This window comes from Enterobacter cloacae complex sp. FDA-CDC-AR_0132 (genome assembly GCF_003010695.1).
Classification (GTDB): Bacteria; Pseudomonadota; Gammaproteobacteria; order Enterobacterales; family Enterobacteriaceae; genus Enterobacter; species Enterobacter ludwigii.
This window is the reverse complement of record NZ_CP027618.1, coordinates 2705134-2820476: the sequence shown is the minus strand read 5'-3', so window position 1 is coordinate 2820476 and position 115343 is coordinate 2705134. Positions and strand designations below refer to the sequence as shown.

General features: G+C 55.9%; 94 protein-coding genes and 1 tRNA gene (2 of these 95 only partly in view). 41 read left to right on the top strand and 54 right to left on the bottom strand.

All coding sequences use genetic code 11. The features are described 5' to 3' along the window. Together oqxB and AM379_RS13530 are read right to left on the bottom strand one after the other, a co-directional pair. Window positions 1-12, bottom strand: the start of a protein-coding gene (gene oqxB, locus AM379_RS13535) for a multidrug efflux RND transporter permease subunit OqxB (RefSeq protein WP_020885098.1). 3141 nt of this gene lie to the left of the window's left edge; only the first 12 of its 3153 coding nucleotides appear in the window; the start codon lies at window positions 10-12; its stop codon lies off the left edge, out of view. A 23-nt stretch (window positions 13-35) separates the two neighbouring features. Further along, a complete protein-coding gene (locus AM379_RS13530; protein WP_014168988.1) occupies window positions 36-1211 on the bottom strand; it encodes an efflux RND transporter periplasmic adaptor subunit in 1176 nt (391 codons plus the stop codon). Between the two features lie 332 nt (window positions 1212-1543). Between AM379_RS13530 and AM379_RS13525 the strand changes: the two genes are divergently transcribed. Further along, window positions 1544-1894 carry a helix-turn-helix domain-containing protein gene (locus tag AM379_RS13525; RefSeq protein ID WP_032670748.1) on the top strand — a complete coding sequence of 117 codons (351 nt, stop codon included), beginning with the start codon at window positions 1544-1546 and terminating at the stop codon, window positions 1892-1894. A gap of 73 nt (window positions 1895-1967) precedes the next feature. On the opposite strand, the gene AM379_RS13520 is transcribed toward AM379_RS13525, so the two are convergent. Next, window positions 1968-2801, bottom strand: coding sequence for an oxidoreductase (locus tag AM379_RS13520; protein WP_106503804.1), 834 nt, complete (start codon window positions 2799-2801; stop codon window positions 1968-1970). A 103-nt stretch (window positions 2802-2904) separates the two neighbouring features. On the opposite strand from AM379_RS13520, the gene AM379_RS13515 reads away from it, so the two are divergent. After that, window positions 2905-3825, top strand: coding sequence for an AraC family transcriptional regulator (locus AM379_RS13515; RefSeq protein ID WP_106503803.1), 921 nt, complete (start codon window positions 2905-2907; stop codon window positions 3823-3825). A 70-nt stretch (window positions 3826-3895) separates the two neighbouring features. On the opposite strand, the gene AM379_RS13510 is transcribed toward AM379_RS13515, so the two are convergent. From AM379_RS13510 to AM379_RS13500, 3 genes are all read right to left on the bottom strand, one after another. Next, a complete protein-coding gene (locus AM379_RS13510) occupies window positions 3896-4291 on the bottom strand; it encodes a YidB family protein (protein ID WP_020885102.1) in 396 nt (131 codons plus the stop codon). Window positions 4292-4335: 44 nt separating this feature from the next. Continuing rightward, window positions 4336-4785, bottom strand: coding sequence for a peptidoglycan-binding protein LysM (gene lysM, locus AM379_RS13505; RefSeq protein WP_020885103.1), 450 nt, complete (start codon window positions 4783-4785; stop codon window positions 4336-4338). A gap of 201 nt (window positions 4786-4986) precedes the next feature. After that, window positions 4987-8535: a response regulator gene (locus AM379_RS13500; RefSeq protein ID WP_106503802.1), complete on the bottom strand. Its 3549-nt coding sequence runs from the start codon at window positions 8533-8535 to the stop codon at window positions 4987-4989. A 226-nt stretch (window positions 8536-8761) separates the two neighbouring features. Here AM379_RS13500 and AM379_RS13495 point away from each other — a divergent pair, with 226 nt between their 5' ends. After that, complete coding sequence (locus AM379_RS13495) at window positions 8762-9112, top strand: Biofilm associated protein A (protein WP_106503801.1); 351 nt, start codon at window positions 8762-8764, stop codon at window positions 9110-9112. Between the two features lie 66 nt (window positions 9113-9178). Here AM379_RS13495 and AM379_RS13490 read toward each other — a convergent pair whose 3' ends face one another. Next, on the bottom strand, window positions 9179-10453 hold the full coding sequence (locus AM379_RS13490) for a tetratricopeptide repeat protein (protein WP_106503800.1): 1275 nt from the start codon (window positions 10451-10453) through the stop codon (window positions 9179-9181). Window positions 10454-10934: 481 nt separating this feature from the next. Between AM379_RS13490 and AM379_RS13485 the strand changes: the two genes are divergently transcribed. Beyond that, window positions 10935-13889, top strand: coding sequence for a transporter substrate-binding domain-containing protein (locus AM379_RS13485; protein WP_050737429.1), 2955 nt, complete (start codon window positions 10935-10937; stop codon window positions 13887-13889). 57 nt (window positions 13890-13946) lie between these two features. On the opposite strand, the gene AM379_RS13480 is transcribed toward AM379_RS13485, so the two are convergent. From AM379_RS13480 to AM379_RS13450, 7 genes are all read right to left on the bottom strand, one after another. Then, a complete protein-coding gene (locus AM379_RS13480) occupies window positions 13947-14645 on the bottom strand; it encodes a response regulator transcription factor (RefSeq protein ID WP_025204758.1) in 699 nt (232 codons plus the stop codon). A 47-nt stretch (window positions 14646-14692) separates the two neighbouring features. After that, window positions 14693-16192 carry a TolC family protein gene (locus tag AM379_RS13475; protein ID WP_106503799.1) on the bottom strand — a complete coding sequence of 500 codons (1500 nt, stop codon included), beginning with the start codon at window positions 16190-16192 and terminating at the stop codon, window positions 14693-14695. Between the two features lie 6 nt (window positions 16193-16198). Next, entirely contained in the window at window positions 16199-17434 is a 1236-nt protein-coding gene (locus tag AM379_RS13470) for an HlyD family type I secretion periplasmic adaptor subunit (RefSeq protein WP_047955175.1), read from the bottom strand. After that, window positions 17431-19713, bottom strand: coding sequence for a type I secretion system permease/ATPase (locus AM379_RS13465; protein WP_106503798.1), 2283 nt, complete (start codon window positions 19711-19713; stop codon window positions 17431-17433). Before AM379_RS13465 ends, AM379_RS13470 begins: the two co-directional genes overlap by 4 nt. Window positions 19714-19929: 216 nt before the next feature. Continuing rightward, window positions 19930-20838 carry an OmpA family protein gene (locus AM379_RS13460; RefSeq protein ID WP_047744052.1) on the bottom strand — a complete coding sequence of 303 codons (909 nt, stop codon included), beginning with the start codon at window positions 20836-20838 and terminating at the stop codon, window positions 19930-19932. A 46-nt stretch (window positions 20839-20884) separates the two neighbouring features. Continuing rightward, the gene (locus AM379_RS13455) at window positions 20885-26539 is read right to left on the bottom strand and encodes an Ig-like domain-containing protein (protein ID WP_106503797.1); all 5655 of its coding nucleotides are present in this window, start codon (window positions 26537-26539) and stop codon (window positions 20885-20887) included. Between the two features lie 116 nt (window positions 26540-26655). After that, on the bottom strand, window positions 26656-31908 hold the full coding sequence (locus tag AM379_RS13450) for an Ig-like domain-containing protein (RefSeq protein ID WP_106503796.1): 5253 nt from the start codon (window positions 31906-31908) through the stop codon (window positions 26656-26658). A gap of 309 nt (window positions 31909-32217) precedes the next feature. On the opposite strand from AM379_RS13450, the gene AM379_RS13445 reads away from it, so the two are divergent. Then, the gene (locus tag AM379_RS13445) at window positions 32218-32841 is read left to right on the top strand and encodes a response regulator transcription factor (RefSeq protein ID WP_032681503.1); all 624 of its coding nucleotides are present in this window, start codon (window positions 32218-32220) and stop codon (window positions 32839-32841) included. Window positions 32842-32865: 24 nt separating this feature from the next. On the opposite strand, the gene AM379_RS13440 is transcribed toward AM379_RS13445, so the two are convergent. Then, the gene (locus AM379_RS13440) at window positions 32866-33819 is read right to left on the bottom strand and encodes a GlxA family transcriptional regulator (RefSeq protein ID WP_032681504.1); all 954 of its coding nucleotides are present in this window, start codon (window positions 33817-33819) and stop codon (window positions 32866-32868) included. A gap of 62 nt (window positions 33820-33881) precedes the next feature. Continuing rightward, window positions 33882-34610, bottom strand: a complete 729-nt coding sequence (locus tag AM379_RS13435; RefSeq protein WP_025204764.1) for a cysteine hydrolase family protein — start codon at window positions 34608-34610, stop codon at window positions 33882-33884. Window positions 34611-34906: 296 nt separating this feature from the next. Here AM379_RS13435 and AM379_RS13430 point away from each other — a divergent pair, with 296 nt between their 5' ends. From AM379_RS13430 to AM379_RS13415, 4 genes are all read left to right on the top strand, one after another. Continuing rightward, on the top strand, window positions 34907-35533 hold the full coding sequence (locus AM379_RS13430) for a response regulator (protein WP_032681506.1): 627 nt from the start codon (window positions 34907-34909) through the stop codon (window positions 35531-35533). A gap of 28 nt (window positions 35534-35561) precedes the next feature. Beyond that, complete coding sequence (locus AM379_RS13425; RefSeq protein WP_106503795.1) at window positions 35562-36335, top strand: response regulator; 774 nt, start codon at window positions 35562-35564, stop codon at window positions 36333-36335. A 327-nt stretch (window positions 36336-36662) separates the two neighbouring features. Continuing rightward, window positions 36663-37136, top strand: coding sequence for a GlcG/HbpS family heme-binding protein (locus tag AM379_RS13420; RefSeq protein ID WP_020885120.1), 474 nt, complete (start codon window positions 36663-36665; stop codon window positions 37134-37136). Between the two features lie 46 nt (window positions 37137-37182). Continuing rightward, window positions 37183-37875, top strand: coding sequence for an outer membrane protein (locus AM379_RS13415; protein WP_074148089.1), 693 nt, complete (start codon window positions 37183-37185; stop codon window positions 37873-37875). Window positions 37876-38031: 156 nt separating this feature from the next. Here AM379_RS13415 and AM379_RS13410 read toward each other — a convergent pair whose 3' ends face one another. From AM379_RS13410 to AM379_RS13400, 3 genes are read right to left on the bottom strand one after another with little or no spacing between them, the layout of a single operon-like run. After that, window positions 38032-38898 carry an efflux RND transporter periplasmic adaptor subunit gene (locus AM379_RS13410; RefSeq protein ID WP_106503794.1) on the bottom strand — a complete coding sequence of 289 codons (867 nt, stop codon included), beginning with the start codon at window positions 38896-38898 and terminating at the stop codon, window positions 38032-38034. Next, window positions 38895-39110, bottom strand: a complete 216-nt coding sequence (locus tag AM379_RS13405; RefSeq protein WP_106503793.1) for a DUF1656 domain-containing protein — start codon at window positions 39108-39110, stop codon at window positions 38895-38897. Before AM379_RS13405 ends, AM379_RS13410 begins: the two co-directional genes overlap by 4 nt. Then, complete coding sequence (locus tag AM379_RS13400; RefSeq protein ID WP_236900298.1) at window positions 39100-41097, bottom strand: FUSC family protein; 1998 nt, start codon at window positions 41095-41097, stop codon at window positions 39100-39102. Before AM379_RS13400 ends, AM379_RS13405 begins: the two co-directional genes overlap by 11 nt. Before the next feature lie 76 nt (window positions 41098-41173). Between AM379_RS13400 and AM379_RS13395 the strand changes: the two genes are divergently transcribed. After that, the gene (locus tag AM379_RS13395; protein ID WP_025204769.1) at window positions 41174-41968 is read left to right on the top strand and encodes an AraC family transcriptional regulator; all 795 of its coding nucleotides are present in this window, start codon (window positions 41174-41176) and stop codon (window positions 41966-41968) included. Here AM379_RS13395 and AM379_RS13390 read toward each other — a convergent pair. Continuing rightward, window positions 41965-42855: an oxidoreductase gene (locus AM379_RS13390; RefSeq protein ID WP_032677591.1), complete on the bottom strand. Its 891-nt coding sequence runs from the start codon at window positions 42853-42855 to the stop codon at window positions 41965-41967. The two genes, AM379_RS13395 and AM379_RS13390, sit on opposite strands and share 4 nt — an antisense overlap. Before the next feature lie 143 nt (window positions 42856-42998). Between AM379_RS13390 and AM379_RS13385 the strand changes: the two genes are divergently transcribed. Beyond that, on the top strand, window positions 42999-44120 hold the full coding sequence (locus AM379_RS13385) for a YbdK family carboxylate-amine ligase (RefSeq protein ID WP_106503791.1): 1122 nt from the start codon (window positions 42999-43001) through the stop codon (window positions 44118-44120). Here the strand turns inward: AM379_RS13385 and AM379_RS13380 are convergent. The 3 genes from AM379_RS13380 to AM379_RS13370 all read right to left on the bottom strand — a co-directional run bounded on the left by AM379_RS13380 (window position 44071) and on the right by AM379_RS13370 (window position 51091). Continuing rightward, window positions 44071-47205, bottom strand: coding sequence for an efflux RND transporter permease subunit (locus AM379_RS13380; protein ID WP_106503790.1), 3135 nt, complete (start codon window positions 47203-47205; stop codon window positions 44071-44073). The two genes, AM379_RS13385 and AM379_RS13380, sit on opposite strands and share 50 nt — an antisense overlap. A gap of 9 nt (window positions 47206-47214) precedes the next feature. Continuing rightward, entirely contained in the window at window positions 47215-48276 is a 1062-nt protein-coding gene (locus AM379_RS13375; RefSeq protein WP_106503789.1) for an efflux RND transporter periplasmic adaptor subunit, read from the bottom strand. 106 nt (window positions 48277-48382) lie between these two features. Continuing rightward, complete coding sequence (locus AM379_RS13370; RefSeq protein WP_106503788.1) at window positions 48383-51091, bottom strand: cation-transporting P-type ATPase; 2709 nt, start codon at window positions 51089-51091, stop codon at window positions 48383-48385. 488 nt (window positions 51092-51579) lie between these two features. Between AM379_RS13370 and AM379_RS13365 the strand changes: the two genes are divergently transcribed. Then, window positions 51580-51828, top strand: a complete 249-nt coding sequence (locus AM379_RS13365; protein WP_025204775.1) for a DUF1158 domain-containing protein — start codon at window positions 51580-51582, stop codon at window positions 51826-51828. Window positions 51829-51887: 59 nt separating this feature from the next. Here AM379_RS13365 and AM379_RS13360 read toward each other — a convergent pair whose 3' ends face one another. Together AM379_RS13360 and AM379_RS13355 are read right to left on the bottom strand one after the other, a co-directional pair. Continuing rightward, a complete protein-coding gene (locus AM379_RS13360; protein ID WP_020885132.1) occupies window positions 51888-52229 on the bottom strand; it encodes a RamA family antibiotic efflux transcriptional regulator in 342 nt (113 codons plus the stop codon). Window positions 52230-52261: 32 nt separating this feature from the next. Next, entirely contained in the window at window positions 52262-53365 is a 1104-nt protein-coding gene (locus AM379_RS13355) for an MBL fold metallo-hydrolase (protein WP_032681517.1), read from the bottom strand. A gap of 190 nt (window positions 53366-53555) precedes the next feature. Between AM379_RS13355 and AM379_RS13350 the strand changes: the two genes are divergently transcribed. The 3 genes from AM379_RS13350 to nfsB all read left to right on the top strand — a co-directional run bounded on the left by AM379_RS13350 (window position 53556) and on the right by nfsB (window position 55279). Beyond that, the gene (locus AM379_RS13350; protein WP_020885134.1) at window positions 53556-54146 is read left to right on the top strand and encodes a TetR/AcrR family transcriptional regulator; all 591 of its coding nucleotides are present in this window, start codon (window positions 53556-53558) and stop codon (window positions 54144-54146) included. After that, a complete protein-coding gene (locus AM379_RS13345) occupies window positions 54136-54504 on the top strand; it encodes an MmcQ/YjbR family DNA-binding protein (RefSeq protein ID WP_020885135.1) in 369 nt (122 codons plus the stop codon). The genes AM379_RS13350 and AM379_RS13345 overlap by 11 nt, the downstream gene beginning before the upstream one ends. 121 nt (window positions 54505-54625) lie before the next feature. Then, on the top strand, window positions 54626-55279 hold the full coding sequence (nfsB, locus tag AM379_RS13340) for an oxygen-insensitive NAD(P)H nitroreductase (protein WP_032677585.1): 654 nt from the start codon (window positions 54626-54628) through the stop codon (window positions 55277-55279). Window positions 55280-55400: 121 nt separating this feature from the next. Here the strand turns inward: nfsB and AM379_RS13335 are convergent, their stop codons facing one another. Together AM379_RS13335 and AM379_RS13330 are read right to left on the bottom strand one after the other, a co-directional pair. Further along, window positions 55401-56435, bottom strand: coding sequence for a hypothetical protein (locus AM379_RS13335; RefSeq protein ID WP_020885137.1), 1035 nt, complete (start codon window positions 56433-56435; stop codon window positions 55401-55403). Continuing rightward, window positions 56432-57301 (bottom strand): helix-turn-helix transcriptional regulator, encoded by an 870-nt coding sequence (locus AM379_RS13330; RefSeq protein ID WP_014168966.1) that lies wholly within the window; start codon window positions 57299-57301, stop codon window positions 56432-56434. The genes AM379_RS13335 and AM379_RS13330 overlap by 4 nt, the downstream gene beginning before the upstream one ends. A gap of 107 nt (window positions 57302-57408) precedes the next feature. Here AM379_RS13330 and AM379_RS13325 point away from each other — a divergent pair, with 107 nt between their 5' ends. Next, window positions 57409-58845 carry an MFS transporter gene (locus AM379_RS13325; protein WP_032681520.1) on the top strand — a complete coding sequence of 479 codons (1437 nt, stop codon included), beginning with the start codon at window positions 57409-57411 and terminating at the stop codon, window positions 58843-58845. A 66-nt stretch (window positions 58846-58911) separates the two neighbouring features. After that, window positions 58912-60156 carry a mechanosensitive ion channel family protein gene (locus tag AM379_RS13320; RefSeq protein WP_020885139.1) on the top strand — a complete coding sequence of 415 codons (1245 nt, stop codon included), beginning with the start codon at window positions 58912-58914 and terminating at the stop codon, window positions 60154-60156. On the opposite strand, the gene AM379_RS13315 is transcribed toward AM379_RS13320, so the two are convergent. The 10 genes from AM379_RS13315 to AM379_RS13270 all read right to left on the bottom strand — a co-directional run bounded on the left by AM379_RS13315 (window position 60157) and on the right by AM379_RS13270 (window position 72759). Then, the gene (locus tag AM379_RS13315; RefSeq protein WP_025204778.1) at window positions 60157-61128 is read right to left on the bottom strand and encodes a LacI family DNA-binding transcriptional regulator; all 972 of its coding nucleotides are present in this window, start codon (window positions 61126-61128) and stop codon (window positions 60157-60159) included. A gap of 75 nt (window positions 61129-61203) precedes the next feature. Continuing rightward, entirely contained in the window at window positions 61204-62346 is a 1143-nt protein-coding gene (locus tag AM379_RS13310; RefSeq protein ID WP_106503787.1) for a Gfo/Idh/MocA family protein, read from the bottom strand. Beyond that, window positions 62339-63364 carry a sugar phosphate isomerase/epimerase family protein gene (locus AM379_RS13305; RefSeq protein WP_106503786.1) on the bottom strand — a complete coding sequence of 342 codons (1026 nt, stop codon included), beginning with the start codon at window positions 63362-63364 and terminating at the stop codon, window positions 62339-62341. The genes AM379_RS13310 and AM379_RS13305 overlap by 8 nt, the downstream gene beginning before the upstream one ends. Before the next feature lie 15 nt (window positions 63365-63379). Next, on the bottom strand, window positions 63380-64618 hold the full coding sequence (locus AM379_RS13300; RefSeq protein ID WP_044867815.1) for an MFS transporter: 1239 nt from the start codon (window positions 64616-64618) through the stop codon (window positions 63380-63382). Window positions 64619-64802: 184 nt separating this feature from the next. After that, a complete protein-coding gene (gene pheP, locus AM379_RS13295; RefSeq protein WP_059306883.1) occupies window positions 64803-66191 on the bottom strand; it encodes a phenylalanine transporter in 1389 nt (462 codons plus the stop codon). Window positions 66192-66293: 102 nt separating this feature from the next. After that, on the bottom strand, window positions 66294-68477 hold the full coding sequence (locus AM379_RS13290; RefSeq protein ID WP_025204782.1) for a TonB-dependent receptor: 2184 nt from the start codon (window positions 68475-68477) through the stop codon (window positions 66294-66296). Between the two features lie 217 nt (window positions 68478-68694). Further along, window positions 68695-69735: an ABC transporter ATP-binding protein gene (locus AM379_RS13285; RefSeq protein ID WP_106503785.1), complete on the bottom strand. Its 1041-nt coding sequence runs from the start codon at window positions 69733-69735 to the stop codon at window positions 68695-68697. Between the two features lies 1 nt (window position 69736). Then, window positions 69737-71311 carry an ABC transporter permease gene (locus tag AM379_RS13280; RefSeq protein ID WP_059306880.1) on the bottom strand — a complete coding sequence of 525 codons (1575 nt, stop codon included), beginning with the start codon at window positions 71309-71311 and terminating at the stop codon, window positions 69737-69739. A gap of 24 nt (window positions 71312-71335) precedes the next feature. After that, entirely contained in the window at window positions 71336-72352 is a 1017-nt protein-coding gene (locus tag AM379_RS13275; protein WP_106503783.1) for an iron ABC transporter substrate-binding protein, read from the bottom strand. Window positions 72353-72682: 330 nt separating this feature from the next. Next, window positions 72683-72759: transfer RNA gene (locus AM379_RS13270), tRNA-Arg, on the bottom strand. A 278-nt stretch (window positions 72760-73037) separates the two neighbouring features. On the opposite strand from AM379_RS13270, the gene AM379_RS13265 reads away from it, so the two are divergent. From AM379_RS13265 to fimZ, 3 genes are all read left to right on the top strand, one after another. Then, complete coding sequence (locus AM379_RS13265) at window positions 73038-73736, top strand: EAL domain-containing protein (protein WP_047744085.1); 699 nt, start codon at window positions 73038-73040, stop codon at window positions 73734-73736. 24 nt (window positions 73737-73760) lie between these two features. Then, entirely contained in the window at window positions 73761-74477 is a 717-nt protein-coding gene (locus AM379_RS13260; protein WP_106503782.1) for a helix-turn-helix transcriptional regulator, read from the top strand. 812 nt (window positions 74478-75289) lie between these two features. Further along, window positions 75290-75922, top strand: coding sequence for a fimbria biosynthesis transcriptional regulator FimZ (fimZ, locus tag AM379_RS13250; RefSeq protein WP_014168952.1), 633 nt, complete (start codon window positions 75290-75292; stop codon window positions 75920-75922). Between the two features lie 51 nt (window positions 75923-75973). Here fimZ and sfmF read toward each other — a convergent pair whose 3' ends face one another. The 6 genes from sfmF to fimA form a co-directional block, all read right to left on the bottom strand. Next, window positions 75974-76498, bottom strand: coding sequence for a fimbria assembly protein (gene sfmF, locus AM379_RS13245; RefSeq protein WP_106503781.1), 525 nt, complete (start codon window positions 76496-76498; stop codon window positions 75974-75976). A gap of 9 nt (window positions 76499-76507) precedes the next feature. Continuing rightward, the gene (gene fimH, locus AM379_RS13240; RefSeq protein ID WP_020885154.1) at window positions 76508-77515 is read right to left on the bottom strand and encodes a type 1 fimbria D-mannose specific adhesin FimH; all 1008 of its coding nucleotides are present in this window, start codon (window positions 77513-77515) and stop codon (window positions 76508-76510) included. Then, the gene (locus tag AM379_RS13235; protein WP_106503780.1) at window positions 77508-80069 is read right to left on the bottom strand and encodes a fimbrial biogenesis usher protein; all 2562 of its coding nucleotides are present in this window, start codon (window positions 80067-80069) and stop codon (window positions 77508-77510) included. The genes fimH and AM379_RS13235 overlap by 8 nt, the downstream gene beginning before the upstream one ends. Window positions 80070-80083: 14 nt before the next feature. Next, entirely contained in the window at window positions 80084-80776 is a 693-nt protein-coding gene (gene fimC / locus AM379_RS13230) for a type 1 fimbria chaperone FimC (protein WP_020885156.1), read from the bottom strand. A gap of 34 nt (window positions 80777-80810) precedes the next feature. Further along, window positions 80811-81356: a type 1 fimbrial protein subunit FimI gene (fimI, locus tag AM379_RS13225; protein WP_020885157.1), complete on the bottom strand. Its 546-nt coding sequence runs from the start codon at window positions 81354-81356 to the stop codon at window positions 80811-80813. Window positions 81357-81423: 67 nt separating this feature from the next. Continuing rightward, a complete protein-coding gene (gene fimA, locus AM379_RS13220; protein WP_020885158.1) occupies window positions 81424-81987 on the bottom strand; it encodes a type 1 fimbrial major subunit FimA in 564 nt (187 codons plus the stop codon). A 310-nt stretch (window positions 81988-82297) separates the two neighbouring features. Here fimA and folD point away from each other — a divergent pair, with 310 nt between their 5' ends. The 5 genes from folD (at window position 82298) to AM379_RS13195 (ending at window position 86794) form a co-directional block, all read left to right on the top strand. Beyond that, window positions 82298-83164, top strand: a complete 867-nt coding sequence (gene folD / locus AM379_RS13215) for a bifunctional methylenetetrahydrofolate dehydrogenase/methenyltetrahydrofolate cyclohydrolase FolD (protein ID WP_014168945.1) — start codon at window positions 82298-82300, stop codon at window positions 83162-83164. Window position 83165: 1 nt separating this feature from the next. Beyond that, complete coding sequence (gene ybcJ, locus AM379_RS13210; protein WP_014168944.1) at window positions 83166-83378, top strand: ribosome-associated protein YbcJ; 213 nt, start codon at window positions 83166-83168, stop codon at window positions 83376-83378. A gap of 221 nt (window positions 83379-83599) precedes the next feature. Further along, entirely contained in the window at window positions 83600-85099 is a 1500-nt protein-coding gene (locus tag AM379_RS13205) for a PTS transporter subunit EIIC (RefSeq protein WP_014168943.1), read from the top strand. A gap of 84 nt (window positions 85100-85183) precedes the next feature. Continuing rightward, window positions 85184-86200 (top strand): Mal regulon transcriptional regulator MalI, encoded by a 1017-nt coding sequence (gene malI, locus AM379_RS13200; protein WP_049023172.1) that lies wholly within the window; start codon window positions 85184-85186, stop codon window positions 86198-86200. A gap of 72 nt (window positions 86201-86272) precedes the next feature. Continuing rightward, entirely contained in the window at window positions 86273-86794 is a 522-nt protein-coding gene (locus AM379_RS13195) for a metal-dependent hydrolase (protein WP_025204825.1), read from the top strand. A gap of 78 nt (window positions 86795-86872) precedes the next feature. On the opposite strand, the gene cysS is transcribed toward AM379_RS13195, so the two are convergent. Next, a complete protein-coding gene (gene cysS / locus AM379_RS13190) occupies window positions 86873-88258 on the bottom strand; it encodes a cysteine--tRNA ligase (protein WP_020885161.1) in 1386 nt (461 codons plus the stop codon). Window positions 88259-88432: 174 nt separating this feature from the next. On the opposite strand from cysS, the gene ppiB reads away from it, so the two are divergent. From ppiB to mnmH, 6 genes are all read left to right on the top strand, one after another. Then, window positions 88433-88927 (top strand): peptidylprolyl isomerase B, encoded by a 495-nt coding sequence (gene ppiB, locus AM379_RS13185; RefSeq protein WP_014168939.1) that lies wholly within the window; start codon window positions 88433-88435, stop codon window positions 88925-88927. Window positions 88928-88930: 3 nt separating this feature from the next. Next, window positions 88931-89653 carry a UDP-2,3-diacylglucosamine diphosphatase gene (gene lpxH, locus AM379_RS13180; protein WP_106503779.1) on the top strand — a complete coding sequence of 241 codons (723 nt, stop codon included), beginning with the start codon at window positions 88931-88933 and terminating at the stop codon, window positions 89651-89653. Between the two features lie 136 nt (window positions 89654-89789). Next, window positions 89790-89999: a YdgH/BhsA/McbA-like domain containing protein gene (locus AM379_RS13175; RefSeq protein ID WP_013095921.1), complete on the top strand. Its 210-nt coding sequence runs from the start codon at window positions 89790-89792 to the stop codon at window positions 89997-89999. A gap of 212 nt (window positions 90000-90211) precedes the next feature. Further along, window positions 90212-90721 (top strand): 5-(carboxyamino)imidazole ribonucleotide mutase, encoded by a 510-nt coding sequence (purE, locus tag AM379_RS13170; RefSeq protein WP_020885164.1) that lies wholly within the window; start codon window positions 90212-90214, stop codon window positions 90719-90721. Further along, window positions 90718-91785: a 5-(carboxyamino)imidazole ribonucleotide synthase gene (purK, locus tag AM379_RS13165; RefSeq protein ID WP_040016808.1), complete on the top strand. Its 1068-nt coding sequence runs from the start codon at window positions 90718-90720 to the stop codon at window positions 91783-91785. Before purE ends, purK begins: the two co-directional genes overlap by 4 nt. A gap of 84 nt (window positions 91786-91869) precedes the next feature. After that, the gene (gene mnmH / locus AM379_RS13160) at window positions 91870-92940 is read left to right on the top strand and encodes a tRNA 2-selenouridine(34) synthase MnmH (protein WP_106503778.1); all 1071 of its coding nucleotides are present in this window, start codon (window positions 91870-91872) and stop codon (window positions 92938-92940) included. A gap of 72 nt (window positions 92941-93012) precedes the next feature. Here the strand turns inward: mnmH and AM379_RS13155 are convergent, their stop codons facing one another. From AM379_RS13155 to ybbA, 3 genes are all read right to left on the bottom strand, one after another. Continuing rightward, the gene (locus AM379_RS13155) at window positions 93013-94158 is read right to left on the bottom strand and encodes a porin (RefSeq protein WP_014168933.1); all 1146 of its coding nucleotides are present in this window, start codon (window positions 94156-94158) and stop codon (window positions 93013-93015) included. Window positions 94159-94340: 182 nt separating this feature from the next. Next, the gene (ybbP, locus tag AM379_RS13150; RefSeq protein ID WP_068795146.1) at window positions 94341-96755 is read right to left on the bottom strand and encodes a putative ABC transporter permease subunit YbbP; all 2415 of its coding nucleotides are present in this window, start codon (window positions 96753-96755) and stop codon (window positions 94341-94343) included. After that, the gene (gene ybbA, locus AM379_RS13145) at window positions 96752-97438 is read right to left on the bottom strand and encodes a putative ABC transporter ATP-binding protein YbbA (protein WP_014168931.1); all 687 of its coding nucleotides are present in this window, start codon (window positions 97436-97438) and stop codon (window positions 96752-96754) included. The genes ybbP and ybbA overlap by 4 nt, the downstream gene beginning before the upstream one ends. Between ybbA and tesA the strand changes: the two genes are divergently transcribed. From tesA to AM379_RS13130, 3 genes are read left to right on the top strand one after another with little or no spacing between them, the layout of a single operon-like run. Beyond that, the gene (tesA, locus tag AM379_RS13140) at window positions 97409-98032 is read left to right on the top strand and encodes a multifunctional acyl-CoA thioesterase I/protease I/lysophospholipase L1 (RefSeq protein WP_025206538.1); all 624 of its coding nucleotides are present in this window, start codon (window positions 97409-97411) and stop codon (window positions 98030-98032) included. The genes ybbA and tesA overlap by 30 nt on opposite strands. Continuing rightward, the gene (locus AM379_RS13135) at window positions 98022-98831 is read left to right on the top strand and encodes an SDR family oxidoreductase (protein ID WP_106503777.1); all 810 of its coding nucleotides are present in this window, start codon (window positions 98022-98024) and stop codon (window positions 98829-98831) included. Before tesA ends, AM379_RS13135 begins: the two co-directional genes overlap by 11 nt. Window positions 98832-98889: 58 nt before the next feature. Further along, complete coding sequence (locus AM379_RS13130) at window positions 98890-99744, top strand: co-chaperone YbbN (protein ID WP_025204830.1); 855 nt, start codon at window positions 98890-98892, stop codon at window positions 99742-99744. A gap of 49 nt (window positions 99745-99793) precedes the next feature. Here AM379_RS13130 and fetB read toward each other — a convergent pair whose 3' ends face one another. Beyond that, window positions 99794-100576 carry an iron efflux ABC transporter permease subunit FetB gene (gene fetB / locus AM379_RS13125; RefSeq protein ID WP_025204831.1) on the bottom strand — a complete coding sequence of 261 codons (783 nt, stop codon included), beginning with the start codon at window positions 100574-100576 and terminating at the stop codon, window positions 99794-99796. After that, window positions 100569-101240: an iron efflux ABC transporter ATP-binding subunit FetA gene (gene fetA, locus AM379_RS13120; protein ID WP_041162451.1), complete on the bottom strand. Its 672-nt coding sequence runs from the start codon at window positions 101238-101240 to the stop codon at window positions 100569-100571. Before fetA ends, fetB begins: the two co-directional genes overlap by 8 nt. Before the next feature lie 217 nt (window positions 101241-101457). Between fetA and AM379_RS13115 the strand changes: the two genes are divergently transcribed. Both AM379_RS13115 and AM379_RS13110 read left to right on the top strand, forming a co-directional pair. After that, window positions 101458-102372, top strand: coding sequence for an SPFH domain-containing protein (locus AM379_RS13115; protein ID WP_014168925.1), 915 nt, complete (start codon window positions 101458-101460; stop codon window positions 102370-102372). Beyond that, window positions 102369-102827 carry an NfeD family protein gene (locus tag AM379_RS13110; protein WP_047356125.1) on the top strand — a complete coding sequence of 153 codons (459 nt, stop codon included), beginning with the start codon at window positions 102369-102371 and terminating at the stop codon, window positions 102825-102827. Before AM379_RS13115 ends, AM379_RS13110 begins: the two co-directional genes overlap by 4 nt. Here the strand turns inward: AM379_RS13110 and cueR are convergent. Then, a complete protein-coding gene (gene cueR / locus AM379_RS13105) occupies window positions 102818-103228 on the bottom strand; it encodes a Cu(I)-responsive transcriptional regulator (RefSeq protein WP_040016804.1) in 411 nt (136 codons plus the stop codon). The genes AM379_RS13110 and cueR overlap by 10 nt on opposite strands. A 108-nt stretch (window positions 103229-103336) precedes the next feature. Here cueR and copA point away from each other — a divergent pair, with 108 nt between their 5' ends. The 3 genes from copA (at window position 103337) to ybaK (ending at window position 107359) form a co-directional block, all read left to right on the top strand. Beyond that, a complete protein-coding gene (gene copA / locus AM379_RS13100) occupies window positions 103337-105835 on the top strand; it encodes a copper-exporting P-type ATPase CopA (RefSeq protein ID WP_106503776.1) in 2499 nt (832 codons plus the stop codon). 50 nt (window positions 105836-105885) lie between these two features. Then, window positions 105886-106680: a TraB/GumN family protein gene (locus tag AM379_RS13095; RefSeq protein ID WP_025204835.1), complete on the top strand. Its 795-nt coding sequence runs from the start codon at window positions 105886-105888 to the stop codon at window positions 106678-106680. 199 nt (window positions 106681-106879) lie between these two features. Further along, window positions 106880-107359: a Cys-tRNA(Pro)/Cys-tRNA(Cys) deacylase YbaK gene (gene ybaK / locus AM379_RS13090; RefSeq protein WP_020885175.1), complete on the top strand. Its 480-nt coding sequence runs from the start codon at window positions 106880-106882 to the stop codon at window positions 107357-107359. Window positions 107360-107448: 89 nt separating this feature from the next. Here ybaK and ushA read toward each other — a convergent pair whose 3' ends face one another. Beyond that, window positions 107449-109101 (bottom strand): bifunctional UDP-sugar hydrolase/5'-nucleotidase UshA, encoded by a 1653-nt coding sequence (gene ushA, locus AM379_RS13085; RefSeq protein ID WP_025204836.1) that lies wholly within the window; start codon window positions 109099-109101, stop codon window positions 107449-107451. 169 nt (window positions 109102-109270) lie between these two features. On the opposite strand from ushA, the gene AM379_RS13080 reads away from it, so the two are divergent. Both AM379_RS13080 and ybaL read left to right on the top strand, forming a co-directional pair. Next, entirely contained in the window at window positions 109271-110479 is a 1209-nt protein-coding gene (locus AM379_RS13080) for an MFS transporter (RefSeq protein ID WP_032677549.1), read from the top strand. Between the two features lie 229 nt (window positions 110480-110708). Further along, window positions 110709-112385: a YbaL family putative K(+) efflux transporter gene (gene ybaL, locus AM379_RS13075; protein WP_014168917.1), complete on the top strand. Its 1677-nt coding sequence runs from the start codon at window positions 110709-110711 to the stop codon at window positions 112383-112385. 89 nt (window positions 112386-112474) lie between these two features. Here ybaL and AM379_RS13070 read toward each other — a convergent pair whose 3' ends face one another. The 3 genes from AM379_RS13070 to adk all read right to left on the bottom strand — a co-directional run. Next, on the bottom strand, window positions 112475-113779 hold the full coding sequence (locus tag AM379_RS13070; protein WP_020885178.1) for an inosine/guanosine kinase: 1305 nt from the start codon (window positions 113777-113779) through the stop codon (window positions 112475-112477). A gap of 63 nt (window positions 113780-113842) precedes the next feature. Continuing rightward, window positions 113843-114805, bottom strand: coding sequence for a ferrochelatase (gene hemH, locus AM379_RS13065; protein ID WP_025204839.1), 963 nt, complete (start codon window positions 114803-114805; stop codon window positions 113843-113845). A gap of 125 nt (window positions 114806-114930) precedes the next feature. Next, window positions 114931-115343, bottom strand: partial view of an adenylate kinase gene (gene adk, locus AM379_RS13060; RefSeq protein WP_006809841.1) — the 3' portion only. The gene runs 232 nt beyond the window's last position; the window shows 413 of its 645 coding nt (coding positions 233-645); its start codon lies off the right edge, out of view; its stop codon occupies window positions 114931-114933.

Sequence of the window (115343 nt, the reverse complement as noted above, 5' to 3'; positions counted from 1 at the left end):
GGAAAAGTCCATATGTCGGATTCTCGGGTAAGGGATCAGTTAAGCGCGGCGCTGGCGGTCATCGGAACGGTTTTCGCGTTAACCGGCATACCCGGCATAAACACTTTTTGTAAACCGTCGACGATGACTTTATCGCCAGGGTTCAGCCCCTGCTGCACGATACGTAAACCGGCGGCCAGACGTCCCGGCGTGATATCGCGGCGCTGCGCTTTACCTTCTTTATCAACGATATAAACGTATTTGCGATCCTGATCGGTCAGCACCGCTTTATCGTCGACAAGCGTGGCTTTGAATTCAGCGCTGCCCGGCAGGCGTACGCGGGCAAACAGTCCTGGCGTGAACTGACGCTGCGCATTATCCAGCAGCGCGCGCATACGGATGGTGCCGGTGCTCGGCGTTAACTGATTATCAAGAAAATCCACCTTGCCCTGATGGGGATAACCCTCCTCCCCCACCAGACCAATCTCAACCGGGAGTGCCAGATGATTACTGGACGCGCCCTGCCCGCTGCGGGCGAGATTTTGATAGTGAAGATAGGTTGCTTCATCCACGTCAAAGTAGACGTAAACCGTTTTCAGGGAGACCAGCGTGGTGAGGACGCTGGCACTGTCACCCGCGGTGACCAGATTACCGCTGGTGATCAGCGCGCGGCTGGCGCGGCCATCAATAGGCGCGGTCACTTTGGTGAAATCCAGGTTAAGTTGTGCCGCGTCAACAGCCGCCTGCGCGGCGCGAATGTCGGCCTGCGCCTGAGCGGCGGCCGAACGGCGCTGCTCCCACTCTTCACGGGAGACGACGTTGGTATTGACGAGTTTATCGGTACGGTTAGCCTCACTGCGCGCCAGGCTGGCCTGCGTTTTGGCTCTCGTTAAGGTGGCCTGCGCCTGTTCCAGCGCAGCGCGATAGGTTCTGTCATCGATAGTGAACAGCACCTCGCCCTTTTTCACTTCCTGGCCGTCGGTGTAATTCACTTTATCAATGTAGCCGGAGACGCGGGGGCGCAGCTGAACGCTTTCCACCGCTTCAATCCGGCCGTTAAAGCTATCCCACTGACTGATGGATTTCACTACCACGTCAGCGGCGCTCACAGCGGGCGCTTGTGGGACGGCATTTTGTGCCACGCCGTCATCGCATCCGACAAGCAGCATGGAGAGGAACATCGCTCCCAGCGCCGTCAGATGAACGTTAACCCAGGGTTTTTGCAGGCTCATTATTTTTATTCCGGTAATGGTGGCCGCCGGGCAAGACGCTGCGGGAGACGCGGCGCCACTTCCTTTGTCCGGACTGGCTTGAGACTATTTGTGTCGTTCATCGCCACAAAACTGTAACAGTTGCGAATACACTATCGCGGCGATTGTAGGAAGGCGTCAGATTTAGTGCAAGAATAATTAATACACTTTATGTGCTATTTGGCTCAGGGACAAAAGGCGCGTTTTCGGCAAGGAATTAAATGCAACAATAAAACTTGCATTTAATGTCAGAGCGAGTCATCTTTAAATGCAACAGACAAAAATGCTTTTTAAAACGCGGCGTGGGGGAAACCATGAACACTGACGCATTTATTCATGATCTACTCGACTGGATCGACAACAACCTTGAAAGCCGCCTGGACATTAACACCGTTTCCAGGCGCGCCGGCTACTCGAAATGGCATCTCCAGCGGATCTTCAAGGAACATACCGGGTATCCGCTGGCCGAGTATATTCGTGCACAAAAGCTGCAAAAGTCGGTCGAGCGCTTAACCCACAGCGATGAACCGATCCTGAACGTGGCGATCGCGCTGGGCTTTGACTCCCAGCAGTCCTTCAACCGCAGCTTTAAGCGTCAGTATGGCCAGGCCCCCGGGGCATGGCGTCGCAGTACCGTCTGCCCTGAACGCCAGCAATCAACATAGTGTCGCGGCTTTCGCCGCGACCCGTACTGGCCGGTGGCAAACCGGCCTGTAATCATGTTCCCGTGTTCGCCGCTCAGCCGTCCGTTGAACGTGTTAACGCTTCCCAGCGATCGATTTCCTCGCCTAAACGCGCAAGCTTTTCCCGCACTAAACTCAAAGCATCACTGCCAAGCAATAAATGCGTCGGCGGGTTCTGTCTCTCAATGATAGCCAGCATGGCGCGCGCCGCTTTTACGGGGTCGCCGAGTTGCTGACCACTTTTTTCCTGACGAGCCTGGCGGACAGGATCGAATAACGCGTCATAGTCCGGGATGCTGCGCGCGCTGCGTACCATCGAGCGTCCTGCCCAGTCGGTGCGAAACGAGCCCGGTGCCACCGCAGTGACATGTATGTTGAACGGAGCAAGCTCTTTGCTTAGCGTTTCTGATATGCCTTCGAGCGCAAATTTACTGCCGCAGTAATAGCTGATGCCGGGCAGAGTGATGAAACCGCCCATCGAGGTGATATTAAGAATATGGCCGTGACGACGCTGGCGCATGCCCGGCAGCACGGCTTTGATCATCGCGACGGCGCCAAACACATTCACCTCAAACTGGCGGCGCATGTCTGCGAGCGAGGACTCTTCCAGTATGCCTTCGTGACCGTAACCGGCATTGTTCACAAGGACATCAATCGGGCCGACGGCAGACACACTCTGCGTAACCACTTCATCAATGTGCGCATAGTCCGTGACATCCAGCAGGCAGCCGAATGCCCGCTGCGTATCGAGTGCCTCGAATGCCTGCTTTGCTTCGGGGGTGCGCACGGTCCCCACGACCCGATGGCCTGCGGTGAGGGCTTCCTCCGCCAGAGCACGACCAAAGCCGCTGCTAACGCCGGTGATTAAGATTGTTTTTGCAGATGCCATAAATTACTCCCATGAACAGTGAAGGTTGCATGGTATTCTCTGATTTGCCGTATTTTTAGGCCGTATTTTCTCTTTTTATTGCCTGATTTTATGAGGTGCAGTGATGTCCGGGATGATTACCTTAGTAAAAGCACTGGCGGTGCAGGAGGGGTACAACCTGACGGCGTTGCCTGATGTGCGAATTTTGCGTGCCGACCGCCCGCTTGCGCGAACGCCCGTGCTTTACGATCCGGGGATTGTGATTGTCTGCCAGGGCAGCAAACGCGGCTTTTTCGGTCAGCAGACCTATCTGTATGATGAACAGCATTATCTGGCCGTGTCAGTACCGGTGCCGTTTGTGATGGAAACCGACGCGTCGGCAGAACACCCCTTACTGGCGATATATCTGCATCTGGATTTTCAGCTTGCCGCTGAACTGATGTTGCAGATTGAGCAGCATCACGCCCCACATCCTCCCGCTGCGCCACAAAGCATGATGTCGAGCCCGATGGACGACGCGGTAAAAACGGCCGTGCTGCGCCTGCTTGAAGTACTGAACAATCCGCTTGAGGCGGCGATCCTCGGCCCGGCGCGGGTGCGAGAGCTCTATTTCCGCGTCCTGACGGGTGCCCAGGGCAAGGCCATGCGCGCCGCGCTGGCCTTACAGGGGCAGTTCGGCAAAATTGGCAAGGTACTGCAGCACATCCATGCCGCCTACGCTGAGCCGTTAACGCTTAATCAACTGGCGATGGAGGCCGGAATGAGTGTGCCGACGTTTCACACCCATTTCAAAGCGATAACCGGTATGCCGCCGATGCAGTATGTGAAATCGGTGCGCCTGCACCAGGCAAGGATGTTGATGGTGCGTCAGCATATTACCGCCGCCGCCGCGAGCTACACCGTCGGTTATGAAAGTCCGTCGCAGTTTAATCGTGAATTCAAGCGGCTGTTTGGTTTGCCACCCGCAGAGGAAATAAAACGCATGCAGCGTAATTTCGCCGTTCCGCCTGTGCAGCAGGCATCGATATTTGTCTCTTCCCATTAAGCCTGATACTACATACCAGGCCTGAATATAGGCCTGGTATGTACACGGCGTCATGACGCTGCGGATTGTACTAACTCAGGAACTTACCTTTGAGCAGATTAAGTCCCGCAGACATCAGGTCGCCCTGGGCCGGGGCTTCGCCCTGCGGTGAAAGGCCATCAACGATTTTAGGCAGGTATTCAGCAATCAGCGTCGACGCGGTTTGAGAATCCACGCCCAGTTTTGCGCCGAGATCCTGCAGCGCTGGCGATCCAAACACCGATGTGATCTGTTCGCTGTTCACCGACTGATTACTCTGCTGGCTAAGCCACGACTCGACAACGCCGCCCAGGCCGCCATTGCGGAATTTTTCGAGGATCCCCTGAATGCCGCCCTGCTGCTCAATCCAGGTCATGATCGCCTGGAGTTGCTCCGTCTTACCGCCCTGCCCGCCGGCCAGGCTGCCGATTTGATCTAATAATCCCATCACAGACTCCCTACAAACATCGCTAACACGTCCTGATTGACGGCTTACTTAGCCGGGATAATCAGTACCTGACCCGGGTAGATTTTGTCGGGATGCGTCAGCATCGGTTTATTGGCTTCAAAAATACGCTGATACTCATTGGCAGAGCCATACATCGCTTTTGAGATGGCGCTCAGGGTATCGCCGGATTTCACCGTGTAATAGCGGCTTTCCACCCCGCTTTGGGTGACGGTCACGCTATCATTGACCTGACCAATCCCGGTGACGTTACCTACCGCCACCAGAATTTTTTCTTTATCTTCCTGGGAGCCCACGTCGCCGGTCACCGTCGCCGTACCGTCGTCCGCGACATTAATGTTGACCTTTTCGGCACCAGGCAGGTTAAGACTATCAATATGTTTTTTCAGCTTGTCGGCCTGATCTTCCTTGCTACCGCCGGATACGGCATCCCAGATTTTCTCGCCCGCTTCTTTCACAAAACTTAATAATCCCATCTTCCACACCTCCATAACTGTTTCATGGTGAACATTTTCATTGGAGCCCGTTGCAGGATGTACGATGCGGTGTCTCCGCTCTGGCTGAAAAATCCGGAAACAGCACAACCTGCCACATGAAGTATATCCAATAAGCGTCAGGGTGCAGGATATTTGCCCTGGTATCGCCGTTATGCCGCAACATTCCCTTTTGCCGACGTCTCACGTCTGGCGTTCCAGCCACGCGTTAAACCGTTCCATCTCTTCCAGCACACGGCTGACCAACGGTTCGATGGATTCCCAGCCTTGTTCGTTGTTGCAGGCGAGTTCCAGCGCCTCACAGGCCTCTTTCAGCGAGGTAAAATTCATCAACCGCGCACCGCCGTTAATCCGGTGCGCCATGCGGCCAACCTTGTCGCGCTCTCGCTGTTCAAGTCGCTGTTTAAGGTGTTCGGCGTCGTCATGATTCACGGCGATCATTTCGAGCTGAAGCTGGCGTGTTTTATCGTCAACGGTGGCGTCCGTCTTTCCGGCACTGGCGAAATACCGCTCCAGCATCTCCTGCAATTTTTGCGGCGTTAGCGGTTTTTCCAGATATTCATCCATCCCGGCATCAATACAGCTTGCGGCCGCTTCTGTGCCGCTCATGGCCGTCAGACCAAAAATGGGGATCGCCTCACGCCCTTCCCGTCGTTCATGCTCACGGATCTGCCGGGTCAGTTCGTAACCATCCATCACCGGCATAGTGCAGTCAGTAATAATGGCGGCATAACGCGCTGGCTGCGCTTTCCACATTGCCAGCGCCTCTTCTCCTTGCGTGGCCAAAGAGACGCGGTGTCCCCATGATTCGAGTCGCTGCTGTAAGGTCTGACGCGCGGGAGGATAATCATCCACTACCAGGATGTGCAGGCTGGCTACGCTGTCCGGTGCCGGATGATGCAGGGCTATTTTCGCTGAGGGTGTCGCATTAAAGAGGAAACTCACCACACATCCTTCGTGCGGCTCGCTCTCAATGCGCACCTCCGCCCCGGCAGCGCGCGCCATATGCAGGCAGGCGGGCAAACTAAAGCCGGTATCGGTCCACTCCGATTTAAGCGTCACGTTGTTCGCGCGTTCGATGATTTGTGCCTGGGTTCCTTCAGAAATCCCCGGCCCCCCATCGCACACCTCAATCACCAGCCGGACGCTTTCAACCTGTGGGTCGCGGGTTCCCTCATACACCTCGATATCAATGGCATCGCCGTCAGCATGCTTGATGGCATTGCGCAGGAGGCTCGACAGTATGCGGATAATTAACAGCGGATCGGTATCGTAGCGTTGCGCTGAAAGCTCGATCAGCACGTTCAGGCTCATGCCTTTCGCTTCTGCCTGCTGACGATAGAGGGCGACCGTGCTGTCAATCAGCTGCGGCAGGTTCGTGCTGCGCGTTAAGCCGAGCAGTTGCGGGTTATCGGCGCGGAAAACATCGAACATGTCGCCAATTAACGAAAGCAGATTAAGGGAGGACTCCCAGATGAGGTTCAGATTCTCGTTGCGTTCATGGCGCTCGTCCAGCGCCTGAAGTTCCAGTTCCAGCAGACCCGTAATCACGTTAAGCGGTGTACGAACCTCATGCCCCATGCTCAGCATAAAGGCATTTTTACTGGCAATCGCCTGCTCAAGATTACTTTTTGTTTCAGAGAGTTGAGCAATCAACAGCTCTTTTTCGGTGATATCCAGCCAGCCGCCAATTAACCCGCCAATCTCGCCCTGCCCGTCATGCCACGGCACGACCCACCCCTGCAAGTATCGTGGCTGCTCCCCCACCTGAAACCTGGCGGACCATTTCTGCGGTTGACCATCCTGCAATGCCTGGCGATAGCGGGCTTCGATCGCCGCCAGCTCTGAAGGCGCAACCGTATTGATGGCGGTGATCGGCAGACCTTTCAGATCCTGCCCTGACAGGCCAATAGTATCGCTCCAGGCCTGGTTATAACGCAGTAAATTCCCCTGACGATCGCGGACATAGAGCGCAACAGGAGAGGCGTCTATCAGTGATTGGGTAAATTTCAGCTGCTCAGCCAGCTTCTGCTGCCAGACGTTGCCGCGGCGTAATGCACGGCGCAAATACTGGATCCACAGCCAGCAGCCCACCACGACCAGAAAGAGCAATATGCCCCACAGCAGCGAGTTCACGAACGTGCTTTTATTCCAGGTTTCACTGTTTTCTATCGCCGCCTGACGCCAGTCACCCGCCATTTGCATCAGTGCCCGTGGCTGCATATCGGCCAGCGCTTTGTTCAGGATATTGATCGGCTGGCTGCTGTCCGTTTGCGCCGACAACACCAGATCGACGGGCGTCACAGGAAGGGTCACCGCCAGATGAAAACGGGTTGGATGGTGGAGAGTCACGAGATAACTGGCAATAAACTGCGGTGCAATCACCCCACGGACTTCGCCACGTTTTAAGCGTTCAAGGGCGTCGTCCATATGCGGAACTTTCACCAGCTTAATGGTGGGATACCAGGTGTCCAGCCAGGGCAACAGCGGGTCGTTCGCCTGAATGGCAATTTTCTCGCCTTTCAACTGTGAGAAATCACTGGGGCGCTTGATGCCCTGATCCATCACCACCACGGCGGGCGTGGTAAGCAACGGAGGCGTTTTCGCTGCACCGCTTTTGGTTTGCTGCGGCGTATCGATAACCTGTTCAACAAACAGTGCGTCAGGGTGAGCGCGCTTCATTGCCAGAAGTTCAGCATCGCTTTCAACGCTGAGGAAGGAAAAGCGAATGCCGTACTGGTCGTTAAACTGGTTAAGCAGATCGACCACCAGCCCCTGAGGTTCACCTTCGCTGACAAACGTGACAGGCCTTTGACGGCGGTCAATAATGACCTGAATTTGCCCGTGCTCGCGTAGCCAGCTTTCCTCCTCGGGATCTAACCCCAGTGGATTGGCGGTGATCACAAAGCTCCGGTTCAGGCCCCAGCTGGTCGCAATGCGTAAACGGCTGGCTAACGAGATATGTTTAAATACGGTATCGATGGATTCCGCCAGCAGCGGTAGCTGTCGGTCGATACCAAAACTCATGTTCAGATTAGGTATCGTCGGGCTGAACGTCCAGCTCAGGTCTCTGACCTGATGGTATTGCGTAAGATATTCCGCACTGGCCCGGTTAATCCACAGCGCATCGATTTGCTTAAAGGCCAGCGCGCTGACGGCGGTGTTATACCACGACTGAAAGCGCAGGGTGCTGTCCGGATACTGGCGGCGAAGCGCTTCACTGGCCTGGCTTCCTGAGACGACGCCAATCACTTTATTTCGCAGATCGACAGGCGTTTCACCCTGTGATTTTGGGGTCATCAGAACCGCTTTATCCAGCAGCCAGGGCGGTGAGGCTTGCAGGTCCGGGCTTGGCCACAGTTCCGGATTCCAGATAGCCACCATCTGTATTTCCTGGCGCTTCAGCGCGAGTAACGCTTCACTGCTGTTTTCGTAGTAATGCAGCTTAATTTTTACCTTAAGGCTGTCTTCCAGCATTGCCAGGTAATCAGCGGCAATGCCGCCAAAGACGCCATGGCCCATCCCTTCGCTTAACGGCGGTTGCTCCTGCCCCCAAACCCCCACATGCAGCGTGGAATGGCTGTCCAGCCAGCGTTGCGCCGCCTCACTGAACTGGACATGCGGCGCGTTAACCTGAACGCGACGCTGCAGTTCCAGTGGCTGGGCGTGCAGTTGCCATACACAACACACGGTAAGAAGCAGGCTCAATAGCCGGGCTGATAAAAAACGCATCGTACGAGTCGTTCCCTGAATAAAACATGCTGGAAAATAAAATTATACCGATGACCCGGCTTACCCTGAGTAAGCTTTGTCTTGTTCTGCGCAGATACCTCAGTGGCAGGCAAGATCCCGACAGTATAAGACCGGACTTATTGTCGCGCCTGTTCCGTCCCGGTAAAAATTTCTCCTCCACTTTTCCAGGAAAGTACTTTTTTACGTTTGAACAGGTTAATCCGTGATGAACAACAATATTGATAATCGCGATATCGCGCCAGAGGCCCTCACGGATGGGGACCGCGATACGCCATTTCCGGTGGTGCTGGAAATAACGCTCGACGACGTTTTAATTCAGGATGAAGCGCGTCTTTTTGCCGACGATACCAGCCAGCAACTGATGATAAAAGGTGATGCAGGGGATGAAATTAACCTCTCGGACCTACTTCCCGAAGGCGCGGAAATGGGTGAATGGACGAAAGCCCGGGGCTCAGTAACTGTCGATGGCGTGCAATATGCCGTATATCAGCATTCAGGTATGGAAACGGAACTGCTGGTTCAGGTCGGTATGCAGGTCGCCCTCAATAATATGTAAATGCAGGCGTCCTGCGGTCCTGGCGACACGCGGGACGCTGCGTTTCCGGGAGTCCCGCAATCTGTCTCAGCTCCCCTGACGATCGTCGTCGTTCACTATCTCGACCTTAACGTCTCCCTGACGAAATCCCTCGGCAAGAAAAAAAGGCATCGGCAGTTTCCACTGCCCCTGCTGCACGGGTGCCGTATACCGCCAGGCATTACCGTCCATTTTCAGCAGCACAGCCTGCTTTTCCCCGTCTTGTTTATGGCTTGGCCCGGCCATGATCGTAAACCCGGCATTGCTCCCGACGTGGAAGTGTTCTGCCTTCCAGCGAACAGGAGGATGCGCCGGCCAGGGTTCGGCATGATGAAAACCAAAAATAGCATCATGGCTAAGCAGACTTTGCCGCACGGTGGACCACAGCACTGCCTTCAGGAAATACTGGTCAGTGAAGCGCGCATTGCCCCGGTACTGCACGACAAACTCACGCATCATTCTTGCAACGTTCGGGAAGATGCCGCCACATCCAGCCCACATCCCGGCGAGTAACAACTCGGTATGCGTGAAATAATCACGCATATGGTGAAAGTACCAGGGCGAACGTAGCCACGCCTCGACACAAACCTGCTCGCGTTCGGAGAGCAACGAGTCGGCATCACGAACTAAAAACCGCTCAACCGTCGGGTCGTCCATCACCAGAAAACGCCATAACGTGGGATAGATGGTTTTTTCGTGGCTCATATCGACCAGTTGAGCACCGCCCGCCTGCAGACGTTGCCAGACGTGCTGCGGCACAGAATTATCCAGATACACACGGCAGCACCAGCCAGGAAACAGCGAGTTTGCGGTTTCAATGTTTTTAATCAGCGTTTCGCAATAGCGCGGCCGATCGCCGAACAGGCTGAAGGCGATAATATTTTTTTCGCGCTGCGTGGCATCAAAAGGACGCGGCGGCGTTGAGGGAAGCGGCCAGCATTTGCCGTGACCAAAGCGTTGATCCGACAGCGTCAACGACTCAAGGCCATAGGTGCGCATCTCCTGGGTTTTGCCCATGTGCCCACACAGTTCAGCAAAACCATCCAGCCAGGTTTCAGAGGCTTCATGACGCTGCGGCGACTGGTATATTTTACGATACACTTTATACGCCTGATCGTACTTTCCCTGACGCATCAGGCTTAGCGCATAGTCACTTTGCACTGACATATTTTTGGGCAATACGGCCAGGGCTTTTTCACAGCAGCGCGAGGCGCTGGCGTAATCCCCGTCAGCCATAGACTGGCGATAAATCTCCGCCAGGGAATGTAACTGCTGGCTTATTGCGGCGTGGTTAACAGGTCGACGTTGAGGTACCGGGCGCATAAAAATCCGCTCAATTATTTAATCAGAAAAATTAAGCCGATTTTTTCATTGTTACGGGTGGCTCACGATAAGACCCGTCTTGATATTCCCTGAAGAGAGTACAGCCCCGGTACAGGCAGGTAAAAAGCGATTTCCGCCTCTTATTCAATTTCACTTAAGCTGAGTATTTTACAGCAACTTAATTAATACCATTACCGTTTATAATGAGATGTTATTTCATTAAAAAAAATAACCAAGTCAGGTCTTATAACCCTTTATCGTCTGTTTCATCATACTGCGCACACATAAATGAAGATGACATCGGTATAATTCGACCCCGGTATTGCTGAGGTCAGGCATGAAGGATGTCTTTTCATCGGCTATACAGTAAGTTATGGGCTAGCCCGTACAGGTTGTTTATGATGTTTCATTCACAGCACACCCGATGTCCGGGGAAGATATTCCCAGGCTCACTTCGTCTTCAGGAGTCAGTTAAAGAGATATGCGTCACTATTTTCGCTTTTTTGTGCTGCTGGTTTCACTCTCGCTTTCAATGCCTTCAGCGATAGGCGATGAATATAAGATCCTGATGAGAACACCGGTCCAGGGATTACAGCGTTTATCTCTTACCGCCGATCAAGCCGCGTTTATTAAACAACAACGACAACTGAACGTGGGCGTGACCCATTATGATGCCCCACCGTTTGGCATGCGTAACATTCGCAATGAGTATGAAGGTTTGAGCGCGGATTATACGGGACTGGTCGCCTGGCAACTTAACCTCCCGGTTAAGATAAAAGTGTTTAGCTCCTCTGAAGAGGCGTGGCAGGCGCTGGCACGTGGCGATATTGACCTGATCCCGTCCGTGGCCGCCTTCCCGGATAACGATGCCTTTGCCTTTTCTTTACCTTATGCCAGCGATAAACCGGTGCTGGGGCTCAACGATAGCGATACCGCCCCTCTGGCAGAGGATCTGCGTGATACCGACGTCGCAATGCCGAGGGACTATTTGCCCCTGTCACAGGCTCAGGCCGCCTACCCTAACGCCCGTTTTCGCCTGTTCGACAGTTATCAGGAAGCGTTGAGCGCGGTGGCGTTTGGTCAGTCGCGGGTTTACCTGGGCAACAGTTACTCGCTCAGCCGCAACTACCTGAACAATATTCATGTTGAGCGATTCTCACGCCTGACCAGCCGTGAAGTGGGATTTGCCGTCAGCCAAAAAAAACCACAACTGCTCACACTGATTAATGCCGCAATCAAGGCCGTGCCAGAAGATGAAAAGCAGGAGCTTTATCGTCTCTGGCAGCCCGATCGGATTGATCTCGCACAGGGGTCGAAATCCCTTCTCTTTACCGAGCAAGAGAAAGCGTGGATCAAGAAACATCCCATCGTTAACGTTCTGATCTACAGCCAGGACAATGCAGCCCCGGTCTCATTTATTGATAATAAAGGTGTGCTGCGCGGTATTGCCGCCGATCTGTTTTCCGTTGTGTCGCTCAGAACCGGTTTACAGTTTCGTTTTGAAACGGGCAGCACCACCGAGGAACTGATTCAACAGGTGAACGAGTCAAGCGCGGATATGCTCGCCTCAATCACCCCCAGTGAAGCGCGTAAAAATAAAATTCTTTTCACCCGCCCCTATCTGCGGAGCGCCTTTTCCCTGGCAACAGCGACAAATCGTAACGACATTCATATGCTGGCAGACCTGCGTGGAAAACGGCTGGCGATGGTAAAAAACATTGGTGTGGAAAGTATGGTGCGCCAGCGTTACCCGGAAATTGAAATTGTTCACGTGGGCAATGAATCACAGCTGCTTTCCACCGTACTTGAGGGAAAAGCGGATGCCGCAGTGGGTATTCTGATCATGAGTGACTATCAAATCTTCACCAACTTTCAGGACAAACTCAAAGTGGTGTCGATTGTGGGTGACGCCCCTGTCTGGATCTCTTTCGGGGTCGGGCTGTCCAATCCGGAACTTCAGGGGATTTTAGATAAAATATTGCTAAGCATTCCCCCTGTTGAGCTGGAAAATCTGGCCAACCGCTGGCGGCCCAACGAACTGGTGGTTGTCGACAGCTTCTGGTATCGCTATCGGGAAGTGTTGATTGCCACCGCCGTCTTTAGCGCCGTCTTAATTATTCTGGCCCTGGGTTGGGCACTCTACCTGCGTCGACAAATCGCGCGTAAAGCGGCACTTCGTCGTCAGATGAACACCCAGCTTGTGCAATTACGCGAGGTCATCACCGAGCGTGAAGCGCTGCTGGTAGAACTTAAGGAAGCCAAAGACAGGGCCGAGGATTCTAACCGCGCAAAATCCGTCTTCCTGTCGACCATGAGTCATGAAATCCGCACGCCGATGAATGCCATTATTGGCATGCTGGATATAGTGCTGAAAAAAGGACGCCGTGGTGAGCAAGATATTCAGGCGCTCGAGGTGGCGTATGAATCGGCAGAAGGACTGGTGGGATTAATTGGCGATATTCTGGATATCTCCCGTATTGAGGGGGGGCATCTCGATTTCAATCCTGAAGCCACGAACCTCGGTACGCTGATTAACAATATGATGCGGGTTTTCCAGGGCGTGGCCATTGAGAAAAATATCGAACTCACTCGCGCGTTCCCGACGGAACCGATAATCGATGTCTGTGCCGACCCCTTACGCATCAAGCAGGTTCTGTCGAACCTGTTAAGTAATGCCATTAAGTTTACCGACGTCGGCGGCGTATCACTGACGCTGCAGCAGGCTGAAGACCCGGTAAATGACAGCGTTCACTACATCATTGACGTCAAGGACAGCGGCGTGGGGATCGATGCCAGCCAGCAGGCAGCCTTGTTCAGGCCCTTTAGTCAGGCAGACAACCGCCGCGCAGGAACGGGGCTGGGCCTCTATATCAGCCGGACCATTTGCGAAAGCATGGGCGGCACGCTTATGCTGACCAGTGAGAAAAACGTGGGCACCACGGTGAGAGCAACCTTTACACTGCCGAAAGTAAAAACGGCGGCGGCCGTGGATGTCCAGCAGCACGAAGACGAAGACAAAATTCCAGCCCTGAAGATCCTGGTCGTGGACGATAACCCTGCCAACCGGATCCTGCTGGCTAAACAGTTGGCCTGGTTAGGACAGCATGCGTATCTTGCGTCAGAGGGAAATGAGGCACTGGCTATCTGGGAAAAAACAGATTTCGACGTGATCATTACCGACTGCAACATGCCCGGCATGAATGGTTATCAGCTGACTCACATAATCCGCACGCGCGAGCAGGAACAGCACAGGGCCGCGGCCTGGATTATCGGCTTTACCGCCAATGCCATGCATGAGATCACGGCGCGTTGTTTACAGGCTGGTATGAATGATTGCCTGTTTAAGCCCTGCTCAATCAATCATCTCGCGGCTGCACTGCGAAATATTCATCCCATTGAGCACAAAGCATCGGACGATACCGTCTCACTGAAATAAAAAAGGAGCCTGTAAAAGGCTCCTGATAATGTCTCGAATGAATCTGTTGCAATGGGATTAAAGCAGTTGGTCGTGCCAAAGAAACAGTTCAGAGTCCGTTTTCACGCCCAGCTTTTTCATGGCCGATTTCTTCTGACCGCTGACCGTCTTACGACTACGATTGAATTTCTCTGAAATCTGCAGGACAGACATTCCACCGGTAAAGAGTCGCAGCACCTCAAGCTCCTTGGGAGACAGCTGATCCAGGCGGCCAATGCCCTCAATCACCTGCGGCGCGTTGTCACCCTCTGAACCCGATTTCGTGTCTGCACAAGGCTCTGAAATCAGGTAGAACTCTTTCTCCATGCTTTCTGAGAGGGAGATACGCCCCGCCGCGACCTGGCGCGCCGCATTCACCACTTCCGATAAATCACGGCTTTTACCGACATGCCCACGCACGCCGATTTTTAACGCCATGCGCACAATCGCCGTGTTTTCCAGCGTGGAGGAAAGAAGAATTTTCAGCCACGGGAAGTTGCTCATGAGCTGTTTGATCATCGGTAAACCGTCGATCTCTTCATCACCAAGCAAATAGTCAAGAACCAACACATCAACACGGTTGTTGCGTAAAAAATTCATGAGTTCGATACGAGTGGCAAAGCTGCCTTTTAGTTCGAAATCAGGCTCCTGGCTAAATATAATTTCCATCCCCTTACGGACAATCGGGTGATCGTCGAGTAAAGCGACGTATATTTTTTTACCTGAAAACGGGTTCATACATATTCTCTTTTATGCCTGCAGTGTGAGCCATCTTTAAAAAAGACTTAATTATTATTCCGTAACCATAACAATAAAGTACCGGAACTGGCATAGCTACGAAAAATAGCGGAATAGCCATCAAAACGGTTAGTCACTTCCGCGACCTGGTTGCCGTAAAAATCACTTTCTGCACTCAACACATCTAACAGAGTACGTCGACCGAGGTGATACCACTGATCGAAGAAATCATGACGAATACGATCGGATTCAATCGATAAGTTATGATACAACTCCGCGCGCTCCAGCATGCTATGGGCATCCTGATCGGCAGCACGTACCCGGTTATCCAGATCGCGGGATTGCTGTTCAATGGCCTCTCTGCTGGCATCTGCACGGCGTGCGGCAGAAAGCTCAGCGGCCCGCTGTGAACCGCCCCGGAAAATCGGCCAGCTTAAGTTTACATTGGTTTCCCACGCCTGTTCACGCCCCAGTTCATCGCGCCCGGTACTTTTGCCAACGTTCCACGTCACCGTTGGGTAGGCGGCAGAACGCGCCGCTTCCGCATCCGCCAGTGCTGATGCGGTCTCTGCCTGCGCCTGTCGAATGGTAGGATGGCTTTCAATGGCGGATAACTGCTTGTTCAACTCCCCTGGCTTCAGGTTCCACACCGGTGCTGTTGGCAGAGGAACGGGCGTATCCCCCAGCAGGCGGTTGAGGATGATTTCCGTATCACGCGCGCGCGATATGGCCGTATCTAAAGAAGATTGCGCCTGTAAAAATCGCCCTCTGGCCTGCGTCAGTTCACTGCGACGCCCCTGGTCAACCTTCACAATGCCGTCCAGCATTTCGACCAGTTCATTCATACGCGCCACGTACTTTTGGCTGAGAACAATGATCTGGCGCTGCTTACTCAACTCAATGAGTGCACTACTGACCTGCCAGGCAATGTTTTCCGCCTGTGCGCCCGTATTCTCTTTCGCGGCCAGATGCAGCGCTTCACGGCTTTTAATGGTGTTGCTGGTACGACCAAAATCGAGCAATGTGGTTGCGACATTCACGGTCACCGCCGGGCGACTGTCGCTGTAGCCCCGTTCTCCGCCACCGAACTGGACGCTTTTTGAACGCGTCCCGACATCCACCTGCGGCCAGCGTTGCCCTTTCGCTTCATCAACGTTGGCCTGTGCCGCCTCGGTATTGAACTGCGCGCCACGAACCTCAGGGCTCATACCCAGTGCAGTATTGACCGCATCATTAAAGAGCAGACGGATTTCATTCTCGCCAGGCGCACGGGTGGTCTGCCGGTCAACGTTTGTCGCGTTGCTTTTCGCAAACGCGGTGTGGGTTGTGCTAGTAGCATGGTTACCCACCGCGCTTTTCTGCGCCACCCGTGGCGCGAGAGGTGCAGGCGGGGTGGAGGCCATCACCATGCCGGATTTTGCCTGCGGAGCGACAGGTTGAAAGGCTAATAAGCCCTCGCTACTGGCGACACTTTTCCCTGAAATCAGGCAAGAGAGGACCGTCAGCGTCGCCGCCAGGCGACGCTGTACTGGAGAATACTTTTTCATCGTAAATTAACGCTCCCGGAAGGCTTCTTTCGCTTTGAAAATAGGTTTCAGCAGGTAATCGAGAATGGTTTTTTCGCCCGTGCGAATTTCCACGGTCGCAATCATGCCGGGAATAATCGGCAGGGCTTTATCCCCTGCTTTGAGGGTGCTGCTGTCGGTTAAGACCATCACCCGGTAATACGTATCATCAGGACGGCCCGCCGCAGCTTTAGCGTCATCTTTTAACGTATCCGGACTGACGAGAGACACTTGCCCCTTCAGGCCGCCGTAGATTGCAAAATCGTAAGCGGTGATTTTCACCATGGCAGGCAAACCGGCATGCAGGAAGGCCACGTCAGACGGTTTGATCTTCCCTTCCACCAGCAGCTGATCTTCCAGCGGCACGATCTCCATGATGTGTTCACCAGGCTGAATAACCCCGCCAATAGTGGTAACCCGCACATTTTTGACCGTGCCTTTTACCAGTGCGGTAATGGTTGTGCGGTTCACAATGTCTTCGCGACCGGTCAGACTCTCTTCAGCCTGCACCAGATCCAGCTCCTGACGGATCAGGTCGGCGTTGGCATCCGCCTGATAGCGGTTGCGGCGCTCAACAATCTGCGATTGCAGGTCGTTTGCCTGACGGCGCATGCGCAGCAGCTCTACTTCGGAAAGCAGGCCGCGCGCCGCCAGCGGCTCAGACATGGCAATTTCGTTTTGCGCCAGACGATAGCTCTTCTCAAGCGAAGCCACGCCCTCTTCCAGCGCTTGCTTACGGCTGTTGTAAGCGCGGGTTTCCAGCTCGACCTCAGAAGGATACTTTTTCACGCGGTCGCTAAAGGTCAGCGGCAGACCATACGCTTCTGCACGCAGGCGGTTAACGGTCGCTTCCAGTGCCACCACCTTGCGCAGCGTCTCCTGATAACTCGATTGCGCACGCGTCGGGTCGATTTTCAGCAGTACCTGCCCCGGTTCAACGATATCGCCCTCACGGACGTTCAACTCTTCGAGTATCCCGCCCTCGAGGCTCTGGATAATCTGTTCGCGACTTTTTGAGACGATCTTCGCATCACCCTTGGTGATCTCTTCCACTTTGGCGAAATGCGCCCAGGTTAAAAAGCCGATGAACACCGCCAGGATGAGCCATAACACCAGCCGCGATTTTGGCGTGGTCTGGGAGAACAGCGCCTCCTGGATATCGCTCATCCAGGCTGCATCACGCGCTGTGAGCGGTTTATTTTTCTTCTGTTTTAGAAATTTCATGCGCTGGCCTCCGCCTGCTCTTTTACTGGCACAGCTTGCGCTGGCGTACTGTCGTTAGCGGGCGTCTGCTCAGGTTGCGCTGCCGGCGTGCCGTTGAGCGCAGCCAGAATCTGCTGTTTTGGACCATCCGCAACGATTTTGCCGTCCTCAATAATCACCATTCTGTCCACCAGCGCCAGCAACGACGGGCGATGGGTAACAACAACCAGCGTGTGTCCGGCAGTCGCGATTTTCAGGTGTTGCAGGAACAGGGCTTCGGTCTGCGCATCCATCGCGCTGGTCGGTTCATCCAGCAGCAGCAGGTTAGGACGCGCCAACAGCGTTCGCGCCAGGGAAACCAGCTGACGCTGGCCGCCGGACAAACTGTTGCCCTGCTCGCCAACGGGCATATGAATGCCACGCGGGTGGCGCGCGGCAATGTGGTCCAGCCCGGTTAAACGCAGTACCTTAAGAAACTCATCAGACGACGCATTCTGACGGCCAATCATGATGTTTTCGCGCAATGTGCCGTAAAACAGACGTGCATCCTGCCCCACAAACCCTACGTTGTTTCGCCAGTCAGACGGCTCAATTTGATTCACGTCCAAACCGCTACTGAAAATCTGCCCTTTCACCGGCGTGTAAAGGCGGGCAATGATGCGCAGCAGCGTGGATTTACCGCTGCCGATTTTCCCGACGATCGCCACACGCTCGCCCGGTTTTATCGTCAGATTCACGCCTTTGAGGATATCCGGGTTCGGCTGCATGGGCGGCGCCGGATAAGAGAAGGTAATGCCTTTAAGCTCGATATCACCGTTCAACTCAGGCTGTTTGATGTAGTCAATCTCACTGCTGCGATCGGTTGGGTTCTCCATCAGCTTGTTCAGCGAAGTCAGCGCAGCTTTGGCCTGCTGATAACGCACGGCTAAACCGACGACCTGGCTTAACGGCGCGGTCACACGACCGGCCAGCATGACCGTACCGATTAACGCGCCCTGCGTCAGGGTGCCGGCATCAATCAGGTACACGCCGGTGACAATCAGCATGACCGTCTGCAGCTGTTGCAGGAAACTCACCGAGTTCATCGCCAGCGTAGAGTAGTGCTTAGACGCCGCCGAGCTGGACGATTGCATGGCGCTGAACTTTTGCCAGCGGCTCTGCATCCAGGACTCGCCCCCCACGGATTTCAGCGTTTCCATCCCTTCGATGGATTCAATCAGGACGCCCTGCTTCAGCGATGCTTCTTGCAGGCTGGCTTTCATCACTTTGGCCAGCGGCCACTGAATGGCCATACTGACCAGCAGGATCATTGGCAGCATCAGCAACGGGACAATCGCCAGCGGGCCGCCTATGGCGAAGATAATGCCAATAAACAGCAGAACGAACGGCAGGTCGGCAATGGTTGCAAGCGTCGCGGATGAGACAAAATCACGCACGGATTCGAATTCGCGCAGCTGGTTGGCAAAAGAGCCAGAAGAGGCGGGCTTATGCTCCATTTTCACCGCCAGCGCCTGACGAAATAGCACGCTGCCGACAATCAGATCCGCTTTTTTTCCTGCGGTATCAAGCAGGTGAGCACGCACGCTACGGGTTACGGCTTCAAAAATCATTGCCACCAGCACGCCAATCGCCAGCGACCAGAGCGTGGTAAACGCCTGGTTAGGGATCACGCGGTCATAAACGTTCATGGTAAAGAACACGGTGGCCAGCGCGAGCACGTTCACCAGCACCGACGCCAGCGCGGCGCTACGATAGTAACGACGGTAGCGCCACAGCGTACTGAACAGCCAGTGGCCTTTCGGCTGCGGCGGCGCGATATCGCTAACCCGACTGTCAATACGCGCAGTCGGTTTAGCCGCGATCGCGTAGCCAACATACAGCTCGTTAAGCGCTTCATGATTCAGTTCAACCGGCTCGTCAGAGACATCCGGCATGACCAGGGAATAGAACAGATCCCATTTGTCTTCGGCATTTTTACGACGCTCGCGCCCCAGCAGCACCATCCCGCCAGCACCCTTACGCAGCAAAATCATCGGGAAGATCTGCTCCGGCAGTTCTGCGCTATTACGCTTGATGAGCCCTCCGGTCACACCGGCATTTTTGAGCGCATCAAGCGCTAAAGAGGGAGTGAGGAGTTGTTCGACAGGCAGACCCGCCAGCAAAACATCATCGCTTTTACCGAGACCATAATGCTCACACACCCAGGCAATACTTCTGAGCAGAGAATCATCACTTTGTCGGTTATCGCGAGCGGCGGCAAGCAGCTGTTCCTCCTGAAAATTTGCAGTTGAGGATTCCATATTTCGCGTTTTTCCTGATTGATTATTTATATTTAAATCAATGAATTAAATTGATTTATTGGTTTAAATTAAGAATATTCTGTCACGCGGAACAGTCTTAAATTAATGAGACCTGTCTCAATGGAACGGGTTATTTTTTGTCACGAAACAGGTTTGATGAGGGATTCACGAGGGAAAAGAGAATGCCCTCCCATTGCGGGAAGGCAGGACGCAAGATTATTTTTGCTCAGGTGCAGTCACGTTCTGATCGCCGCTTACACGCACAACAACGCGGCGGTTTGGCGCATAGCAAGAAACCAACTCACGCTTGCCGGACGCGGCACAGTCATTAACAACCGGCTCGTTACTGCCGACGCTGGACGCCACCATCAAACGCGCAGGAAGGCCATTTTCTGCCAGCATCGTACGTACCGTCTGCGCACGCTTCAGCCCCAGCGCGTAGTTGCTACGATCGCTGCCGATAGCATCCGTATGGCCAATCACCTGAATTTGTTTCAGCTCGACGTTTTCACGTTTTATTGTCGCCACCAGGTCTTTCACCGCCTGGCGGCCCTGAGCGGAAACGCCCTTTTCACCGGACTGTCCAAAGCGGAACATAATATCGCCGGACAGGGTGTAATCTTTGTACTGAGGCGCGGCCAGAGTCTTACAGGCTTCCACGCTGGATGCGCGAGAAAGCACATGGGTCTGCTCGCGCAGCCCCGATAAATCCTTCTCCGCCTGCTCGCGCGTACGGGCTTCCGGCACGGCATTCATCGTGTGGCTGACGCGCACGAAATAGGTTTGTCCGCCGTTCATTTCGACGTTGTAACCCTGTTCTTTACCACGATACTGCGGCGCATCGTTCTGGTATGCGCCGAGATTATGCTTACCCGGCGCCAGACAGAACACGGTATAACCGCCAGGCAGCAGTGCATCGTGGAATTCATTATCCACATAAATATGTGCCGCCCCGCCGGTGCTGTTACTGGCGTCACGGTAGTAAACAATTTGCGCCTGAGTCTGAGCGACGGGTGCAACAGGCTGATACGCCTTGCCAAAATTCTCCGCAGCGGTGGCGGTGTGCATGAAAAATGCGGAGGAGGTAAACAGCGCCGCAAATAAAGAGGTCTTGAAAAAAGTCATAAATCCTCCAGAGGCCTCCCCGAAAGGAGGCCTGGAAAAGTTTAAGTTAGTGATTATTCACGTTGACGGTTACGCCAGCTTGTACCAGCAGTTCTACATCCTGGCTTTCCATGTGGAACACCTGATACTCAACACCCGATACCTTCACATTACCGGCGTTGGTCCAGTTGCCCGGGTCGCTGTTGTCAGGCAGCAGATCGCTCAGGTTTACCACGTCGCCTTTATTACCCTGCACCATCAGCTGTTTATTGCCATCGGTGATAAACAGATCTTTTTCAGCGTGGGTCAGCACGTCGTGCAGACTGATATTCAGCTTGTCCTGCTTGCTGTTGGTAATATCAATCGTCTTGTGCTGGAGATTATCCAGGTTAATCTCACGATCATTCAGGGTGCTGACAACACTGGCGTTATCGTCATGCTGCTCTTCGGCGTTCATCATCATGCTTCTGGATGCTGAGCGCGGTGTGTTCACTGTCCAGCGAACATCATCAATCCAGTACTGATCGGTATTGATGGTGTTACCGCCACCCGACAAACCACTGCTTGCACCACGCCCCATACTGAAGACGATATTTCCAATCTCACGCCCCGACGGGGCATTAACAGAGAAGGTTGACTCACCAACTGGCAGATATCCTGAAGAGATCACTTTCCCTGCCGTGTCGTAAACGGTGTATGTTGACTTCACAACGCTAGACTGGACGGAATCGTTCGCACCAGAAAGTTTCATGCTGACAGCATTTACCCCGTCAAAATGCATGGTGATGTCGCCAGTCATTGCTAATACACGACTGGTGGATGAAACGCCCCACTGATAAATCGCCGCACCATAACCAGGGTAATATTTATCGTTTAACGTAAATTTCAGACCACTTGGCAGTGTGACCAGACCCTTTCCAAAGTTCTGGAACGGTACAGTGTTAAAATCTTCGAACCCGCTCGATTTCGGAGAAACCACTGTCAGGCTGCGTGAAACACCCGCACTCTGGTTCCCTGCTTTATCGATAGAGAACACGCTAAACGTGTGGTTCCCCAACGGCAGTGCAGACGGCGTTAAGCTCCAGCTGCCGTTAGCGGCGGCGGTGACACTGTACGTAGAACCGTTCACCGCGATGTACACTGTGCTACCTGCTTCAGCGGTACCGTTCAGGGTCGGCGTGTTGTCATCCGTTGAACCCGCGTTGGCCACGTTGCCCGTTACCGGACCGACGTTATCCGTGACGCTGGTGATCACCGGCGCGGCGTTGACGGTATCTACAGTGATCCCAAATTTCGACGAGGTAGCCGAACGGTTTCCGGCCCTGTCGATTGAATAAGCCTGGAATTCATACAGCTTGTTGTAGTTGGTCGTCACTGGGTATGACCATGCGCCATTCGCAGCCGCAACCGCCGAGCCATAAGTCCCACCGGTTGCCGGGTCGATGATATACACCACGCTGCCCGCTTCCGCTGTCCCGCGTAAATCCAGGCCACGGTCGTTGGTTACGCCACCGTTGCCTACCAGACCGTTATACACACCACCCTGAACATCATCGTAAGAGCCGGTGATAACGGGCGCGTTATTCACCGTATCCACAGTGATCCCAAATTTCGACGAGGTAGCCGAACGGTTTCCGGCCCTGTCGATTGAATAAGCCTGGAATTCATACAGCTTGTTGTAGTTGGTCGTCACTGGGTATGACCATGCGCCATTCGCAGCGGCAACCGCCGAGCCATAAGTCCCACCGGTTGCCGGGTCGATGATATACACCACGCTGCCCGCTTCCGCTGTCCCGCGTAAATCCAGGCCACGGTCGTTGGTTACGCCACCGTTGCCCACCAGACCGTTATACACGCCGCCCTGAACATCATCGTAAGAGCCGGTGATAACAGGTGCGTTATTCACCGTATCAACCGTGAGTGAGAAGGTTGATGAGTTCGCTGAACGGTTCCCAGCATTATCGATTGAGTAAACCTGCCAGGAATATGTCTGGTTATAGTTAGTTGTCGCCTGATAAGACCATTTACCATCAGCTCCCGCCGTTGTGGAAGCCACTGTCGCACCATTCGCCATGTTGACGAAATACACAACGCTACCTGCCTCCGCCGTACCGCGTAACTCAGGCGTGCGGTCGTTCGTTACGCCACCGTTGCCCACCAGACCGTTATAAATACCACCTTCTACGTTGTCATAAGCACCTGTAATAACTGGTGTCGCATTAATGGTATCCACGTTGATCGAATAGGTCTCAGATTTACCCGACACGTTACCCAGATCGTCTTTCGCAATGGTGTAGAACATATGCGGACGACCGGCAGCCGTGTCAGCAACCGCACGATCCCAGGTCCAGTTACCTTTCGCATCAGTTTTCACCGTATCCAGCACCGCGTTGTTATACGCGTTGTAGATATACACGACGCTGTTTGGCTCCGCGGTTCCGCGCAGCTGCATATTGCCGTCGTTGCTCAGCCCACCGTCTGGCACCAGGCCGTTATAGATGCCGCCTTGCACGTCATCGTACGCCCCCAGAATGATCGGAGCTGCAGCGCGGGTATCCACTTCCAGACCGTAGTGGTTGGATTCGCCAGAGACGTTGCCCGCCGCATCCTGTGACGTCACGTAGAAGTCATGTTTCGCATCTGCCAGCGCAGGCGATGTCCACGTCCAGTTACCGTCCGCATCGGCATACACCGAAGCGATTGGCGTTTTGCTGTCCGGGCCATAGATTGTCACCAGGCTGTTTTTCTCAGCCGTACCGCGCAGTTCTGGCGTGGTGTCGCGTGAACGGCCACCATCCGCAATCAGCGTACCCGCATCGTCATACATGCCGGTAATGGTCGGCGCCGTTGGCGCGTCAGTATCAATCGTCAGATCCCACGGCGCGGTTGGTGCGCTTTTCACACCGGTCGGGCTCTGGAAGACCGCGCTCAGAGACAGCTCGGTGCCGTTGTTCTGCGGTGGCAGCGTGTAGTTCCAGGTGCCGTCATTGCCTACGGTCACAGAATTAACAAGCGTGGTGCCGTCGTAAATGAACACGGTGTCCCCCGCACGGCCAGTACCGTGCAGCGTTGGCGTGGTGTCATCGGTCACCGCCGGGTTCGCCAGGTCGCCCTGCACCAGGCCTACATCGTCGGCGATGCGATCCAGCGTCCCTGTCGGAATGCTGGTGTCCAGCGTCAGCTCAAACGGTGCGGTAGGCGCACTGTCACCCGTTCCCGGATCTTCCGTCGCGGTGATCTGATATGTCCCATCCGTGCTCAGCGCAGGGGTGATGGTCAGCTGCCAGCTACCGGTTACCGCATCCGCACGTACGCTATCGATATAATTGCCGTCAACGTACACCTTCACCAGTGCGCCCGGCGTCGCGCGGCCCACAACCGTTGGGGTCGTGTCATCGGTGTGGCTGCCGCTGCCCAGATTGCCGGTAATGGCACCTTCATCATCCACGACGTGGCTGATGGATACGCCGTTACCGCTGGTGTCCACGATGAAGTGGATCGGGTCGGACGCAGGGCCGACGTTACCCGCTTTGTCTTCAATCGAGACTTTCCAGGTGTAGTCACCGTCCGCCAGCGCAGGTGCCGGGGTGTAGCTCCAGTTACCGCTGCCATCGACAGGAACGCGCACGGTAGTGCCATTACCGAGATCGATAATAGCGGTACCGCCCGCTTCACCTTTACCACGGTAGGTTGGGGTGTTGTCATCGGTGGTGTCGTTGTTACCAATCCGACCTGGCGTACCGAAGTCGTCCCACAGTTCCACGTCAGCCGCTTCGCCTGGTGCGACGGAGTCCACAATAATGACCCACTCGCCGGTTTCCGGGCTGCGGTTGCCGGTCACATCTTCTGCGACCGCGCGGAAGCGGTGCTCGCCCTGCGCCAGCGCCGAATCAAACTCAATGGTCCAGCGTCCACCGGTGACCACCGCGCTGCCGATTGGGTTCGGGTTCGCGCCGTCATACAGATAGACGGTGGTGCCGTCCTGCGCGGTACCGGTAATGACCGGACGATCGTCATTCGTGATGCCACCGTTCTGTACCGTGCCGACGTGTGATTCGACATCGTCAATCACATCGGTGATTGCCGGTGCCGTTGGAATACCGCCCGCCAGCAGGTCAAAGGAGAACGCATCGGAAGGATCCGAACGCAGACCCGCTTTGTCTTCGGCGACCACTTTCACGTCATAATGACCGTTCGCCAGCCCCAGCGGCGGTGTCCACGTCCAGGTACCTTCATCGGTGGCGCGAACGGAAGCAACTTCACGGCCATTGACGATGATGTACACCAGGCTGTTCTCTTCGGCAGAACCCGCAAAGGTCGGGGTGCTGTCGTCAGTGATATCGCCGTTTTGCAGATAACCTGTTTGCTGACCCGCGTCGTCAAAGACGGTGTCGATAGTCGGTTTCACCGGTGGCGTGGTGTCAACGATAAAGCCGATCGGATCGGACGGTTCGCTGGTGTTACCCGCGGGATCGGTGATGACCACCACGGCTTCATGCTCGCCTTCTGCCAGTGGATTTTCTGGTGTGACTTCCCATTTACCGTCTTCACCCACGATCGCGGTACCCACCACTTCATCGTCGATGATCAGTTCTACGGTTTCACCTGGCACAGCGCCTTCGCCGCTGAATACCGGCTGGGTATCATCGGTCACATCGCCGTTATTAATTGGGCCGATAACCGGACCCTGATCGTCTTCAACATCACCAATGATCGGTTTCACTGGCGCTTCGGTGTCAATCACCAGCTTCCAGGGATCGGTTGGCGCGCTTTCAACGCCCGTTGGGCCACGGAATACCACACTCACATCCAGTGCGGCACCGTTCGTTTGTTCAGGCAGGGTATATTCCCAGCGGCCATCAGTGCCCACGGTTACCGAGCTAATAATGTCGCTGCCATTACGTACGAAAACAATGTCACCTGGGCGGCCCGTACCGTGAAGGGTTGGCGTGGTGTCATCCGTCACCGCCGGATTCGGCAGGTCACCCTGATAGCGACCAACGTCATCCGATACGCGATCGAACGTCCCGGTCGGAACAACGGTATCGATGGTCAGCAGGAATGGACGTGTCGGAGGTGGAATTTCACCAGGACCGCTGAATTCCCCTGCCGTAATTTCATAGGTTTTACCCGACTCCAGCGCAGGGTTGATCTCAATGGCCCACGCACCGGTCGTTGGATCGGCAGTCATCGTACCCACCGCTTCCCCGTCAACATACAGCGTCACCAGAGAGCCAGGCGTTGCCGTCCCCACGATAACCGGTTTAAGGTCATCCGTGCTGCTGCCGCTGGCCAGCGGGTTGGTCAACGTGCCGGTATTATCTTCCGCGTGGCTGATGGAAACCGCATTACCCACGGTATCGACGATAAAGGTCACTGGCGCGGTGGCTTCACCACGGTTACCCGCAGCATCTTCCAGCGCCACAGACCAGGTATAGGTTCCGTCCGCCAGCGCAGGCGCAGGCGTCCAGCTCCAGTTACCTTCTGCATTGACGGGTACGCGAATGCTCTGCCCGTCACCGAGGTCGATCACAGCCGTCATGCCCGGCTCACCCTTACCGCTAATAGTCGGGGTGTTATCTTCGCTGATATCGTTATTGTTAATTTCACGCGGGAACTGGTAATCGTTCCACAGTAAAACGTCGGTCGGCAGCGGCGGCAGTGTCGCCACAGCAGCGATGTTTGGCTCGGTATTGTTGTTAGAAGCGATGGTCTTTTTCATACTCAATATCCAACTATATTCTGTTTATGTTCGGGAAAATCCCTGGATTAAAAAAACGGCTAAACGTTTTTACTTTCCGGAGGCGCCTTAAAGGCGCCTCCGTTTCCTGATATCAATTAGTGGTTTTGCAGCGTGACCGTCACTCCCATCTGAACGAGGATTTCGGTATTCAGGCTTTCCATCTGGAAGGACTGATACTCCACTCCGCCAACGTTAACCGTGCCACCGTCTGTCCAGTTGCCCGGGTCTATATCGTTTGGCAACAGGTCGCTGAGATTGACCCGATCGCCTTTATCGCCCTTCACCATCAACTGGTTGAAATCGTTATCGTGGAACAGGTTCTGAGAGGCGTTTTCCAGCACATCGCCCGCGCTCAGCGTCAGTGTGTTGTTACCTGTTCCCGTAATATCGAACACTTCCATTGACTGGATTTTGTTGGTCAGCGCGCTCATATCGAGATGCTGATCCGCACCCAACAGCTTCAGCGTGTCCGTCCCTTCTCCCCCCTGGATCACCGCGTCGGTCAGGCTGGCCACGTCACTCACCTGATAGAGGTTGTCCGCCGCGTCGCCATACCAGACATCGCCCTGGTTATCCGCCAGGAATTCACCCGGCGTGACGGTTTTCGCCGTGCCGCTCACCACCAGGTTATCGATACTGAAACCAAACCCGGTGCTGCCCGGCTGCTCCTGATGGTGGATTTCCATCCGGTAAACCGGCGTCTCCTCCGGATTGTTTAACGACACATGGACGTTACGGTTGCTGATCGGCGCGTTCACAGGCTGAGAACCAATCACATTGCCGTTGATGTCATAGAACGTCACCACCGTAGACGGACCCGCAAATCTCGGGTTGAAATCGAAATCGACGGTTTTGGCGCCATACTGGAAGTCGACAAACATGCTGGCTTCCATCCCGCCATCTGCTGATGAACTGAACAGATACAGGCTGTTTGTGCTTCCCACCCCGATGGGCTGTCTGTCGAATTCGTAGTCAGCCGTACTGGTATCCGTCGTGTGTGAGAAACGCATTCCGTGCACCCACTGGCCCGCATTGATCGCCGTAAACTCATCAGCAGATTCAAAGTTGTTGGTGCTGGTGAAGTCGCTGGTACGGTAGTCCGAGCTGTTACCCGCCGCGTCCACAATGGCTGCCCCGACCGGAATATCGGTATAACCGCCCGGTGGCAGGCTCAGCGTCACATTACCGTTCGCGATATCCGCCGCCGTCAGCGTGTGCGTGACAGAGACATCTCCGACCTTCACCAGAACCGAATCACCCGCCGTCACGTTGCTGCCCGGCAGCGTGACGGTGACATCGTTACCGCTCCGCACCACGTCGGTCGGGGCGTCCGGTGCAACCTGATCCACCACCACGTTCTGTGACGACTCGGTGTAGTTACCTGCCGCATCAACAACACGGGTCAAAATGGTCCAGTCAGCGCTGTGGCCCTGCGTGTCCACATAGGCCCACTTATCACCGTCGACCAGCGCTTCCTGCCAGGTCGCACCGCCATCAACGGAGACAAGGACTTTGTCGCCCGCGTCCAGCGCAGCCGAGAGATGGCCGGTGACCAGGCTGCCAGGGCCGCTGTTATTGGTGATGAAGTCCGCATCGCTCACGCCGGAGTCTTTGCTCAGGCCGTCAGCCACCGCACTGGCCGTTGGCGCTTCGGTATCAATGGTGATTTTCCAGGAATCGCTCGGTGCGCTTCTGACGCCCGTCGGGCTCTGGAACACCACGTTCATATCCAGCTCTGTACCGTTATTCTGCGGCGGTAACGTGTAGTTCCAGCTGCCGTCAGGCCCGACGATGACGGAGTCGATCAGAGTCGTACCGTCGTGAATAAACACCCGGTCACCCGCCACACCGGTACCGCGCAGGGTCGGGGTGGTATCGTCGGTCACAGACGGGTTCGCCAGATCGCCCTGAACCAGGCCGACATCATCCGCTATACCGTCCAGGGTGCCGGTCGGAATGCGGGTATCGAGCGTCAGTTCAAACGGTGCGGTTTGTGGACCGTCACCGGTGCCGGTGTTTTCACTGGCAGTGATCTGATATGTGCCGTCGGCCGACAGCGCCGGGCTGATGGTGTACTGCCATTGACCCGTGGTCGGATCGGCCACCACGCTGTCAACCAGGTTTCCGTCAACGTAGACTTTCACAATGGCACCAGGCGTAGCGCGGCCCACAACGGTTGGCGTCGTGTCATCAGTGTGGCTGCCGCTGGCCAGGTTGCCCTGAATGCCACCTTCATCATCCACAACGTGGCTAATCGAAATCCCGTTTCCGCTGGTATCCACGATGAAGTGGATAGGGTCGGATGCAGGTCCGACGTTGCCCGCCTTGTCTTCAATCGAGACTTGCCAGGTGTAGTCGCCGTCCGCCAGTGCAGGCGCCGGGGTGTAGCTCCAGTTGCCGCTGGCATCAACCGGTACACGCACGGTGGTGCCATCGCCCAGGTCGATAATCGCCGTACCGCCCGCTTCGCCCTTACCCCGGTAGGTCGGGGTGTTGTCATCGGTCGTACCGTTGTCGGCGATAATCCCCGGCGTGCCGAAGTCGTCCCACAGTTCAACGTCTGTCGCCTCGCCCGGCGCGACGGAATCAATGTTGATGACCCACTCGCCCGTTTCCGGGCTGCGGTTGCCGGTACCGTCTTCCGCTACCGCACGGAAGCGGTGCTCGCCCTGCGCCAGCGGGGCATCAAATTCAATGGTCCAGCGTCCGCCCGTGACCACGGCACTGCCGATCGGGTCCGGGTTCGCGCCGTCGTACAGGTAAACGGTGGTACCGTCCTGACCGGTCCCCACGAGGGTTGGGCGGTCGTCGTTGGTGGTACCGTTTTGCTGTACGGTGCCGGTGTGAGACTCAACATCGTCAATCACATCGGTAATTGCCGGCGCTGTAGGGACACCGCCCACCTGCACGTTAAAGTTAAAGTCCTCAGACGACTCAGAGCGCAGGCCAGCCTGATCCTCCGCAACAACGCGGACGTTATACGGACCGTTAGCCAACCCCGGAGACGGTTCCCAGGTCCAGGAGCCGGTTTCGGTGGCGCGCACAGAATCCACCACTTTCTCGTTGACGATGATGTAAACGAGGCTATTTTCTTCAGCCGTACCGCTGAAGGTTGGCGTGTTGTCATCGGTGGTTTCACCTGCCGCCAGGTTGCCGGTTCTGTCGCCAACGTTATCGAAAACGGTATCGATGGTCGGTTGTGCCGGTGGCGTAGTGTCAACGATAAAGCCGATCGGATCCGACGGTTCGCTGGCGTTGCCTGCCGGATCGGTAATGACCACCACCGCTTCATGTTCGCCATCCGGCAGCGGGATTTCTGGCGTCACTTCCCAGTTGCCGTCTTCACCCACAATCGCAGTGCCCACCACTTCATCGTCGATAATCAGCTCAACGGTTTCGCCAGGCACGGCACCGCCACCGCTGAATACCGGCTGAGTATCATCGGTGACATCGCCATCGTTAATCGGGCCAGTGATCGGGCCGACGTCATCGTCCACGTCACCGATCACCGGTTTTTCCGGCGCAGTCAGGTCGACGATAAACCCGATCGGATCGGACGGCTCGCTGGCGTTGCCTGCCGGATCGGTGATCACCACCACCGCCTCGTGCTGGCCTTCAGCCAGTGGGTTTTCCGGCGTCACTGCCCATTTACCGTCTGCACCCACCACCGCGGTACCCACGACTTTATCGTCGATGATCAGCTCAACGGTGTCGCCCGGCGTGCCGTTTTCACCGCGGAATACAGGCAGGGCGTCATCAGTGGTGTCACCGTCATTGATTGGGCCAACCACCGGACCGACGTCATCTTCCACCTCACCAATCACCGGTTTTTCCGGCGGGGTGAGATCGACCACAAAATCAATAGGATCGGACGGTTCGCTGGCGTTGCCTGCCGGATCGGTAATGACCACCACCGCTTCATGTTCGCCTTCCGGCAGCGGTTTTTCTGGCGTCACTTCCCAGTTGCCGTCTTCACCCACGATCGCAGTGCCCACGACTTCATCGTCGATAATCAGCTCAACGGTTTCGCCAGGTACGGCACCGCCGCCGCTGAATACCGGCTGGGTATCATCGGTAATATCACCATTGTTAATCGGGCCGGTGATCGGGCCGACGTCATCTTCCACGTCACCGATCACCGGTTTCGCTGGTGCAGTCAGGTCGACAATAAAGCCAATCGGATCGGACGGCTCGCTGGCGTTGCCAGCCGGATCGGTGATGACCACCACCGCCTCGTGCGGGCCTTCAGCCAGTGGGTTTTCCGGCGTCACTGCCCATTTACCGTCTGCCCCCACTACCGCGGTACCCACGACTTTATCGTCGATGATCAGCTCAACGGTGTCGCCCGGCGTGCCGTTTTCACCGCGGAATACAGGCAGGGCGTCATCAGTAATGTCACCGTCATTGATTGGGCCAACCACCGGACCGACGTCATCTTCCACCTCACCAATCACCGGTTTTTCCGGCGGGGTGAGATCGACCACGAAATCAATAGGATCGGACGGTTCGCTGGCGTTACCCTCAGGGTCGGTGATGACCACCACCGCTTCATGTTCGCCTTCCGGCAGCGGTTTTTCTGGCGTCACTTCCCAGTTGCCGTCTTCACCCACGATCGCGGTGCCCACGACTTCATCGTCGACAATCAGCTCAACGGTATCGCCAGGGTTCGCACCACCGCCACGGAAAACAGGCTGGGCGTCGTCAGTGGCATCGCCGTTGTGGATAGGGCCAGTGATCGGGCCAACGTCATCCTCAACTTCGCCGATCGTTGGTTTGCCAGGACCTGTCGGTGGAGGGGAAATAACGTCGCCGTTATCACCGCCGTCATTGCCGCCACGGTTATGGCGAATAATGGAGCCGATGCCAATCGCCGCACCAATCGCCGCTAATGCACCCAGTGCCAGCAAGGCAGGGGAAAACGCGGTACCCGCAACCGCCAGACCGTCAAGGCTGGCAATCGCGCCAGCGCCCAGCGCTTGCGCAGAGGATTCACCGTCCAGCAGGAAAGCAGCTTCGTGGTCATCATCACCGTCGGTGGCGATGTATTCATGCCACTGGCCATCTTCCCCTTTACCGACCAGTTCACCCGGATTATCAAAGTAGTCTTCGATAATCAGCTGCGGCTGATCTTCATCAGTGCCTTCCAGCATGATGAACAGGTCTTTACCGACACGTTTCAGGGTAATGTTTTCTGGCGCAACGCCGTTTTCCCCTTCAGCAAGAATGTATTTTGCATTCGGGATGGCTTTAATTTTGACGGCACTGCCTATTTTTTCACTGCGCAGAACGTCGGCTTTGACAATCGTATTTTTATCAACGACTGCAATATTTACTGGCTTGAGATTCATTCGCTAAATTCTCGTGTAAATAATCGATCTGTGTCTGCGCAACGCGCCAGACGCACTTCCATACGGGATTCTTTCCCTGGCTGACGCTATCTTCCTGTCAGAGCGATGGAGTCTTAATAAGACCTGTCGCAAACGACCAGGTTAAGGTTGCAAGGAGACGTTATAAAAGGAAGGGGCCGTTATCTGGCAGGCCAGGCAGGGCAGCGCTGAGGGGGAAAATAAAGTCTCAGTTAAAGACAAGTCTTAGCCAAATTTGCATTGACGGGATAGAGAATAAATTTTTCCTTTCCCGATTCAGGACAACCAGGAATGTCAGGCAAAAAAGTCATTGTCATGGACGCCAGCCCACTGCTTCGCGCTGGACTCCAGGGCTTATTATCAGAACATGGTCATCAGATTGTTGCGCAGTTTGGCACAATGGAAGAATTGCTGGATAAACATTCGTTGTTCAACGCCGATTTGATAATAATGGAGCATCTGCAACAACAGCCAGACGTGTTTTCTTCTCTGGCTCAGTTAATAAAAAATATCCCTGATACACAGGTAATGATTTTATCCTCATCATCCAGTGATTTTCACATTCAGCTTAGCAGGAAGGCGGGGGCTGCCGGCTATCTGAATAAAAGCAGTACGCTGGACAACCTCGTCCGGACTGTCAATAAAGTCGCATCCGGCCAGTTCTGTTATGGCAATGAACTAAGGCTGCACCGGACAAAATACCCGCGAGACGCCTCGTTGTTGTTATCGCTATCCCATACTGACATCTGTATCTTGCGCTACATTTCTGCCGGCTACAGCAATCAGGTCATTGCCGGCATAATGAATATAAATAATAAACGCGTCAGCGCTTATAAAAAGCGCATCATGCTGAAATTTAAAATATCCAAATTGACTGAACTGGTGGATCTGGCAAAACGTAATTATCTCTATTGAACAGAAATGACGCCGGGAAAATGACTAACGACCACGAAACTCGCGACGATAGCGGGAAGGTGAGGTATTAAGCTGCTTTTGAAAGTGGCGCCGTAAAGAGGTCGTGGAAGGGAAGCCGACGCGTTCGGCAATATCTTCCACTGGCCGATCGGTTTTTTCAAGAAAGCGCTGGGCAACGAGAATGCGCTGGTTCAAAAGCCAGTTTGAAAAACATTCCCCCGTCGTTTGCTGAAAGCGGCGGGTAAAGCTCCGGCGGCTCATGCAGGCTTTCTCTGCCACGCAGTCCAGCGTGATGGCCAGCTGTAAATTCTCTGTTGCCCAGGCCAGCGCGTCGGTGAAGTTATCTCCACGACGCGTATTCTGCACCGGCAGCTCCACAAACTGCCGCTGCCCGCCCTGACGATGAGGCGGCACCACCAGCAAGCGCGCCACGCGGTTGGCGACATCCGCGCCCCACGCCTGTCGGACCAGGTGCAAACAGCAGTCGATACTGGCTGCCGTTCCTGCTGACGTCACAACATCGCCATCATCAATGTAAAGCACATCTTTATCCATCTGCACGGAAGGATAAAGACGCTGAAAGTCCGCCGCCCATCGCCAGTGTGTCGTTGCCGGACGGTTTTCCAGCAGGCCTGCGGCGGCCACCACGAACGTGCCCATACACAACCCAACAATGCGGGACCCGGCTGCATGCGCGTTTTGTAACGCCGTTAACAGTTCAGGCTCCGGTGCATGCTCGGGCACATCCCAGCCTGGCACAATCACCATATCCATCCCGGCTAACGCATCCAGACCTCGGTCGACCACGATGGAAAAACCGGCATTGGTTTTAAGCGCACCGGGTGTAGTGGCACAAACCACGAGCTGACACAGGGCGTCACCCTGCGGCGTCAGTGCTTTCTCAAACACGGCATAAGGCACCGAAAGGTGAAAAGGAATAATGCCTTCAAAGACTACGATACCAATTTTCAATGTCATGACCGCCTCCGTAAGCCAGCCAGTATAGAGGGCTGGCTGGCCACAGGGATTTCAGTTCGGTCTTATTTTTCCACCGCCAGCGCCATCACCTGATCCGTGGTCATGATTTCAGCAAAGACATCCGCGACGCCTGCCAGCGCTGCACGCTGCAGCGTGTCGTGATCCACCACGCCCCCCTTCCCGTCATCCAGATCGCGCGTGGCTGTCGCATCTTCCGGAATAATCACGCTATAACCCAGCGGTACAGCATCACGTGCAGTCGATGAGATACACATATGCGTCATCAGGCCCGCCACGATGACCTTTTTAATTCCCTGTTTCTTTAAGCGGGCATCCAGATCGGTGCCCACGAAAGCGCTCGGGGTCTCCTTGGTAATAATGGTGTCCTGCGCAGTCGGCTGCAGATCCTTATGGAACTGGGCAAATACGGAATTCTCAGCGAACAGCGGCGTACCGTTTTGCTGCGGGCTATTTTTTGTTATGTGGCGCACAAAGTAGACCGGCATCCCTTTTTGGTGTGCATACTCGACCAGCTTTTTGTTTTTCAACAGCACATCCGCGCCATCCGGGATAACCATCCGGCCACGGAAATCCTGACCCGCGTAATATTCATTCTGAATATCCACCACGATTAACGCGGTTTCAGATGCGGATAAAGACGTCGTAGCAACAGCGCCTGACATCGCGCGAATTGTTTTTGTATTCACCTGATTTGTCTCCTGTGCGGTGGCCTGGCTGGAAAATGCGCTCATCATACTCACCAACAGTGCGGTACGGAAAATCGTTTTCATAACAAGAACTCCCTCTGTGTTGTGTTCGGGAGGCATTATTTCGTATTGACGTAAAAGACAGGAGTCACCTGAAGAACGAAAAACGGTACTTTTGGGCCAATATAAAAAGGATTATCCCGTCGTTCCTGCCGAGCAAATATGCCAGAAAAACCCACCACACTAATTTTCATGTCATTGAAATAGCGCTATTTTCCGCTTATTAACCGGCGGGTAATATCGTTGCAGATATGGTATAGTTATGCATAATATTCATGCCTGTGTTCATCAGGCAAAGCCCTTTGAACCAGGATGATAAAATGAATAGCGTATTAATCGTGGATGACCACCCGGTTGCCCGTCTGGCGGTGAGAATGTTGCTGGAAAAAGACGGGATGACGGTGATCGGCGAGACTGATGATGGCCTTAAGGCATTACAACAGGCACGTCAGTTACTTCCGGATTTGGTTATTGTCGATATCGATATTCCTACAATCAATGGGATTAACGTTGTTCAGCGACTCCGTGCGAATGATTTTAAAGGCGGGATCCTGGTTCTGACGGGTAAGGATGACGATCATTATATTAAGCGTTGTGCCGGTGCGGGTGCCGATGGGTTTATTAGCAAGCGCAATAATCTGACGGAACTTCATGACGCTATCCGTGCAATCAAAAGTGGCTATGGTTTTTTCCCGATTAATCGCGCCCGCCAGATTGCCGCAGAGGATATTCCGCTGGATGACAAAGGGAATATTGCCAGTCTGTCGGACAAGGAACTGCAGGTTCTGCATTTTCTGGCAAAAGGAAGCCGGATTGTCGATATCGCCGGGGAAATGATGATCAGTGATAAAACGGTCAGCACCTATAAAAGCCGCCTGATGAAAAAGCTCGATCTTAAAAGCCCGAAAGACATTTATGATTTTGCCCTGCGCAACAAAATAGAATGAGCCAACACCGGGTCTTAAAGGGAAAAATGTGACGGAATCCCCTTCGGCGGCACGCCCGCTACGCATACTGACTGTAGACGATCACCCGGCAAGCCGGCTCCTGCTCAGGCAGCAATTGATCCGCCTGGGGTATGAGGTTGTCGAGGCAGAAAACGGCGAACAAGCCCTTGTGCGCTGGAGCGAACAGCAGGTTGATATGGTCATCACCGATTGTAATATGCCGGTGATGGACGGGCTAACCCTCACCCGGCTGTTACGGGAACGGCAGCAAAAACCGTTAATTATCCTTGGCCTCACCGCGAATGCTCAGCCCGAAGAGCGTAGTCGCTGTATTGCCGCAGGTATGGACGACTGCCTTTTCAAACCGCTCAATCTGAAGCAACTGGAGGCGGGTCTACAGCGGGTATCGCCAAAAGAGGCGACCACAAAATCTGCTGACCCGGAAGGCCTCGGCCAGTTTATCCGTGTGGACAATCTTCGGTCGTTAACCGGCGATGACAATACCTTATTGTTCACCCTGCTGAATGCCACGCGGGATGAAAACCAACGCGACATGCAACCCTGCCTTACGCTGGCCCGTCAGGGCGACTGGGCAGCGCTGGCGTATCATATACATCGCCTGGCCGGTGCCGCCGATATCATTGGCGCAACTGCGATAGCGCAGCAGTGTCGCAGTCTTGAAAAGGCATGCGAAGGGACAACGTTGCCCGTCGAGTCTGAAATTGTGCCCCGCCTCCAGGCCCTGCTCAGGGACGTCGCGGCGCTGAATCAGGCGATTACAGCCTTCACCACACCACGCTAACCTCAGGTTTACTTTTCCTCACACGCTGTCGAGCGGGCGCCTGCGCCTGGCCTGTCCTGTTTTTCACCGACAAGGACTACACGCCTATAGTCCTTCCCTTACACGCCTATCATCCTGCCCTCATGTATCTCATTGCCCTGGAATTTATATAGTGACCCCGTTGTCACCATGGCAACGTTTTTGAAATAAAGAAGGTTGCCATGTTAAATAATTTATTTGAGACCACTACAACAGAACTGCGTTTTATTATTCTGATGCTCTTGCTGATCAACCTCACGGGCGTTTTATTTTTATTATTTACGCCTCATTAATTAAAAGGTATTCCTTGTGAAAAAAACATTTCTTATTCTGCCTGTGCTCACAGCATTAACCATGACTGCGCACGCTAAATCATTGACGCAGTCCACCCTGTCTCTGGAACAGGCATCTGTACTCGCCAGCGAAGCCGTTAAATCGTGCAGCGCTAAAGGCTATAACGTCAGCGTGACGGTTGTCGATGCTGCAGGCCTCACTCGTGCGGTACAGCGTATGGATAACGCCGGGCCACACACCCTGACAGCCAGCTATCAGAAAGCGTTTACCTCTGCGTCCAGCGGAGCGGCGACCAGCCAGCTTCTGGAAAACTCAAATAAGTATCCGGCGGCGAAAAACCTCGGCGATATCCCTGGTTTCTTATTACTGGCTGGCGGCGTACCGGTTAAAGAAAATAACGCCACCATCGGTGCCATTGGTATTGGCGGCGCGCCGAGCGGTGATATTGATGAAGCCTGTGCACTCGACGCTATTAAAAAGCTGAAATAAGTAAAGCTATCTGTCATTTATCGGAAAGATAAAAAAGGAACTTATTATGAACGTAACGCCACGTGTTTTATTCGCCTCTGTGATTTCACTGTGCGCTTCCGGCCCGGTACTGGCTGCCGAAAACGTTAAAGAAGGCTATTACGGCGCCCTGAACCTGATTGACACCCATCAGAAGGCCAAGAGCATGAACCTGAGCGAACGCCCGGGGATCGGTTCATTTGTGGCCGGGGACGAAAAAGAGCACAAGCTGAACGGTTCCGTGGCCGCTGGCTATCAGTTCGGCAATAACTGGCGTACCGAAGCGGAATATGTGTTTAAAGAAAAAACAGAATTCACCAGCGGCTCTTCCACGTTTGCGACCAGTTTCAACCACATGAAAGTTGATTCTGAACGTGCAATGCTCAACGTTTATCGTGACTTTATGATCACCGACAAATTCGCCCTGTACGCAACGGCGGGTGCTGGTGTGGCGAAAGTGAAAGTGGGTGGCTGGCAGGGTAATGACACCCGCGAGTTTGCTGGCAACACGCAAACCAACTTTACCTACTCCGTGGGTGCTGGTGCGTCTTATGAAGTTATTGACGATCTGACCCTGTACGCCACTTATCGTTATGTCGATATGGGCAATATAGAAAGCGGCCGTAACACCTTTGTTAACGCCCGTAATCAGCAGGATGAAAACCTGCGTGGACGCCTGGTGAACAATGAATTTGTATTCGGCGTGCGCTACGTCCTGTAAGGCACGTTGACAGACAGTTTCATCACCCTCATTTCAGGTATTTTTCCTCTCTTTTATGCCACTTTGCCTGTCCTTACCGCCTCTCTGCCGGGCGGTAAGGTTTTTTTTGCTCAAGAGCGCTCACGATCGAATTTCCCTTCGGTACGCTGACGCCCCTCATTCCGGCACCACCTCCACGCTCGCCGACAACCCGGCTACCAGCTCAATCCCCTTCGGCAATGCATCAATATGTATGCGCACCGGGACGCGCTGCGCCAGCCGCACCCAGCTAAACGTCGGCTCGACGTCGGGAAGCCCAAGCCCGCCCGTCTCATCGTTGTTATCACCGATCCCATGGCCGATGCTCTCAACATGCCCGGCAATCACCGGTTCATAGCCCATCAACACGATATGCGCCGTGTCCCCAACGCGAATATGGCGAAGTTTGGTCTCCTCGAAATACCCCACCACCCAGAAACTGTGCGCATCGACGATGGCGACCTTAGTCTCCCCCGCGGTGGCATAGTCCCCCGGGCGAAGCCGCAGATGGGTGATATAACCCGAGACGGGAGCCCGAACGGTGGCATGGGACAAATTAAGCTCGGCCAGCTCCAGCGCGGCCAGCGCACCGTGATAATTCGCCACCGCGACGTTCGCGGCGCTGCCCGTTTGCTGTAAATCCTCGCTGGAAATCGCGGCTTTAATCTGTGCGCGTCGTCTGGCGGCATCCTGTCGCATCACCATCTCATGCCGTCTGGATTCCACCTCAGCCTGCGCGCTGGCCACCGCCAGCGTGAGCCAGTGCGGGTCGATAACGTAGAGCACATCGCCCCGGTTAACCCACTGGTTATCCCGGACGGCCACGCGGATTACCGGCCCGGATACGTCCGGCGCAATCTGTACCACATCCGCCCGTACCCGGCCGTCGCGGGTCCAGGGCGTTTGCGCATAATGTTTCCACATCATAAAAGCCAGAAGCGTGGCCGCCGCGACGGCACATAACGTCAGCGCATAGCGACCGACCAGAGAAAGTAATGATTTCATCTAAATAACCCCAGCGCGGTCAGGCCCTGCATCAGCAGGAAAAAGGTGACCAGATAAGTTGAAACGTCCAGCAGCGGGCGAAAAGGCAAACGACGGTAGAGCCTGCTGAGCGATAAAAGCGCGATGAGTGCCAGCGTGCAGGCCAGCGTCGCGAGCGCGGTGACAAGCAGTCCCGGGATAAAAACGCCCCCGATATTCAGATCATTGACCATCGTCTGCCCTCCGTAATGCGCAATGCAAATCCACCAGATGGCCGACAAACTGGCGCGTTTGTGCATCTGCGGCAGGCAAACAGAGGCGGATGTGGTCGCCGATGTGTTCACGCAAGGCGTCGGTGTCGTTCAGGTGATACAGGCGCGCGCTAATCTCTCTGCTCGCGGGCATATCGCAGCGGCGTAAATGCATCACCGAAAGGCCGATGCGCAGCGCGCGCAGCAGCGGGTTAAGCACCTGCTCTGAGGCACGCCCGCTGCGCTGCAGGCGCGGCAGTAACAGGGCAGCGCGGTCAATCATCAGATTGGTCCAGTGCGTCTCATCCAGCAGAAGCTTGCCCTTCACGCTGCGACGAATATCGCGCTGGCACAGCGTGTGCAGACGTGCGATGGCCGCGTCGGCCTGCACGGTTTGCAGCAGGCTCATGCTGATAACAGCAAAGCCGGTTGCGGCAAACAGCGCAATGGCGGTATTGGCCGCCGAGGCAAAATCTCCGCTGTAGTGGGCACCCAGCTCGCACAATACCGGCAGCGTCAGGGTGATCCCCATCGCCATAAACGTGGTGGGAGGACGTGCCTGAAGCGACCCGGCCAGCAGATATACCGGCGCCAGCACGGCCACCAGCACGGGGAAATCGCTCACCTGCGGAAGCAGCGCAAAGCTGTACAGCAGGCTAATTAATACGCCCCAGAACGAGCCAATTATGTATTTCACAATGTGCGGTGCCGGGGTGTCGAAACTGCCAAACAGCGTGCAGCAGACCCCAAGGATAGAGACCGCCGTGCTGCCATCGGGCCAGGCGGAGAAGATCCAGACCAGGCAGCCGCTCAGGATGATGGCGAACGCGCCCAGCGCGGTGCGGGCGGCAGTAAGAGGATCGCGGTGAAAAACATACCCTTTAACTGCCCTGCCCGCCGTCAGTCCGTGGGCGGGCTTCGCATGGTGGATGGCATCAGAAAGACGTTCGCACTGCTGCAACAGCGTAATGGCCTGCGTCAAATAACGGACAAAACTGGCCTGCAGCGCATCGTCCATCGTCCGGACCTGTGCAGCGTAGCGCTCTGCGAGCTGTTCACTGCGTGCCATTAACGCATCTGCCGTGCTGTGGCGTGCAGCACCTTTATCCCCCAGCCAGGCCTGAACGTCGTCGAGCAATACCTGCAACCCGGCAGGCACCGTCGCCGGTAAGCGATCGCGTAATTCACAGTTGACGATGACCAGCCGCGCCAGTCGGTCATGGATAGCCTTTCTGCCCTGCCGCACCGGAGCAGACAGGGCAAAATCATACGGAATATGGTGGCTTATGCCCTGCAGAAACTGCAGCGCCAGCGCCAGATGCAGCGGGTCTGAAACCGCGACGGGTTTGCCTGCGAGGGTGTCAGCCACCCGCTCACGCGCGGCGCGCAGGGTTTGCGATAACTTACTGTTGAACAGGCCGGAGATACGCGCGGGTAACACATAGCGATGTATCAGCGCCGCGCAGAAGATCCCAATGACAATCTCCTGCACACGGATAATGGCGATATTAAAAATCCCGCCGGGGTCGGATACCGCAGGAAAACCAATCAGGCTCGCAGTGTACCCGGCCAGCACAAAGGCATACGCCCGCGGGGTGCGCTCCAGCAGAGATAAATAGAGGCAGAACGTGATCCAGCCCGACAGCATCACGCTGCAGAGGATCGGCATATTGACGAAGACAGGTACGATCGCAACGGTGGCGCAGGCCCCCACAACGGTACCGGCCAGACGATAGAGACTTCTGCTCAGCGAGGCCCCCACCGACGTCTGCGACACGATATAGACGGTAATAATGGCCCACGATGGACGTTCGAGGCCTATCGACAGCGCAATGTAGTAAGCGAGCATCGCCGCTGCAAAACTTCTCGCGGAATAGAGCAACGCGCTGGCATCGTTACGCAGCACGGGAGATAAGCGCTCACGCATGGCGCGCCACGAATGAAAATGAAAAGCGTTTAATGTGTTCATGCCAGAATTATTACTGGCTTGCGAACCCGCTTAAATACTCTATTCTGTCAAAAAATACCTAAATGTTGCCAGAAACGTGAAACCTCAACTTGCCAATACGCTCTTCGACCCTGACGCCACCGCATGTCCGGCCGTAGCCCGACATCTGGATTTCGTGGAGTACGCCGCGGAAGTGCCGGTGCACACCCACCGTAAGGGGCAGCTAATTATTGCCCTGTATGGCGCGGTGATTTGTCATGCGGAAAATGATATCTGGATCGTGCCGCCAGACTGTGCCGTCTGGATCCCTGGCGGGATCGCACACAGCGCCAAAGCGACCTGGAATGCTCATCTCAACTATCTGTTTATTGAGCCCGGAGCCGCCGCGCTGCCGGAGAAATGCTGCACGCTGGCCATTTCCCCGTTAATCAAAGCGCTGGTTGACCGTTTGACGCATGAACGCGTTGATTATCCGCCAGAGAGCCATGCCGCGCGGCTGACCAGAGTGACGCTTGATGAGCTCGCCAGCATGCCGCAGCAGAAGCTGAGCCTGCCCGTTTCAGCCCATCCCAAAATACGCGCCATGGCCGACGCGCTGGTCAGCCATCCTGACGACAGAAGCACCCTGAAAGCGTGGGCGAAACGGCTGGCGCTGAGCGAGCGCTCCTTTGCGCGTTTGATGGCGCGCGAGACCGGGCTGAGCTTTGGCCGCTGGCGTCAGCAGCTGCAGTTGATTATTGCCCTGCAGGAGCTGGCAAGCGGTGTCCCGGTCCAGAACGTGGCGACAACGCTTGGGTATGAATCCGTGAATGCGTTTATCACCATGTTCAGGAAAGCCATGGGCACCACGCCCGCGCACTATTTTGCCGAACGAAAAGTCAGCGGCCGTTAACCCGGCCCTTCGCTGCCTGCAGCAAGCAGGGGAACCAGCACATCGCTAATCGGAACGGGAATACCGTGAGCACGACCATAGCGCTGGATCACGCCGTTGCGGATATCCCACTCCATGGGACGGTTGGCCTGACGATCGGCGAGGATAGACGTGCCTAAATCGGCAGGTGCGCGCTGGAAATTCGCCAGGATCTCCTGCGCAACGTCATCGTGCAGCACCGCGCCTTCTGCTCGGGCCACGGCAAGCCCCTCGCGCAAATACGCCAGCGCCAGCTCGCTGATATCCTCACGGGAGAACATCCCGGCACGACGATTCGCAAGCACCATCAGGCCTGCAACCGCATTTTGCAGCAGCTTGCGCCATGCGACGGTAAGAAAATCTGCCGACAAGTCTACCGCGCAGCGCGTGCCATTCAGCGCATCAGCCACCCGTTTTGCCTGCGGCACATCCGGCAGCGTCAACCGCGGACTGGCCCGCAGCCAGACTGACGCATCCGGCTCACGCTGCGCCGGGAACCAGACCACCGACGGCAGTACCGTCGCGCCATTGACCCACGGTGCAAGCTGGGCTTTTTGCTCGACGCCGTTTTGCAGCGCGCAAACCACCGTGTTTTCATCGCACAGCGCGTTCAGCCATCCCGCGCTGTCGGCGTTCTGGGTCGTTTTCACTGCGATAAAAACCAGATCGTACGGACGATCGATGACCGTCGGATCGGTTAATACCGGCCCGGGTACCACGATTTCACCCTCATCGTGCCGCAAACGTAATTGCGGGTGTGCGGTACGTCCGCACAGTTGCGGCGTGCGGCCAGCCTCATGCAGCACCGCAGCGATAGTGGTTCCGATTGCACCGGGTCCAATCAGTGCAATGGTTGGATAGTCAGACATTGTTAACTCCCCTGGTCGCTAAAGCCCTAATCAGTGTGCCGTGGCGTTCAGCATAGCCGCCACACGTCCCTTTATACCACCGCCTGAAGTGGGAGCCATACCCGTTGTCTATACTCATTTCATCTACGACAACGGAGTGCACCATGCCATTACCCGATTTCCATTCCTCTGAACCTTATACCCTTGGTATTGAACTTGAACTGCAGGTGGTTAACCCGCCGGGGTACGATCTGAGCCAGGACTCCTCCGCCCTTATCGCTGCCGTCAAAGACGACATCAAAGGTGGGGAAGTGAAGCACGATATCACCGAGAGCATGCTCGAAATCGCCACCGGCGTGTGTCAGAACATTGATCAGGCCGCCGCACAAATCTCGGTGATGCAGCAAAGTATTCTGCGCGCCGCTGCGGAGCAGCATATTCAGATCTGCGGCGGTGGGACGCACCCTTTCCAGAAGTGGCAGCGTCAGGAGGTGTGCGATGACGAGCGCTATAACGTCACGCTCGAACGGTTTGGCTATCTGATTTTGCAGGCGACGGTATTCGGCCAGCACGTGCATGTCGGGTGTCGGACCGGCGACGACGCTATTTATCTGCTGCATGGTTTGTCGCGCTTTGTCCCCCACTTTATTGCTCTGGCGGCGTCCTCACCCTATATGCAGGGTACGGACACGAAGTTCGCCTCATCGCGACTTAATATCTTCTCGGGATTTCCGGATAATGGGCAGATGCCGTGGGTGAACAACTGGCAGGAGTTCGAAGGGCTGTTTCGTCGTCTGAGCGCCACCAGCATGATCGACAGCATTAAAGATTTGCACTGGGATATTCGCCCCAGCCCGCATTTTGGTACGGTCGAAGTGCGGGTGATGGATACACCGCTGACGCTCGGCCACGCGATCAACATCGCCGGGTTGATACAGGCGACGTCTCACTGGCTGCTGACCACGCGGCCCTATAAGCATCAGGAAAAGGATTTTCTGCTGTACCGCTTTAACCGTTTTCAGGCATGTCGTTACGGGTTAGAGGGCATTCTGACGGACGTGCAGACTGGCGAGCACAAAACCGTGGCGGAAGATATTGCGTGGCTGCTGGAGCAGGTTGCGCCGTCGGCCGAGAAGCTCGGCGCGACGAGCGCGATTGAGGAAATAGCCCTGATGTTAAAACAGGGCAAGAGCGAGGCGCAGCGCATGCGCGATTTTATCGCAGACGGCGGTTCGCTTATTTCTCTGGTTCAGAAACATTGCGAGCTGTGGGCGACGAGTCCGTAAGGCGATGCCCCCACTCACGCAGGCGCTGGAACAGCACAAACAGCGCCGGGATAAACAGAATGCCGACCACGGTGGCCACCAGCATCCCGCTGAACACCGTGGTGCCAATGATGCGGCGGCTCTGCGCCCCTGCCCCGGATGCCAGCATCATCGGTAGCACACCGATAATAAATGACACCGCCGTCATCATCACCGCCCGGAAGCGGCGTGAGGCGCCTTCACGGGCCGCATCGACAATCGCCATCCCCTCATGACGCCGTGCGCGGGCAAACTCGACGATCAGGATCGCGTTCTTGGCCGCCAGCGCGATTAACAGCACCAGACCAATCTGCACATACACATCGTTGGCGTTTCCCGCGATCCACAGCCACACCAGCGCGCCACCGATGGCGAACAGGACTGAGAGCATCACGCTCGCGGGCAGCGTCCAGCTCTCATACTGCGCGACAAGGAACAGCCACGCCATAACCACCGCGGCCAGGACAATCCAGATGGCCTGATTTCCGGTCTGCTGCTCCTGATAAGACATCCCGCTCCAGGCATAGTCGTACCCGGCAGGCAGGTTTTCCGCCAGAAGTTCGCTCATCACGGCCATCGCCGTGCTGCTGCTCACGCCGTCTGCCGCCGACCCGCTCACTGACACCGACGGGAACTGGTTGTACTGCTGCAGGAACGGTGCGCCAACGGTCGGGGTAATCGTGACAAGATTACTCAGACGCACCCGCTCACCGTTATTGCTGCGCACGAACAATTCGCTGATTTGCCCGGCACGCTCGCGCCACTGCATTTCGTTCTGTACCACCACGTGGTAGACGCGGTTGTTAACGCTAAAATCCCCGGCACGCGTGCCGCCAAAGGCGGTTTGCAGGCTGCTGAAGATGCGCGAGACCGGCACGTCGAGGCGGGCAGCGCGCTCGCGATCAACGGTCAGCGTCAGCTGCGGCACGTTGCTGCTCCAGGTAGTAAACACCCGGTTAAGCTGCGGATGCTGGTTAGCTTTTATCAGAACGTTGCGGGTAACGCGTTCCAGCTCCGCCGGGCTTTGCCCCGCCTGGGCCTGAATACGCAGGTCGAAGCCGGAGGCGTTGCCCAACCCCGGCAACGTCGGCGGGGCGAAGGTCATGATGGTCGCTTCCGGCAGCGCCAGCAGCTGACGCTGTAGCGTTCCCATCACCTCATCAAGCGGCGGACGCTCCCCCCATGTCTTCAGCATGATGGAGATAAACCCGCCGTTAGACGCGCTGGTACCGTTGAGAATGTTAAAACCGGAGACCTGAATCACATCCTCGACCGCAGGGTGTCTGGCGATAAGCTCCCGCGCGGTGGTCATCACCGCTTCGGTACGCTCCAGCGACGCCGCTTCCGGCAGCTGCACGCTGGCGAAGAAGTAGCCCTGATCTTCCTGCGGCAGGAAGCCCTTTGGCATCGACATAAAGCTGAACACCACCACGCCCGCCGCGCCAGCCGTTGCCAGCAGCACCAGCCACGGACGGAGGTTAATGCAGTTAACGATGCGGGTATAAACGGTGCGCGTGGTTTCCAGTCCGCGGTTGAAAACGCGGTAAACCGCGGCTGGCTTCTTCGGGCGCGGGCGCAGCAACAGCGCACAGAGCGCTGGCGTCAGGGTCAGCGCCACCAGGCTTGAGAGCGTGACGGCGGTGGAGAGCGTGACCGCGAACTGGCGATACAACTCCCCCACGATCCCCGGCAGCAGCGCCACCGGCACAAACACCGCCAGCAGCACCAGGGTGGTGGCAATCACCGGCCCGGCAATCTGGCGCAGCGCCTGTGCGGTAGCCGCCGTGCGGCTTTGCCCTTCCGCCATCAGCGTTTCAACGCTCTCCACCACCACAATGGCGTCATCCACCACCATGGTAAGCGCCAGAATAATGGCGAACAGGCTGAGCGTGTTGGCCGAATAACCGAGGGTATAGAGCACCGCAAAGGTGCCGACCAGCGACACTGGAATGGCGAGCGCCACAATCAGCGTCGCACGCCAGCTCTGCAGAAATAAGGAAACCACCACCACGACGGCGAGCAGGGTCAGCGCCAGCGAGACGCCAATCTCCTTGATGGTCGCAGCGACGAAGGTGGTGGTATCGAATTTTACTTCATAGGTCAGATCGTCCGGGAAGCGTGCGGAGAGTCGCGCCAGCTCCGCGCGAACCGCATCGGCTACGCGCAGGGCGTTGGCGGACGGCGTAGGGTAGATGCCAAGATAGGCCGAGTCATGCCCGTTCAGCTGGGCGCCGGAGCTGTAGCTGCGCGACCCCAGTTCAATCGTGGCGACATCTTTCAGGCGCACCAGCTGGCCCATCTCCCCTGCACGGATAATGATGTCCGCAAAGTCCTCAGCCTGATTTAAACGCCCCAGGCCGTTAATCGTCAGGGTTTGCTGCTGGCCGTTAAACACAGGCGGCGTTCCGACCTGGCCTGCCGCCCCCTGGACGTTCTGCTCGCGTAACGCCTGAGCCACGTCATCGGTGGTCACGTTCAGGGCGTTCATGCGATCCGGACGCAGCCAGATACGCATGCTGTAGTCGCGCGCGCCAAACATCTGCACCTGCCCGACGCCCGGCAAACGCGCCAGCGCTTCACGCACCTGCGTGCTGGCGTAGTTACTGACGAAAAGCGGCGTGTGGGTATTGTCCGGTGAGTAAAGGCTTACCCCCATCATCAGATTGGTAGCGCGTTTACGCACCTGCACGCCGTTTTGCTGCGCCTCGGTGGGCAATTGCGCCACAGCCTGCGCCACGCGGTTTTGCACGTCGATGGCGGCCAGATCCGGATCGGTCCCTGCCGCAAATGTGATGTTCAGGCTGTAGGCACCTTCATCCGAACTGGTGGATTCCATATAGAGCATGTGATCCACGCCGTTAAGCTGAGTCTCCAGCGGCGTGGCAATGGCTTCCGCCACGTCAGCCGAACTGGCACCGGGCCAGCTGGCGGAGACATTCACCACCGGTGGGGTGATCTGCGGGTACTGCTCCACCGGGATAATCTTCAGCGCGATGGCACCCAGCAGGGTTATCACCAGCGCAATCACCATCGCGAAGCGCGGGCGTTTGATGAAAAACGTCAGCATGATGGCTCCTTAATTCAGTATCTGCACGACTGCGCCAGGCTGTACGCGCTGGGCACCGTCGGTGATCGCTCGCTCACCGGGATGTAAGCCGGATGAAATCTCAAACTGCTGGCCAATCTGTCCGGCAACCTTCAGCGGGCGTTTTTCGGCTTTGCCTTCTGCGTTTACCACCCAGGCAAAGAATCCCTCGCCGTTTTGCTGTACCGCCGCAGCGGGCACTGTCAGCACCGGCTGCGCGCTTGCCGGACGCAGGTAAACATTCACATTGCCGCCCGGCAGCAGCTGATGGCGCGGGTTGGCAAATTCAGCGCGCAGCATCACGCTGGCGGTACGCGGGTCGATACGATTGTCCACGGAGGTCAGTTCACCGCTCAGGCGCTGACCATTGCTGTCAATCCGCGCCTGCCAGGCGCGCTTCAGGGCGCTGATATCCGCATGTTGTCCGGCTTTGGTGGCAAACGCCCCCTCTTCCAGCGCAAAGGCGATACGGATCGGATCAAGCTGCACGACATCCACCAGCACGCCGCTTGACGGGTTCACCAGGCTGCCGGCATGGAACTGGCTGTGCCCCACGCGGCCATCAATCGGCGATGTGATGCGCGTGTACGCCAGCGTCACGTTGCGGGTTTCGAGGCGAGCTTTCGCCTGCTCCAGCGCAGCGCTGGCGACATCGCGCTGCATGCGCGCGTTATCCACGTCGTGACGACTGATGGCATTGCTGTTGCCCAGGCTTTCAAAGCGTGAAAGCTGCTGCTGCGCCTGACGCAGCGTGGCTTCTGCGCTCTTTACCTCAGCCTGTGCCAGACGCACGGCGGCGCGTGGCTCGGCATCGTCCAGCTCAAACAGCACGTCACCTTTTTTCACGTATTGTCCGTCGCGAAAATGAACCTGGGTAATCACGCCTTCCGTGCGCGCTCTTATCTCGACGGTATGAATGGCTTCAATGCGGCCAGGCACGTGCCGTTCAGCTGCGTGGGTCGTTTGCTCCACAACCGCCACGCGAACCGGAATGGCAGCAGCAAACGCGGGTTGAAAGAGGGCGAGGAGGACGAACAGGAGCGGGAATTTCATGGGGATGTACCTCTGATGTGTTTCCCTCACCCCGGCCCTCTGCCCAATGAAAGGGAGGTCAGCATCCCCTCTCCCGGCGGGAGAGGGTTAAGGTGAGGGCAAAAGGTTATGCAGCCTTACGGAACCTGCGGGTCAGTCGCTTCTCGATTTCAACAACGAAGAACATCACCGCGGCTACCGCCAGCGTGACGAACCAGTAGCGCAGAGGCAGCGCTTCCGTACCGAAAAGCATCTGCATAAACGGCAGGTAGATGATTGCCGCCTGGAGCAGGAACAACACGCCTGTGACCAGCCAAATCCCTTTGTTCGCCAGCAGGCCACGGTTCAGGGAGAACCCTTCAGTGTTGCGGCAGTTAATCATGTATACCCACTGGGCGCAGACCAGCATCTGCAGCAGCACGGTACGGATGAACTCCGCGCTGTGGCCACGCGGTGCCAGCCAGGCTTCCAGCGCAAAGGCGGCGATGGCAATCATGGTCCCGACAAAGGCCACGCGCCATACGGCGTACGCATCCATCACGTGCTGTCCGGTCTGACGCGGCGGACGCTTCATGATGTTGCGCTCAGCGGCTTCAAAGGCCAGGCCAAAGGAGAGCGTGGCGGAGGTTGCCATGTTCATCCACAAAATCAGTACCGGCGTCAGCGGGATAATGTTTCCTGCCAGCAGCGCAATAACAATCAGTAACCCCTGCGCCAGGTTGGTCGGCATAATGAACAGAATGGTTTTCTTCAGGTTGTCGTAAACGCGACGCCCCTCTTTTACCGCGCTGGCGATGGTGGCGAAGTTATCGTCGGTCAGGACCATATCCGCCGCCTCTTTGGTCACTTCGGTGCCTTTGATGCCCATTGCGATGCCCACGTCCGCCTGGCGCAACGCCGGAGCGTCATTCACACCGTCGCCGGTCATGCCCACGATCTCACCCTTGTCCTGCAGGGCTTTCACCAGGCGCAGCTTATGCTCCGGGCTGGTACGGGCGAAAATGTCATATTTCACCGCGGCGTCTGCAAGCTCAGCGTCGTCCATTTTCTCCAGTTGGTAGCCCGTCACCGCCTGCTCGCTGTTGGTGATCCCGAGCATCTGACCGATGCTCATTGCCGTCTGCGGGTGATCCCCGGTGATCATCTTCACGCGGATCCCGGCCTGCTGGCAGGCATGAATCGCATCAATCGCTTCAGGACGCGGTGGATCCATCATTGCGGCAATACCGAGGAAGATCAGCCCGTGATTCAGATCGTCATGCGTCAGCGCCTGCTCACCGTTCGCCGGTTTGAACGCTGCGGCAACCATACGCAGCCCCTGACGTGCATAGCGCTCCATCTCGGTTTCCCAGTAAGCGCGGTCGAACGCTTCAGCGCCGTTACGGGCCTGCTGCTGTTTACACAGCGCGAAAATCACGTCCGGCGCGCCGGTAATCAGGATGTGCTCCTCGTGACCAATCTGATAGTGGGTGCTCATGTACTTGTACTGCGAATCGAACGGGATCTTGTTAATCAGGGTGGTCATCACCGGCTCAAGATGCGCCTTCGCCGCCAGCACCTTCAGCGCCCCTTCGGTCGGCCCACCGGTGATGCCCCACAGACCGCGTTCGTCCTGAATCAGCTGGCTGTCATTGCAGAGATCAACAGTGCGCAGGTACTGCTCCAGCACGGTGCCCGGCTGGATCTGCATCGGCTCGTCGCTGCCTTCCAGGTAAATGTTCCCCGCCGGCTCGTAGCTGTTACCGTCCACGCGGTAGCAACTGTCGGCAGTAATGATGGCTTTCACCGTCATCTCGTTCATGGTCAGGGTGCCGGTTTTATCCGAGCAGACCACGGTCATCGCCCCCAGGGTTTCAACCGTTGGCAGCTTGCGGATAATCGCCCGCTTGCGTGCCATCGCCTGCACGCCAAGAGAAAGGATGATAGAAATAATGGCTGGCAGACCTTCCGGCACGGACGCGACCGCCAGACTAATCAGAGAGAGCAGCAGCTCGCCCATGGGGATTTCGCGGAACACCAGGCTGAAGACAAACAGTGCCGCCATCATCGCCAGAATAATGGCGAAGATCGCTTTCCCCAGCTTGTCCATCTGCACCAGCAGCGGCGTACGATGCTTTTCAATACCCGCCATCATCTGGTTAATGTGGCCAAGTTCAGTCTCTTGCCCGGTGGCAATGACCACGCCAATGCCGCCCCCTGCACTCACGGTCGTACCGGAAAAGACCAGGTTAGTGCGGTCGCCCAGCGGTAATTCACCGGTCAGCGGATTAATGTGTTTATCCACCACGGTAGATTCGCCGGTCAGAATAGCCTCTTCCACGCGTAAATTATGCGCTTCGATTAAACGCATATCCGCCGGAATACGATCGCCCGCGCGTAATACAATAATATCGCCCGGGACTATTTCAGTTGTCGGTAGCGTTTCATGATTGCCATTGCGAATGACGCGCGCTTCGCTGGAGAGCATATTGCGAATACTCTTCAGGGATTTTTCCGCATTGCTTTCCTGAATATGGCCAATTAACGCGTTGATTACCGCCACACCGAGGATAACCAGCGTATCGACCCAGTGGCCCATAACCGCGGTTAATACCGCCGCGGCAAGCAGAACGTAAATCAGTACATCATTAAAATGGGCGAGAAAACGTAGCCAGGCGGGCTTGCCTTTTTTCTCCGGCAACGCATTAGGGCCATACTGATGCAGACGTGCCTGCGCTTCAGCACGGTCGAGGCCGCTTGCCTGGCTCTGCTTGTTAGCAAGCACTTGCTCAACGGTCTGCTGATACGCCTGCCCACCAGCAGGTGGCATGTTCTGAGAGAGATTTTTTTTGGTCATCGTATTTTTCCTTCAATATACGGTGGACGGAAGCCTGAATTCCTTTCTGGCTTTAATAAATTCATTTTTAAGGCTTGCGGGTAAAATTGATCTACCGCAATATAATTACTGCCGGGATATTCAAAACTAATAAATATTATTTGAATACGATGATTTTTACAAAATATTTCTAAACCAACGCTAAACGAGGAGGAACCATGTTTGGTATTTATCGCGCACGCCGCCTGGCGTTATACATTGTCGCAGCCATTGTTATTGCCACGTTAATTGGATATAGCACTTATATGTTTGTAAAATTATTTGCATGACAAGGACATTTATTTACATAACGCGATAATAATTTAATCGCTTCTGAGAGATTATTCTCTTTCTGTTATTTATTCGCAGAAAAGTGCATTTGATTTAACAAAAAACGTCTGCCGGGTTTATATTGCTTTACGTACCGCGATGCCGGACAATGACATTTTTAACTGACGATTAACATTAAGATGAAACACCCGTTAGAATCGCTGCTCACAGCGGGGGGCATTTTGTTGATGGCCCTGCTCTCCTGCCTGCTGTTACCTGCGCCGTCGCTTGGGCTGGTGCTGGCGAAAAAGCTGATGACGATCTTCCACATGGTCGATCTTAACCAGCTGTACACCATTTTGTTCTGCGTGTGGTTTTTACTGCTTGGCGCCCTCGAATTCTTCATCCTGCGTTTCGTCTGGCGTCGCTGGTTTTCACTGGCATCGTAAGTAAAAAAAACCGGGTGCGGCTGCGCCTTACCCGGTCGGATTTCTGCATAACGACACGTTCAGTGTGTCCGGCTGTGGTTCTCTTTGCGGTACGCGCCAGGCGGCTGGTTGAAGGTACGGGTAAAGATACGCGTAAACGTCTGCTGCGAATCAAAGCCGTAGCGCAAACAGATATCGTAGACACGCTCGTCCGATTCACGCAGGTCACGCGCTGCCAGCAGCAGCTTGCGTTCGCGAATGTAACGCCCGAGACTTTCGCCCTTATACTGCATAAACAAACGCTGCAGATGCCATTTCGAGTAACCCGCGTGGCGGGCGATCTCTTCGATACGTAATGGCTGGTGCAGGTTGTCGTCGATCCACTCGACGATGGTGTCGATGACTTGAGCGGAAATGGTCATACTGCTCTCCCCCTCTGCTTCTCGCTTAAACATTATTCCCACCACTCACGAAAGGTTTGCGTGGTATCACTCACGTGAACAGGTTCACCCAGCTCCGGCGTCAGTAGCCGATAATTTTTATCTTTGCTGGCCTGCGCCAGCTGGATCAGCGGATCGTTCCAGGTGTGTTTCGCCAGCACAAAGCGTCCGTTATGACCGGGCACGACAGCTTTCGCGTTAAGGTCAGCCGACGCCTGCGCCGTTTCCGCCGGCATCATGTGAATGTACTTCCAGTCCCGATCGTACTGGCCGTTTTCCATGATGGCTAAATCCACCTCGCCGAACTGCTCACCGATGGCCCTGAAGTGCGGGCCGTAACCGGAGTCTCCGCTGTAATAAACCTTCTGCGCCGGCGTGACGAACATAAAGCTCCCCCACAGGGTTTGATCGCGTTTAATCCCGCGTCCGGAGAAGTGACGTGCCGGCAGGACGTGCACCGTTAAGTCATCACTGATGCGCACCGACTGGTTCCAGTCGCGCTCGTCGATAATCTCCGGCTTCATGCCCCAGTAGCGCAGATGAGATCCAACGCCCAGCGGGGTAACCACACGTTTCACCTTCGGCAGTAACGCCCTGATGGTGGCGTAATCCAGATGATCGTAGTGATCGTGGGAGATGATCAGCAGGTCGATCTCCGGCATGTTCTGCGCATGCCAGGGATACTCGCCCGCAAAAGCTTTATTAAGGAACGAGAACGGCGCGGCATAGTTACTGAGCACCGGGTCAATCAGAATACGTTTACCCGCCAGCTGCATATACCACGACGAGTGTCCGAGCCAGACCAGCGTGTCCTGCTCCAGCGGCAGACTGGCGAGATCGGTTTTCACCAGCGGCAGCGGCTGCGCGGGACGGGCATTTTCGGTTTTGCGGGTCAGAAATTGCCACCACGCTACCAGCATATTTTGCTCGCCGGTGAAGCCCGGTGTCGGCAACGTATTGTGGAATTTCCCGTCGCGATACTGCGGGGAGGCCTCCACTTCGGTAAGCTGCGCACCCTGCGGTGGCTGGCCAAATCCAGGATTCAGGATAAAAGGTAAACTCGCAGCTGAAGCAATAATCATGACGAACACCACGCAGATGAATAGAGGCTTTTTCATATCCTGACCCGAAAACGCGCCCCATCCGATGGTTTACGCGGGTTGAACTTGATTATGAGTGAGTAAGCACTCATTATAGATATGATGATAAAGTCGTCAAGACGTTTTCGATCTTTGACATTGCGCGTTGCAGCCTGTCAAAGCACGTGTTTCAATCAAGGTTTTTACAATTGACAGGAGGAACAATTTAGTGGCACGTCCGAAGAGTGAAGATAAAAAACAGGCCTTACTGGACGCAGCAACCGCTGCATTTGCACAGTCAGGTATTGCCGCCTCAACGGCCTTAATTGCCCGGAACGCGGGCGTCGCTGAAGGCACACTGTTCCGCTACTTTGCTACCAAAGACGATCTGCTGAATGCCCTCTATCTGCACCTGAAGCAGGATCTCTGCCAGACGATGCTGGCGGAGCTTGATCGCACGCTCACCCTCCCCAAAGAACATACCCGCAATATCTGGAACAGCTACGTGGACTGGGGCATCCGTAATCCTGTCGCTCACGCCGCCATTCGCCAGCTTGGCGTCAGCGAGAAGATCAGCGCCGAAACGGAGCAGGCCGTGCAGGAGATGTTCCCGGAGCTGCATGAACTGTGCCGTCGCGCAGTGCGCCCGGTATTTATGTCCGATGAGTTTCGTACCTTTGGTGATGCCATGTTCTTATCGCTTGCCGAAACCACCATGGAATTTGCCACCCGCGATCCGTCCCGCGCCGTCGATTTTAAAGCGCTGGGCTTTGAAGCCATGTGGCGTGGACTCGCCTCCGAGGATATTGATGGACAGTAAATCGCTGCAGGAACACGCCAAACGCGTGGCGCTGGAACTGCCGTTCACCGAACACTGCTGGCCGTTCGGGCCGGAATTTGATGTGTTTAAAGTGGGTGGCAAGATTTTCATGATTGTTGCGGTTGCTCACGGGCGACCGCATGTCAGCCTGAAATCCGATCCGGAAAAATCCCTGTTAAACCAGCAGATCTACCGCGGCGTTGAGCCGGGGTATCATCTCAATAAAAAGCACTGGATTTCACTCTACGGCACCGACGATGTTACGCCGGAACTGGTGGCCGATCTCATCAACGATTCCTGGAATCTGGTCGTCGATAAGCTGCCGAAAAAAGACCAGAAATGGATCAGGCCGCGCTGATTGTTCGTCTGAGACGAACAGATTAAGCGCTCAAAATGCACTTATCTTTTCCCGCTTCGCACGGTAATCTGCACTCCTTTTCGCGCCCGCACGCGGGCGAATTTTATCACCAGGAGTTGTTATGGATATCATTTCCGTTGCCCTGAAACGCCACTCCACCAAGGCGTTTGACCCAAGCAAGAAACTGACCGCTGAAGAAGCGGAGAAGATCAAAACCCTGCTGCAGTACAGCCCGTCCAGCACGAACTCCCAGCCGTGGCATTTTATTATTGCCAGCACTGAGGAAGGTAAAGCGCGCGTGGCCAAATCTGCGGCGGGCACTTACGTGTTCAACGAACGCAAAATGATGGACGCCTCTCATGTGGTGGTGTTCTGCGCGAAAACCGCCATGGACGATGCGTGGCTTGAGCGCGTCGTGGATCAGGAAGAGGCCGACGGTCGCTTCAACACCCCAGAAGCAAAAGCGGCGAATCACAAAGGTCGCTGCTATTTCGCCGACATGCACCGCGTGGATCTGAAAGATGACGACCAGTGGATGGCGAAACAGGTTTACCTCAACGTCGGTAACTTCCTGTTAGGCGTGGCCGCGCTGGGCCTGGATGCCGTACCCATTGAAGGTTTTGACGCCGCCATCCTCGACGAAGAGTTTGGCCTGAAAGAGAAAGGCTTCACCAGCCTGGTGGTGGTCCCGGTTGGACACCACAGCGTGGAAGATTTCAACGCCACGCTGCCAAAATCTCGCCTGCCGCTGAGCACGATTGTGACCGAGTGCTAAGACAAACGGGCCGCAACTGCGGCCCGTTTTCAATCACGCGTCATCTGCCTGGTTTCGCCATTGAGTCAGCATCTCACGCAGACGGCGTTTTCTGCGTCTTCCCGATCAACACGCGCAAAACTTACTTCTCCGCACGCCCGGCATGCCAGATCCGCTCCGCATACCGCCCTATCACCGCCAGCGACGCCGCCAGAATCAGGAAGAACACCACCTTGTTCATCCCATCCCAGAAGTATTCGAAGTAGCGGGTATAGAGGTTAATGGCGAGGAACGTCAGGCCAAACCCGCGCAGCATGCCGTCGTCGGTTTTCAGACTGATGTAAATACAGAGAACCGCTGCCACCGCAAACAGCAGCGCCCACGGCAGCAACGAGGCCTGGGTCACGCTGTACCAGTTATCGATATCGTAATTACCAAATATCGACATGATCCACAGGGCGACAAAGAGATACGTCAGCCCCATCGCTTTACTGGTGGTGTAGAGATGACGGGACTGCAGCACAGCACGCAGGATCCAGCACAGGGCCAGCAGCGCGCCGCCGAAAAAGATAAAGCGCACCGGATAGTTCATCCCCAGCCAGTAAGCCCCCCAGCCGGACATATAGCCCGTCTCCGCGCCAAACCAGTTGCCAAGCGAGAGCAAGAAGAACAGCCAGACCAGCCCGGAGCGGCCGAAAAAGCCTACCAGACCATAGACGGCACAGCCGGCCAGGAACAGTGGCGCGATGTGGCCGCTGCCATTATCCAGCCGTTCACCCAGCTGCCAGAGCGCGATGGCGGTAAACAAGACTCCGAGGAACAAAATCGCTTCGGTGCTGTAATGCCACTGCGTCTCCCGCCGCTGGCGGCTGAAGCCCCACAAATAAAACAGCACGGCCAGGAGCGCCGGCAGCCCGATGCGGGCAAGGGAGGAAAAAGCGAAGAATTCAATAATGCGCGCCATCAGTTCGCTGTCAGAAAACAGGCTGCCGATGGCGATAATGACGCAGGCGAGTGCCGTCCAGAAGGCGTAGCGGCTCAGCCGCTGCCAGTCCATGGTCACGCGTTGAAGCGTACCGGCCAGCCGCTGATGGTCGTCAGCGGTTAATGTGCCTTCCTGTTGCCACTCGTTGAGTGCGCGGCGTAGCAGCCGCTCCTGTTTGCCGGTAACCTTCATTTTGCCTGCTCCGTCAGCCATTCCATTGCTCTCTCCCCGGCTTCATCTACTGGCAGATACACCAGCAACCGGGAACCGTTTCGTGGAGCAGAGTACCAGTACATCTGCTGCAGGGTAAATTCCCCAAGCTCAGGATGGGTAAACAACTTGAGCTGGTTTTCCACACCGCGCACGTCATTGCGCTGATGCCACAGATTTTTAAACTCCTCAGACACCGCAAAGAAGCGCGCCAGTTTGGCTTCCCACAGCGGGTCACCCCGGTGCTCGGCCATCGCCGCCCGGAAATAGGAGACAAAGACGGGCAGCACATCGTCACGTCTGCCGAGACGGGCGCGCCATGCCGGGTGGGTCAGGAACAGATAAATACAGTTGCGGTCTTCCGGGGGGATCGCATTGAAATCGACACCCATCAGATGACCAAAGCTGTCGTTCCAGGCCACGATGTCGAAATTGGGTTTCTGAATGCTGGCCGGTTTCGGCATCAACGTATCAAGCAGGCGGCGCGTGCCTTCGCTGATCCCTTCACAGCAGGTGGCCTGCGGTGCTTCACCCGGCGGTAGCCCGGCCAGCACAAAAAGATGGCGCGCTTCGGTCGGGGTACATTGCAGCGCTTTTGCCACGGCGGCCATCACCGCGCTGGAAGGATTGACGTCCCTGCCCTGCTCAAGCCAGGTGTACCAGGTTACCCCGACGTCCGCCAGCAGGGCCACCTCTTCACGGCGCAGCCCGGGCGTGCGGCGTCGACCGCTGCGCGGCAGGCCGAGCCGCTGCGGATCGAGGCTTTCGCGTCGGGCGCGTAAAAACGCACCAAGTTGTTTTCGGGTGTCATCCTTGAGCGAGACGACGGGTTCAGACATCAGCGCCATAAATCCCCCTGCATGGTAGTGCCAGTACCAGTATAAGCAAGAACTGGTACCCGTTTATCAGATCGTTGATGCTACGACCATCTGTTGAATGACGCAATGGAGTTACCATGAATACGTCAGTCGTTTCACCGGGCCGCGCAGGCCTGATATTGCTGTTAACCGGCCAGATGCTGCCGCTGATTGATACCTCAATCACCAACGTGGCGCTGGATGCTATCACCCATTCGCTGCACGCTACGGCCACCGAGCTGGAATTAATTGTTGCCCTCTACGGTGTGGCCTTTGCCGTCTGCCTTGCCCTCGGCAGCAAGCTGGGGGATAACCTTGGCCGCCGTCGTCTTTTCATGTGGGGCGTGGCGAGCTTTGGCCTGGCCTCGCTGCTGTGCGGAATGGCAGGCAACATTGAACAACTGCTGGGCGCCCGTATTCTTCAGGGGGCTGGCGCGGCGCTGATCATGCCGCAAATTCTCGCCACCCTGCACGTAACGCTGAAAGGCACGGCCCACGCGAAGGCCATCAGCCTCTTTGGCGGCATCGGCGGCATCGCGTTTATCGTCGGCCAGATGGGCGGAGGCTGGCTGGTATCGGCGGACATTGCCGGCCTCGGCTGGCGTAACGCCTTCTTTATCAACGTGCCGATTTGTCTGGTGGTACTGGCCATGAGCCGCCGCTACGTGCCGGAAACCCGCCGCGACACGCCATCAAGCATTGACTGGACGGGCACCGTCCTGCTGGCGATCATCCTCTGCTGCCTGCTGTTCCCGATGGCGCTTGGCCCGCAGTGGCACTGGTCCTGGCCGCTCAAGGTCGCGCTTATCGCCATTATTCCGCTTGCCGGGTTAATGGCCCTCAACGCCCGCAAAAAAGAGCGGGACGATGCGCATCCGCTGATCCCGCCGCGACTGCTGCAGTTGCGTAGTATCCGTTTTGGCGTGCTGATTGCGTTGCTCTTTTTTAGCGTCTGGTCCGGCTTTATGTTCTGCATGGCGTTAACCATGCAAACCGGTCTGGGGATGGCGCCGTGGCAGTCTGGCAACAGTTTTATCGCCCTGGGTGTTACCTACTTTATTTCAGCGTGGTTTGCCCCGCGTCTGATTGCCCGCTACAGCACCAGTACCATTCTGCTGACCGGTCTGGCGATCCAGATAGCGGGCCTGCTGGCGCTGATTGTCACCTTCCGCCTCTGGGGAATGCACAATACCGCGCTGACGCTGGCACCCGCGACCGGGCTGGTCGGCTACGGTCAGGCGCTGATCGTGAACAGTTTTTATCGTATTGGCATGCGCGATATTCAGCCTGATGACGCCGGGGCGGCGAGCGCCATTTTGAGCACGCTGCAGCAGGCGGCACTTGGACTCGGCCCGGCCATCTTTGGCGCGATTTTGCTCCACGGTCTGCAAAATCATCACGGAGATTACACTCAGGCGATCACCCTCTTCCTCGCGGTGGAAACTGGCCTGATGGTGATCCTCGCGCTGGCGACGCTGCGGGTTCGCCATCGGCTGTGCCTGCCGGTGGTGACGACCTGCCACGCCGTCAAATAACCCTGACGAATTTGCATAATAGATCCGCAGCCGCCATTATGGGGCTGCATCAATACAGGAGACGTTATGCAGGAATTAATTGCTCAGGTTGAAGAGTTAGGCATTGAAATTAATCACACCACCTCTTTAGTGATTATTTTTGGTATTATTTTTCTTACCGCACTCATCGTTCATTTTATTCTGCACAAAGTGGTCCTGCGGGCCTTTGAGAAGCGCGCGCAGGCCAGCAGCCATTTATGGTTGCAAATCATTACCCAGAACAAGTTATTTCACCGCGTCGCTTTTACCCTGCAGGGGATAATTGTCAACGTTCAGGCGGTACTGTGGCTGCAAAAAGGCAGCGAAGCCGCGGAAATGCTCACCACCTGCGCCAGGCTGTGGGTGATGGTGTATGCCCTGCTCTCGTTCTTCTCGCTGCTGGACGTCATTTTCAATCTTTCGCAAAAGATGGCGACAGCCTCGCAGCTCCCGCTGAAGGGCATCTTCCAGGGGATAAAACTGGTGAGCGCTATTCTGGTGGGGATTTTAATTATCTCGTTGCTGATTGGTCAGTCGCCAGCCATTCTGATTAGCGGCCTGGGCGCCATGGCTGCGGTGTTAATGCTGGTGTTTAAAGACCCGATCCTCGGGCTTGTCGCCGGGATCCAGCTCTCCGCCAATGACATGCTTAAACTCGGTGACTGGCTGGAGATGCCAAAATACGGAGCCAACGGCACGGTCACGGACATTGGCCTGACCACCGTCAAGGTGCGCAACTTCGACAATACCATCACCACCATTCCGACCTGGGCGCTGGTCTCTGATGCCTTTATCAACTGGAGCGGCATGTCGGCCTCCGGCGGGCGACGCATCAAGCGTAGCCTGAATATAGACACCACCAGCATCCACTTCCTCGACGAGCAGGAGCAACAGCAGCTGATTCAGGCGAAGCTGCTTAAGCCGTACATGGCGGCGCGTCATGAAGAAATTTCGCTCTGGAATCAGGAAAACGGTGAAGGCGAATCGGTACTGAACCTGCGCAAAATGACCAATATTGGAACCTTCCGCGCCTATTTAAATGAATATCTGCGTAATCACCCGCGGATCCGTAAAGATATGACGCTGATGGTTCGCCAGTTAGCGCCAGAAGCTAACGGGCTGCCAGTTGAAATATACGCGTTCACTAACACGGTCGTCTGGGCGGAATATGAGGCGATTCAGGCCGATATTTTCGACCATATATTCGCGGTGGTGGATGAATTTGGTCTGCGTATTCATCAGTCTCCGACCGGAAACGATATTCGCTCGCTGGCTGGCGTAATAGCGAAATAATCAGGCGCTGGCGCGGGAGATAAAGCGCCAGTCCATCATCACTCTTTCTGTGGGCGCATCCGGGTTATCGATTTTATTCAACAACAGATCGACCGCCTTGCGCCCAATATCCCGCGACGGCTGTTCGATGGTGGTGAGCGAAATCATCTCCGCCAGTTCCGTACCGTCAAACCCGACTACCGCAATGTCTTCCGGCACGCGTAATCCCGCCTGCTGGATCGCATGCAATGCACCTGCCGCCAGGGTATCGGAAACGGCAAAGACCGCGTCAGGCGGGTTTTCCTTCAGCAGGTTTTGCATCGCCGCCATTCCGGCGCCGAAGCTGAGATCGCTGGCGTATTCCACCGCCTGGTAAGCCAGATCTTTCAGGTGGATAACGCTCTTATAGCCACGCTCGCGCAGGCGGGCATATTTATAACTCAGGTCGTGGTTAATCATCGCGATCCGCCCGCGCCCACCGTCGGCAAGCTGGCTGACCGCATGCTGCGAGGCGTCCACATCGTTAATCCCGACGCAGGAGACCGCACCGGCATCGGCGTATTCGGCGCACTGCACCCACGGCGCAGCGCCAATCAGGGCGGCCAGTTCAGGAAGCTTTGAGAAGGCATCCATGGTGATAATGCCGTCGACAATTTTACCGGACAGCAAACTCAGCCCCGAACGCGAGCGTTCAATGTCAGAGCCGGAGTTGCACAGCAGAATGCGGTAGCCGTTCTTTTCGGCTTCCTCTTCAATGCCTTTCACCACTTCGGCGCAGAACGGGTTAGCGATGTTCGACACCATTACCAGAATCATATAGCTGCGGGCAGTTCGCAGCTGGCGCGCCAGCAGGTTGGGCTGGTAATTACTCTCTTTGATCGCCTGCAGGACGCGTTCGCGGTTTTTCGCTTTCACGGTATCGCTGTTGTTAAGCACGCGAGAGACCGTTGCCACGGACACCCCGGCAAGCTGAGCGATTTTCTGAATGGACATAGCGACGGCATTTCCTGCGGTTAACGTTTTATGCAGGCTACCATAAATTCGTTGCCCGGCGAACCGGGCAACGCGTCAATACGCAACGCGCACCCAGCGCTGTTGCTGATGGCTTTTCACTATCGCATCAATGATATACATGACGTTCGCGCCGTCATGGAACGTCGCAAACAGCGGCTGTGCCGGCATCTCCCCCTGCATCACGGCGCGGTAAAACTGCACCATCATATTTTTAAAGGCATCAGGCCAGCCTTCGATATGTCCGCCAGGAAAATGGGCGCTTTCGGCCACGTCACGGTTCATCAGGTTTGGATCGTCGGAGAGGGTCTGGTTTGCCTGCGCGCGATGGCCGATCCAGAGTTGCTGCGGCACTTCCTGATCCCACGCCACGGACCGTTCGCTGCCGTTAATTTCAAACGTCAGCCGATTTTTGCGTCCGGCGCTGACCTGCGAGACGTTAAAACTGCCTTTGCTGCCATCGTCGAAGCGCACCAGCACCGAGCCAAAATCTTCGGTGGTGACCGGTCTGTCTTCATCGTTCGCGCTGCGATCATCCGTGAAGGTCCGGTTTCCCGCCGCACTGGCCTTGCGCGTTGGCCAGACGATGGCGAGGTCGGCCATCACGTCGGTGATCCGCCGCCCGGTCACAAACTGCACCGTGTCGCACCAGTGGGAGCCAATATCCGCCACCGCGCGCGACGCACCGCCCAGCGCGGTATCCACCCGCCAGTTGTAGTCGGTTTCCAGCAGCATCCAGTCCTGCAGGTAGCTGCCATGCGTGGCAAACAGCCGACCGAGACTGCCCTCGCGCCTCATGCTGGCCGCCTGGCGCACCATCGCAAACTGGCGATAGACAAAGCTGACGCCGTGTACCACGCCCGCCTGCTCAGCCAGTGCCACCAGCTCGCGGGCCTCCTCCGGGGTCATACACAGCGGCTTTTCGGAAAAAACATGCTTACCCGCCCGCAAAATCTGGCAATTAATCTCTGCGTGCAGATGGTTTGGCGTGCAGTTATGCACCACGTGCAGATCCGGATGGGCGAGCAGCGCCTCAACGTTCCCGTAAGCATGGGGCACATTCAGCTGGCGCGCCTTTTCCTGCGCTTGTGAAAGCGAGCTGTCGCACAGGGCGACCACCTGCACACTGCCGAGACGCCGCAGCGCCTCAATGTGCGCCGGGCCGATAAAGCCGCTGCCGACGATCCCGACGTTAATCATGGCTGCCTCCCGCGGCGAAATCGTCAAACGCGCGCCCGGATACCGGAATGATATGACGACGGATAAATTCGCTGCCTTCGCGGGCACCGGTATCGCCATCCTTAAGACAGCACTCCCACTCCAGCACTGCCCAGCCCTCGTAGTCGTACTGGGTCAGTTTGCTGAAAATACCGGTGAAGTCGATCTGCCCGTCGCCCGGCGACCGGAAGCGACCCGGACGATGAAGCCACGACTGGTAGCCACCGTATACGCCGCTGCGCCCGTTGGGACGAAACTCCGCATCTTTGACGTGAAACGCTTTAATGCGCGCATGGTAGAGATCGATAAACGTCAGGTAGTCCATCTGCTGAAGCAGCATATGGCTGGGATCGTAGAGAATATTGCAGCGCGGGTGGTTGTCCACAAGCGCCAGAAAACGCTCAAACGTCACGCCGTCATGCAGGTCTTCCCCCGGATGCAGCTCATAACAGACATCGACGCCGTACTCATCAAAAGTGTCCAGAATGGGCCGCCAGCGGGTTGCCAGCGTCTGGAAAGCGTCCTGAAAACGCTGCGCGTTGTGCGGCGGCCACGGGTAGAAAAATGGCCACGCCAGCGATCCAGAAAAAGTGGCGTGCGCTGTCAGGCCTAATTTTTCGGAGGCCGCCGCCGCCTGATTCAATTTGCTGGTCGCCCACGCCCGACGGGCCGCGTCGTTACCCCGCACGCCTGCCGGCGCGAAATGGTCAAACGCGTCGCCGTAGACCGGGTTCACCGCAATAAGCTGCCCTTCCAGATGGGTCGACAGCTCGCTGATCGCCAGCCCGTGCTCCGCCAGCGTGCCGGTAATGTCGTCACAGTAGGTCTGGCTCTCAGCCGCTTTCTCCACGTCAAAAATGTGCGGATGATTGCAGGGGATCTGCACGGCTTTGTAGCCCTTACCTGCTGCCCAGCCTGCCAGCCCATCCAGCGAGTTAAACGGCGTTTCTGCGCTGATAAACTGCGACAGGAAAATACCGGGTCCCTTAATCGTTCTCATACCACCTCCTGAACGTTACGCCTTGTCATCGTCATATTTGAACGTGAGAAGGAAAATCAGCGCAATCACCGCTGCCGCCACCGCCGGGATCCACCAGAAGGTGACCCACGCCTGCGGCACGGCCTGTCCCGCCACCAGACGGTTATACAGCGCGCCAGAAATCTGCGAACCAAGCAGCATGCCGATGCCATAGGTGAACATCACGATCATGCTCTGCGCCTGGCCTTTCACCTTTTCGCCCGCCACGCGGTCGGTATAGATAAAGCCCACCACAAAGAAGAAGTCATAGCACACACCGTGCAGCAGGATGCCGAGATAGAGCAGGAAACGTCCCTCCTCACTCACCCCCATGGCAAACATCGCGTAACGGACAAACCACGCCAGCATGCCGACCAGCAGCATGACTTTCACGCCCAGACGACGGAAAAGCAGCGGGATCACCAGCATGAAGACAATCTCTGACATCTGGCCGAACGACATCGCGGTGCTGACATCAGCAATCCCGGCATCCGCCAGATATGAGGCGGTGTAAGCGTAGTAGGTGCCAAGCGGCACGGAAATCAGCATTGCGCAGACGGAAAAGACCAGGAAGTGGCGGGTTTTCAGCAGGGCAAACGCATCAGCGCAGAACAGATCGCGAATCTGGACCGGCAGCCCTTTTGCCGGGGCGGGCGTGTGCGGCAGCGTCAGGCTGTAGAGCGCCAGCAGCACGGAGCTCGCCGCCGCAACCTGGAAGATCGTGACGCTGGAGGCCACGCCGGTAACGCCGATAAAGATCCCCGCGACAATCCAGCCGATAGTGCCGAACACGCGCACCACCGGGAAGGTTTTATCGACGTTTGCCAGGCTGTGAAACGCGATGTTGTTCGTTAACGCCAGCGTCGGCATATAGCAAAGCGTGTAGCCAAACAGCAGGCCGATCAGCAGCGCACCATTTTCAGCGATCAGCGCCCCCGGAACGAACCACAGGATAGCCGCGCCCGCCAGGTGCATTACCGCCATCACCTTCTGCGAGGCGAAGAAGCGATCCACAAGCATCCCGAGCACGAACGGCGACAAAATAGAGGCGATGGGCCCGGCGGAGAACGCATCGCCAATCAGCAACGACATGTTGTGCTGGGTCATCACCAGACCCAGCGTGACCGACCAGCTACCCCAGATAAAAAACTGCAGAAACATCATCAGCGACAGACGCGGAACCAGCAGCCGGTGCTGCGCTATCACCTTTCCACTACTTTCAGTTGTTGACACCATAATGAGCCTCACCCAAGAAAAGTAATCGATTACAAATACCCTCAAATGAAAAGTAATCGATTACAAAATAAAGATCCTGTGGATCAGGAGAGATTTGGGAGAGGGGTCACGATAAAGAGGTTAATCGCGTTGGGATGAGAAACCAGACGGCTCGCCCTCTCCCACCGGGAGAGGGCGGCATGCATTATTGCTTGCGGGAAAGTTTAAACGCCACAAACAGGAAGATGACCCACACCGGGAGCAGCATCGCGGAAAGCCGCATGTCGTCCATGCTGCACATCAGCACAAGGATCAACCCGAGGAAAGCGATGCAGAGATAGTTTCCTGCCGGATAAAGCAGCGCTTTAAACTGCGTCTCACGTCCCTTGCGACGCATCGCGGCACGAAAACGCAGGTGCGCCAGGCAGATCATGATCCAGTTCAGCAGCAGGGTGGCAACCACCAGCGCCATCAGCAGGCCAAACGCCTCTTTTGGCAGCAGGTAGTTGATCACCACCACCAAAGAGGTGATCGCACCGGACAACAGCAGAGAATTCACCGGCACGCCGCGACGGCTGACGCGGGTTAAGAACTTCGGCGCATTCCCCTGCACGGAGAGGCCAAACAGCATCCGGCTGTTAGAGTAGACGCCGCTGTTATAGACCGAAAGTGACGCCACCAGAATAACGAAGTTCAACGCTGAGGCCACCACATTGCTGTTGAGATCGTGGAAAATCATCACAAACGGACTGCTGTTTGATTTCACCTCAACCCAGGGATAGAGCGCGAGCAATACCACCAGCGAACCGATGTAGAACAGCAGAATACGGTACACCACCTGGTTGACCGCTTTCGGAATGCTTTTATGCGGGTCGCGCGCTTCAGCGGCGGTGATACCAATCAGCTCCAGCCCGCCGAAAGAGAACATGATCACCGCCAGCGAAAGGATAAGCCCCTTCCAGCCGGTCGCCAGGAACCCCCCGTGCTGCCACAGGTTGTCGATCGTGGCACGCTCACCGCCGTGACCCGAGAACAGCAACCACAGGCCAAAACCAATCATGCCGATAATCGCCAGCACCTTGATGAGCGCAAACCAGAACTCGGTTTCACCGTACAAACGGACGTTCACAAGGTTGATGGCATTAATGATGATGAAGAAGGCCGCCGCCCAAATCCAGGTGGGCACATCCGGGAGCCAGTACTGCATGTAGATGCCAGCGGCGGTCAGCTCTGCCATCCCCACCAGCACAAACATCACCCAGTAGTTCCAGCCGGAGAGGAACCCCGCAAACGGGCCCCAGTATTTATACGCAAAGTGCGCGAACGAGCCTGACACAGGCTCTTCGACGACCATCTCGCCAAGCTGGCGCATGATCAGGAAGGCGATAATCCCGGCGAGGGCATAACCCAGCAATACCGCCGGCCCCGCCATCTGAATGGCCGGGCCGATGCCGAGAAACAGCCCGGTACCGATAGCCCCACCGAGGGCAATTAACTGTATATGTCGATTTTGCAAACCACGTTGCAGCGTCGGATTCTGTTCCGACGAAGCTTCAGCGCTACCGGTGCCTGAAGCGGATGACGCGTCTTTCACGCCCTACCCCTGTCTCTTTTTTAGAAGGGGCACGTTTTAACACTTCAGGCTGGTGGTAGCAAGGGAATGGGGCATCCCTGCCCCGGATAACGAGCGGCGTTATCAGAATGCGTAGCCCACCGAGACTTTAAAGGTACGCGGTTCGCCCTGGGTGATGTAGGTACCTGAATCATCCACGCTGGACCAGTAGTTTTCATTGGTCACGTTGTCGATACCCGCACGCACCGTCATCTGATTTTGATTGTGGTTAACGGCGAAGCGATAACGCATACCCAGATCCAGCGTAGTGTAGCTGTCCAGCTTTTTGGTGTTCGCCAGGTCCGCATATTGCGTGCCAGAGTGGTTCACGCGCGCGGTAGCGGTCAGGCCATCAATCGGTTTGATGTCATACTCTGCGCCCAGAACGGCATAGAAATTCGGAACGCCAATCGCATCATTACCCTGGTTGAGGCCGTTGTTGGTTTTGGTCAGCTCCGCCTGCAGCCAGGTAGCGCTGGCGTTCAGACGGACGCCCAGCAGGGGCTCACCGAACACATTCAGCTCCACGCCGCGGTTACGCTGCTCGGCATCAAGACCATAATGACCGTTGCTGTTGAGGATCGCCGACGGCATTTTGATTTCAAACAGCGCCAGGGAGCCGCCCACGCGACCAAAATCCGCCTTCACGCCCACTTCGTTCTGCTTAGAGTGAACGATGCCGGTGCTCTGCCCGTAGTTGGTGGCGGTGTTGGGGGCTGCCTGACCCGGCTGCAGCGCTTCGGTGTGGTTGGCATACAGGGAGATCGCCTCCCACGGCTTGTAAACCACGCCGTAGGTAGGCATCCAGCGGCTGCCGTCGAAACCGTCTGCTTTATTTTCCTGCCCGGTAATTTTGTTGTATCCGCGAATGACCACCTTCTGATGACGCGCCCCGGCGGTAAACAGCAGTTTGTCGTCCAGCACGCCCAGCGTATCACTCAACAGCCAGCCCTGCGTCCGGGTACGCCCGCTGGTGAGCGGATCGCTGTAATTTCCGCCTAAGCCGTTGAAACTGGAGCTGTCCGGCATATCCACACCGGTATTGTGATAGATATTGGTGGTTGGGTTATCCGCCGCCGACGACATTTTCCAGCCGATTTTTTCGTTTTTGGTCATCGCGGAGTAACCGACGTTGACTTTATGCGTTACGAAGCCAGTAGCAAAGTTACCGCGAATACCCGCCATCCCGCTGACGGAATCGCTGATGCGGTTGGTATCAAGACGGCTGACCGTCGCCTTACCGCTTTTATCCAGCAGCTTCGGTGCGCTGTAAATCCCTTCTTCGTGAGCGTGCTGTGCGCCGAGGCCGGTATAGGCCGTCCAGTTATCGGTAATGTCGTACTCGCTGCGCCACATCCCGAATTCATTTTCGATGTTGCTGTAGGCCCATTTCTGCGAGAAGTTGCGATCGTTTTTCGGCGGTTCAGGCACGAAATCCACGGCGGAGATATTGACGCTGGTCGGGCTGCCATGGAAGGTTTTCTTCTGATACCCCACATCCAGAGAGGTGCGGAAATTGTCGCCTTTGTAGTCGAGGCCGGTGGAGAGCAGCGTAGTGCGGCGGCGATCGTTGGGCACCCCGCTTTCCCCTTCGCGATGGACGAGGTTCACGCGCGCGCCAAACTGGTCGTTGTCCCCATAGCGACGGCCCGCATCCAGCGTGGTGCCAAACTGGGAATCGGAGGTGTAGTCGACGCCCACTTTTGCCTGCGGCGTTTCATCCGCGTGTTTCGGCTCAAGGTTAATCATTCCCCCCACGCCTGAACTTGCCGCGCCGTTCATCAGGGCGTTTGCCCCTTTAAAAATCTCAATGCGGTCGACCATCTGCGCATCCACCACCTGACGCGGCAGAACGCCGGACAGGCCGCCGAAGGTCATGTCATCTCCGTCAAACTTCAGGCCACGGATACGGAAGGTTTCGGCACTGTTGCCGTAACCCTGCACGTACTGCACCCCCGCGTCGTTAGCGACCACATCAGCAATGGTTTTCGCCTGCTGATCTTCTACCAGCTTCGAGGTGTAGCTGATGATATTAAACGGCACGTCCATGGCGTTCTGCTGCCCCAGCATCCCCATGCGTCCACCGTTCGCCACCTGCCCGTCAAGGAACGCCGGCACAAGCTGGTCGCCGCCGGGTTTAAAATCGCTGGCAGGCGCAGACTGGACAATCAGGGTGTCTTCTTTCTTTTCATCCGCCGCCAGGGCGGAGTGCGTGACCGCGCCAATGGCGAGAGCCAGCAGCGTTTTATGCCTTTTCGTGTTGTTCATAATTAACTCATTAAACGTGCGCGCAAAAAGGGCCCGTTGTCGGGCCTTAGAATGTAATCAAGTGCAATGCAAATGAGAACTATATGCATTACATGATTGTTGGCAAGCGTAAACGTACGTCACTGCGTGAGAAAATCGGTTAACAGGCGCGGGAAATCAGGAGGACGTATGGACGGGATAGCGTGGCGCATAACCGCCCCGTTTCCGGGACGGTCTTTCAGGCGCGGCAGGAGAACGATAAAACGCGGGCGGTTCCCGCAACATCAATACGCACAGCCGTACCCGGATTCCAGCCAGGCTGGCTTACGGTCTTCAGAACAACAGGCTCCTGATGCCCGGCAAACGCCAGGGTGATCGTGGACAAATGACCGGTAAAATCGACATCAATTATCGACACCGGGCTTTCATGCGGCGCGCACGCCGTCACGCGCAGTTGTTCAGGGCGCATCATGACCCGGCCCTGCCCGGTGGCATGCGTATTGTTGGTGGGTATCTCACCCAGCGCGCACACCGCATGGCCGGCGGTAAGCTGAGCGGGCAGGATCACCGCGTCGCCCAGAAACAGCGCGGTCTCTTCATCAACGGGCTGAGTGTAGACGTCATACGGGGTACCCACCTGGGTAAAGCGCCCGGAACGCATTACTGCCACCTGAGTGGCAAAAGATAATGCTTCGTTTTGATCGTGCGTCACCAGAATCGAGGCAACGCCCGCTTCCGCCAGCAGGTCAGCGGTCGCTTTGCGGGTCATGGCGCGAAGGCCGGTATCGAGCGCCGAGAACGGCTCATCCAGCAGCATCAATGAAGGACGCTGAGCCAGCGCGCGGGCGAGCGCCACACGCTGCTGCTGTCCGCCAGAAATCTCATGCGGCCAGTGGGTGGCGAGCTGCCTGTCCAGCGACACCATCTCCATCAGTGCCTCTACGCGCTGGCGCTTTTCGTGGCGCGTGCCGTCCAGCCCCCAGGCAATGTTGTCTGCAACACTGAGATGCGGGAATAACGCCCCCTCCTGGGGAACAAAGCCAATGCCGCGCAGATGGGCGGGAACGAAGCTGTTTTCGTCAAACAGCGTTCGGCCCTGCATCACTATCCGCCCGGCGTCCGGCGTTTCAAAGCCGGCAAGAATGCGCAGCAGCGTCGTTTTCCCTGACCCGGACGGCCCGACTATCGCCGTCCGGCTCCCCGGCGCAACTCTCAGGTTTAAGCTGTCGAGCACCTGCACACCGGAAAAGGATTTAGAAATGGACGTTAATTCAAGCATGTCATAGTCCTGCAATTTTTTTCGACTGCACGTAGAGGATGGCGGTCAGCGGGAGTGAAATCAGGATCATCAGCATCGCGTACGGCGCGGCGGCAACATAATCGATCTCACTGGTCAGCGCCCAGAAACCGGTGGAAAGCGTGCGTGTTCCCAGCGGGGAGAGCAGCAGCGTGGCGGTCAGTTCGTTGCTGACGCCGAGGAAAACAAGCGCAGCCCCCGCGGCGGCACCCGGCGCGGCCAGCCGCATGGTGACGCTCCACAGCGCCTTCGCAGGCGTGCTGCCAAGGCTACGCGCCACGTTTTCCAGCTCTACCGGCGCCTGTGCAATCCCGGCCCGCAGGTTGATGAGCGCGCGGGGCATAAACATCAGCAGATAGGCGAGGAACAGCGTAATTTCCGTCTGATAAATGGGGCGGGCGTAATGAATCGTCACCGTTACCAGCGCGAGAGCGGTCACAATCCCCGGCAGCGAGCTGGTGATGTAGATACACCCTTCCAGCATCCGGAAGACGCGGTGCGGATAACGGATACCGAGCCACGCAATGGGGATCACGCAGGCCGTGGTCAGCAGTGCGCCACCCACGCCGAGCATGAGCGTCTGGCGCAGGGAGTGCCAGAGGTCCACGCTCATCCAGTTCTCAATACCGCCCAGCCAGACCCAGCGACAGAGCACAATTAACGGTACGCCCAGCGCCAGCACGATCAGCGTGAGGAAAAACAGCTGGCCCAGCGTGGCCGCGACCGGCTTCAGCGGCCAGCGTTTCTGTTCACGTGCGGCCCCGCCGCCGATGCGCGCATAGCGTGCTTTTCCGCGCGTCACCCCTTCCAGCATTAAGATGGCCAGACAGCATAAGGCCAGCACACCCGCCAGCATATTGGCTGCCGGGCCGCTGAAGGTAGACTGAAACTGGTCATAAATCGCGGTGGTGAACGTATCAAAGCGGATCATCACGTACAGGCCGTATTCCGCCAGCAGGTGCAGCGCGACCAGCAGCGCCCCGCCGCAGATAGCAAGCTTGAGCTGCGGCAACACTACGCGGAAAAAGACCCGCCACGGCGGCGTGCCGAGCGACGCGGCCACATCTTCAAGCGTCGGGTCGAGGCGGCGCAGTACCGCGGCAACCGGCATGTAGATAAACGGGTAGTAGGCTAAAACAGAGAGAAATACTCCCGCGGAAAGACCGTGCAGGGAGGGGATGACGCTCACCCAGGCATAGCTTTGTACAAACGCGGGGATTGCCAGCGGGGCGACCGCCAGCGCAGACCATATTCCCCGCCCGGCCAGCCGGGTACGCTCCGTGAGCCAGGCTATCGCCACGCCGGTCACAATACAAAGCGGAACCGCTAAGGCCGTCAGCCACAGCGTGTTGCTGAGCAGTTCAGCAACACGCGGGCGGAACACCAGCGTCTTAATGGTCTCCCAGCCCGTCTCAATGCCAATGGCAATGATAAAACCCAGAGGCAGAAGCGCCATTAATGAAAATAAGACAGCTAACGCAACCATCGGCAGCGCAGGTCGCCTGCGGGCAGGCTCCTGCATCCTGTTTTTTCCGATGTCGAGACTCAGACCAGACATAAGGCGTTCACTTAACTCTCAGGATCACAGCAGGCCGGCTTGCGTCATCAGCTCGATAACTTTTTTGCTGTTAAGCGTTGAAGGTTCCACTTTCGGCGCATCCAGATCTTTCAGCGGAACCAGTTTCGGGTTAGAGGCCGCGTTCACGCCAACCGCATATTCAAACGCGTTGTTGGTGCGCAGGCTCTCCTGACCTTCTTTACCGGTGATCCACTTGATGAATGCCTGAGCCTGTTCTTTGTGTTTGCTGGACGCCAGTACGCCACCGCCGGAAAGGCTGACAAAGGCGCCCGGATCCTGATGTTTGAAGTAGTAGAGTTGGGTGTTTTTGCTGTTTTCACCCGTTTTGGACTGATCGACAAAACGGTAGTAGTGATAAATCACACCGCCATCAATCTGGCCGGCGTTAACGGCTTTCATCACGGTGCTGTTACCTTTGTAGGCCACAAAATTGGTTTTCATCGCCTTCAGCCACTCAAGGGTGGCCTGCTCGCCTTTCAGGGCCAGCATCGCACTCACGATCGCCTGGAAATCCGCGCCTGACGGCGATGCCGCCCAGCGGCCTTTCCACTCAGGTTTCGCCAGATCCATCAGCGATGTTGGCAATTGCTGTTCGCTCAATTTTTCCGGGTTATAGACAAACACCGTGCTACGCGCAGCAATCCCGATCCAGCGCCCGTGCACAGGACGAAATTCCGCAGGCACCTGCTTCAGGGTCTCTGCATCCAGTGGCGCGAACAGTTTGGCATTATCCACCAGAACCATTGAAGGCGAGTTTTCCGTCAGAAACACGTCTGCAGGTGATGCCGTGCCTTCCTGAACCAGCTGATTACCCAGCTCGCTGTCATCGCCATTACGCAGCGTCACCTTAATACCTGTTTCTTTGGTAAAACCGTCAACCCACGCCTTCACCAGATTTTCATGCTGCGCGTTATAAACAACGATACCTTCGTTGTTATCAGCGGCAATTGCTTGTGTGGAAAGGAAAAGAGATGAAGACAACAAGGCAAGCGAGAAGCATGACAACAGGCGAGAATTCATGAACATATCCTTTATAGACCAGGGTGATTTACCACGCATAGCGTTGTGGGACAGGATTAAAGCATACAAAAACGCTAATGATAATTAGTATCAATCAAGTTTAGTCGTAAAAGTGTAAAATATTCTTATACAGCGGATAAATATGATAAAAATCCAGATTATAAAAATGGATGAAATAAAGATTAAGAAAACCTTAGGCTGGAAAAATAACAAATATTCATTAGCGTTCTATTTATTTCCCGATTATTTAATCGACAGAATGAGATCGGCATAAACGTGTATTTAGCGTAAAACGGGAGAGTGGAAGCGAAAAAGGGTGAAGGCAGTAAATGGCACGCCCTGTAGGATTCGAACCTACGACCTACGGCTTAGAAGGCCGTTGCTCTATCCAACTGAGCTAAGGGCGCACTGAGAAGAGTGAACTTCGCGGTGGTGAAACGCCTGGAATTATACGGTCAATGACAGGTGAGTCAATGCCTTTTCGGCTTTCAGGGGCAATTACCGCTAGCCGATTGTAAATACGGCTGTTTTTTCAACATTCATCGCTTTTCCGTCGTAGAATTTCGCGCTGCGAAAAGGCTTAGTTGCATTTAAGTAACGCCTGCTGTTTTCCTGAGCGTCAGCTCGTCACACTAGTGTGAGGTATCCCGGCCGCCTGGAGGCTGACAGACAACAGGACCATGGAGTGACAGCGCAAAACCTGACCTATACGCCCCCCCGGTTACAGTACCTTTCTCAGGACATCGTCGGCATCAAACTTGAGCCCATCGTCGCCCTCTCCTCTTTACGCAGGGTCGGCGTGGAGGTCCTTAGCGTCCTGTCTGAAACGCAGCATAGCGAAGCCTTTTTCCGCCATCAGTCTGCAGACTGGTCGATAACGCTGCTTGAAGCACAGCTCACCGCGTTAAAAAATACCCCGCACTGTAATAATTTTTTCATTAATCTGCCGATAACCGTCCTGACAGAGCCCGACGCTTTTCAGCGGCTTAGCCGGATAAAATGTCCGCCGCTGAATATTGAACTTGTCGACCCCAGTGCTTTTTTAACGCTGTCAGCCGCGCAGAGGCAGACCGTTACCCGGAGCCTGTTGCAGCTCATAAGACAAGGTCACGGTATCTGGCTGGATGACATTGATGAAACACTCATCCCGCCCTTTTTATCCTGCCGGTTACCGTTAAGCGGCGTAAAAATCGATAAGGATGCATTCTGGCGTTTACGCGCCACGCCCGCGCTACGGCAACTGGTGTCCCGGTGCTTTCAGCTTGCCGGGAAAGTGCTTATTGAAGGTATTGAGACTGAGCAGGATTGTACCTGGGCACTGCAGGCAGGCGCAGAACTCGGCCAGGGCTATTACTGGCCGTCCTGGACATGGCCGGAGGATTAAAAAGCCATTTCCAGGGGGGAGGCCATGCGAATGACAGTGCGCCGTTACCGGCGGCGGCGTACAGGAAGTGATGCACTGGGATTTACGCGCTCGCCTTTTGCTCCCCCCTTCTTCGACCGGCTCGAATTTATGAGTCAGTCCATCAGCCAGCCCCGCAAAACAGACGCTCCGTTTATCATTCTGGTGACGGAGGATCATTTTCTGCGCACCGGTTTTCTCAACGGCCAATTTCCCCTGAGCAGCTGTTGCGACTATCCCACGCTGGAGGATGCGTTTAGCGCCCTGGCCCAGTGGCCATCCGCCCGTCTGGTGGTGGATATTGAAAGCCGCTCCACTGCGCTGATCGACAAGCTGGATCAGCTCAGAAGGCATAGCCTCTATCCCCCTTTTCTGACGCCCTATCTGTTAGTCAGGGCGGATAATTACGATACTCGCCTGTTCTGCAAAGCGGCGGGCCCTTTTCACGTGCTCGAACGTCAACTGACGCCGTCTGCTTTCCAGCACAGCCTGATGGATACCCGCCCTCCCCAGGGCTGCGATAAAGACTGGTTCTCCCGCACCGAATGGCCTATTTTGCAGGAGTTATCGCGGGGGAAGACCCTTCGCCAGATAGCGTTGATGCAGAATCGCCCCTATAGCCGCATTATCTATCGTCTCAGCTGCATTCTGTTGAAACTGGGTCTGACCCATCGCCAGGAACTGCTGCACCTTCTCAATAACCTCTCAGACTGCACCTTCTAACCCACCCACTAAGCCCTTATTTCCTAAAGACCTTTAGGAATTTACTTATCAATCATGTTACTTATTTGTTAAATTTTAACAATAATTTCAATTTTATAACTATTCCTAATTTACGGGCTTAAACCATGTGAAATGTCACAGAATGAATAATCTGCAGCACTTTCCTCCGTGCGTTAAGTGTTTGATAAAGGAGTTAATAAGACGATAATGATGTAAAAACAAGCGGCTCGGCGAGACTGCCTGGCAGTCAAAAGCGAAGTCTGTAGTATGTTCTGCTGTACGACGGGTGCCCTTTCCGGCGACGACCCGATCACTTTCAAACGAAGGTCTGGTGCCCTCTGTGAACACTTTTTCACCATCCGTTCCCGCTTTCAGCCCCTGAAAACGGCCGTCGATTTGTTAACATTTGATCAACATACAGTGTGATATGTCATTTTTTGTTATTACATAAAGATCAAAAGATGCGGTAAATGGGATAACAGGATATTTAAGCTAATTTTAAAAAAATAGCTATTCGGATCCAGAAGATAATACAAAGTAATAAGCGAGGGGTAATTTACAGGGTTTTCGGAAAAAACTTACACGGTATAATAAGACGCGTATCAAATATGAATAAGAAAAACCTTTTTGCCAACACCAGCCAAATGAGATGACCGCGCTGAGGCATAGATTTCTTCACTACGTTAACAAGGATGCTTTCGCTCTTTCCAGGGAAATACTACGGTATAAGGATCTGCACATTTATCCTTCCGGCATTTCGAGAGTTTTAACCAAACTCGGCATAACGCTTTTAACAGTCTGAGGCATTAAAAATGAAACCGGCATCCGTTATCATTATGGACGAACACCCTATCGTCAGAATGTCGATAGAAGTCCTGCTACAGAAAAATAAAAACATCACAGTCAAACTCAAGTCTGGCGACAGCCATGAAGTCCTTGACTGTATCCGTAACCACCCTATCGATCTGGTGATCCTGGACATCGAACTTACGGGCACAGACGGCTTCGCTTTACTGAAGAGAATCAGAAACTTAAATAAAGACATCAAGGTCCTGTTCCTCTCTTCAAAATCCGAGTCTTTTTACGCGGGACGCGCCATTCGCGCCGGGGCAAATGGTTTTGTCAGTAAACGAAAAGATTTGGGCGAGATCTACAACGCCGTTGAAATGATCCTGATGGGCTATTCTTTTTTCCCGTCGGAAACGTTGAATTTTATAAACCATTTGGGTTCGGGGAAAGGGATGGTCGCGGATATGCCATTATCGAATCGTGAGGTGACGGTATTACGTTACCTGGCAAATGGTTTATCCAATAAGGAGATTGCAGAGCAGTTGCTATTAAGCAACAAAACCATCAGCGCACATAAATCCAATATTTATTCCAAGCTGGGTGTGCAAAGCATCGTTGAATTAATTGATTATGCCAAAGCACACGAACTGCTATAACCTGAATTCACTCCCTGCAGCTTATCCGAGCTGCAGGGAGTGCGGTCAGCGCTAATTATAATTAATCATGAAGGTGGCATCAGCATCAGCCCGTCCGGGCTGAGGGTTATCAGCAGTGGCAATATAATTGGCATAAAATGACAATGTCGCATTTCCCTGCGCATCAACCGCTACCGGCTTGCTGGCCTGCTGAAGTGCCAGACGCGTTTTATCCGCATCCCTGATCTCGACGGCAACGTTGCTTGCCGTACTGGCGTCATTGAGCGCCAGTAACCCGTTATTGCTTCCGTCGGCTTTACCCGAAAACGTGATGGACGCCGCACCAGGCGGACAGCCGGTCAGCTTCAGCGTAAACGGCATAGGCTGCGTGCGGCTTCCCGTGGTGCTGAGCTGTTTCGTGGGCCAGGTTCCCAGCGTGACGGTCTTGTCGCTATCGCTGCCCTCGGCCACACAGGTAAAATCAACAATGTTGCCGTACATCTGAATATTGATCTCCCCCAGCGCAGTGGCTGCCTGCGCGCTGGCGTGAAGCATCATCAGTGTCATCGCGGCGAAATGCCAGTTCCGGTTCCGCATCTCTTCCCCTTAATCGTAATCCACACGCAGATAACCCCGCGACGTGAAACGGCCTTCCGCAGGCTTATTCCCCGTCACGCTGACCGGCCAGACCCGGATCCCCACCTGCGCCTGCGCACTGTCGTCGAGCCGGAACGGAATTTTGCTGGTCAGGTTGTTGGGCGTTAGCGGGGTACCGCTTTCGTTGGCAATCACAAACCCCACATCGGGGTTATCCGACACCACCGCGTTGCTGGAGACCTTTTCTGCCTCAACGCGCATCGTCAGCATTGCGTTCGCTTCCACGTTGGTGCATTTGATGGCGATAGTTTTGCTTTGCGCGGTTACCCCCTCCGGTTTGTTACCCGCCCCGGCCTTGCTGAACAGGGAGGCCCCGATATCGCCGAAGTCAAACTCCACGATATTCCCCGCATTGATGGCGCAGCTTTGCGGCACCTGAATGGTCCCGCTGTAGCTGATGGTGTAGACCGGCGAGGTTAACGGATCAGAAGAGGTAGTGGTGACATAGACGCGGAACATGGTCGCCCGCGGGATCACCACCATATTTATAAACCGTCGGGTCACTTTGAGGCGAAAGACGAGGCTGGAATCCTGAACGCCAAACGGTTTGTTTTTAGAGACGTTCGGGTGACTCCCCATCTGGATGTAACTTTTGGGCGGATAAAATACGCCAGCAAAGCTGTCCGTAATTTTCATTGCCCCATCCAGATAGTCGTTTAGCTTCAGGTACTGATAGCCATCACTTGTTCCCGTGACCGGGTAATCGGTAACATAACTACGTTTGGTCGTGTTCCCGGTGGTACCCTTCGGGCAGACGGCGTTCACCCCCACCCACTGCGATTTCTCGCTGAGCGTCACCACCTGTCCGATCTGGTTATTCGAACTGTTAAATTTATCCGTCAGGTCGTAATGCACCTCCGTAGGGACGCCCTTTTCATTCACACACACGGTGGCTAAGGCATTCCCCACGGGCAAAATAGAGAGAAGTGATAAAGCCAGGCAATGGATTTTACTCACAGCGAATCCCCTTAAGTGTGATTGCCTGTTGCAGGCTCTTTTCTGGCAAGCTGTAGTGCGCCCGACACTGGGATTGCATCCCGTTGCCCCACTGGATCAGCAGTTCACCTTCCAGCGGCAGGCCGCTCAGGTAAATCTGTCCGTCATCGCCCACCATACTGGTGACGCCGCTCTGGGTTTCACGCACCACGGCACCGAATGGCACAGGCTGGTTGCCGCGCGTGACGGTCAGCAGGGCGCGCACGCCAATACGGGTATCAAAGCTGGCGCGCACCAGCGCCCCTTTTGTCGGCACCACGCTGCTCACGTTATTTTCGATATCGGTGTTATTGCTCATGGTGTTGGTATCCAGCGCCACGCGGTTATAGCGGTAGACGGTGGCATACGGCATCACCGCATAGCCACGCCAGTCGGTTTTCACACCGGTCTGGTTTTCCACGCTCACGCCCGATGCTCCCGGCGCTTTGATCAGAACGTTGGTATCACCCAGCGGCTGGCTGAAGGTTACGCCATCCGCATGGCCGACCACGCCGCCGGAGAGCTGCCAGTTGAGATCGTGCTGGTCGCGTGCGTAGTTGTAGCCAACCCCCAGCGTGCCGTAGGTTGCCTGCCAGTTCGCGCTGGCGCTTCCGCTTGAGCCGTTATTGCTGGTGTGGCCCTGGGTCACGCTGTAGTTCAGGTTGCGATCTTCCAGCAACGTCCCACTGACCCCGGTTTGCCAGCTTGTGTCGCCATCACTATTACGGCTGGCTGACGCCGTGGCATAGGCGCGGTCAATGGCGCTGTCCCGACGAAAACCCTGGCGGGTAAAGAGGCTGAACGGTACGGAGACGTTAAACGACGCGATTCGGTCCGTGCCGTCTATCCCGACCGATTTGTTCCATGACCAGGACACGGAGTAGTTGACGCCCTTCACGCCACCCGCGTACCCCAGCTGATACCAGAGGTTGGACTCATCGGTGCCCCAGTACGTCTGTTCACTACCGGAGATATAGACCGAGCCGTAATCCCCCAGCGACTGGGAAATATTGAGCTGGAAGCGCCCTTTTTTATTCCACGTCAGGTTGTGATAACTCTCCACATCCGGCACACCGTCATCATCCTGGTTGTCGGCATACTGGTAGCCTTCCATCGAACGCCACGCGACATCGTCCAGGGTGTAGAACCCTTTTGTGGAGTAGCGGTAGCCCAGCAGCTGGAAGTTGGTTCCGAATCCGTTAAGCGATTTTGCATAGAGGAAACGCAGCGACTGCCCTTCATGGCGGCTGTCATCCGCGAGCTGGCTGCGGGCATGGGTGATATCGAGCGACACCGCCCCCCAGTCACCGAGGTTTTTCCCCGCCCCGATGGCTACCGCGGTATAACGTGACGCGAGTTGGGTACCGCCGTACAGCGTGTAGCCGTCGCCAAGCCCGGTAATCAACGTACCCTGCGTGAAGAATGGCGTATCCTGTTCGCTGTTGCCGCTGCGGTAATCCCCGGCCACCAGGTCATACTTCCAGCGCCCTTCGCGCTGCAGGAGGGGCACGGTGGAATACGGCACGGTATAGCGCTGCTGGCTGCCATCCTTCTCTTCAACCGTCACCTCAAGATCACCGCTTGACGAGGTTGGGTTAAGATCGGTGATGGCAAAGGCGCCAGGCTGTACATAGCTTTGATAGATAACGTAGCCGTTTTGTCGAACGACCACTTTGGCGGGCGTTCGGGCGATGCCGCGAACGGTTGGCGCGTAGCCCTGCAGGCTGTCCGGGTACATGCTGTCAGACGAGAAGAGCCGCCCGCCGCGAAAACCCACGCTGTCGAAAACGTCATTACCGGTATTGCTGTCGCCCAGCACCAGCTCGCTTTTCAGCGGGATCACGGTGCGCTGCGCCCAGGTGCCAATATTCTGCCAGTTGCTGTGCCGCTGCCCGTTATTCTGCGTGTAACGCCATGCGCCATTATTGCGTAAACGCCACGCGCCATAGTTCAGCCCGCTCTGCAGGTTCAGATAATAACTGTCGTCCTCGCTCCCGCGGTTGCCGGTAAAGCTGTAGTTCACCAGCGCGGCAGGGATCCCTTCATCCCATTGATCGGGCGGAATATAACCGCGTGCGCTGTTCTGCATCGCCACCTGTGGCAGGCTGATATTCAGGCGCAGCGAGGCGAAGTTGAACGCGATCTCACTGCCGGGAATCGCCTTCGCCAGGGGAATACAGGTATCCCCTTTCACGTTAACCAGCTCAGGAAAGGCCGCGATATTGACGCCAAAACGCTCCAGCATCACGCGCGTAATGCACGGCGACAGCCCACCGGCAACCGGCGGTGTATTGTCGGCCTGCTCGAAGCGCACATCCTGCGTCGCGATAAACTCATCGTTACGCCAGATATCCACGCGATAAACGCCAGGCGCCTGCTGGTGACCTTGTTCAAAACGCGATAAATCCGCCACGTTGGCGGTGTCATCGGACAAGAAGGCCGGGTTAAAGTAGCTTTCGCTCCAGCCAGCCTGTGGCCAGAGCGCTGCCATCAGCGCCAGTGCGACCGGGCAGTAACGTCCCTGGTGATTATTCATCGCGCTGACTCTGCTCACAGGTTGACGCTACGCGCCGGCGTAATGGCACCGTAGTCATTCACGCTCTGCCAGGAGAGCGTACCGCTTGCGGCGGCTGGCAGTACCTGCTGCGCCGAGTTTTTAGGCGCAACCATCAGGTTATCCAGCGTCTGTCCGCCCAGCTTCATATTGACCAGCGTGATGTAATACGGCGAAGCGTTACTGACTTTGAGGTGGTTGCCGACGCGCTCAAAACGCAGCTGCGAGAGCGCCTCTTCCGGCTGCATCGGCAGATTTGTCGGGCGGACAAACAGCTTGATCCGCGACAGGATAGCCAGCTGCAGCACGTTATTGTTTTCCGTTTTCGCTTTGTTCACGGACGGGATCGCTTTCACGTTCATGTAGAAGAGCGATTCACGATCGGCAGGCAGCGCGGGCCCGGCATAAATAATGCGCAGCGTGTTTTCGCTGTCCGGCTCGCTGACAAACAGCGGCGGGGTCACGGCAAAGGTTTTTTCTTTTTGCCCGTTCGCATTTTCGATCCACGCGTTGATTAAATAGCGCTCTTGTTTATTGCTGTTGGTGATCGCCAGCGAAGTTTGCTTTGCATCTGCCGGATAAATAACGCGGGTGGCCCCCAGCGCAATACCGCCGGAAGCATTTGCGCATGCAGAAACCATCATTAAAATTAACGATAAAAACAGTCCTGGTTTAATTAGGGTATTCATCACAACCGTACCTTTAATAATGTGTTCGCAGGTGTTATGGATAAATCAACGTAAACCAGACATCCGACTGAATATTGCCTGGCACGAGGTGTTCGGAAATAGCCCGATAGCGGGCGCTAAAATGAAACGCAAGCTCACTGGTATTCACCGGCAACCAGCTGACGGCCGTTGCGTTCGGGATAATCTGACGTTGTTGTTCGTCAAAAAGAGCCAGCCCGACGCCGCTGCTTATCGGTGATTCACCTGGCCGCGATGTCGCCAGAAAAACCTGCGGATCTTCTGCTGGCGTAACGCCCTGAAACTGGATCCCCACGGTGCGCGAGACATCCACGCTGCAATCCAGCAGCCGCACGGTGAAGGGCACATTGACCGTGGAAAAACTGCCCACACCGGAAAATGAATTGGTTCGGTACTGCCCCATTTCGATGCGCATGTTCTGGCTGTCGGGTGCCACGGCGCAGCCGCCGTTCACCAGCTCACCTCTGAGATGAACTTTGCCGCCGTCGATCACCACGGTATGTGCTGAGGCCTGGCAGGCCATCGCAAGGGTTAACAGCAGTAGTGTTCCGGTCCTTGTCATCCTTCGTTCCTGGCCTTTGCGTATGACGGCCTCTTCCCTGAGGCCTGAACATCCCTGTGCGGAGGAATTACTCGTATTTCATTACGAAAGTGGCGTCAGCGTTTGCCTGGCCTGGCTCGGTGGTCGCAGCCGTTGATTTGTAACGCGCGGTGAAGTTCAGGGTGTTAGTCCCTTCGATCAGGTTCTGCGCGGCAGAGAAGGTTGAACCATCTGGAGTCAGGGTGGTGGATTTGCTGTCGAGGATCTCGATGCCCACGCCCTTCGCGGAGTTGTCGTTGTTACCAGAGGTTACCGCCAGCAGGGTTTTGTCGGTCGCGTCGATCTGACCGGTGAACGCAACTGCGGCCGTTTTCGCAACCAGTGGGTCACAATCATTCAGTTCAATGGTGAACGGAATATTAGAGGTGGTGTCACCCACTTTCGTGAACTTCGCGGTACGGTATTGGCCCAGGTTAACCGTCTGCTCGGAAGAATCAGTATTTACTGAACATGCAGCATTAACCAGTTCACCTTTAAAGTGTACGGTACCGCCATTTACGGTAACCGGAGTGGCTGTATCTTCTGCATTTGCGGCACCCGCAACCAGGGCCAGAGTAGCAATAACAGTAGAAGCAATGTTGCTGAGTTTCATGTCTATTCCTTTAAAATATAAATAACCCTTCCCGCGAATAATCGGGAATAAGAAATACGTTCAATTGATTAATTGAAAGCTTATTTCGGAGGAGACAAAGTAGCTCATGAATGTATTTTAAAATATGTCAAAACGCTGTCATTTCGCCAGGTCACATCCTAATCCTGCCTAAGAAATTGACCATCCCCTCAGAAGGGTTTTTACGGCCTCCTGATGAAAACTCGCAAAGGGTGACTGACAGCGGCGCTCGCTTCTGACAAAATACAGGCAATCCCCCCTTTCAAACGTTACAGACGGAATCTTCTCTCTGATGGCAGCAAAGATTATTGACGGTAAAACGATTGCGCAGCAGGTGCGCTCTGAGGTCGCGGAAAAAGTGAAGGCGCGTAAAGCTGCCGGAAAACGCGCCCCCGGGCTGGCCGTTGTGCTGGTCGGCAGCAACCCGGCATCGCAGATTTATGTCGGCAGCAAACGCAAAGCGTGTGAAGAGGTGGGGTTCGTCTCCCGCTCTTACGATTTGCCGGAAACCACCAGCGAAGCAGAGCTGCTGGAACTTATTGATACCCTGAATGCCGACAACGCGATCGACGGTATTCTGGTTCAGCTGCCGCTGCCAGCCGGCATCGACAACGTGAAGGTGCTGGAACGTATCGCCCCCGACAAAGACGTTGATGGTTTCCACCCGTACAACGTGGGCCGTCTGTGCCAGCGCGCCCCACGTCTGCGTCCGTGCACGCCGCGCGGTATCGTTACGCTGCTGGAGCGTTATAACATCGATACCTACGGTCTGAACGCCGTGGTCATTGGCGCATCAAACATTGTCGGCCGTCCGATGAGCATGGAGCTGCTGCTCGCTGGCTGCACCACCACCGTGACCCACCGCTTCACCAAAAATCTGCGTCATCACGTAGAAAACGCCGATCTGCTGATCGTGGCGGTCGGGAAGCCGGGCTTTATTCCGGGTGAATGGATTAAAGAAGGCGCGATCGTTGTGGACGTCGGTATTAACCGTCTGGAAAACGGGAAAGTGGTCGGTGACGTGGTTTACGAAGATGCTGCGGCTCGCGCCTCTTACATTACCCCAGTACCGGGTGGCGTAGGCCCGATGACCGTTGCCACACTGATTCAGAATACTTTGCAGGCATGCGAAGAGTACCACGACGTAGAGGACGCGTAAGATGGCCACATTTTCATTAGGTAAACACCCGCACGTTGAGCTGTGCGATCTGCTGAAGCTGGAAGGCTGGACCGAAAGCGGCGCACAGGCCAAAATCGCCATTGCCGACGGGCTTGTTAAGGTGGACGGCGCAGTGGAAACCCGCAAGCGCTGCAAAATCGTCGCGGGTCAGACCGTGAGCTTTGAAGGGCAAACCGTGACGGTGACCGCCTGATGCTCTCCCCCCTCTCCCGTCGGGAGAGGGAACCCACATTCCCCCCACACCCATCACGGTTAATTATCGATCGACTTCAAATAATCACTATTTCATCTGTTGAAAAGTGAAAATTCTGTTGCGCGTTTTTCACTCTTTCCCCACGATAAGTAGAACGTTCTACTAAAACGTTCTACTTACAATAACAGCGCCAAAAAAAGCGCTACTCGGGGGAAATCAGCATGAGTCTGATATCAGGGTTTGTTAAATCGCTCTCTAAATTATCGATGATTGGTCGCGCGTTAATGCTGCCAATTTCACTGCTTCCCGCTGCGGGCCTGCTGCTGGCCTTTGGCGATAAGTTTCACCTGCCGCTGATGATGAACGCGGGCGGGGTTATCTTTGATAACCTGCCGATGCTGTTTGCCATTGGTTCCGCCGTGGGGCTGGCATCCGAGTCCGGCATTGCCGCGCTCTCGGCGGCGGTCTCGGTGTTTGTCACCAACATCACCATCAGCACCGTCTTGAGCATCACGCCGGAAATGGCGTCTCAGGGCGGCAAATACGCGATGGTGGTCGGCATCCCGACGTTGCAGATGGGCGTCTTCGGCGGCCTGATCTGCGGGATTCTCGCCGCCTGGTGCTATAACCGTTTCCACACCCTGCAGCTGCCAGAGTTCCTCGGGTTCTTCTCCGGAAAACGCTTTGTGGCGATTGCGACAGCGTTTCTCTCTTTCCTGCTCGGCCTGCTGTTGCCGTATGTCTGGCAGCATATCCAGGCGGGCATCGATGCGCTCTCCGTGGTGGTTAATGGCGATAATCAGGCAGCCTCGACCTTTATCTTTGGTCTGGTGGAACGTGCGCTGATCCCGCTCGGCCTGCACCACATCTGGTATCCCTCTTTCTGGTATTCGTTTGGGGATTACACCACCCAGGCCGGTCAGGTGATTCACGGCGACCAGACCATCTGGTTTAAGATGCTCGAAGAAGGGGTCAAATCCTTCAGCAGTGACAGCTACCAGAACGCCGGTAAGTTCATGCAGGGTGAATTCCCGCTGATGCTGTTCGCGCTGCCTGCGGCGTGTCTGGCGATGTACCACGAAGCACACACCAAAAATAAGAAAATCGCGGCCGGTATTTTATTCTCTGCGGCGCTCACCTGTTTCCTGACGGGGATCACCGAGCCGGTTGAATTTACCTTTATCTTCGTCGCCCCTATTCTGTACGTCTTTAACGCCATCATGGCCGGTCTGGCGTACATGACCATGTATCTGCTGCATGCGCATATCGCCAAGTCGTTCTCTGCGGGCTTTATCGACTACCTCTCGTTCGGGATCCTGCCGTCATTTAACGGCTACAAAACTAACTTCCTGAACGCCATTATTATCGGCATTCCGATGGGCCTGATTTACTACTTCACGTTCCGCTTTGTGATCCGTCGTTTCGACGTGAAAACGCCGGGCCGTACAGAAGTGACCGCCAGTGCGGACGATAAGTCAGATTCAGAACTCGCCACAGAGATCATCAACCTGCTGGGCGGCGCGCACAACATCGACTCCGTCGGCTCCTGCATCACCCGTCTGCGCCTGGAAGTGGCAAAAAGTGAAGCGGTTGATAAGGACGGTCTGAACGGCCTTGGCGCCCGCGGCGTAGTGTTCGTCGGTGATAACGGTATTCAGGTGATTTTCGGTGCCAGAGCACAGTTTATCGCCCAGACCATGTCCACCATGATTGGCAAATAATAAGATGCCTGAACGACACGTCTCCTGTACGCTGGGGGACGTTGTCTTATCTGGCTGATAATCGGTAAATTTCAGGGAGCGGTTTTGAAGAAAGTCAGCATCATTGATGTCGCAAAGCATGCGGGCGTTTCGGTCTCCACCGTGTCGCTGGTGCTGCGCCAGAAAGGGAAGATTTCAGACGCAACAATCGCGAAGGTCAATGCTGCCATCACTACGCTGGGCTATGTTCACAACGTCGCCGCTGCCAACCTCCGCGCTAACACCTCCAACCTGATCGGCCTGATCCTGCGCGACTTTAGCGACAGCTTTTCCATTAAGGTGATGGCGAGCATCGTCCAGGAGCTGGAGAGACAGGGGTATATGGTTTTCCTCGGCCAGCCGCTGAACGACCATGAACATCTTGAGCGCTGCCTGCTGTCGTTTAAACAGCAGGGGGTCGCCGGCGTTATCTATCTGGCCTCTGACACCCGGGCATCCTCGCTGCCGGAACACATCCGCCAGTGCCCGCTGCCGCTGGTGGTGGTCTCTCAGTCCCTGCTGGATGAAAAATGCAATCTGGTGATGCGCGACAACCGCCAGGCGGCGAACCTTGCCGCGCGTTATCTTATCGAGCGCGGACACCGCAACATTGCCTACATTGGGGGTCGTGAAGGCTGCCTTATCCGCGAGCAGCGTCTGCTCGGCTTTCGCAGCGCGATGACCCAGAACGGCCTGGTCTGGCGTGAGGAATACTCGCCTGCGTGTAGCGATGACACGCTGGCCGCAGGTTTCGCCACCCGCCAGCTGCTGGATAAAAACAACACCATCACCGCCCTGCTCTGCCACTCGCCGGATGCGATGATCGGCTCCATCTCCGGCATTCATCAGGTGGGGCGCACCGTGGGGAAAGATGTGTTTCTCACCCAGCAGGTCGCGCTGGTCGGTTTTGAAGATATGCTGCACGTGAACCTGACGTCTCCCTCGTTTACCTACGTTTCCTCCGCCAGTGAGGAGACGGGGCGTCAGGCGGCGGGGTTGATCATCCGCAAGCTAAAAGAGCCGGAACTGCAAACACAGCGTATCACCCTTTCCGGGCAGCTTATTGCCCGGGAATCGGCGTAATTAAGACGCTAACACCATCCTCATTGCGCCCATTCGCTGCTATATTTCCCTGCTTTGCCATGGATAATCGCAATGCCTACCGTTATCACCCACGCTGCAGTGCCTTTGTGTCTGGGCTTAGGCCTGGGAAGTAAAATCATCCCTCCCCGCCTGCTGTTTGCCGGCGTCGTCCTCGCCATGCTGCCGGACGCCGACGTGCTGGCGTTTAAGTTCGGCGTTGCCTACGGCAATGTGTTCGGCCACCGCGGCTTTACCCACTCCCTGCTGTTTGCCTTTGTGGTGCCGATACTTTGCGTACTGATGGGCCGACGATGGTTTCGGGCAAGTCTGACCCGCTGCTGGCTGTTCTTAACCGTGTCTCTGCTGTCGCACAGCTTGCTGGATTCCATCACCACCGGTGGGAAAGGCGTCGGCTGGCTGTGGCCGTGGTCAGATGAACGGTTCTTTGCACCGTGGCAGGTCATTAAGGTCGCGCCGTTTGCGCTGTCACGCTATACCACGCCCTACGGGCATCAGGTGATTATGTCGGAACTGCTGTGGGTGTGGCTGCCAGGGGTTGTGCTGATGGGGCTGTTGTGGTGGAAGCGGAGGTAAAAGCAAAACGGCAACCCAGTTGCCGTTTTAGTGTTTGCACCCTCTCCCGGTGGGAGAGGGCATCAGCGCGCACCAGAATTATTTCCGACGCCAGGTGGTTCCCTGCGGGCCATCTTCCAGAATGATGCCCATTTCCGTCAGACGGTTACGCGCGGCATCTGCTGCCGCCCAGTCTTTCGCCTGGCGCGCTTCCAGACGCGCGTTGATAAGTTGCTCAATCTCCGCCACTTCGCTATCGTCCGCCTGTGCACCGCTTTGCAGGAACAGATCCGGTTCCTGCTCCAGCAGACCCAGTACCGAAGAGAGCTTACGCAGATGGGAGGCCAATGCATTCGCTGCCGCCATATCTTCTGACTTCAGACGGTTAACTTCACGCGCCATATCAAACAGCACGGAGTAGGCTTCCGGCGTGTTGAAGTCATCGTTCATCACGTCAATAAAGCGCGCTTCAAATGCCTCACCGCCTGCCGCGGGTACAGATTTATCGGTACCGCGCAGGGCAGTGTACAGACGCTCCAGCGCCGCACGCGCCTGTTTCAGGTTCTCTTCGCTGTAGTTCAGCTGGCTGCGATAGTGACCAGACATCAGGAAGTAGCGCACGGTTTCCGCATCGTAATATTTCAGCACGTCGCGCACGGTGAAGAAGTTGCCCAGAGATTTAGACATCTTCTCACGGTCAACCATCACCATCCCGGAGTGCATCCAGTAGTTCACGTACTCGCCACCATGCGCACAGGTTGACTGTGCAATTTCGTTTTCATGGTGCGGGAACATCAGATCCGAACCGCCACCATGAATATCGAAATGTTTGCCCAGCTGTTTGCAGTTCATCGCCGAGCACTCAATGTGCCAGCCAGGACGCCCTTCGCCCCACGGGGAAGGCCAGCTTGGTTCGCCCTCTTTGGACATCTTCCACAGCACGAAGTCCATCGGGTTACGCTTCACGTCCACCACATCAACGCGCGCACCGGCCTGCAGCTGATCCAGATCCTGACGGGAGAGCTGACCGTAGGTAGGGTCAGTCGGCACGGAGAACATCACGTCACCGTTATCGGCCACATAGGCGTGACCACGTTCGATCAGCTTTTCGGTGATGTCGATAATTTCGTGGATATGGTGGGTGGCACGCGGCTCGCTGTCCGGACGCTGAATATTCAGGGCGTCGAAATCTTTGTGCATTTCCGCGATCATACGATCCACCAGCGCAACAAAGCTTTCGCCATTTTCGTTCGCGCGCTTGATGATTTTGTCGTCGATGTCGGTGATGTTACGCACGTATTTCAGGTTGTAGCCCAGAAAACGCAGGTAGCGCGAGACAACGTCGAATGCAACAAAGGTACGGCCATGGCCGATATGACAGAGATCGTAAACCGTAATACCACACACGTACATGCCGACTTCCCCGGCATGGATAGGTTTAAATTCCTCTTTTTGGCGCGTCATTGTATTAAAGATTTTTAACATCGAAGATTCCATGTAAACACGTGTGTGGTTGAAAACCGGTTATTCTACCTGTAATTCAAACCTGAAGCAGCACACAATGCAAGGTGATCGCATCCTGTGGTTATGCTATAACAAGCCCCTATAGATGACCCAAACGCGGGTCGACGTACCACAATAACGGAACAGGATGCAAAAATGGTTACTTTCCACACTAATCATGGCGATATCGTAATCAAAACCTTTGATGACAAAGCGCCTGAAACAGTTAAAAACTTCCTGGACTACTGCCGCGAAGGTTTCTACAACAACACTATTTTCCACCGCGTGATCAACGGCTTTATGATCCAGGGCGGCGGTTTCGAACCTGGCATGAACCAGAAAGCGACGAAAGAAGCGATCAAAAACGAAGCGAACAACGGTCTGAAAAACACCCGTGGTACGCTGGCGATGGCGCGTACGCAGGCTCCTCACTCTGCAACAGCCCAGTTCTTCATCAACGTTGCTGACAACGACTTCCTGAACTTCTCCGGCGAAAGCCTGCAGGGTTGGGGCTACTGCGTCTTCGCAGAAGTGGTTGAAGGTATGGACGTAGTTGACAAAATCAAAGCCGTGGCGACCGGCCGCAGCGGCATGCATCAGGACGTTCCAAAAGAAGACGTCGTAATTAACAGCGTGACCGTCAGCGAGTAATTCGTGGCGACACTCTTTATTGCAGATTTGCACCTGCAAACAGAAGAACCGGCGATCACCGCCGGTTTTCTGCGTTTTTTACGCGGTGAAGCGAAAAGTGCCGATGCACTTTACATTCTGGGTGACCTGTTTGAAGCCTGGATTGGCGACGACGATCCCAACCCGCTGCACCGTGAGATGGCGGCTGCCATTAAAGCGCTGGTCGATTCCGGCGTCCCCTGCTTCTTTATCCACGGCAATCGTGATTTCCTGCTCGGCAAGCACTACGCCCGCGAAAGCGGCATGACGCTGCTGCCGGAAGAGCAGGTACTCGACCTTTATGGCCGAAAGGTGTTAATCATGCACGGTGACACACTTTGCACTGACGACACCGGCTATCAGGCGTTTCGCGCTAAGGTTCATACCCCGTGGATCCAAAAACTATTCCTGGCTCTGCCGCTGTTTATACGCAAGCGGATCGCAGCCAGAATGCGTGCCGACAGTAAGGCCGCCAACAGCGGCAAATCCATGGCCATTATGGATGTTAATCCCCAGGCGGTAGTCAGGGTCATGGAAAAACACCGCGTTCAGTGGTTGATCCACGGTCATACTCATCGTCCCGATGTGCATACCCTTACCGCCAACGGCGAAGCGGCCCACCGCGTCGTCCTCGGGGCCTGGCACAGCGAAGGTTCTATGGTCAGCGTCACGCCTGACGGTGTGGAACTGATCGCTTTCCCGTTTTAACCCGTCAAAAATCATTCTATTTTTTTGAACAATATCGGCAAATTGTTTCGATTTTAATCAGCCCTTGGTCGGCCTATTATTTATCACATCAGGGCAAAACGCCCTATCCCAGATAAAACATTTAAGGAATACGACCATGAAATCCATCAAAACTTTCGTTGCAGTTGCCGCACTCTCTCTGATCTCTTTCGGTTCTTTTGCTCAGAGCGTCAGCGCCACGGCCTCTACCCTTGACCGCGCAGAAGCGAAAATTGCCGCTCAGGCTGCTGAACAGGGCGCGTCTTACAAAATCACCAGCGCTCAGTTTAACAACCGCGTTCACATGACGGCAGAACTGACCAAATAAGACGTCTGCTGACCGTGCCGCCCGTCAAAAGCACATCAAAGCACATCGATGCCTGATAAAACAGACCGCCAGAACGCGGTCTGTTTTGTTATCTCCTGAGGGCCACAACGGCTCAGTTTTTAACCGCGCAACCGTTTTCCTTGCCCCTATTACATGCTATTCTCTGTGCCCTCGAAAGCAGTGTGTTTCGCACCACAGGAGTTTTAAGACGCATGTCTTCCCGCAATAATCCGGCGCGTGTCGCCATCGTGATGGGGTCCAAAAGCGACTGGGCTACCATGCAGTTCACCGCCGAAATCTTTGAAATCCTGAATGTTCCGCACCACGTTGAAGTGGTCTCCGCACACCGTACACCGGACAAACTGTTCAGCTTCGCCGAAAGCGCCGAAGAGAAGGGTTATGAGGTGATCATTGCCGGTGCGGGCGGCGCAGCACATCTGCCAGGCATGATTGCCGCCAAAACGCTGGTACCGGTTCTGGGTGTTCCGGTGCAAAGCGCTGCGTTAAGTGGTGTCGATAGCCTCTATTCCATCGTTCAGATGCCGCGTGGCATTCCGGTCGGCACGCTGGCCATTGGTAAAGCGGGCGCTGCCAACGCTGCCCTGCTCGCCGCGCAGATCCTGGCGACTCACGATAAAGCGTTACATCAGCGTCTGGCGGACTGGCGTAAAGCCCAGACCGACGAGGTGCTGGACAATCCGGACCCGCGGGGTGCGGCATGAAGCAGGTATGCGTCCTCGGTAATGGTCAGTTAGGCCGTATGCTGCGTCAGGCCGGCGAGCCGCTGGGTATTGCCGTCTGGCCCGTCGGGCTGGATGACGAACCGGAAGCCGTGCCGTTTCACCAGAGTGTGATCACCGCGGAGATTGAACGCTGGCCACAAACGGCCCTGACGCGCGAGCTGGCGCGTCACAATGCCTTCGTTAACCGCGACGTCTTTCCCATTATTGCTGACCGTCTGACGCAAAAGCAGCTGTTCGATAAGCTCGGGCTGCCGACTGCGCCGTGGCAGCTGTTGTCCGATAAAAGCGAGTGGAAGGATGTTTTTGCAATGCTGGGCGAGCTGGCAATTGTGAAGCGTCGCGTCGGCGGGTACGACGGTCGTGGACAGTGGCGTCTGCGCGCCGATGACACTCACGAGCTGCCGGACGATTGCTACGGGGAGTGCATCGTTGAGCAGGGCATTAACTTCAGCGGTGAAGTCTCGCTGGTGGGCGCTCGCGGGCAGGACGGCCATACCGTTTTTTATCCGCTGACGCATAACCTGCATCAGGACGGGATCCTGCGTACCAGCGTTGCATTCCCGCAGGCCAGTGCTGAACAGCAGGCGCAGGCAGAAGAGATGCTCTCTGCCATCATGCACGAACTCGGTTACGTCGGCGTCATGGCGATGGAGTGTTTTGTCACGCCGTCCGGTCTGCTGATTAACGAACTGGCACCGCGCGTTCACAACAGCGGTCACTGGACCCAAAACGGGGCGTCCATCAGCCAGTTCGAGTTGCACCTGCGCGCCATCACTGACCTGCCGCTGCCGCAGCCGGTGGTGAACAGCCCGTCGGTGATGATCAACCTGATCGGTACCGATCTGAACTACGACTGGCTCAAGCTGCCGCTGGTGCATCTGCACTGGTATGACAAAGAGGTGCGTCCGGGTCGTAAGGTCGGTCACCTGAACCTGAACGATACCGACACCGATCGTCTGAGCGCCACGCTGGAAGCGATTATTCCTCTCCTGCCGCCGGAATACGCGAGCGGAATTATCTGGGCGCAATCAAAGCTTAAGTAATACTCCTCTGCCGGGGAGTTGACCTTCCCCCTCCCCGGCGTACAATCCCCGCCCATTGCAGCTTAGTTTTCTTCTGGAAAAACCATGAACGATGGAACGGACTATCGCGCGATCCTCGCATCCGATACCCCTTTAATCGACGTTCGCGCGCCGATCGAATTCGCCCAGGGCGCGATGCCTGCGGCAATCAACCTGCCTCTGATGAACGATGATGAACGCGCCGCCGTCGGCACCTGCTATAAACGCCAGGGGCCGGACGCTGCGCTTGCTCTCGGCCATAGCCTGGTCGCAGGCAGTACCCGTGAGATGCGCATTAACGCCTGGCGCGAAGCCTGTCTCTCCCACCCCACCGGCTACCTCTGCTGCGCGCGTGGCGGTCAACGCTCGCATATCACTCAGGCCTGGTTGAAAGCGCGCGGCGTGGATTACCCGCTGATCGCAGGCGGCTATAAAGCGCTGCGTCAGACCGCAATTGAGGTAACCGCTGAGCAGGTGCAAAAACCGATGGTGCTGATCGGCGGCTGTACCGGGAGCGGCAAAACGTTGCTGGTGAAACAGCACGCGCAGGGCGTGGATCTGGAAGGGCTGGCACACCATCGCGGCTCGTCGTTTGGCCGCACGCTTACACCACAGCTTTCGCAGGCGAGCTTCGAAAATCAGCTCGCTGTCGTGCTGTTGAAAAAAGAGGCCGCACGCTGGGTGCTGGAGGATGAAGGGCGGATGATTGGTTCCAACCACCTGCCGGAATGCCTGCGAGACCGCATGGTTCAGGCGCCTGTTGTGGTAGTAGAAGACCCGTTTGATGTCCGTCTTGAACGCCTGCGTGAAGAGTATTTCGATCATATGTGGGCGGATTTTTCTGCTGCCTTTGGCGCAGAGGCGGGGTGGAAAGCGTACAGCGAATACCTGCACCACGGCCTGTTTGCCATTCGCCGCCGTCTGGGGCTGCAGCGCTTTGCAGACTTTACGGCGCTGCTGGATTCCGCCCTGCAGGAGCAACAACGTTCTGGCAGCACCGACGCGCATTTGCGCTGGCTTTCCCCGCTGCTGAACGACTATTACGACCCGATGTACACCTGGCAGCTGGCAAAAAAAGCGGAGAAGATTGTGTTTCGCGGAACGTTTGAGGACGTGGCTGACTGGCTCAATCGCTGAATCACGCGCAAAAAAAAACGGCAACCCAGGGTTGCCGTTTTCATATCGGGGTAACTCCCCTGCTAACTGAACTTAGAAGTCGTAACGCAGACGCACCAGGTTCATGTCGCCCAGGTTATCCGTGCTGGAGGTGAACACGTGTTCGTAATCAACACGGAAACCGTAGTCCAGCTGGACGCTAACACCCACACCGTTATCGATACGCTGGTAGTTACGACCATTCACGTACTCAATACGGTCACCCATGAAGTAAGGCTGGATGGATTTCACCGCATACTGATCGATTGGGAATTTGTACCCTGCGAAGTATTCAATACCCCATGCATCACCGGCAAAGTAGTTGTCAGTAGACACTTTTTTGGTGGTCAGGAAGTTCTGGTACCAGCCGCCGCCAGCCGAGAAGGTCCAGTTATCCGGCGTCCAGCTCAGCGCGGTACCGAGGATATTCTGGTCGTAAGATTTGCTGTCGCCGTTGTCCGGGTTACGCATGTCCGCGCGGGTGTAGTTCCACGCTGCGCCCCAGGTCAGATCGGTGGTCAGGTGGTAATCCAGACCCAGTGAACCGCCGCCTTTACGTTTGTAACGCAGGCCATTGCCCGGCAGGTATTCGCTGTCTTCAAACAGGTAGGATGCATAGATATCCGCATCGCCTACGGTTTTCTTATATTTCAGCATTTTGCGTGAACGATAAGAACCGTCGTAGTCACCGTTGATCCCGTTACCTGGAGCCTGACCAATCATGTCGTAGTCCCAGATATCGGTTTTCACGCCAACCACATCATAGTAAACGCTGTTCTGTTGACCGAAGGTCAGCGTACCCCAGGTGTCGCTCTTCAGACCGGTGTACAGCATACGGCGAGAGGTGTCGTTAGCACCTTCAGCGTAGTGGTTATCCCAGTTGAACAGCGCCGGAATGTTCACACCCAGCTCGTAGTAGCTGATCCAGCTGATGTCATCAAACAGATAGTAATCTGCTGCGAAACGGAAACGGGTGCCGCCGTCGAAGCCATTACGTTTGTAGGAGCCTTTATCGCCGTCGCCCGTCATCATGTTGAACTGAGGACGAATACTGCCGCCAACGGTAAAGTTAAGACGGCTCAGCGGGTTACCTGCCTGAGGGTCTTGTTTAAGAACCGTGATTTCCGCCTGAGATGCGAAGGAGGTCAATGCCACTGCTGCGCCAATTGTTACTGCCAGCGCTGATTTTTTTATAGTCATTATTTTTCCTTTATAGACACGCTGCTAAATATTTAGCAGGTGAATATTAACTGGAAATAATCTTGCTGTGTGCGCGGGTTTTTAATGTTTTGTGCTACTAAACGCATGGGTATTACCGATTTGTGCTGCTAAATTATTACGCACCAGCAGATAAACCGGTGCGTAATTATCACGGATTTGAACTAACTGGCAAACTGACGGAACAGCGCTTTGCCTTTTAGCAATCGCGTGCCGAGCCAGCCGCCGCACAGCGACAGCAGCACCGCACCGCAGACCGGCAGCGTGAACCACAGTCGCCAGTCAGGCTCCCACGGGAAATCGAAGACGCGGGTCTGCAGCACGGCTAACGCCGTCTCAGCACCCATCGCCGCCACCAGACCCGAGACCAGCCCCAGCAGGGCGAACTCGCTCCACAGCGTGGTGCGCAGCAGTCGCTTACTCGCCCCGAGCGTGCGATAGACCACCAGCTCCTGATGACGCTGCCGCATCCCGACCTGCACCTGGGCCAGCAGCAACAGTACGCCGCAGATCGTCACCAGCACCACCATGACCTCCAGAGCCCGGCTGACCTGCTCCAGCACCTGCCCGACCTGTTTAAGGATCGCGCCAATATCCAGCAGGCTGACCGTCGGAAATTCGCGGTTCAGCCGGGTCAGCATACCGTTGCCGTTTTCCCAGCGGAAACTGGTGAGCCAGCTTTGCGGCTGTCCGTCCAGTGCGCCTGCGGGAAAAATAAAGAAGAAGTTCGGCCGCAGGCTTTCCCAGTCCACCTTACGCAGGCTGGTGACCTTAGCGCTAAAGTCCTGGGTATCGCCGGTAAAGGTCACGCTGTCGCCCAGCCTGACGTTCAGGCGCGTCGCCAGCCCCTCTTCCATCGATACTTCACCCGCTTTTGGTGGCCAGCTGCCGGCAGTAATCGGGTTGTGATCTGGACGTTTCTCCTGCCAGGTCAGGTTCAGTTCGCGGTTAAGCGATTCATCCTTGTTGCCCTCCGTGGACTGGCCGTTGATCTGCGTCAGACGCGCACGGACGATGGGGTAGAACGACTCCGGCACAATCTGGTGTTCCGCCAGGAACGTCTTCAGCGGTGTCACCTGCTCAGGGGCGATATTGATCAGGAAATAGTTCGGGCTTTCCGGCGGAAGCTGCTGTTGCCAGCGATCCAGCAGATCGCCGCGCAGCACCAGCAGCAGTGCCAGCAGCATAAACGACAGCGAAAAGGCAGACAGCTGACTCAGCGTAGACCAGGGCTGGTGCAGCAGACGGTTCACCGCCAGCCGCACGGGAAGCGACTTCACCGTCAGCTTTTTAAGCACATTAAGGAGCACCCAGCCGACCACACCACACAGCAGCGCCAGCACCACCGCCCCGGCCAGTACGGCCCACAGCAGCGTGCTGCCGCCCATCAGCCAGGCCAACAACCCAACCGAAACCGCAACAATGACAGGAAGATAGAACTTCAGCGGCCAGACGTTGGCCACCACGTCACGGCGCAGCACGCGCAGCGGCTGCGTCGCGAGCAACAGCCGGTACGGGCGAAGCCCCACCAGCACCGAGATCACCATCATCGCGCCAATCGCCCACAGCCACGGCCAGAGGCTGGCCGGTGGAAGTGCGGCAGGCAGTACCGGTTTCAGCATGACCATCAGCAGCTTTTCAAACAGCAGCCCCATCGCCCCACCGGTGAGTGCTGACAACACCAGCAGCATCAGCCACTGGCCGACAATCAGCTTACGCAATTGGGCGCTGCCCGCGCCGAGGGTCTTGAGGATCGCCACCAGATCGTATCGGCTGCGGCAGTAGTGCCCCATGGCCACCGCCACCGCCGCCACGGCCAGCAGCAGGGTTAACAGCGCTGAAAGCAGCAGGAACTGCTGAGAACGTTCGAGAGATTTACCAAGCGCCCCTTCGTCCTGCTCCAGTCCGTACCAGCGGTGCTCCGGTTTTAACTGCGGCAGCAGCCATTTTTCATACGCGTCAAGCTGGGCGGGCGTTCCCGCAAACTTATAGCGCCAGGTGACGCGGCTTCCCGGCTGCACGGCATGGGTATTCGCCACATCAGCGGTATTCATCAGCAAGCGCGGGGCAAGCTGGAACGGGTTAAAGCCGGAGTCAGGTTCCTGAACCACCTCCCCGGCGATGCGGAGCGTGGCGTCACCCACGTCAATGCTGTCACCCGTTTTCAGGTTCAGCAGCGCCATTAAACGTGGCGCCAGCAGCACCGTGCCCGGTTTCGGCTTTAACCCAGGCGGGCTGGTCTGCAGTTCACCGTACAGCGGGTAAAGGTCGTCGACGGCTTTGACGCTCGCCAGCTGCGGCGTATCGCCGGCAAAGGTCATGGTCTGAAAGCTCAGCTGTTCCCCCACCTTCAGCCCACGCTTACGCGCCTCCTCAAGCCAGCCCGGCGGGACGGGACGTGAGCTTTGCAGCGCCCTGTCTCCGGCCATAAACTCGCGGCTTTGCTGGCTTAACCCTTTCTCCATGCGATCGCTGACGCTGCCCAACGCCAGCACACAGGCTACCGCCAGGCTTAACGCCATCCAGACAATCAACAGCGTGGGCGAGCGCCATTCGCGCCAGAACCAGCGGGCAATCATGCTTCCTCCTGCAGTTCACCGTTAACCAGCCGCAGGCGACGGTCGCAGCGGGCAGCCAGTTGCGGATCGTGGGTCACCAGAATCAGCGTGGTCCCGTGTTCGCGGTTGAGCGAAAACAGCAGGTCGGCAATTTTATCCCCGGTCTTTCGGTCGAGGTTTCCGGTAGGCTCATCCGCAAACAGCACGTCCGGGCGGCCGTTAAACGCCCGGGCCAGGGCCACACGCTGTTGCTCCCCGCCGGAAAGCTGCGCCGGAAGATGGTCGAGGCGTTTGCCAAGCCCAAGCTGCTCCAGCAATGCCTTCGCGTGGGCGCGGCTTTCACGGCTGTTACCGCCGCGCAGCAGTGCCGGCAGTTCAACGTTTTCCAGCGCATTGAGCGTCGGGATCAGCATGAAGGACTGAAAGACAAACCCGATATGACGTGCACGGAGCGCGGCACGCGCCTCTTCATCAAGCTGATGCAGCGGTTGCCCGACCAGGTTGACCTCTCCACTGCTGCCGTCGTCCAGACCGGCTAAAATGGCCAGGAGCGTGGACTTCCCGGAGCCGGACTCGCCAATCAGCGCAATGGTTTCGGCGCGTTTGACAACGAGTTCAACTCCGGTGAGGATGGAAAGCTCGTGTTCCCCCTGACCGACGGACTTCTTAAGACGATGAACTTCAACAATGTTTTCCGCTGGCATTTGCCCTTCCTGTTTTTAATCCTGATGACCTTCCGCGCGGCGGCAGCGGACACGTTACTGGTTCTCGGTGACAGCCTGAGTGCAGGCTATCGCATGGCGGCCAACGCGGCCTGGCCGGCTCTGCTCAATGACAAATGGCAGAGTAAGACAACGGTTATTAATGGCAGCATCAGCGGTGATACCTCGCAGCAAGGCTTGTCGCGCCTGCCAGCCTTGCTCAAACAGCATCAACCGCGATGGGTGCTGGTTGAGCTGGGCGGTAATGATGGCTTGCGTGGTTTCCAGCCTCAGCAAACGGAACAGACCCTGCGCACGATCCTTAAGGATATTAAGGCCGCGAACGCGCAACCGCTGCTGATGCAAATTCGCCTGCCCGCCAACTATGGACGTCGGTATAATGAAGCCTTTAGCGCGATCTACCCAAAGCTTGCCAACGAGTTTGATATTCCGCTGCTGCCATTTTTTATGGAAGAGGTCTATCTCAAACCCCAGTGGATGCAAGACGATGGGATCCACCCCAATCGCGATGCGCAGCCGTTTATTGCCGACTGGATGGCAACACGGCTGGCCCCTTTAGTTAAACATGACTCCTAATTCAGAGGAGATCCTGACAGGTAAAGTTATGCAAAAATCGGTCTTAATTACAGGATGTTCCAGCGGAATCGGTCTTGAAAGTGCACTCGAATTGAAGCGTCAGGGATATTGGGTACTGGCGGCCTGCCGTAAACCCGACGACGTCGAACGCATGAACGGGCTGGGCTTTACCGGTGTGTTACTGGATTTAGACTCACCGGAAAGCGTGGAACGCGCAGCCGATGAGGTGCTGGCCCTGACCGACAACCGTCTGTACGGCCTTTTTAACAATGCCGGTTACGGCGTGTATGGTCCCCTGGACACGCTCACCCGCGAGCAGCTGGAAAAACAGTTTTCCACCAATTTCTTCGGCGTCCATCAGCTCACCATGCGCCTGCTCCCCGCCATGCTGCCGCACGGTGAAGGACGCATTGTGATGACCTCCTCCGTGATGGGGCTGATTTCAACCCCGGGCCGCGGGGCCTATGCCGCCAGCAAATATGCGCTGGAGGCCTGGTCCGATGCCCTGCGCATGGAGTTGCGTCACAGCGGCATTAAGGTCAGCCTGATCGAGCCGGGCCCTATCCGCACCCGCTTTACGGAAAACGTTAACCAGACCCAGGCGGATAAACCGGTCGAAAACCCCGGTATCGCCGCACGCTTTACGCTCGGGCCGGAAGCAGTCGTCGCTAAAGTGCGCCATGCTTTTGAGAGCGAAAACCCAAAAATGCGCTATCCGGTGACGCTGGTAACCCATGCGGTAGGCTGGTTAAAACGCCTGCTGCCGGGCCGGATGATGGACAAAATTTTACACGGTTGAGTTGAAGCGTCGTCGCTAACCCCCATGTAAATAACAAACCGATAAAAGAGAAGGCCGCATGTCCGTACAGAATATCGTCAATATTACTGAAGCAAACCTGCAACAGACCCTCGAACAGTCCATGACCAAACCGGTGCTGTTCTACTTCTGGTCTGAGCGTAGCCAACACTGTCTGCAGCTGACGCCGGTACTCGAAAGCCTTGCCGCGCAATACAATGGCCAGTTCATTCTCGCCAAACTGGATTGTGACGCTGAGCCTATGGTGGCGTCTCAGTTTGGCCTGCGCGCGATTCCTACCGTCTATCTGTTCCAGAATGGTCAACCTGTTGATGGCTTCCAGGGGCCACAGCCTGAAGAAGCGATCCGCGCCCTGCTGGATAAAGTCCTGCCGCGCGAGGAAGAGCTGAAGGCGCAGGAAGCCATGGGACTGATGCAGGAAGGCAAATACGACGAAGCGCTGCCGCTGCTCAAAGAGGCGTGGCAGCTGTCGAAACAGGACAGCCAGATTGGCCTGCTCCTTGCGGAAACGCAGATTGCCCTGCACCGTTCCGACGATGCGGAAGCTGTGCTGAAGACCATTCCACTGCAGGATCAGGATACCCGTTATCAGGGTCTGGTCGCGCAGATCGATCTGCTGAAACAGGCGGCGGACACGCCGGAGATCCAGCAGCTTCAACAGCAGGTTGCCGATAACCCGACCGATGCCGCGCTGGCAAGCCAGCTGGCGCTGCAGCTGCATCAGGTGGGACGTAACGAAGAAGCGCTGGCACTGCTGTTCAGCCATCTGCAAAACGATCTGGGTGCCGCCGACGGTCAGGCGCGGAAAATGTTCCAGGAGATCCTGGCCGCGCTGGGCACCGGCGATGCGCTGGCGTCGACGTACCGCCGTCAGTTGTACGCCCTGCTCTACTGATGAACAGGCCCGGTGCCGTTTGCGCTCACCGGGCCTGCAAAAGAGGCGGTCACCCCGCCTTTTTCAACTGCGTCACCACCAGCTGATGGCGCGCGTTGTAGAACTTCCGATAGGTTAAATAGCAGGCAATGATGGTCGACAGGCTGGCCGTAGAGAGCAGCATAAAGGTCACCATGATCTGATATTTAATGGCTTTGACCGGATCGATACCGGCAAAAATCAGCCCCGACATCATTCCCGGCAGGCTAACCAGCCCAACCGTTTTTGCGGAATCCACCGTTGGGATCAGCGACGAGCGGATGCTGTCGCGGATCAGTACCGCCGAGGCCATTTTCGGTGTCGCCCCCAGACTTAATTTCTCCTGCAGCTTCTGTTGTTCACTGCTAAATCGCTGGCCGAGATTGTTGTAACACAGTCCTACAGCCACCATAGCGTTCCCCGCAATCATCCCGGAAATAGGGATAACCTGCATCGGCGTAAACTCGATTGAGCCGGACACCACCAGCACCGCCAGCGTCAGCGCCGTCCCGGTTGTAATGGCGATAAACGATGAGACAAACGCCTTATCGATATACTTACTGCGTTTCTGCGCGTTCCACGCCGCGTTAAAGCAGATAAACAGCACCATCAGGAGCGTCAGCACCGCGTGGTTGACGTTAAAAATATACTTCAGCACATAGCCGACAATAATGAGCTGGATAACCGCGCGGCAGATACTCCAGACAATATCTTTCTCCAGGCCCAGCTTTTCCCGGTAGCTCACCACAATAGCGATCAGTACCAGCACCATCGAAAACGCCAGCGACGTATTCGTAATATTATGCTCACCCACGGTTTGCCTCCTGCATTTTCCCGCCCTGCGGCTCAAGCGTAATGACATCATCCGCATGGGTAATTTCGTTTGAATCGTGCGTAACCCACAGCACGGCAATATTCTGCTCGCTTGCGTAACGATGAATAATCTCGTTAACGTTGCGTTTGTTCACCTCATCCAGCGCGCTGGTGATCTCGTCCAGTAACAATATCTTCGGCAAAAACTGCAGATTGCGAATCAGCGAAACACGCTGCTTTTCGCCGCCCGATAATTCATTGATGGATTTAGTCAGCGTCTCTTTCGACAGGCCAAAGCGGGCCAGATCGGTGATAAATTTTTCTGGCTCCGGCGTTTTATGACGGATTTGCCACGGAAAGACCAGGTTGTCATAAACCGTGTCCCCAAACAGCGAAGGGGTTTGCACGCAGTAAGAGACCTGCTGGCGATAGCTTTCTGGCGACAGTGTCGCGATATCCTGCCCTTCAAACAGAATAGCGCCCTCAGTGGGGCTGAGCAGTGAAGCGACAATCTTTAATAACGTGCTTTTACCACAGCCTGACGGCCCTGTTATCAGTTTGAACTCACCCGGGGAAAGACAAAAATCGACATGCTGAAGGATCGTGGTATTTGCCACACGAAAACCGACATCCCTGACCTGCAAGAGCGTATTTTTATTGTTCATCATGCATCCTGTAACCACCTTTATTGCAACCACGCGTAGAATAATCCTTTCACGAACGCAGCGCGAATAGGGTGTGTCGATGGCTGGAGTAAAGGTTTTACCGGTATTCGTCGCGCCCCCTTCTTTACAGGGGCGAATTTCAGCCCGTTAGCCGATATACTGACTTATAACACACACGCAGTTCCCTTCGTCACAGCATGCAAAACAGGAGGTTTTTATGCTTATCGTTATACCTGTCCTTATTTTCGTTGCGCTGGTTATTGTCGGCGCTGGCGTCAAAATTGTCCCACAGGGGTATCAGTGGACCGTTGAACGCTTTGGCCGCTACACCAACACGCTCCAGCCGGGTTTAAGCCTGATTGTCCCTTTCATGGACAGGATTGGACGTAAAATCAATATGATGGAACAGGTGCTGGATATTCCTTCCCAGGAAGTGATCTCCAAGGATAACGCCAACGTCACCATTGATGCGGTCTGTTTTATTCAGGTTATTGATGCGCCAAAAGCGGCCTATGAAGTCAGCAATCTGGAGCTGGCTATCGTAAATCTGACGATGACCAACATTCGTACCGTGCTCGGTTCAATGGAGCTGGACGAGATGCTCTCTCAGCGCGACAGCATTAACACCCGCCTGCTGCACATTGTCGACGAGGCCACCAACCCGTGGGGGATCAAAGTTACCCGTATTGAGATCCGTGACGTGCGCCCACCGGCAGAGCTGATCGCCTCCATGAACGCGCAGATGAAAGCGGAACGGACCAAACGCGCCTACATTCTGGAAGCTGAAGGGGTACGTCAGGCAGAGATCCTGAAAGCCGAAGGGGAAAAACAGTCGCAGATCCTGAAAGCGGAAGGTGAACGCCAGTCTGCCTTCTTACAGGCGGAAGCCCGTGAACGTTCTGCAGAAGCGGAAGCCCGCGCCACCCAGATGGTCTCTGAAGCAATTGCGGCGGGTGATATCCAGGCGGTGAACTACTTCGTTGCGCAAAAATACACTGACGCGCTGAAAGAGATTGGCTCCGCGAACAACAGCAAAGTGGTGATGATGCCGCTGGATGCCAGCAGCCTGATGGGCTCCATCGCCGGGATCACGGAACTTATCAAAGACAGCGGAAACGAGCGCAAAAAATGATTGAGCTAATCGTCGCACATCCTCATGCATTCTGGCTAAGCCTCGGTGGCTTATTGCTGGCCGCGGAGATGCTTGGCGGCAACGGTTACCTGCTCTGGAGCGGTGTTGCCGCTGTCATTACCGGGTTAGTGGTCTGGCTACTGCCCCTGGACTGGGCGTGGCAGGGGGCGTTATTTGCCGTGCTGACGCTGTTGGCCGCCTGGCTGTGGTGGCGCTGGCTTAACCGCCAGGTGGCAGACCAGAAACCGCTCGACGCCCACCTCAATCAGCGCGGGCAGCAGATTGTCGGCAAACGTTTTACGCTCGACACGGCGCTGGTTAACGGGCGCGGACATATGCGCGTGGGCGACAGTTCATGGCCCGTGGTGGCCGACGATGACCTCAGCGCCGGCACGCAGGTTGAGGTCATTGCGGTGGAAGGGATAACCCTGCGGGTTAAAGCCTGTCAGGCATGAGCCTTACGATGACAGCAGCCGGACAGATTATCGATAATCGGGCAGTCGGCGCTGTCATCCCCCGGACAGGATTCCGCCAGCGCCAGAAGCTGCTGACGCATCGCCTGTAACTCGGTAATGTGGCGTTCAATCTCAGCCACTTTCTCAAGCGTTCGTTTTTTCACATCTGCGCTATGGCGTGCCGGATCGTTGAATAAGGTGACCAGCTCGCCGCACTCTTCAAGGTTAAATCCCACCTGCCGCGCCTGGCGCAGCAGCGTCAGTTCATCCAGATGCCGTTGCGTATAACTGCGGTAGCCATTTTCACTGCGCAGCGGCGGTGTCACCAGCCCCTTCTCTTCATAAAAACGGATCGCTTTGCTGGTCAATCCGGTTTTTTTCGCAACATCACTGATATTCACATTTCCCCCTTGACCTTCCCCTTGATGGAAGGTTTAACCTTCATAACAGTTAGCGAAAAGCGTTATGCCGGTCAACATCTGACCAGATCATTATACGGGAGTTTTGTTATGTCTCACACTATTGACCTGACACTGGACGGCCTCTCCTGCGGCCACTGTGTCAAACGCGTTAAAGAAAGTCTGGAACAGCGTCCTGATGTAGACAGCGCTGAAGTGACCCTTGATCACGCCGCCGTCACCGGTAGCGCCAGTGCGGATGCGCTGATTGATACGATCAAACAGGCTGGTTATGGGGCGGAGCTGAGCCACCCAAAGGCTAAACCGCTGGCAGAGTCATCATCCCCGTCGGAAGCACTGACAGCGGCCACTCCTGAGCTTCCGGTAGCTGATGATATTGATGACAGCCAACAGCTGCTGATCAACGGCATGAGCTGCGCCAGCTGCGTCTCCCGGGTACAAAATGCCTTGCAGGCTGTACCGGGTGTCGCGCAGGCACGGGTCAATCTTGCGGAGCGTACTGCGCTGGTGATGGGCAGTGCCTCCGCCGCAGATTTAGTGCAGGCCGTTGAAAAAGCGGGCTACGGCGCAGAGGCCATCGAAGATGACCTCAAACGTCGTGAACGCCAGCAGGAAACGGCCGTCGCCACCATGAAACGCTTCCGCTGGCAGGCCATCGTCGCGCTGCTGGTTGGGGTCCCGGTCATGGTGTGGGGTATGATCGGTGACAATATGATGGTCACCGACGATAACCGCATGCTGTGGCTGGTCATTGGATTGATTACGCTTGCCGTGATGGTCTTCGCAGGCGGTCACTTCTACTCCAGCGCCTGGAAAAGCCTGAAAAATCGCACCGCGACGATGGACACCCTTGTCGCACTCGGCACGGGTGCGGCGTGGCTGTACTCCATGAGCGTCAACGTCTGGCCCCAGTGGTTCCCGATGGAAGCGCGTCATCTCTATTATGAAGCGAGCGCGATGATTATCGGCCTGATTAACCTCGGCCATATGCTTGAAGCGCGCGCCCGTCAGCGCTCCTCCAAAGCGCTGGAACGCCTGCTGGATTTAACCCCACCGACCGCGCGCGTCGTGACGGATGCGGGTGAAAAAAGCGTCCCATTGGCTGAAGTTCAACCCGGCATGACGCTGCGCCTGACCACCGGCGACCGCGTTCCCGTCGACGGTGAAATCACTCAGGGCGAAGCCTGGTTTGACGAAGCGATGCTGACCGGAGAACCCGTCCCGCAACAGAAAGCCCAGGGCGATGCCATTCATGCCGGTACGGTGGTGCAGGACGGTAGCGTGCTTTTCACCGCCAGTGCGGTCGGCAGCCATACTACGCTGTCACGCATTATTCGCATGGTGCGTCAGGCACAGAGCAGTAAGCCGGAAATTGGTCAGCTGGCCGATAAAATCTCCGCCATTTTTGTGCCGGTCGTGGTCGGTATCGCGCTGCTGAGCGCGGCTATCTGGTATGTCTTCGGCCCGGCACCGCAAATTGTTTATACCCTGGTGATTGCCACGACGGTGCTGATCATTGCCTGTCCTTGCGCGCTCGGTCTTGCCACGCCAATGTCGATCATCTCAGGCGTAGGCCGTGCCGCTGAATTTGGCGTGCTGGTACGGGATGCCGATGCGTTGCAGCGGGCGAGCACGCTGGACACGCTGGTGTTTGATAAAACCGGCACGCTGACGGAAGGGAAACCGCAGGTAGTGGCCGTGATAACCGCAGGCATCACGCAGGATGACGCGCTGCGTCTCGCCGCGGCGCTTGAACAAGGCTCCAGCCACCCGCTGGCCCACGCCATTATTGAGAAAGCCGGGAATGCCAGCCTGCCGCAGGTGAGCAATTTCCGCACCCTGCGCGGTTTAGGCGTCAGCGGTACCGCCGAAGGGCACACGCTGCTGCTGGGGAATCAGGCACTGCTGAAGGAGCATGGCGTTGAGACCTCTGCCCTGGAACAAGACCTGAAAGACCAAGCCTCTCAGGGCGCAACCCCGGTTCTGCTTGCCGTTGATGGCAAGGCCGCGGCGCTGCTGGCAATTCGCGATCCGCTACGCCAGGACAGCGTGCAGGCGTTGCATCGCCTGCATCGCGCGGGCTATCGCCTGGTGATGTTGACCGGGGATAATCCTGTGACGGCGAACGCCATCGCCCGGGAAGCTGGGATTGACGAGGTCATTGCCGGGGTGTTACCTGACGGCAAAGCAGATGCCATCAAGACGCTGCAAAGCCAGGGTCGCCAGGTGGCGATGGTCGGTGACGGGATTAACGATGCGCCGGCGCTGGCACAGGCAGAAGTGGGTATTGCGATGGGGGGCGGTAGCGATGTCGCCATTGAGACGGCCGCCATCACCCTGATGCGTCACAGCCTGATGGGCGTTGCGGACGCGCTGGCGATTTCAAAAGCCACCTTGCGCAACATGAAGCAGAACCTGCTGGGTGCCTTCGTCTACAACTCGCTCGGTATCCCGATTGCTGCCGGTATTTTGTGGCCGCTGACCGGCACGCTGCTGAACCCGGTTGTCGCGGGTGCGGCGATGGCGCTCTCGTCCATTACCGTGGTGAGCAACGCAAACCGGTTGTTGCGGTTTAAACCGAAAGATTGAACCTTCTTCTCCTACGCGCTAGCATGAACCTTTCCGTTTATGGAGCGCGTATGAGTCTGTTTAATCGTATAAAAACATCGTTTCGCGCCCTCTTCCCCCGCCGTTATGCCTGGCCCGGCATGGATATCTCGCTTCCCGGCGGGCAGCACCTTCACCTGGTGGGCAGCATCCATATGGGCACGCAGGATATGTCCCCGCTGCCAGCCGGTCTGATGAAACTGCTGAAGAGCGCCGATGCGCTGGTCGTTGAAGCGGATATTTCGGGCCAGACGTCGCCGTTTGCCGGCCTCGAAAGCGATCTCCCCCTGGCTGAACGTCTGAACGACACGCAGTTCGCTGAACTGACGCGCGTCGCAGATGAGACGGGCGTGTCGCTCTCCATGCTGGACACACTGCCGCTGTGGCAAATCGCGATGGTCCTGCAGGCAACTCAGGCGCAGCGTCTGGGGCTACGCGGGGATTACGGTATTGATTACCAGCTGTTGAATGCCGCGAGAGCACGCCATTTGTCAGTCATTGAGCTCGAAGGCACGGACAGCCAGATAGCCCTGCTGCGCCAGCTTCCTGATGATGGGCTGATGCTGCTGGATGATACCCTGACCCACTGGCACACCAACGCGCGTCTGTTGCAAACGATGATCGGCTGGTGGCTGAATGCGCCGCCCACGGACGGTAAACTGGCGCTGCCGTCGACGTTCAGTGAATCGTTGTATGATGTGCTGATGAACGAACGCAACAAAGCCTGGCAGCAGACGTTACATGCGTTGCCTGCGGGGCGTTACGTGGTCGCTGTCGGGGCGTTACATTTGTACGGAGAAGGGAATTTGCCGTCACTGCTGAAATAAAAAAATGGCCAATATTTCTATTGGCCCGTCAAAGAGGAATTTCATCGTTTTTATTATGCCGAAGGAGACCTTCGGTTGAGCCGATTGTCGCTCAAAGTGACCATCACTGCCAATACTATTGCGCAAGATGGTGCTATTTTTTAGACAAACGTCAGGCGTATGCTGTCAGCATGAATTGTCTGTCGTAAGAAGGATAGCTATGACTCCCGCCGTTAAGTTACTCGAAAAAAACAACATTCCCTTTCGGATCCACACCTACGATCACGATCCCAGCGAAACGAATTTTGGTGATGAAGTGGTGCGCAAACTGGGGCTCAACGCCGATCGGGTTTATAAGACGCTGCTGGTGGCGGTGAACGGTGATATGAAACACCTCGCCGTCGCGGTAACGCCCGTTGCCGGGCAACTGGATCTCAAGAAAGTGGCCAAAGCGCTGGGGGCAAAGAAGGTGGATATGGCCGATCCGATGGTTGCGCAACGCACTACCGGCTACCTTGTTGGCGGTATCAGCCCGCTCGGGCAGAAAAAACGCCTGCCGACGCTGATTGATGCCCCTTCGCAGACCTTCGACACCATTTATATTTCCGGCGGCAAACGCGGGCTGGATATTGAACTATCCGCAGGCGATCTGGCGAAAATACTGGACGCGACATTTGCGGATATTGCGCGACGGGATTGAGGAATTGGCCCGGAGGCACTGTGCTTACCGGGCCGACGATTCTCATACAGGCCGGGTCAGGCGTAGCCGCCCCCCGGCACAAAACCGCACTACTGCCAGCTCACCTCGCCTTTCGGCTCGTAGGTATTCACGTCGATCGGTGAATTCTGCTCGATAAACTGCTTCAGCACTTCCGCATCGATAAACCCGGTATTCACATAGCCCGGTTTATTGTCGATATGCGGATAACCGTCACCACCGGTGGCGTTAAAGCTTAATGTTGCCATGCGGTAGGTTTTGGCAGGGTCGACCGGCTCGCCTTTGATTTTGAGGTCGTTGAGCTTGCCGCCCTTTGCCACAAAGCTGACGTTGGCAAACTGCGGATAAGCGCCGGAGTCCGGCTTCATCTGCGCCACGGCGGTGAGATAGTCAATCACCTCTTTACCGCTCATGTCGACATACACCACGATGTTACCGAACGGCTGAACCTTCAGCACATCTTTATAGGTTATGTTTCCGCCTTCGATGGAGTCGCGGATGCCGCCGCCGCTCATCACGCCAAAATCGGCATTTGTGCGCGCCATTTGTGCCGCCAGCACCAGATGCCCCATATTGGTCTGCACAAAGCGAACTTTGCTGCGGTCCCCTTCTAGACGACCATTCAGCGTACCAATCTTCACGTCCAGCTGCGCCTTGCCTTTATTCTGGAAGGGCGTCAGCAGGGAGAGCATCTGCGCGTTCTCAGCAATTTCCGGGGTGTAGAGTACGCGTTCACTCTTCCCGTCAGGGTAAGTCACTTTCTTCTTCAGGTTGACCGGAATGAGCTGATAGTGCACCAGCTTCATCTCGCCGTTACGGAACTCAAAGTCCGCACGCCCCACGTATTTACCCCATTCATGCGCCTGCACAATCCAGATACCGTTCTGACGGTCCGGAGCACACGGCGTGCCTGGCACGTAGTCGACCTGCTTTTTATTCTCTGACGCCATGCAGACCGGGTCTTGTGAATGACCGCCCACAATCATCGCCAGCGAGCCCGCAGGCAGGCTGCGAGCCATCTCCACGTCACCCGGCGCATTCGAGCCGTGCTCACCGTTGTCGTAGTGGCCCATATGGGTGGTGGCAATAATGACATCCGGCTTTTCGTTCTGCTGCAATTCCTGAATGACCAGCTTCGCTTCGTCTGCCGGTTTACGGAATTCGATATCGGTAAAGAACTCAGGGTTGCCGATTTTCGCCGTATCGTCGGTGGTTAACCCGATGACCGCAATTTTCAGATCCTGACGCTTAAACAGCGCCCAGGGTTTGAACAGTCGCTCGCCGGTGCTTTTCTGGTAGATGTTGGCAGAGAGGAACGGAAATTTGGCCCATTTTTCCTGCTGACGCAGCACCGTCAGCGGGTTATCGAATTCATGGTTACCGACGGCCATCGCATCGTAGCCAATAAGATTCATGCCGCGGAAATCAGGCTCCGCATCCTGTAAATCAGATTCCGGCACACCGGTATTGATATCGCCCCCCGACAGCAGCAGTACGCTGCCTCCCTGGGCTGCCACCTCTTTACGAATGCCATCCACCAGCGTTTTTTGTGCCGACAGACCGTATTCGCCGTATTCACTGCGCCAGAAATGGCCGTGGTGATCGTTGGTATGCAGAATGGTGATTTTATAGGTTTTATCTTTTTCATAGGCCTGCACGGGCAGGCTAACCAGACCCCAGGCGGCGATCAGCGCCAGCGCGACGCTCCGCTTCATTAACTTCATCTTCTCTCTCCCTGACCAATAGACAAAGGCAAAAATTACAGTGACTAATAAGAATAGACAAATAAGTTTTCAGAATTGCGACTTTATTCAAATGTCACTGCCGGGTATGTTAGTTGGATAATAATTACACCCTGCATTTCTAATAACAAAAGACGTGGTATTCATCTCTATGGCAATCAGTGAATCAACCCAGCCCGTGTCTGGCGCTCCGGCGTCGCGCACCTCGTTTAAAGTGTTAGGCGCAATCAGTCTTTCACATCTGCTCAACGACATGATCCAGTCGTTGATTCTCGCGATCTACCCGCTGCTGCAGTCCGAGTTTTCGTTAACGTTCGTGCAGATCGGGATGATCACCCTGACCTTCCAGCTGGCCTCCTCACTTCTGCAACCGGTCGTGGGCTACTGGACGGATAAATATCCCATGCCGTGGTCGCTACCGATTGGCATGTGTTTTACCTTGAGCGGGCTGGTGCTGCTGGCAATGGCAGGCAGCTTTGAAGCAGTGCTGATTGCCGCCGCGCTGGTGGGCACGGGGTCGTCGGTCTTTCACCCGGAGTCCTCACGCGTGGCGCGCATGGCCTCCGGGGGGCGTCACGGGCTGGCGCAATCGCTGTTTCAGGTGGGCGGTAACTTTGGCAGCTCCCTCGGCCCACTGCTGGCAGCGGTGATCATCGCTCCGTACGGCAAGGGTAACGTGGCGTGGTTTGTGCTGGCAGCCTTGCTGGCGATTATCGTACTGATTCAGATCAGCCGCTGGTATGCCGCGCAGCATCGCGTGAACAAAGGTAAACCTAAAGCGAAGGTTATCAATCCCCTTCCTCGCGATAAGGTCATTCTGGCCGTCTCCGTGCTTCTGGTGCTGATTTTCTCGAAATACTTCTATATGGCGAGCATCAGCAGCTATTACACCTTTTACCTGATGCAAAAATTCGGATTATCGGTCCAAAACGCCCAGCTTCACCTGTTTGCCTTCCTGTTTGCGGTGGCTGCAGGGACGGTAATCGGCGGGCCTGTGGGCGATAAAATCGGACGCAAATACGTCATTTGGGGCTCTATCCTCGGCGTGGCCCCGTTTACCCTTATTTTGCCGTATGCAAGCCTGGAGTGGACGGGGATTTTGACCGTGATTATTGGGTTTATCCTCGCCTCGGCGTTTTCCGCCATCCTTGTTTACGCGCAGGAGCTGCTGCCAGGCCGTATCGGTATGGTTTCCGGGCTCTTTTTCGGTTTTGCTTTCGGCATGGGCGGCCTTGGTGCAGCAGTGCTGGGCATGATTGCCGACCACACCAGCATCTTCCTGGTCTATAAAATCTGTGCTTTCCTGCCGCTTCTGGGGATGTTGACCATATTCCTGCCTGATAACCGCCATAAAGCGTAATATAACGGTCGCTAAAGTTTTACTTTGGCGACCTGACCCCCTGATGCCATAAGGGTTTCTTCTGCATCCCCCCGCCTAATTTATCAAAATGCGCTTTTTTACACGCATATTGCTGTTTTATTCAAACTTCAACAATTATTCATAAACATAACGGCAAAAATTGTCATAAACTATTACTCGGTTTTTGGTTTTTTAACCAAATGGAACACCCACAACGAAAGGAGACGGAATGCATCACGCCACACCGCTTATCACCACCATTGTTGGTGGACTTGTGCTCGCTTTTATCCTCGGCATGATTGCCAATAAACTGCGTATTTCGCCTCTGGTGGGCTATTTGTTAGCGGGTGTGCTGGCGGGTCCCTTTACGCCAGGTTTCGTGGCGGATACCAAACTGGCGCCCGAACTGGCGGAATTAGGCGTGATTCTGCTGATGTTTGGCGTAGGTCTGCATTTCTCACTGAAGGATCTGATGGCGGTAAAGTCGATCGCCATACCGGGAGCGATCGCACAGATAGCCGTAGCGACGCTGCTGGGAATGGCGCTTTCGACAGTGCTTGGCTGGTCGCTGATGACCGGTATCGTCTTTGGGCTGTGTCTTTCAACCGCCAGTACCGTCGTACTGCTGCGCGCGCTTGAGGAGAGGCAGCTTATCGACAGCCAGCGCGGACAAATCGCGATAGGCTGGCTGATTGTGGAAGACCTGGTGATGGTGCTGACACTGGTGTTGCTGCCTGCCGTCGCCGGTATGATGGAAAAAGAGAGCGTCGGCTTTGCGACATTGGCGCTGGACATGAGCATCACCATCGGGAAAGTGGTGGCGTTTATCACCATTATGATGCTGGTGGGCCGCCGTCTGGTGCCGTGGATCCTGTCCCGCAGCGCGGCCACCGGCTCCCGTGAGTTGTTTACCCTGTCTGTCCTTGCCCTGGCGCTGGGGATTGCCTTCGGTGCCGTTGAACTGTTCGACGTCTCCTTTGCACTGGGCGCGTTCTTCGCCGGGATGGTGCTGAACGAATCCGAGCTGAGCCACCGTGCGGCGCACGATACGCTGCCGCTGCGCGACGCCTTCGCCGTCCTGTTCTTTGTCTCCGTCGGGATGCTGTTTGATCCGATGGTTCTGGTTCAGCAGCCGCTGGCCGTGATGGGCACTCTGGCGATTATTATCTTTGGTAAGTCGGTTGCCGCCTTCTTCCTGGTACGGATGTTTGGCCACTCGCCGCGTACCGCTCTTACCATCGCCGCCAGCCTGGCGCAGATTGGTGAGTTCGCCTTTATTCTGGCAGGCCTGGGTATGGCGCTGAATCTGCTGCCGCAGGCCGGGCAAAACCTGGTCCTCGCCGGAGCGATCCTCTCCATCATGCTGAACCCGGTCCTGTTTGCGTTGCTGGAAAAATACCTCGATAAAACCGAAACGCTGGAAGAGCAGACGCTGGAAGAAGCTATCGAAGAAGAGAAGCAGATCCCGGTGGATATTTGCAATCATGCCCTGCTGGTCGGCTTTGGTCGCGTAGGAAGCCTGCTCGGTGAGAAGCTGATGGCGCAGGGGATCCCGCTGGTGGTGATTGAAACATCACGTACCCGCGTCGACGAGCTGCGCGAGCGCGGCGTTCGCGCGGTGTTGGGCAATGCGGCAAACGAAGAGATCATGAATCTCGCGCATCTGGACTGCGCGCGCTGGTTGCTGCTGACCATTCCAAACGGCTATGAAGCGGGTGAAATTGTGGCGTCCGCACGTGAGAAGTGCCCGAATATTGAGATCATTGCCCGCGCCCATTATGACGATGAGGTGGAGTACATTACCGAACGTGGTGCGGATCAGGTGGTGATGGGTGAACGCGAAATTGCAAAAGCGATGCTGACGCTGTTAACGAAACCGCCGGTTGACGAGGTGGTGACGGGGTAAGTGTGCCTCCTGCAGCCCCTGACTGACCCTCTCCCACCGGGAGAGAGTACAAACACGAATACGGCAACCGCAAGGTTGCCGTTTTGCCTTTACCGGTCCCAGTAGGCTTCTTCGAGGCTATCTTCCCTTTCCGGCAGACCGCGGGTTAAGCGCGGCGAGTGCTGGTTCAGCACCTGATAACTCACGCGGTTCGCGTACTTACACACCTGCGCCAGCGACGAATAGGTCAGCCAGTTGAATTTGTGCTTGCTGGAATTCGGGACGTTGGTTTTATGGTAGGCATTCGCAGTGATGTCATGCAGCAGCGCCGCCAGTGCGCCATCTCCCGCGCCATTGGTGTTCATGATCTTTTCTGGCCCGCCCATATACGGCGCGATGTGGGAGTAAATACGCAGCGGGTTTTCGCAATCTTTATGGCGAATCGCGCGGCTGAACTCGTACTGGTTAAACTCGGCAATGGCGCCAGGCAGCAGTGGATGCTGCGTTTTGCGTTTGCTCTCTTCTTCCGTGAAGCCTGCCATATACAGCCCTACCGGTCCGGCAGTGCAGAGCACCAGGTCGACCCAGTCGAGCGCTTTATCGGAGGCCAGCAGCGGATCGCTCTCGCCGGTCAACGCTTCAGCCTCTTCTTCGTTCATCGCCAGAATCGAGACGTGTTCCTTCAGGAAGGCCTGCCACCACTCGGGGTTGTCGGCTATCACGAATTTGGTACCCAGCGTCAGAACGACCGGCACATTGTATTTCTTCGCGTACTCAATCGCTTTCATGGTGGCTTCCGGCATCGGCTCACCGGGTTTACAGCGCACCAGATACGACGTCAGCACCAGTGCAGACGCGCCCGCAATCACCGCTTCCGGAATGCTCTCTGCACGTAGCTTATTCATGTGGCCGGGGCTGATGGCAAAGGTACGTTCGCCGGAATCGCTGATCAGCGTGAAGCAGCGGCCAATCGGCCCGTCAACGCCCTGAAGGTAGTTCAGATCGGTGCGGCTGGAGGTATTGCACAGGTAACGGTAGGCGTAGCCACCAATTTCGATGTTGCTGCACATGACGCCCAATAACACAGAGCGGTCGTCGGCAAGCACCGAGTAGTTGTGCATGGTGTTGCCGATAGTGCCACCGGCAAACTGATGGGTGATCAGGTTTTCACGCGTCAGCTCCTGATACAGGGCTTCGGCAACATCGTCCTCAATCACCAGCGAGTGACCGGCGCTCAGACCGTAACGAGCGACAAACGCATCATCCACTTTAGCTTCAATGTCCACCAGCGTCTGATCGATACCGACGACCCATGCGGCGCTGGTTTCATTTTCCGGCTGGATTTGCTGCAGGAGCGGATCGCGGGCATCAACGGGAAAGTAGTGTTTAGATTTGCGTTTACCGGGAAATTTCATGGGTCTGAACTGTGCAAGGATTGTGGGCCGGGAATGGTAGCACAAACCCGGCCCATAGTGCGATCAGCGGCTGTTTGTCACCAGCGACACCATCATCTCGATATGCTCAGGCGAGTCGTTAAGGGCCGGAATGTATTCGTATTTCGTTCCGCCCGCCTCGAGGAAGAACTCTCTGTTCTGCACGGCAATCTCTTCCAGCGTTTCCAGACAGTCGGCGGAGAAACCGGGTGACATCACCTGAATATGTTTCACGCCCTTCTCACCGAGCATTTTGAGGGTTTCGTCGGTATAAGGCGTTAACCACGGCTCGCGGCCAAAACGCGACTGGAAGGTCATCATCACTTTCTCTGGCGGCAGGCCGAGGGCAGAGACCAGCTCACGGGTGGTGTCGCGGCAGCGCTGCGGGTAATCATCCCCTTCATTGGCGAAGCGCTGCGGGATCCCGTGATAGGAGAGCAACAGCAGATCCGGCTCGCCATGTTTTTCAAACGACGCGCGCGCGCTACTGGCAAGCGCTTTAATATAGCGTTCGTTATCGGCGTAATCGCGAATAAAGGTCACGCCAGGAATACGGCGGCGGGTCGCCAGAATACGAGCCAGCTCATCCCAGACGGCGGCAACCGTCGAGCAGGAATACTGCGGATAAAGGGCGAGCACCACAATGTGGTCGACGCCCTGCGCCAGCAGTGAGTCGACCGCGCTTTCCAGTGACGGTTTACCGTAGCTCATGCCCAGCGCGACGGGCATATCCGGCAGACGGGCAGCCAGCGCTTTTTCCTGCCGACGGCTATACACCATCAGCGGTGAGCCCTCTTCCATCCAGACGGACTGATAAAGCTTTGCTACACGTGGGGCACGAATCGGCAGAATGACGCCACGCAGCAGCGGCCACCACAACAGTCTTGGGGTATCCACGACGCGCGTGTCGCTTAAAAATTGTCGCAGGTAGCGTTTTACCGCTTCTGATGTCGGTGCATCTGGTGTACCCAGATTGGCAAGCAGGATGCCGGTTTTCGCCTGACTCATTCACGCCTCTTAACCATTTGAATGGTTTTCAATTGTAGCGGAAAAGCGTTTAAACGAAACCCATTGCTGCAATAGGTAAGATGAGAATTTTTCTCACCCGGAGAGCCCGGGTGAGAGAGGTGCAATTAGCCGAGGATTTTTTCCAGCTCTGCACGAACGTCAGCAACGGCTTTGGTGCCGTCAACTTTCGCGTATTTGGTGTTACCCGCCTGCGCTTCTTTGGTGTAATAACCGATCAGCGGAGCGGTCATCTGATGGTATTCCACCAGACGTTTACGCACGGTCTCTTCCTGATCGTCTTTACGGGTGGTCAGCTCTTCACCGGTAACGTCATCTTTACCTTCAACCTTAGGCGGGTTGAATTTGATGTGGTAAACGCGGCCAGATGCAGCGTGTACGCGACGACCAACAATACGGTCAACGATCAGCTCGTCCGGCACGTCGAACTCGAGCACGTAGTCCACGTTGATGCCCGCTTCTTTCATGGCATCAGCCTGAGGAATGGTGCGTGGGAAGCCGTCCAGCAGGAAACCGTTAC

Bases quoted from the DNA above. Each gene is read 5' to 3' on its own strand.
- AM379_RS13390 (WP_032677591.1), bottom strand. From the start codon at position 42,855: ATGTCTGACTATCCAACCATTGCACTGATTGGACCCGGTGCAATCGGA.
- AM379_RS13495 (WP_106503801.1), top strand. From the start codon at position 8,762: ATGAACAACAATATTGATAATCGCGATATCGCGCCAGAGGCCCTCACG.
- fimC (WP_020885156.1), bottom strand. From the start codon at position 80,776: ATGAATACCCTAATTAAACCAGGACTGTTTTTATCGTTAATTTTAATG.
- AM379_RS13455 (WP_106503797.1), bottom strand. From the start codon at position 26,539: ATGAAAAAGACCATCGCTTCTAACAACAATACCGAGCCAAACATCGCT.
- AM379_RS13300 (WP_044867815.1), bottom strand. From the start codon at position 64,618: ATGGTGTCAACAACTGAAAGTAGTGGAAAGGTGATAGCGCAGCACCGG.
- AM379_RS13260 (WP_106503782.1), top strand. From the start codon at position 73,761: ATGCGAATGACAGTGCGCCGTTACCGGCGGCGGCGTACAGGAAGTGAT.
- hemH (WP_025204839.1), bottom strand. From the start codon at position 114,805: ATGAGTCAGGCGAAAACCGGCATCCTGCTTGCCAATCTGGGTACACCA.
- ybaL (WP_014168917.1), top strand. From the start codon at position 110,709: ATGCATCACGCCACACCGCTTATCACCACCATTGTTGGTGGACTTGTG.
- AM379_RS13205 (WP_014168943.1), top strand. From the start codon at position 83,600: ATGAGTCTGATATCAGGGTTTGTTAAATCGCTCTCTAAATTATCGATG.
- AM379_RS13480 (WP_025204758.1), bottom strand. From the start codon at position 14,645: ATGAACCCGTTTTCAGGTAAAAAAATATACGTCGCTTTACTCGACGAT.
- mnmH (WP_106503778.1), top strand. From the start codon at position 91,870: ATGAACGATGGAACGGACTATCGCGCGATCCTCGCATCCGATACCCCT.
- nfsB (WP_032677585.1), top strand. From the start codon at position 54,626: ATGGATATCATTTCCGTTGCCCTGAAACGCCACTCCACCAAGGCGTTT.
- AM379_RS13460 (WP_047744052.1), bottom strand. From the start codon at position 20,838: ATGACTTTTTTCAAGACCTCTTTATTTGCGGCGCTGTTTACCTCCTCC.
- AM379_RS13115 (WP_014168925.1), top strand. From the start codon at position 101,458: ATGCTTATCGTTATACCTGTCCTTATTTTCGTTGCGCTGGTTATTGTC.
- AM379_RS13525 (WP_032670748.1), top strand. From the start codon at position 1,544: ATGAACACTGACGCATTTATTCATGATCTACTCGACTGGATCGACAAC.
- ppiB (WP_014168939.1), top strand. From the start codon at position 88,433: ATGGTTACTTTCCACACTAATCATGGCGATATCGTAATCAAAACCTTT.
- AM379_RS13375 (WP_106503789.1), bottom strand. From the start codon at position 48,276: ATGAAATTCCCGCTCCTGTTCGTCCTCCTCGCCCTCTTTCAACCCGCG.
- purK (WP_040016808.1), top strand. From the start codon at position 90,718: ATGAAGCAGGTATGCGTCCTCGGTAATGGTCAGTTAGGCCGTATGCTG.
- AM379_RS13530 (WP_014168988.1), bottom strand. From the start codon at position 1,211: ATGAGCCTGCAAAAACCCTGGGTTAACGTTCATCTGACGGCGCTGGGA.
- AM379_RS13325 (WP_032681520.1), top strand. From the start codon at position 57,409: ATGAATACGTCAGTCGTTTCACCGGGCCGCGCAGGCCTGATATTGCTG.
- AM379_RS13095 (WP_025204835.1), top strand. From the start codon at position 105,886: ATGAGTCTGTTTAATCGTATAAAAACATCGTTTCGCGCCCTCTTCCCC.
- ybaK (WP_020885175.1), top strand. From the start codon at position 106,880: ATGACTCCCGCCGTTAAGTTACTCGAAAAAAACAACATTCCCTTTCGG.
- AM379_RS13380 (WP_106503790.1), bottom strand. From the start codon at position 47,205: ATGCTGACGTTTTTCATCAAACGCCCGCGCTTCGCGATGGTGATTGCG.
- fimA (WP_020885158.1), bottom strand. From the start codon at position 81,987: ATGAAACTCAGCAACATTGCTTCTACTGTTATTGCTACTCTGGCCCTG.
- folD (WP_014168945.1), top strand. From the start codon at position 82,298: ATGGCAGCAAAGATTATTGACGGTAAAACGATTGCGCAGCAGGTGCGC.
- AM379_RS13445 (WP_032681503.1), top strand. From the start codon at position 32,218: ATGTCAGGCAAAAAAGTCATTGTCATGGACGCCAGCCCACTGCTTCGC.
- AM379_RS13285 (WP_106503785.1), bottom strand. From the start codon at position 69,735: ATGCTTGAATTAACGTCCATTTCTAAATCCTTTTCCGGTGTGCAGGTG.
- tesA (WP_025206538.1), top strand. From the start codon at position 97,409: ATGAACTTCAACAATGTTTTCCGCTGGCATTTGCCCTTCCTGTTTTTA.
- fimZ (WP_014168952.1), top strand. From the start codon at position 75,290: ATGAAACCGGCATCCGTTATCATTATGGACGAACACCCTATCGTCAGA.
- AM379_RS13365 (WP_025204775.1), top strand. From the start codon at position 51,580: ATGAAACACCCGTTAGAATCGCTGCTCACAGCGGGGGGCATTTTGTTG.
- AM379_RS13450 (WP_106503796.1), bottom strand. From the start codon at position 31,908: ATGAATCTCAAGCCAGTAAATATTGCAGTCGTTGATAAAAATACGATT.
- fimI (WP_020885157.1), bottom strand. From the start codon at position 81,356: ATGACAAGGACCGGAACACTACTGCTGTTAACCCTTGCGATGGCCTGC.
- AM379_RS13515 (WP_106503803.1), top strand. From the start codon at position 2,905: ATGTCCGGGATGATTACCTTAGTAAAAGCACTGGCGGTGCAGGAGGGG.
- AM379_RS13500 (WP_106503802.1), bottom strand. From the start codon at position 8,535: ATGCGTTTTTTATCAGCCCGGCTATTGAGCCTGCTTCTTACCGTGTGT.
- AM379_RS13370 (WP_106503788.1), bottom strand. From the start codon at position 51,091: ATGACCAAAAAAAATCTCTCTCAGAACATGCCACCTGCTGGTGGGCAG.
- AM379_RS13235 (WP_106503780.1), bottom strand. From the start codon at position 80,069: ATGAATAATCACCAGGGACGTTACTGCCCGGTCGCACTGGCGCTGATG.
- AM379_RS13435 (WP_025204764.1), bottom strand. From the start codon at position 34,610: ATGAAAACGATTTTCCGTACCGCACTGTTGGTGAGTATGATGAGCGCA.
- AM379_RS13510 (WP_020885102.1), bottom strand. From the start codon at position 4,291: ATGGGATTATTAGATCAAATCGGCAGCCTGGCCGGCGGGCAGGGCGGT.
- AM379_RS13345 (WP_020885135.1), top strand. From the start codon at position 54,136: ATGGACAGTAAATCGCTGCAGGAACACGCCAAACGCGTGGCGCTGGAA.
- AM379_RS13490 (WP_106503800.1), bottom strand. From the start codon at position 10,453: ATGCGCCCGGTACCTCAACGTCGACCTGTTAACCACGCCGCAATAAGC.
- AM379_RS13485 (WP_050737429.1), top strand. From the start codon at position 10,935: ATGCGTCACTATTTTCGCTTTTTTGTGCTGCTGGTTTCACTCTCGCTT.
- AM379_RS13175 (WP_013095921.1), top strand. From the start codon at position 89,790: ATGAAATCCATCAAAACTTTCGTTGCAGTTGCCGCACTCTCTCTGATC.
- AM379_RS13475 (WP_106503799.1), bottom strand. From the start codon at position 16,192: ATGAAAAAGTATTCTCCAGTACAGCGTCGCCTGGCGGCGACGCTGACG.
- AM379_RS13410 (WP_106503794.1), bottom strand. From the start codon at position 38,898: ATGAAATCATTACTTTCTCTGGTCGGTCGCTATGCGCTGACGTTATGT.
- AM379_RS13080 (WP_032677549.1), top strand. From the start codon at position 109,271: ATGGCAATCAGTGAATCAACCCAGCCCGTGTCTGGCGCTCCGGCGTCG.
- AM379_RS13305 (WP_106503786.1), bottom strand. From the start codon at position 63,364: ATGAGAACGATTAAGGGACCCGGTATTTTCCTGTCGCAGTTTATCAGC.
- AM379_RS13335 (WP_020885137.1), bottom strand. From the start codon at position 56,435: ATGAAGGTTACCGGCAAACAGGAGCGGCTGCTACGCCGCGCACTCAAC.
- lysM (WP_020885103.1), bottom strand. From the start codon at position 4,785: ATGGGATTATTAAGTTTTGTGAAAGAAGCGGGCGAGAAAATCTGGGAT.
- AM379_RS13405 (WP_106503793.1), bottom strand. From the start codon at position 39,110: ATGGTCAATGATCTGAATATCGGGGGCGTTTTTATCCCGGGACTGCTT.
- AM379_RS13280 (WP_059306880.1), bottom strand. From the start codon at position 71,311: ATGTCTGGTCTGAGTCTCGACATCGGAAAAAACAGGATGCAGGAGCCT.
- cysS (WP_020885161.1), bottom strand. From the start codon at position 88,258: ATGTTAAAAATCTTTAATACAATGACGCGCCAAAAAGAGGAATTTAAA.
- AM379_RS13440 (WP_032681504.1), bottom strand. From the start codon at position 33,819: ATGACATTGAAAATTGGTATCGTAGTCTTTGAAGGCATTATTCCTTTT.
- ybcJ (WP_014168944.1), top strand. From the start codon at position 83,166: ATGGCCACATTTTCATTAGGTAAACACCCGCACGTTGAGCTGTGCGAT.
- AM379_RS13520 (WP_106503804.1), bottom strand. From the start codon at position 2,801: ATGGCATCTGCAAAAACAATCTTAATCACCGGCGTTAGCAGCGGCTTT.
- ushA (WP_025204836.1), bottom strand. From the start codon at position 109,101: ATGAAGTTAATGAAGCGGAGCGTCGCGCTGGCGCTGATCGCCGCCTGG.
- sfmF (WP_106503781.1), bottom strand. From the start codon at position 76,498: ATGCGGAACCGGAACTGGCATTTCGCCGCGATGACACTGATGATGCTT.
- AM379_RS13315 (WP_025204778.1), bottom strand. From the start codon at position 61,128: ATGTCCATTCAGAAAATCGCTCAGCTTGCCGGGGTGTCCGTGGCAACG.
- AM379_RS13290 (WP_025204782.1), bottom strand. From the start codon at position 68,477: ATGAACAACACGAAAAGGCATAAAACGCTGCTGGCTCTCGCCATTGGC.
- AM379_RS13135 (WP_106503777.1), top strand. From the start codon at position 98,022: ATGACTCCTAATTCAGAGGAGATCCTGACAGGTAAAGTTATGCAAAAA.
- AM379_RS13320 (WP_020885139.1), top strand. From the start codon at position 58,912: ATGCAGGAATTAATTGCTCAGGTTGAAGAGTTAGGCATTGAAATTAAT.
- AM379_RS13465 (WP_106503798.1), bottom strand. From the start codon at position 19,713: ATGGAATCCTCAACTGCAAATTTTCAGGAGGAACAGCTGCTTGCCGCC.
- purE (WP_020885164.1), top strand. From the start codon at position 90,212: ATGTCTTCCCGCAATAATCCGGCGCGTGTCGCCATCGTGATGGGGTCC.
- AM379_RS13130 (WP_025204830.1), top strand. From the start codon at position 98,890: ATGTCCGTACAGAATATCGTCAATATTACTGAAGCAAACCTGCAACAG.
- AM379_RS13155 (WP_014168933.1), bottom strand. From the start codon at position 94,158: ATGACTATAAAAAAATCAGCGCTGGCAGTAACAATTGGCGCAGCAGTG.
- AM379_RS13415 (WP_074148089.1), top strand. From the start codon at position 37,183: ATGAACGTAACGCCACGTGTTTTATTCGCCTCTGTGATTTCACTGTGC.
- AM379_RS13470 (WP_047955175.1), bottom strand. From the start codon at position 17,434: ATGAAATTTCTAAAACAGAAGAAAAATAAACCGCTCACAGCGCGTGAT.
- ybbP (WP_068795146.1), bottom strand. From the start codon at position 96,755: ATGATTGCCCGCTGGTTCTGGCGCGAATGGCGCTCGCCCACGCTGTTG.
- AM379_RS13360 (WP_020885132.1), bottom strand. From the start codon at position 52,229: ATGACCATTTCCGCTCAAGTCATCGACACCATCGTCGAGTGGATCGAC.
- AM379_RS13310 (WP_106503787.1), bottom strand. From the start codon at position 62,346: ATGATTAACGTCGGGATCGTCGGCAGCGGCTTTATCGGCCCGGCGCAC.
- AM379_RS13330 (WP_014168966.1), bottom strand. From the start codon at position 57,301: ATGGCGCTGATGTCTGAACCCGTCGTCTCGCTCAAGGATGACACCCGA.
- AM379_RS13430 (WP_032681506.1), top strand. From the start codon at position 34,907: ATGAATAGCGTATTAATCGTGGATGACCACCCGGTTGCCCGTCTGGCG.
- AM379_RS13070 (WP_020885178.1), bottom strand. From the start codon at position 113,779: ATGAAATTTCCCGGTAAACGCAAATCTAAACACTACTTTCCCGTTGAT.
- AM379_RS13355 (WP_032681517.1), bottom strand. From the start codon at position 53,365: ATGAAAAAGCCTCTATTCATCTGCGTGGTGTTCGTCATGATTATTGCT.
- AM379_RS13110 (WP_047356125.1), top strand. From the start codon at position 102,369: ATGATTGAGCTAATCGTCGCACATCCTCATGCATTCTGGCTAAGCCTC.
- AM379_RS13195 (WP_025204825.1), top strand. From the start codon at position 86,273: ATGCCTACCGTTATCACCCACGCTGCAGTGCCTTTGTGTCTGGGCTTA.
- AM379_RS13385 (WP_106503791.1), top strand. From the start codon at position 42,999: ATGCCATTACCCGATTTCCATTCCTCTGAACCTTATACCCTTGGTATT.
- copA (WP_106503776.1), top strand. From the start codon at position 103,337: ATGTCTCACACTATTGACCTGACACTGGACGGCCTCTCCTGCGGCCAC.
- AM379_RS13275 (WP_106503783.1), bottom strand. From the start codon at position 72,352: ATGAATTCTCGCCTGTTGTCATGCTTCTCGCTTGCCTTGTTGTCTTCA.
- ybbA (WP_014168931.1), bottom strand. From the start codon at position 97,438: ATGCCAGCGGAAAACATTGTTGAAGTTCATCGTCTTAAGAAGTCCGTC.
- fetA (WP_041162451.1), bottom strand. From the start codon at position 101,240: ATGAACAATAAAAATACGCTCTTGCAGGTCAGGGATGTCGGTTTTCGT.
- AM379_RS13400 (WP_236900298.1), bottom strand. From the start codon at position 41,097: ATGAACACATTAAACGCTTTTCATTTTCATTCGTGGCGCGCCATGCGT.